This window comes from Paenibacillus sp. FSL R5-0908, assembly GCF_038006245.1.
Lineage (GTDB): Bacteria > Bacillota > Bacilli > Paenibacillales > Paenibacillaceae > Paenibacillus_AQ > Paenibacillus_AQ odorifer.
Genome location: NZ_JBBOUV010000001.1, coordinates 3,171,424 through 3,286,766, shown reverse-complemented (window position 1 = coordinate 3,286,766; position 115,343 = coordinate 3,171,424). Strand labels below are relative to the sequence as shown.

The 115,343-nt window shown below is 42.9% G+C and carries 114 protein-coding genes, 1 riboswitch and 1 other annotated feature (2 of these 116 only partly in view); of the genes, 33 read left to right on the top strand and 81 right to left on the bottom strand.

Annotated features, from left to right (window positions below; translation table 11 throughout):
• From MKZ09_RS14635 to MKZ09_RS14605, 7 genes are all read right to left on the bottom strand, one after another.
• A protein-coding gene (locus tag MKZ09_RS14635; RefSeq protein WP_076202696.1) for an alpha/beta hydrolase crosses the window boundary here: on the bottom strand, positions 1-211 show its 5' portion. The gene continues 1,181 nt to the left of window position 1, outside the view; 211 of the gene's 1,392 nt are visible here — the first part of the coding sequence; the start codon lies at positions 209-211; its stop codon lies beyond the left edge, outside the window.
• 511 nt (positions 212-722) lie between these two features.
• The gene (locus tag MKZ09_RS14630; protein ID WP_076202693.1) at positions 723-1,445 is read right to left on the bottom strand and encodes a sensor domain-containing protein; all 723 of its coding nucleotides are present in this window, start codon (positions 1,443-1,445) and stop codon (positions 723-725) included.
• Positions 1,446-1,600: 155 nt separating this feature from the next.
• Positions 1,601-2,740 carry a toxic anion resistance protein gene (locus MKZ09_RS14625; protein ID WP_076135607.1) on the bottom strand — a complete coding sequence of 380 codons (1,140 nt, stop codon included), beginning with the start codon at positions 2,738-2,740 and terminating at the stop codon, positions 1,601-1,603.
• 24 nt (positions 2,741-2,764) lie between these two features.
• Positions 2,765-4,453: a VWA domain-containing protein gene (locus tag MKZ09_RS14620; RefSeq protein WP_076202690.1), complete on the bottom strand. Its 1,689-nt coding sequence runs from the start codon at positions 4,451-4,453 to the stop codon at positions 2,765-2,767.
• 13 nt (positions 4,454-4,466) lie between these two features.
• Positions 4,467-5,210 (bottom strand): hypothetical protein, encoded by a 744-nt coding sequence (locus MKZ09_RS14615; protein ID WP_076202687.1) that lies wholly within the window; start codon positions 5,208-5,210, stop codon positions 4,467-4,469.
• Positions 5,211-5,361: 151 nt separating this feature from the next.
• The gene (locus MKZ09_RS14610; RefSeq protein ID WP_076202684.1) at positions 5,362-6,603 is read right to left on the bottom strand and encodes a molybdopterin-dependent oxidoreductase; all 1,242 of its coding nucleotides are present in this window, start codon (positions 6,601-6,603) and stop codon (positions 5,362-5,364) included.
• 51 nt (positions 6,604-6,654) lie between these two features.
• Complete coding sequence (locus MKZ09_RS14605; protein ID WP_036686616.1) at positions 6,655-7,533, bottom strand: LysR family transcriptional regulator; 879 nt, start codon at positions 7,531-7,533, stop codon at positions 6,655-6,657.
• 115 nt (positions 7,534-7,648) lie between these two features.
• On the opposite strand from MKZ09_RS14605, the gene MKZ09_RS14600 reads away from it, so the two are divergent.
• Positions 7,649-8,938 carry an adenylosuccinate synthase gene (locus MKZ09_RS14600; protein WP_076135601.1) on the top strand — a complete coding sequence of 430 codons (1,290 nt, stop codon included), beginning with the start codon at positions 7,649-7,651 and terminating at the stop codon, positions 8,936-8,938.
• 129 nt (positions 8,939-9,067) lie between these two features.
• Here MKZ09_RS14600 and MKZ09_RS14595 read toward each other — a convergent pair whose 3' ends face one another.
• Together MKZ09_RS14595 and MKZ09_RS14590 are read right to left on the bottom strand one after the other, a co-directional pair.
• The gene (locus MKZ09_RS14595; protein ID WP_036686376.1) at positions 9,068-9,256 is read right to left on the bottom strand and encodes a hypothetical protein; all 189 of its coding nucleotides are present in this window, start codon (positions 9,254-9,256) and stop codon (positions 9,068-9,070) included.
• Positions 9,257-9,375: 119 nt separating this feature from the next.
• Positions 9,376-10,617 (bottom strand): stalk domain-containing protein, encoded by a 1,242-nt coding sequence (locus tag MKZ09_RS14590; RefSeq protein WP_076135599.1) that lies wholly within the window; start codon positions 10,615-10,617, stop codon positions 9,376-9,378.
• Between the two features lie 167 nt (positions 10,618-10,784).
• On the opposite strand from MKZ09_RS14590, the gene MKZ09_RS14585 reads away from it, so the two are divergent.
• Together MKZ09_RS14585 and thyX are read left to right on the top strand one after the other, a co-directional pair.
• Entirely contained in the window at positions 10,785-11,321 is a 537-nt protein-coding gene (locus tag MKZ09_RS14585; RefSeq protein ID WP_076135597.1) for a GNAT family N-acetyltransferase, read from the top strand.
• A gap of 47 nt (positions 11,322-11,368) precedes the next feature.
• A complete protein-coding gene (gene thyX / locus MKZ09_RS14580; protein ID WP_440941442.1) occupies positions 11,369-12,034 on the top strand; it encodes an FAD-dependent thymidylate synthase in 666 nt (221 codons plus the stop codon).
• A 54-nt stretch (positions 12,035-12,088) separates the two neighbouring features.
• Here the strand turns inward: thyX and MKZ09_RS14575 are convergent, their stop codons facing one another.
• From MKZ09_RS14575 to MKZ09_RS14540, 9 genes are all read right to left on the bottom strand, one after another.
• Positions 12,089-13,495: a GNAT family N-acetyltransferase gene (locus MKZ09_RS14575; RefSeq protein WP_081394205.1), complete on the bottom strand. Its 1,407-nt coding sequence runs from the start codon at positions 13,493-13,495 to the stop codon at positions 12,089-12,091.
• Between the two features lie 81 nt (positions 13,496-13,576).
• Positions 13,577-14,095, bottom strand: coding sequence for an outer membrane protein assembly factor BamB family protein (locus tag MKZ09_RS34455; protein WP_076202681.1), 519 nt, complete (start codon positions 14,093-14,095; stop codon positions 13,577-13,579).
• A gap of 136 nt (positions 14,096-14,231) precedes the next feature.
• The gene (locus MKZ09_RS14570) at positions 14,232-14,519 is read right to left on the bottom strand and encodes a hypothetical protein (protein ID WP_076202679.1); all 288 of its coding nucleotides are present in this window, start codon (positions 14,517-14,519) and stop codon (positions 14,232-14,234) included.
• A gap of 696 nt (positions 14,520-15,215) precedes the next feature.
• Entirely contained in the window at positions 15,216-16,199 is a 984-nt protein-coding gene (locus MKZ09_RS14565) for an ROK family protein (RefSeq protein ID WP_256719168.1), read from the bottom strand.
• A gap of 16 nt (positions 16,200-16,215) precedes the next feature.
• A complete protein-coding gene (locus tag MKZ09_RS14560; protein ID WP_076202676.1) occupies positions 16,216-16,902 on the bottom strand; it encodes an N-acetylmannosamine-6-phosphate 2-epimerase in 687 nt (228 codons plus the stop codon).
• 8 nt (positions 16,903-16,910) lie between these two features.
• Positions 16,911-17,828, bottom strand: a complete 918-nt coding sequence (locus tag MKZ09_RS14555) for a dihydrodipicolinate synthase family protein (protein WP_076202673.1) — start codon at positions 17,826-17,828, stop codon at positions 16,911-16,913.
• A 57-nt stretch (positions 17,829-17,885) separates the two neighbouring features.
• Positions 17,886-18,773, bottom strand: a complete 888-nt coding sequence (locus MKZ09_RS14550) for a carbohydrate ABC transporter permease (protein WP_076101717.1) — start codon at positions 18,771-18,773, stop codon at positions 17,886-17,888.
• Between the two features lie 12 nt (positions 18,774-18,785).
• Positions 18,786-19,682 (bottom strand): carbohydrate ABC transporter permease, encoded by an 897-nt coding sequence (locus MKZ09_RS14545; RefSeq protein WP_440941451.1) that lies wholly within the window; start codon positions 19,680-19,682, stop codon positions 18,786-18,788.
• Between the two features lie 82 nt (positions 19,683-19,764).
• Positions 19,765-21,156, bottom strand: coding sequence for an ABC transporter substrate-binding protein (locus tag MKZ09_RS14540; RefSeq protein ID WP_076135584.1), 1,392 nt, complete (start codon positions 21,154-21,156; stop codon positions 19,765-19,767).
• Between the two features lie 262 nt (positions 21,157-21,418).
• Here MKZ09_RS14540 and MKZ09_RS14535 point away from each other — a divergent pair, with 262 nt between their 5' ends.
• Both MKZ09_RS14535 and MKZ09_RS14530 read left to right on the top strand, forming a co-directional pair.
• Positions 21,419-23,047 (top strand): response regulator transcription factor, encoded by a 1,629-nt coding sequence (locus tag MKZ09_RS14535; RefSeq protein ID WP_076202668.1) that lies wholly within the window; start codon positions 21,419-21,421, stop codon positions 23,045-23,047.
• Positions 23,048-23,052: 5 nt separating this feature from the next.
• Entirely contained in the window at positions 23,053-24,858 is a 1,806-nt protein-coding gene (locus tag MKZ09_RS14530) for a cache domain-containing sensor histidine kinase (protein WP_076202664.1), read from the top strand.
• A gap of 2 nt (positions 24,859-24,860) precedes the next feature.
• Here the strand turns inward: MKZ09_RS14530 and MKZ09_RS14525 are convergent, their stop codons facing one another.
• Entirely contained in the window at positions 24,861-26,432 is a 1,572-nt protein-coding gene (locus MKZ09_RS14525) for an ABC-F family ATP-binding cassette domain-containing protein (protein WP_076202660.1), read from the bottom strand.
• 166 nt (positions 26,433-26,598) lie between these two features.
• On the opposite strand from MKZ09_RS14525, the gene MKZ09_RS14520 reads away from it, so the two are divergent.
• A complete protein-coding gene (locus tag MKZ09_RS14520) occupies positions 26,599-28,836 on the top strand; it encodes a pectate lyase family protein (protein ID WP_256719162.1) in 2,238 nt (745 codons plus the stop codon).
• 822 nt (positions 28,837-29,658) lie between these two features.
• Here MKZ09_RS14520 and MKZ09_RS14515 read toward each other — a convergent pair.
• On the bottom strand, positions 29,659-30,780 hold the full coding sequence (locus tag MKZ09_RS14515) for a DUF4179 domain-containing protein (protein WP_076135576.1): 1,122 nt from the start codon (positions 30,778-30,780) through the stop codon (positions 29,659-29,661).
• Positions 30,773-31,309, bottom strand: a complete 537-nt coding sequence (locus tag MKZ09_RS14510; protein ID WP_076202655.1) for a sigma-70 family RNA polymerase sigma factor — start codon at positions 31,307-31,309, stop codon at positions 30,773-30,775. The genes MKZ09_RS14515 and MKZ09_RS14510 overlap by 8 nt, the downstream gene beginning before the upstream one ends.
• Positions 31,310-31,533: 224 nt before the next feature.
• On the opposite strand from MKZ09_RS14510, the gene MKZ09_RS14505 reads away from it, so the two are divergent.
• Positions 31,534-31,929 (top strand): winged helix-turn-helix transcriptional regulator, encoded by a 396-nt coding sequence (locus tag MKZ09_RS14505; protein ID WP_179089528.1) that lies wholly within the window; start codon positions 31,534-31,536, stop codon positions 31,927-31,929.
• A 150-nt stretch (positions 31,930-32,079) separates the two neighbouring features.
• Here the strand turns inward: MKZ09_RS14505 and MKZ09_RS14500 are convergent, their stop codons facing one another.
• The gene (locus tag MKZ09_RS14500; RefSeq protein ID WP_036686349.1) at positions 32,080-32,505 is read right to left on the bottom strand and encodes a hypothetical protein; all 426 of its coding nucleotides are present in this window, start codon (positions 32,503-32,505) and stop codon (positions 32,080-32,082) included.
• 197 nt (positions 32,506-32,702) lie between these two features.
• Positions 32,703-32,985 (top strand) — a binding site (T-box leader).
• Positions 32,986-33,087: 102 nt separating this feature from the next.
• Here MKZ09_RS14500 and trpS point away from each other — a divergent pair.
• Positions 33,088-34,083 carry a tryptophan--tRNA ligase gene (gene trpS / locus MKZ09_RS14495; RefSeq protein ID WP_076202651.1) on the top strand — a complete coding sequence of 332 codons (996 nt, stop codon included), beginning with the start codon at positions 33,088-33,090 and terminating at the stop codon, positions 34,081-34,083.
• A gap of 69 nt (positions 34,084-34,152) precedes the next feature.
• Here the strand turns inward: trpS and MKZ09_RS14490 are convergent, their stop codons facing one another.
• The 3 genes from MKZ09_RS14490 to MKZ09_RS14480 form a co-directional block, all read right to left on the bottom strand.
• A complete protein-coding gene (locus MKZ09_RS14490; protein WP_076135568.1) occupies positions 34,153-35,385 on the bottom strand; it encodes an aminopeptidase in 1,233 nt (410 codons plus the stop codon).
• A gap of 104 nt (positions 35,386-35,489) precedes the next feature.
• The gene (locus MKZ09_RS14485) at positions 35,490-35,948 is read right to left on the bottom strand and encodes a hypothetical protein (protein WP_076135567.1); all 459 of its coding nucleotides are present in this window, start codon (positions 35,946-35,948) and stop codon (positions 35,490-35,492) included.
• A gap of 103 nt (positions 35,949-36,051) precedes the next feature.
• Positions 36,052-36,399, bottom strand: coding sequence for a hypothetical protein (locus tag MKZ09_RS14480; protein ID WP_076202648.1), 348 nt, complete (start codon positions 36,397-36,399; stop codon positions 36,052-36,054).
• Positions 36,400-36,551: 152 nt separating this feature from the next.
• On the opposite strand from MKZ09_RS14480, the gene MKZ09_RS14475 reads away from it, so the two are divergent.
• Together MKZ09_RS14475 and MKZ09_RS14470 are read left to right on the top strand one after the other, a co-directional pair.
• Entirely contained in the window at positions 36,552-37,688 is a 1,137-nt protein-coding gene (locus tag MKZ09_RS14475; RefSeq protein WP_076202645.1) for a VanZ family protein, read from the top strand.
• 87 nt (positions 37,689-37,775) lie between these two features.
• Complete coding sequence (locus MKZ09_RS14470) at positions 37,776-39,215, top strand: serine hydrolase domain-containing protein (RefSeq protein WP_076202641.1); 1,440 nt, start codon at positions 37,776-37,778, stop codon at positions 39,213-39,215.
• A 66-nt stretch (positions 39,216-39,281) separates the two neighbouring features.
• Here the strand turns inward: MKZ09_RS14470 and MKZ09_RS14465 are convergent, their stop codons facing one another.
• Positions 39,282-40,046, bottom strand: coding sequence for an exodeoxyribonuclease III (locus MKZ09_RS14465; RefSeq protein WP_076135766.1), 765 nt, complete (start codon positions 40,044-40,046; stop codon positions 39,282-39,284).
• A 191-nt stretch (positions 40,047-40,237) separates the two neighbouring features.
• Between MKZ09_RS14465 and MKZ09_RS14460 the strand changes: the two genes are divergently transcribed.
• Together MKZ09_RS14460 and MKZ09_RS14455 are read left to right on the top strand one after the other, a co-directional pair.
• The gene (locus MKZ09_RS14460) at positions 40,238-41,383 is read left to right on the top strand and encodes an MFS transporter (protein ID WP_076135559.1); all 1,146 of its coding nucleotides are present in this window, start codon (positions 40,238-40,240) and stop codon (positions 41,381-41,383) included.
• A gap of 162 nt (positions 41,384-41,545) precedes the next feature.
• On the top strand, positions 41,546-41,833 hold the full coding sequence (locus tag MKZ09_RS14455; RefSeq protein ID WP_036686338.1) for a hypothetical protein: 288 nt from the start codon (positions 41,546-41,548) through the stop codon (positions 41,831-41,833).
• A gap of 60 nt (positions 41,834-41,893) precedes the next feature.
• Here the strand turns inward: MKZ09_RS14455 and MKZ09_RS14450 are convergent, their stop codons facing one another.
• Positions 41,894-42,754 carry a helix-turn-helix transcriptional regulator gene (locus tag MKZ09_RS14450; protein ID WP_076202637.1) on the bottom strand — a complete coding sequence of 287 codons (861 nt, stop codon included), beginning with the start codon at positions 42,752-42,754 and terminating at the stop codon, positions 41,894-41,896.
• 128 nt (positions 42,755-42,882) lie between these two features.
• Between MKZ09_RS14450 and fabF the strand changes: the two genes are divergently transcribed.
• Positions 42,883-44,121: a beta-ketoacyl-ACP synthase II gene (gene fabF / locus MKZ09_RS14445; RefSeq protein WP_076202633.1), complete on the top strand. Its 1,239-nt coding sequence runs from the start codon at positions 42,883-42,885 to the stop codon at positions 44,119-44,121.
• Between the two features lie 84 nt (positions 44,122-44,205).
• Here the strand turns inward: fabF and MKZ09_RS14440 are convergent, their stop codons facing one another.
• From MKZ09_RS14440 to MKZ09_RS14425, 4 genes are all read right to left on the bottom strand, one after another.
• Positions 44,206-45,678: a glycoside hydrolase family 43 protein gene (locus MKZ09_RS14440; RefSeq protein ID WP_370511162.1), complete on the bottom strand. Its 1,473-nt coding sequence runs from the start codon at positions 45,676-45,678 to the stop codon at positions 44,206-44,208.
• 183 nt (positions 45,679-45,861) lie between these two features.
• A complete protein-coding gene (locus MKZ09_RS14435) occupies positions 45,862-46,929 on the bottom strand; it encodes an ABC transporter ATP-binding protein (RefSeq protein WP_076135552.1) in 1,068 nt (355 codons plus the stop codon).
• A 139-nt stretch (positions 46,930-47,068) separates the two neighbouring features.
• A complete protein-coding gene (locus MKZ09_RS14430) occupies positions 47,069-47,608 on the bottom strand; it encodes an HXXEE domain-containing protein (protein ID WP_076202625.1) in 540 nt (179 codons plus the stop codon).
• 67 nt (positions 47,609-47,675) lie between these two features.
• Positions 47,676-48,638: a phosphotransferase family protein gene (locus MKZ09_RS14425; protein WP_076135764.1), complete on the bottom strand. Its 963-nt coding sequence runs from the start codon at positions 48,636-48,638 to the stop codon at positions 47,676-47,678.
• 179 nt (positions 48,639-48,817) lie between these two features.
• On the opposite strand from MKZ09_RS14425, the gene fabV reads away from it, so the two are divergent.
• Positions 48,818-50,008, top strand: coding sequence for an enoyl-ACP reductase FabV (fabV, locus tag MKZ09_RS14420; protein WP_076202621.1), 1,191 nt, complete (start codon positions 48,818-48,820; stop codon positions 50,006-50,008).
• Positions 50,009-50,027: 19 nt separating this feature from the next.
• On the opposite strand, the gene MKZ09_RS14415 is transcribed toward fabV, so the two are convergent.
• From MKZ09_RS14415 to MKZ09_RS14390, 6 genes are all read right to left on the bottom strand, one after another.
• Complete coding sequence (locus tag MKZ09_RS14415) at positions 50,028-50,285, bottom strand: DUF2164 domain-containing protein (protein ID WP_076202618.1); 258 nt, start codon at positions 50,283-50,285, stop codon at positions 50,028-50,030.
• A gap of 72 nt (positions 50,286-50,357) precedes the next feature.
• On the bottom strand, positions 50,358-51,329 hold the full coding sequence (locus MKZ09_RS14410) for a phosphotransferase family protein (protein WP_076202868.1): 972 nt from the start codon (positions 51,327-51,329) through the stop codon (positions 50,358-50,360).
• A gap of 5 nt (positions 51,330-51,334) precedes the next feature.
• Positions 51,335-52,303: a sugar phosphate isomerase/epimerase family protein gene (locus tag MKZ09_RS14405; protein ID WP_038570445.1), complete on the bottom strand. Its 969-nt coding sequence runs from the start codon at positions 52,301-52,303 to the stop codon at positions 51,335-51,337.
• Between the two features lie 34 nt (positions 52,304-52,337).
• On the bottom strand, positions 52,338-53,408 hold the full coding sequence (locus tag MKZ09_RS14400; RefSeq protein ID WP_076135548.1) for a Gfo/Idh/MocA family protein: 1,071 nt from the start codon (positions 53,406-53,408) through the stop codon (positions 52,338-52,340).
• Between the two features lie 22 nt (positions 53,409-53,430).
• Positions 53,431-54,528, bottom strand: a complete 1,098-nt coding sequence (locus MKZ09_RS14395) for a Gfo/Idh/MocA family protein (RefSeq protein WP_076202615.1) — start codon at positions 54,526-54,528, stop codon at positions 53,431-53,433.
• On the bottom strand, positions 54,521-55,288 hold the full coding sequence (locus MKZ09_RS14390) for a sugar phosphate isomerase/epimerase family protein (protein WP_076202612.1): 768 nt from the start codon (positions 55,286-55,288) through the stop codon (positions 54,521-54,523). Before MKZ09_RS14390 ends, MKZ09_RS14395 begins: the two co-directional genes overlap by 8 nt.
• A gap of 276 nt (positions 55,289-55,564) precedes the next feature.
• Between MKZ09_RS14390 and MKZ09_RS14385 the strand changes: the two genes are divergently transcribed.
• A complete protein-coding gene (locus MKZ09_RS14385; RefSeq protein WP_076135544.1) occupies positions 55,565-56,383 on the top strand; it encodes an AraC family transcriptional regulator in 819 nt (272 codons plus the stop codon).
• A 105-nt stretch (positions 56,384-56,488) separates the two neighbouring features.
• On the opposite strand, the gene MKZ09_RS14380 is transcribed toward MKZ09_RS14385, so the two are convergent.
• Both MKZ09_RS14380 and MKZ09_RS14375 read right to left on the bottom strand, forming a co-directional pair.
• Complete coding sequence (locus MKZ09_RS14380) at positions 56,489-57,220, bottom strand: class I SAM-dependent methyltransferase (RefSeq protein WP_076202609.1); 732 nt, start codon at positions 57,218-57,220, stop codon at positions 56,489-56,491.
• Positions 57,221-57,281: 61 nt separating this feature from the next.
• Positions 57,282-57,488: a hypothetical protein gene (locus tag MKZ09_RS14375; protein ID WP_036686317.1), complete on the bottom strand. Its 207-nt coding sequence runs from the start codon at positions 57,486-57,488 to the stop codon at positions 57,282-57,284.
• A 162-nt stretch (positions 57,489-57,650) separates the two neighbouring features.
• Between MKZ09_RS14375 and MKZ09_RS14370 the strand changes: the two genes are divergently transcribed.
• Entirely contained in the window at positions 57,651-58,331 is a 681-nt protein-coding gene (locus MKZ09_RS14370) for a TIGR00266 family protein (protein WP_036686316.1), read from the top strand.
• Positions 58,332-58,404: 73 nt separating this feature from the next.
• Here MKZ09_RS14370 and MKZ09_RS14365 read toward each other — a convergent pair whose 3' ends face one another.
• Complete coding sequence (locus tag MKZ09_RS14365) at positions 58,405-58,884, bottom strand: Fur family transcriptional regulator (RefSeq protein ID WP_036686314.1); 480 nt, start codon at positions 58,882-58,884, stop codon at positions 58,405-58,407.
• Positions 58,885-59,202: 318 nt separating this feature from the next.
• Here MKZ09_RS14365 and MKZ09_RS14360 point away from each other — a divergent pair, with 318 nt between their 5' ends.
• Positions 59,203-59,859, top strand: coding sequence for an S-layer homology domain-containing protein (locus tag MKZ09_RS14360; protein WP_076202606.1), 657 nt, complete (start codon positions 59,203-59,205; stop codon positions 59,857-59,859).
• A 96-nt stretch (positions 59,860-59,955) separates the two neighbouring features.
• Here the strand turns inward: MKZ09_RS14360 and MKZ09_RS14355 are convergent, their stop codons facing one another.
• The 3 genes from MKZ09_RS14355 to MKZ09_RS14345 are packed head-to-tail and all read right to left on the bottom strand — an operon-like array spanning position 59,956 to position 62,280.
• A complete protein-coding gene (locus tag MKZ09_RS14355) occupies positions 59,956-60,708 on the bottom strand; it encodes an amino acid ABC transporter ATP-binding protein (protein ID WP_076202603.1) in 753 nt (250 codons plus the stop codon).
• Between the two features lie 13 nt (positions 60,709-60,721).
• Positions 60,722-61,390, bottom strand: coding sequence for an amino acid ABC transporter permease (locus MKZ09_RS14350; RefSeq protein ID WP_036686309.1), 669 nt, complete (start codon positions 61,388-61,390; stop codon positions 60,722-60,724).
• 53 nt (positions 61,391-61,443) lie between these two features.
• Positions 61,444-62,280, bottom strand: a complete 837-nt coding sequence (locus tag MKZ09_RS14345; RefSeq protein WP_076202600.1) for an amino acid ABC transporter substrate-binding protein — start codon at positions 62,278-62,280, stop codon at positions 61,444-61,446.
• Positions 62,281-62,502: 222 nt separating this feature from the next.
• Positions 62,503-62,606: riboswitch (TPP riboswitch) on the top strand.
• 198 nt (positions 62,607-62,804) lie between these two features.
• Between MKZ09_RS14345 and MKZ09_RS14340 the strand changes: the two genes are divergently transcribed.
• The 6 genes from MKZ09_RS14340 to thiE are packed head-to-tail and all read left to right on the top strand — an operon-like array spanning position 62,805 to position 67,627.
• Positions 62,805-63,500, top strand: coding sequence for an ABC transporter ATP-binding protein (locus MKZ09_RS14340; RefSeq protein ID WP_179089527.1), 696 nt, complete (start codon positions 62,805-62,807; stop codon positions 63,498-63,500).
• Positions 63,481-64,257, top strand: coding sequence for an ABC transporter permease (locus tag MKZ09_RS14335; RefSeq protein WP_081394202.1), 777 nt, complete (start codon positions 63,481-63,483; stop codon positions 64,255-64,257). Before MKZ09_RS14340 ends, MKZ09_RS14335 begins: the two co-directional genes overlap by 20 nt.
• Positions 64,254-65,291, top strand: coding sequence for an ABC transporter substrate-binding protein (locus MKZ09_RS14330; RefSeq protein WP_076202595.1), 1,038 nt, complete (start codon positions 64,254-64,256; stop codon positions 65,289-65,291). Before MKZ09_RS14335 ends, MKZ09_RS14330 begins: the two co-directional genes overlap by 4 nt.
• Positions 65,292-65,332: 41 nt before the next feature.
• The gene (thiM, locus tag MKZ09_RS14325; protein WP_111503702.1) at positions 65,333-66,127 is read left to right on the top strand and encodes a hydroxyethylthiazole kinase; all 795 of its coding nucleotides are present in this window, start codon (positions 65,333-65,335) and stop codon (positions 66,125-66,127) included.
• Between the two features lie 23 nt (positions 66,128-66,150).
• Positions 66,151-66,978: a bifunctional hydroxymethylpyrimidine kinase/phosphomethylpyrimidine kinase gene (thiD, locus tag MKZ09_RS14320; protein ID WP_076202592.1), complete on the top strand. Its 828-nt coding sequence runs from the start codon at positions 66,151-66,153 to the stop codon at positions 66,976-66,978.
• Positions 66,971-67,627, top strand: a complete 657-nt coding sequence (gene thiE / locus MKZ09_RS14315; protein WP_076135527.1) for a thiamine phosphate synthase — start codon at positions 66,971-66,973, stop codon at positions 67,625-67,627. The genes thiD and thiE overlap by 8 nt, the downstream gene beginning before the upstream one ends.
• On the opposite strand, the gene MKZ09_RS14310 is transcribed toward thiE, so the two are convergent.
• From MKZ09_RS14310 to MKZ09_RS14245, 14 genes are all read right to left on the bottom strand, one after another.
• Positions 67,608-68,300, bottom strand: a complete 693-nt coding sequence (locus tag MKZ09_RS14310) for a pseudouridine synthase (protein WP_076135755.1) — start codon at positions 68,298-68,300, stop codon at positions 67,608-67,610. The genes thiE and MKZ09_RS14310 overlap by 20 nt on opposite strands.
• Positions 68,301-68,409: 109 nt before the next feature.
• Positions 68,410-68,592 carry a DUF3934 family protein gene (locus MKZ09_RS14305; RefSeq protein WP_038570418.1) on the bottom strand — a complete coding sequence of 61 codons (183 nt, stop codon included), beginning with the start codon at positions 68,590-68,592 and terminating at the stop codon, positions 68,410-68,412.
• A 116-nt stretch (positions 68,593-68,708) separates the two neighbouring features.
• Positions 68,709-69,107 (bottom strand): hypothetical protein, encoded by a 399-nt coding sequence (locus tag MKZ09_RS14300; protein ID WP_076202589.1) that lies wholly within the window; start codon positions 69,105-69,107, stop codon positions 68,709-68,711.
• Positions 69,108-69,227: 120 nt separating this feature from the next.
• Positions 69,228-70,313: an aspartate-semialdehyde dehydrogenase gene (asd, locus tag MKZ09_RS14295; RefSeq protein ID WP_036686293.1), complete on the bottom strand. Its 1,086-nt coding sequence runs from the start codon at positions 70,311-70,313 to the stop codon at positions 69,228-69,230.
• Between the two features lie 458 nt (positions 70,314-70,771).
• Positions 70,772-71,374 (bottom strand): response regulator transcription factor, encoded by a 603-nt coding sequence (locus tag MKZ09_RS14290; RefSeq protein ID WP_076202586.1) that lies wholly within the window; start codon positions 71,372-71,374, stop codon positions 70,772-70,774.
• On the bottom strand, positions 71,374-72,510 hold the full coding sequence (locus MKZ09_RS14285) for a sensor histidine kinase (protein ID WP_076135522.1): 1,137 nt from the start codon (positions 72,508-72,510) through the stop codon (positions 71,374-71,376). Before MKZ09_RS14285 ends, MKZ09_RS14290 begins: the two co-directional genes overlap by 1 nt.
• A 158-nt stretch (positions 72,511-72,668) precedes the next feature.
• Positions 72,669-73,733: a fatty acid desaturase gene (locus tag MKZ09_RS14280; RefSeq protein ID WP_076135520.1), complete on the bottom strand. Its 1,065-nt coding sequence runs from the start codon at positions 73,731-73,733 to the stop codon at positions 72,669-72,671.
• A 143-nt stretch (positions 73,734-73,876) separates the two neighbouring features.
• Positions 73,877-75,073: a hypothetical protein gene (locus MKZ09_RS14275; RefSeq protein ID WP_076135518.1), complete on the bottom strand. Its 1,197-nt coding sequence runs from the start codon at positions 75,071-75,073 to the stop codon at positions 73,877-73,879.
• Between the two features lie 14 nt (positions 75,074-75,087).
• On the bottom strand, positions 75,088-76,686 hold the full coding sequence (locus MKZ09_RS14270; protein WP_076202583.1) for a response regulator: 1,599 nt from the start codon (positions 76,684-76,686) through the stop codon (positions 75,088-75,090).
• A gap of 17 nt (positions 76,687-76,703) precedes the next feature.
• On the bottom strand, positions 76,704-78,023 hold the full coding sequence (locus MKZ09_RS14265) for an ABC transporter substrate-binding protein (protein ID WP_076135753.1): 1,320 nt from the start codon (positions 78,021-78,023) through the stop codon (positions 76,704-76,706).
• Positions 78,024-78,085: 62 nt separating this feature from the next.
• Entirely contained in the window at positions 78,086-79,810 is a 1,725-nt protein-coding gene (locus tag MKZ09_RS14260) for a cache domain-containing sensor histidine kinase (protein WP_076202580.1), read from the bottom strand.
• 83 nt (positions 79,811-79,893) lie between these two features.
• On the bottom strand, positions 79,894-80,757 hold the full coding sequence (locus MKZ09_RS14255) for a carbohydrate ABC transporter permease (protein WP_038570403.1): 864 nt from the start codon (positions 80,755-80,757) through the stop codon (positions 79,894-79,896).
• Complete coding sequence (locus MKZ09_RS14250; protein ID WP_036686279.1) at positions 80,754-81,707, bottom strand: carbohydrate ABC transporter permease; 954 nt, start codon at positions 81,705-81,707, stop codon at positions 80,754-80,756. Before MKZ09_RS14250 ends, MKZ09_RS14255 begins: the two co-directional genes overlap by 4 nt.
• A gap of 103 nt (positions 81,708-81,810) precedes the next feature.
• Complete coding sequence (locus tag MKZ09_RS14245) at positions 81,811-83,169, bottom strand: ABC transporter substrate-binding protein (RefSeq protein WP_076135514.1); 1,359 nt, start codon at positions 83,167-83,169, stop codon at positions 81,811-81,813.
• Between the two features lie 328 nt (positions 83,170-83,497).
• Here MKZ09_RS14245 and MKZ09_RS14240 point away from each other — a divergent pair, with 328 nt between their 5' ends.
• A complete protein-coding gene (locus MKZ09_RS14240) occupies positions 83,498-83,710 on the top strand; it encodes a hypothetical protein (protein WP_076125931.1) in 213 nt (70 codons plus the stop codon).
• A 78-nt stretch (positions 83,711-83,788) separates the two neighbouring features.
• Here the strand turns inward: MKZ09_RS14240 and MKZ09_RS14235 are convergent, their stop codons facing one another.
• The 4 genes from MKZ09_RS14235 to MKZ09_RS14220 all read right to left on the bottom strand — a co-directional run bounded on the left by MKZ09_RS14235 (position 83,789) and on the right by MKZ09_RS14220 (position 86,399).
• Positions 83,789-83,950: a hypothetical protein gene (locus MKZ09_RS14235; protein ID WP_172628809.1), complete on the bottom strand. Its 162-nt coding sequence runs from the start codon at positions 83,948-83,950 to the stop codon at positions 83,789-83,791.
• Positions 83,951-84,094: 144 nt separating this feature from the next.
• Entirely contained in the window at positions 84,095-84,988 is an 894-nt protein-coding gene (locus MKZ09_RS14230; protein WP_076202576.1) for a polysaccharide deacetylase family protein, read from the bottom strand.
• A 139-nt stretch (positions 84,989-85,127) separates the two neighbouring features.
• Positions 85,128-85,721 carry an LOG family protein gene (locus tag MKZ09_RS14225; protein ID WP_076202573.1) on the bottom strand — a complete coding sequence of 198 codons (594 nt, stop codon included), beginning with the start codon at positions 85,719-85,721 and terminating at the stop codon, positions 85,128-85,130.
• Positions 85,722-85,919: 198 nt separating this feature from the next.
• Entirely contained in the window at positions 85,920-86,399 is a 480-nt protein-coding gene (locus tag MKZ09_RS14220; RefSeq protein WP_076202570.1) for a hypothetical protein, read from the bottom strand.
• 194 nt (positions 86,400-86,593) lie between these two features.
• Here MKZ09_RS14220 and MKZ09_RS14215 point away from each other — a divergent pair, with 194 nt between their 5' ends.
• The gene (locus tag MKZ09_RS14215) at positions 86,594-87,265 is read left to right on the top strand and encodes a tetratricopeptide repeat protein (RefSeq protein WP_076135508.1); all 672 of its coding nucleotides are present in this window, start codon (positions 86,594-86,596) and stop codon (positions 87,263-87,265) included.
• 84 nt (positions 87,266-87,349) lie between these two features.
• Here the strand turns inward: MKZ09_RS14215 and MKZ09_RS14210 are convergent, their stop codons facing one another.
• The 6 genes from MKZ09_RS14210 to rpiA form a co-directional block, all read right to left on the bottom strand.
• Complete coding sequence (locus MKZ09_RS14210) at positions 87,350-90,511, bottom strand: MMPL family transporter (RefSeq protein WP_076202567.1); 3,162 nt, start codon at positions 90,509-90,511, stop codon at positions 87,350-87,352.
• Positions 90,508-90,963 (bottom strand): MarR family winged helix-turn-helix transcriptional regulator, encoded by a 456-nt coding sequence (locus MKZ09_RS14205; protein WP_038570382.1) that lies wholly within the window; start codon positions 90,961-90,963, stop codon positions 90,508-90,510. The genes MKZ09_RS14210 and MKZ09_RS14205 overlap by 4 nt, the downstream gene beginning before the upstream one ends.
• 170 nt (positions 90,964-91,133) lie before the next feature.
• The gene (locus MKZ09_RS14200) at positions 91,134-91,574 is read right to left on the bottom strand and encodes a GNAT family N-acetyltransferase (RefSeq protein WP_076135504.1); all 441 of its coding nucleotides are present in this window, start codon (positions 91,572-91,574) and stop codon (positions 91,134-91,136) included.
• 3 nt (positions 91,575-91,577) lie between these two features.
• A complete protein-coding gene (locus tag MKZ09_RS34450; RefSeq protein ID WP_440941450.1) occupies positions 91,578-91,697 on the bottom strand; it encodes a hypothetical protein in 120 nt (39 codons plus the stop codon).
• Positions 91,698-91,706: 9 nt separating this feature from the next.
• Positions 91,707-92,003, bottom strand: coding sequence for a VanZ family protein (locus MKZ09_RS14195; RefSeq protein ID WP_143767298.1), 297 nt, complete (start codon positions 92,001-92,003; stop codon positions 91,707-91,709).
• Between the two features lie 47 nt (positions 92,004-92,050).
• A complete protein-coding gene (gene rpiA, locus MKZ09_RS14190; protein ID WP_143766711.1) occupies positions 92,051-92,731 on the bottom strand; it encodes a ribose-5-phosphate isomerase RpiA in 681 nt (226 codons plus the stop codon).
• Between the two features lie 81 nt (positions 92,732-92,812).
• Here rpiA and MKZ09_RS14185 point away from each other — a divergent pair, with 81 nt between their 5' ends.
• Positions 92,813-93,010 carry a hypothetical protein gene (locus tag MKZ09_RS14185; RefSeq protein ID WP_076135500.1) on the top strand — a complete coding sequence of 66 codons (198 nt, stop codon included), beginning with the start codon at positions 92,813-92,815 and terminating at the stop codon, positions 93,008-93,010.
• 152 nt (positions 93,011-93,162) lie between these two features.
• Here MKZ09_RS14185 and MKZ09_RS14180 read toward each other — a convergent pair whose 3' ends face one another.
• Positions 93,163-93,618: a hypothetical protein gene (locus tag MKZ09_RS14180; protein ID WP_076135498.1), complete on the bottom strand. Its 456-nt coding sequence runs from the start codon at positions 93,616-93,618 to the stop codon at positions 93,163-93,165.
• Positions 93,619-93,849: 231 nt separating this feature from the next.
• On the opposite strand from MKZ09_RS14180, the gene fsa reads away from it, so the two are divergent.
• Positions 93,850-94,497 carry a fructose-6-phosphate aldolase gene (fsa, locus tag MKZ09_RS14175; protein ID WP_036686257.1) on the top strand — a complete coding sequence of 216 codons (648 nt, stop codon included), beginning with the start codon at positions 93,850-93,852 and terminating at the stop codon, positions 94,495-94,497.
• Between the two features lie 55 nt (positions 94,498-94,552).
• On the opposite strand, the gene MKZ09_RS14170 is transcribed toward fsa, so the two are convergent.
• From MKZ09_RS14170 to MKZ09_RS14160, 3 genes are all read right to left on the bottom strand, one after another.
• On the bottom strand, positions 94,553-95,866 hold the full coding sequence (locus MKZ09_RS14170) for an MFS transporter (RefSeq protein ID WP_081389001.1): 1,314 nt from the start codon (positions 95,864-95,866) through the stop codon (positions 94,553-94,555).
• A gap of 132 nt (positions 95,867-95,998) precedes the next feature.
• Positions 95,999-98,350 (bottom strand): RNA polymerase recycling motor HelD, encoded by a 2,352-nt coding sequence (gene helD, locus MKZ09_RS14165; protein WP_076202564.1) that lies wholly within the window; start codon positions 98,348-98,350, stop codon positions 95,999-96,001.
• 219 nt (positions 98,351-98,569) lie between these two features.
• Entirely contained in the window at positions 98,570-99,613 is a 1,044-nt protein-coding gene (locus MKZ09_RS14160) for an FUSC family protein (RefSeq protein WP_076125912.1), read from the bottom strand.
• Between the two features lie 184 nt (positions 99,614-99,797).
• Here MKZ09_RS14160 and MKZ09_RS14155 point away from each other — a divergent pair, with 184 nt between their 5' ends.
• Entirely contained in the window at positions 99,798-100,301 is a 504-nt protein-coding gene (locus MKZ09_RS14155; RefSeq protein ID WP_076202559.1) for a hypothetical protein, read from the top strand.
• 67 nt (positions 100,302-100,368) lie between these two features.
• On the opposite strand, the gene MKZ09_RS14150 is transcribed toward MKZ09_RS14155, so the two are convergent.
• Positions 100,369-101,010, bottom strand: a complete 642-nt coding sequence (locus tag MKZ09_RS14150) for a phosphatase PAP2 family protein (protein WP_076202556.1) — start codon at positions 101,008-101,010, stop codon at positions 100,369-100,371.
• A gap of 111 nt (positions 101,011-101,121) precedes the next feature.
• Between MKZ09_RS14150 and hfq the strand changes: the two genes are divergently transcribed.
• Positions 101,122-101,343: an RNA chaperone Hfq gene (hfq, locus tag MKZ09_RS14145; RefSeq protein WP_036686247.1), complete on the top strand. Its 222-nt coding sequence runs from the start codon at positions 101,122-101,124 to the stop codon at positions 101,341-101,343.
• Positions 101,344-101,480: 137 nt separating this feature from the next.
• Here the strand turns inward: hfq and MKZ09_RS14140 are convergent, their stop codons facing one another.
• A complete protein-coding gene (locus MKZ09_RS14140; protein ID WP_076135490.1) occupies positions 101,481-102,587 on the bottom strand; it encodes a lactonase family protein in 1,107 nt (368 codons plus the stop codon).
• A gap of 207 nt (positions 102,588-102,794) precedes the next feature.
• Between MKZ09_RS14140 and MKZ09_RS14135 the strand changes: the two genes are divergently transcribed.
• Together MKZ09_RS14135 and MKZ09_RS14130 are read left to right on the top strand one after the other, a co-directional pair.
• Positions 102,795-103,130 carry a LytTR family transcriptional regulator DNA-binding domain-containing protein gene (locus tag MKZ09_RS14135; RefSeq protein WP_036686243.1) on the top strand — a complete coding sequence of 112 codons (336 nt, stop codon included), beginning with the start codon at positions 102,795-102,797 and terminating at the stop codon, positions 103,128-103,130.
• 185 nt (positions 103,131-103,315) lie between these two features.
• Positions 103,316-104,473, top strand: coding sequence for a peptidylprolyl isomerase (locus MKZ09_RS14130; protein WP_076135488.1), 1,158 nt, complete (start codon positions 103,316-103,318; stop codon positions 104,471-104,473).
• A gap of 83 nt (positions 104,474-104,556) precedes the next feature.
• On the opposite strand, the gene MKZ09_RS14125 is transcribed toward MKZ09_RS14130, so the two are convergent.
• Together MKZ09_RS14125 and MKZ09_RS14120 are read right to left on the bottom strand one after the other, a co-directional pair.
• A complete protein-coding gene (locus MKZ09_RS14125) occupies positions 104,557-104,751 on the bottom strand; it encodes a hypothetical protein (protein ID WP_076135486.1) in 195 nt (64 codons plus the stop codon).
• Positions 104,752-104,822: 71 nt separating this feature from the next.
• On the bottom strand, positions 104,823-105,422 hold the full coding sequence (locus MKZ09_RS14120; protein WP_076202553.1) for a nitroreductase family protein: 600 nt from the start codon (positions 105,420-105,422) through the stop codon (positions 104,823-104,825).
• Positions 105,423-105,694: 272 nt separating this feature from the next.
• Here MKZ09_RS14120 and MKZ09_RS14115 point away from each other — a divergent pair, with 272 nt between their 5' ends.
• Positions 105,695-107,092 (top strand): metallophosphoesterase, encoded by a 1,398-nt coding sequence (locus tag MKZ09_RS14115; RefSeq protein ID WP_076202550.1) that lies wholly within the window; start codon positions 105,695-105,697, stop codon positions 107,090-107,092.
• Positions 107,093-107,190: 98 nt separating this feature from the next.
• Here MKZ09_RS14115 and MKZ09_RS14110 read toward each other — a convergent pair whose 3' ends face one another.
• Both MKZ09_RS14110 and MKZ09_RS14105 read right to left on the bottom strand, forming a co-directional pair.
• Entirely contained in the window at positions 107,191-108,708 is a 1,518-nt protein-coding gene (locus MKZ09_RS14110) for a copper amine oxidase N-terminal domain-containing protein (RefSeq protein WP_076202547.1), read from the bottom strand.
• Between the two features lie 92 nt (positions 108,709-108,800).
• Positions 108,801-109,469 carry a TraX family protein gene (locus MKZ09_RS14105; RefSeq protein ID WP_076135480.1) on the bottom strand — a complete coding sequence of 223 codons (669 nt, stop codon included), beginning with the start codon at positions 109,467-109,469 and terminating at the stop codon, positions 108,801-108,803.
• A gap of 472 nt (positions 109,470-109,941) precedes the next feature.
• Between MKZ09_RS14105 and thrS the strand changes: the two genes are divergently transcribed.
• Positions 109,942-111,855: a threonine--tRNA ligase gene (thrS, locus tag MKZ09_RS14100; protein ID WP_076135478.1), complete on the top strand. Its 1,914-nt coding sequence runs from the start codon at positions 109,942-109,944 to the stop codon at positions 111,853-111,855.
• Positions 111,856-111,935: 80 nt separating this feature from the next.
• On the opposite strand, the gene MKZ09_RS14095 is transcribed toward thrS, so the two are convergent.
• The 4 genes from MKZ09_RS14095 to MKZ09_RS14080 all read right to left on the bottom strand — a co-directional run.
• Entirely contained in the window at positions 111,936-112,925 is a 990-nt protein-coding gene (locus MKZ09_RS14095; RefSeq protein WP_076135476.1) for an aldose 1-epimerase, read from the bottom strand.
• Positions 112,926-113,009: 84 nt separating this feature from the next.
• Positions 113,010-113,726 carry an MgtC/SapB family protein gene (locus tag MKZ09_RS14090; protein ID WP_036686231.1) on the bottom strand — a complete coding sequence of 239 codons (717 nt, stop codon included), beginning with the start codon at positions 113,724-113,726 and terminating at the stop codon, positions 113,010-113,012.
• Between the two features lie 181 nt (positions 113,727-113,907).
• Positions 113,908-114,699, bottom strand: a complete 792-nt coding sequence (locus MKZ09_RS14085) for an SDR family oxidoreductase (protein ID WP_076135474.1) — start codon at positions 114,697-114,699, stop codon at positions 113,908-113,910.
• Positions 114,700-114,811: 112 nt separating this feature from the next.
• Positions 114,812-115,343, bottom strand: partial view of a rhamnogalacturonan acetylesterase gene (locus tag MKZ09_RS14080; protein WP_076202544.1) — the end only. It continues 581 nt past the right edge of the window; 532 of the gene's 1,113 nt are visible here — the last part of the coding sequence; its start codon lies beyond the right edge, outside the window — the gene reads right to left on this strand; its stop codon occupies positions 114,812-114,814.

Genomic DNA, 115,343 nt, shown 5'->3' with positions numbered 1-115,343 from the left:
CTATATTTTCTATGTGCACAGTACCCTTTGCTACCACCTTATTGGTTGGGTTCTCCGATGCTTTAGAAGTATTGCTTATCGTTGGATTGGGGGTTGGTGATGTAGCAACTTTTTCATTTACATTTTCGTAACTGGAACATCCCGAAAGCGCTAACAAAACTAATACTGCAAACCCCAAAAAGCTCCATCTAAATAATCCATTTGAATGCATAGAACCCCTCCTGATTTTTGTTCAAACGTTTTCACAACTCTTATTATACAGGATTTATATGGAATTATGAACATTTTTTCACAAGTTAGGGCAATGTGTAAAAGCGCTCAAGTTTAATTGTATTTCATACAACTATAATCCATCAGAGCGCTCGATCACTGGATATAAGTGTATTTTGTGCAGTTATTTTCTGAAATCACGCCCTTATAAGTGGATTCTCTAGTTTTTAGTTGTATCAAGTGCAGTTAAAGTCAAGATTATTCTTTTAGCACTCGAAATAACTGCACAAAGTACAGCTATTTCGCAGATTCCTTCAACATCACACCAACATCCGACACCAAAAAAATCAAAGAAGCAATCAGTCAGCTTCCACTAGCTCATCATTTGCAAAAACAAACCTTCCCGCAGACCAAAAACACCAGACAAGGATTCTCCACGAACTGCAGGATCGTTGTCTGGTGTTTTATTCAGATTCAAAAAGGGTTGTTTTGAGACAATCTCTTCTTTCCAATTAGTACTGTTGTCTTTCCTCGTAGGATACGAACAGCATTCTACGTTGCACATCCATAAGCATACGAATTACCCAACTTGCTAATAAGGCAACAACAAATCCAGCTACTACATAGGAGATATATTGTTGGGATAATGTCCAGTCGATCTGGAACAAAGCAAACACACTATTCTCTAAAATGTTCAAATCCATGGTTTGCAAGAAAATCTGGTGCAGCACAGGTAGTGTAATCAGGCCCAGTGCAGCCGCTACTACAGTTACTGTTATTGAAAAGAATATAATGCTGGATACGAATCGACCCATAATCAGCATGACGTTACGGGCAAACTTCGCTCCATGAAAACCTAACTTCATTCGTTGCAGAAAGCCCGCTCCCTCCAGCTGCATATCCGATCTGGCCTCTTCAATAGGTCTAGGAATATCTAACAATGATCTGACCAGCTCTTGCTCAAATTGTACGATGTAATCCAATCCCTTAGCTACTGCAAAAAACAAAGGAATTCCGATAAATATTGGGGTTAACGCAATGGATAACGTCAGCCCTGTCACCATAAACACGAAATATACAATCGTAAGCGGCAAAGAGATTAAGAAGTATAATATACTCCGATATGTCTTTGGACTTGCTCCACGTTTGCGCGTTTTAGATTGGGGTTGTGATTCTGCTGGAATATGCATGGAATCAAGAGCTCCCATCGGCATAGTGTATAACTTATCATTCATTTCTATTGTCCTTCCTCTCACGTTTTTCAATTAATCTCATTATACGTGGGAATAAGAAGGCTCAAAACAGTCTTGGGGCTGGAGTCATACCAGACTAAAGGCTAGGATTTGCAGCTTCAAGGCGCATAATTAACCAGATTTATGATTTTTCTAGGCTACAGCTCCAACTTATTTCCCTTTTCCAGCCGTACAATCTGCTGTTCGCCATTATCTGCCAGCTCTCTGAACTGATTAATGGTTTCACGCATTTTGGGGAGAGCTTCCTGCTTATAAGTACTGATGGAATCGAGAGCAGATAGCACATCTGTAAAAGCTTGCTTTAATGTATCCACTGAAATACTTGATTCTAACGACTGTTTATGGATTTCCGCCCCTTGGTTTTTCAACATTTTTGAGGTACCGCTGATCAGGCTATCGGTGGTTTGATTTAAAAGTTCGATCTTTTTCAAAACAATTCGTTGATTATACAGCGCACTAGCTACCGTAACCGATATTTTCAAGGCAGACACGGTAACATTTCTAGCTCTGTCCACCCCTCTGATCAGCTCTTTATTATTTCGAATAACCACTTCTATGGCCATAATTCCTTGTTGATTCACTACAAGCATCTGTTGCAAATCCATGACACGCTGCCGCAGCGGAAAAAGCACTTCTTCTGTAATGAACCGAACTTTCTCCTCATCCTCATCACGCAGCTTAGCCGCTTCCAGTTGCGTCTCTATTTCCTGATCCATCAGCATGCCGAGCTGAATTTCTTTTTGTAGCTTTTTTGTGAGTTCCCGAAGGGACTGTTGCTCGAATTCCAGCGTAGTATTGTCGTTCTTCAAAACAGTCTTACCCTTGTCTAAAGAAATTATAATATCTGAAATGACAGCATCCGCCTTTTGATATTTAGCAAAATAACTACGTAATGGATTAAAGAACTTCCCAAGAAAACCCGTCTTGGCAAAATCTACTGCACTGGGATCCAAATCCTTCAGCTGGAGATTAAGCTCCGTCAAACCTTTCGCTACTTGGCCGCCTTCATCCCCTGTCTTTGATAAATTCCCCACTGAAACCTGCAACAGAGAATTTTTGTCCGAAGAGGATCTCATCGTTTCCATACCGAAGCTATCAATGGATTGCAACACCGCTTTCCGCTTATCCAGTGACTCTAAATTCAGATCCAGAATGGCTGAGACATTGTTTACTGCCAGTGCTTTCAGTTGTGATACTTCCTCAGGCTCAGGTTTAACCTGCTCCTCAATTACTGATTTCAGCTTTTCCTGACTTACGACTTCCATAGTAAACGACATAGAACCCCTCCTATAAAAAATAGCTTACATTTGAACATTGAGCAGGTTGCCGATTTTATAGACTACATCATCTGTATCTGCATTGATGTTGGCCGCTTCATTTATACTCGAAATACTCTCAAGTGCCTTGATATTCGCATTGTAGCCAATCGTATAAATCGGGATTTTGTAGGTCTCAATAAGACCTCTGATGTCATTCAAGGAATGCCCTTCATTGGTCTCCCCATCACTTAATACAAAGATCAACGGCTTCAAATCCGGATTTAGCTGTAATTCCGTTTGAAGTATATGGATGGCTACCGCAATCCCGTCAAAAGTAGCCGTCCCCCCATTTGCTTGTAGACTGTCAATCGCACCAACAAACATGGACTGCTGGTTCGTGTCATATTTTCCAATTGGAAGATTGATTGTAACGTTATCAGAGTAAGAGACAAAACCAATGCTGTTATCCTTGCCCAAGTACTTCTGGCCTGTTAATAAAGATTGCTTTAAGCGGTTCAAGGGTTCCCCGTTCATACTTCCTGAGACATCTGCCACAAATACTGCGGCGATAGGTTTATTGCCATTTTTCTTTTCTTTCCACAGCTTTTGAGCTGAGGATATAAGACTGCCATCCACTGTACTAAGCTCTGATTGGTACTCATTAAGACCATTGAAACCTTTTTTCTCACCCAGCTCCTGGTATTTTTCCTGTTCAACAAACTCAGTAAACTTCTTAATAATATCGAGTTTTTCCTGAGGAAGATCACCCAAAGCATAAAGCGGGCTGTCATGTCTTACACCAAAAGGAGTGAATACATACCCCCCTTTCAAATCTGTTGCATTCACAAAGATCTGGTATTCTAAGACAAAAGCATCAAGCTTACCGGTTTTTGCAGCCTCTCGCATCTGTAAAGTGGTTGAGGCGATAAAGGGAACATTTGCTTGGAATTTCTCAAAGCCCTGCACCGCTTGCTCACCAAGTAAGTCTGAACCGCCAAATGTCCCAAGCGCTGTTACCAGAAAGTTTAAACCCGTAGAACTGGCAAAAGGGTCAGTATAGCCCATTGATAATTCATTATTTGCTATGGCGTCAGTAACCGTCTTAACGTTTAAAGAACCGTATTTCTCTATTAATTCATCATATTTCGCCTTACTGGTAACAATACCAGCTACATTACCTACAAGGCGTTTAGTGATTAGCTGAGTGTTCATCCCGTTTGCTTTTACCATTTCGCCCCACAACTCATTTGAAGGGGTAAAGGCATCTGGCACATACTTCCCAGATCTTATGTAATCTGTCGCTGTACCTGAAGCAATATTACGGATTTTCACAGATACGTGACTCCCGTTCACCTCAATATTAGAGTTGTTAAAATCTGTAGCAACTTCATTTAACCAACCATCATTACCCGTTCCTGATTTCTCTGTAGAAGAGAATATCTCTACAAAGCTATCTGTTGTATTGTCTACCGATACAGGAAACTTTGAGATATCTGGTAATGAATCCCCAATCGCAACAGGATCCAGGTCAATCTGGCCTTTGATTTGCTCAGCAGTTGTCACGTTTATGTTCTTATATAGCTTCTCAAGCTGCTTCCCCGCATCTTCGGAAGAAATCTGGGTTTTGGTTTTTCCTATATTAGAGGTTAAGGTGATTCCAAAATACACGAGAGCAAAAACTACCACCGTAATGGTCCCTAAAACTGCTACTGTTTTTCCTTTATTAGCCATACACATCTCCCCTTCATTGCTTATAGAATTTCGTCTGCTTGATCAGCTCATCGATTTCCTTCATACAAGGCATCTCTTCAACATCTGTATAATCTGTACTGTCAAGTAGCGATATTTCCAGCAACAGCTTATCCAGCTTCAGCAGAATCTCTTCATTTGCCCCAAGATACCCTGTTACGTAGGCTAAATATTCATTGTACAAAGCTGTCTTTTTTTGCACCAATTTATCTGAGAACTGCGAGGGTCTATGCTGGCTGGAGAAAAGGGTGAACTCTGAGGCATCAAATACACTGAGTTTATTCAGAATCCCTCGAATGTTCAGGTAAAAAAGCTTTGCTACTTCATAACTGACTGCATTAAATTTTTTGAAGCTAAGTTCAGTGGATTCGAATCTCTGACCTAAAACATCTAACAAGGTACTTCTCTTCTTTTCCATCCGGGATATCTGATCTAGAGCAAGCGCAATGTCTTTTTTCAGCACTTTGACATTTTTGTATTGAGTAAGCGCAGCTATATAATCCTCATAAGATTTCAGTGTTTTCACAGCAGGGATAGATGAAGGTTTAAACAATAAAATATAACTTCCATAAAGAACAACAAGTAGACTAACAAACAACAATGCCACACCCAAAGCGGTTTCAAATACACTGGTTCCTCCGATTTCCACCCCTAATAAACCTGGTGACAACACGATAATGTTCAGTAGTACCACACCGAGAATAAGTCCCAACAGCTTTATGGCTCTAACCCCGTTCATCACAACCACCTCCTGCATCCAGTCACTTCTATTGTATGGAGCAATTTCTGTTATTACGTCTCTTCATTTGCTATATGTTAAAAAAATAAGGAATTAATCAACAAAAAAACCTTAACAGGCAATAAGCCCATTAAGGTTAACGATCCCTATTTTATACCCACGCATCATTTGAATACCCGCGTTGCTCCCAATATCCCGTATGATCGCCTTCGATCAGCTCAATCCGATTCAGCCACTTCACAGACTTATATGCGAACATCTTCGGAACGATTAACCGTACAGGACCGCCGAGATCGCTAGGAATCGGCTTTCCATCATGCATTACCGCGACCAGCACATCATCCATGTCAGCTTGTTCCAATGTGAGCGTATCCGTGTATACACCATCACCCGAATAGAATTTCACAGTCTTAGCTGTGGGCTTCACACCGGCCTGACTCAAAAGATCTTTTAGCTTGATTCCTTCCCAGGTATTCTTATAGACTGACCAGCCTGTCACACAGTGAAAATCACTCACCTGAACGGTCCGCTTCAGCTTTACGAACTGTTCCCAGTTCCACTTAAAATTCTGCTCCACAAGCCCATCTATCGTAAAAGACCAATTGTTGTTCGTAAACTCCGGAATCGGAGTGACTGTATAAACACGGAATTGACCTTGCGCCCCTCCTCCGAGAGGGGGTGAGGATGCTGCCAGTGGCTGGGGTGCAGGCAACAACTGATTGCGATCACTTTCGATCAGCTTTTCAATCGTTTCGCTGCCCCCGATATTTCCAATTGAACTGCCGAGCCATTTTATAAACGATGGACCTATAGTTACCGCAAGCCCAACACCAATCGATCCGCGTATGAAAGCTCTACGTGTATAAACCGGCTGCGGGGTTTCCCGATGATTCGAAGGGCTACCTGTCTCAATGCCGCTTTTCACTACCCGCCGGCTCGGTTCTTTAAGCCATTTTACCCGGGTCAAAGAATGATAAATAATATAAGGAAGGCCTATCCAGGTCAATAAGTCATGGACGGCCAGAGCAACGTTCGATACATGTGGACCCACCACGCGGAATTGCCAAAGTAGCACTCCTGAAACGAACCAGCCGAGCAGCAATGAAAGTACAACGATTACATTAAAACGTTGCCAAGGCCGCTCCTTCAGTTGTTTCCAATGTTTCCCTGCCAGCAGCAAATAATAAATAACCGGAATAATCGAAGCGACACCGATCACGATATGAAGCCCTTTGATCCATACTCTGCCTTCCCCTAAGAAGCCACGCCAGAAGCCACCTACAAGCACAAGTCCTGTGAGTGTGAGCAACACAACCAGCCAGCCATTCCAGGTATGAAGCGCCCGAAGCTTTTTCCCGTATCCCTTACGCAGCCGAGCCAGTAAAGAATTCATTACCTTTCCTCCTCTTCACTAGGTATGCTCAAATAGCTCTTTATCCTGATTCTACTCTAATAATGTTAGAAAAGACTTTGAAGCAGCTGTAAGAGGAACTCCACGCAGGGTAGCAATTCCTATGTTACGTTCTGGCAAAGGTGGGTCCAGAGGAATCTCGACAAGCTCACCTTTCTTCAATTCTTCGGTTACGTAATCACGAATAACAAAAGCAAGGCCAAAACCACGCTTCGCAAACTGAACCAGCAAATCCACACTACCCAGTTCAAATTCAGGTGTAATCGTCAGATGATTAGATGCTAAAAACTGATCCATATACTTTCTGGTGCTCCCACCCGCTTCTAAGCATAACAACGGATACTGCTGAATGTCTGCAAGCGGCATGGTCTTGTCCGCTAAATGACGAAAACCTTTGCCCCCTACCAGGCAATCTTGAAGCTGAGTACTTTTGCGAAAATCAATCTGTTTATCAGATGTCGGCAAGCTGACGATACCAAAATCAATTTTCCCTTCTTTTAAAAGCGTAAGTGTTTCTGGTGTCGTTCGATTCGTAATATGAATGCGGATATTGGGAAATTGTTCGTGAAATTGCTCCAAAAAAGGCAACAGATAATATTTGCATAAGGTGTCACTTGCTCCGATATGAATCTCGCCGCTGTTCAGATTGTTCATATCTGCGATCGCTCTTTCGCCCATGTCTACATGATGAAAGGCTTGCTCAATAAAGCTAAGCAGTACTTTTCCTTCTGTTGTTAAATCGACGCCGCGAGAAGTGCGAAAAAATAACGGGCCGCCCATTTTCTCTTCCAATTGTTTAATCGTGTGACTTACTGCCGGTTGTGTAATATTGAGTCGTTCTGCCGCAGCAGTTAAGCTCCCTGTATTCGCTACCCAATAAAAAGAGCGATACCACTCCAAATTAATGTCCATCCCCACGTCATTACTCCACCTTATAATAGATATAACTTATATCAATTTTTCTAATGATTTAACTAGCATTATACTTAGTCCTGTAGCCAAAAACAAGCTTGGGAGGCGAAAACGCGTGACCGTAATTGCAATTGTAGGAGCAAACTGGGGCGACGAAGGAAAAGGAAAAATGACGGATGTGCTAGCTGCACAATCTTCCTTTGTCGTTCGTTTTCAAGGTGGTAGTAATGCTGGGCATACCATCATAAACCAATATGGAAAATTTTCATTGCATATGCTGCCATCTGGGGTATTTTATCCTTCCGTTACAAACATTATCGGACCAGGAACAGCACTTGATACAGAAGTATTAATAAAAGAACTGAAAGCTTTAACGGATAGAGGCGTGCCAAAACCTAGATTATTCGTATCCGAACGGGCGCAAATCGTGCTTCCAATCCATCGTTTGTTTGATGAACTAGAAGAGGAACGTCTGGGATCTCAAGGATTCGGTTCAACAAAACGAGGAATCGCACCATTTTACGCAGATAAATATGCAAAGCTAGGCATACAGGTAGCGGATTTATTTGATCCTGCCCGACTTGAGAAACGTCTTGAACAATTACTCGCTTCCAAAAATATATTACTTGAGCATTTATATAAGAAAGCGCCTGTCCAAATCTCGGAATTAATGGTTCAGCTGCAAGAAGAAGCTGCACAGCTAGCGCCTTATGTAGCCAATACAACAGACCTACTGCAAGAGGCTTATGCCAAGGGAGAGACTATTTTACTTGAAGGTCAGCTTGGGGCTCTGCGTGATCCTGATCACGGTATTTATCCTTACTCCACCTCCTCTTCAACACTTGCCGGGTTTGCACCTGTTGGTGCAGGTCTTCCTGCAGCAGCTATCACGAATGTCATCGCTGTAACCAAGGCCTATTCCAGTTGTGTCGGCGCTGGACCTTTTGTTACGGAATTAGAAGGGCCCGTAGCGGATGAACTTCGTACAAGAGGTGGCGATGCCGGAGAATTCGGGGCTACGACTGGCCGTCCTAGACGTATGGGCTGGTTTGATGCTGTAGCAACTCGTTATGGTTGCCAAATGCAAGGGGCCACTGAAGTCGTGTTGACTAATCTTGACGTGCTTGGTTATTTGGATGAGATTCCGGTTTGTGTGGCTTATGAGCTTGAAAATGGAGAGATCACCGACAAGTTCCCGGCTACGAATAAACTGAACTCTGCAAAACCGATATTCACGCATTTATCTGGCTGGAACAGCGATATCTCTCAGATCACCGACTTCGAAGATCTGCCAGAACAAGCTAAGCTTTACATTGATTTTATTGAAACCTCTATTGGCACGCGTATTACTACGATTTCCGTGGGTCCTAGACGCGAACAGGTCATTAATCGGATAACGAAATAATCATATACGTACTAAATCTCTGTAGAATTTAAAAGAAGCGCCTCTCTTATTAGAGAAGCGCTTCTTTGTTTTATTCATGAGAAGGGCTGCCTCATACGTAGAAAAATCCACTTTTGAGACAGCCTCTTTTTAAATCAACACGGCATCCACTTTCGTCTGCGGAGCCTTGTCACAGCGTTTACAGACCTTAACGACTGCTCCATCCGTTTTTTTCTTGGGATAAAGCAGCTTAATACGGGTGTTCTGACAGATTGGGCAAGTCCCCCTGCCCCTAGATGGTAAATTCCAAAGTGCATGTCCACGTTTTGACTTTGCCATGAATAAACCCCTCATTTCGGCCAACAATAGTCAACACTTTAATTCTGAAAGTGCTTCTCCAAAATGATATGTCGCAAAGACAGGCTCTATGACTAAAGTAACGCAGAAGTTAGGAAAAATTAATTCGTATAAATCATGGAGACAACACCGTTCGTAAAGGTAACATAGTTATAATTACCATACTGCCAGGTCTCCACTTGAATGCCACTACCTGATAATGTGGATTTACTTATAGGCTTACCCCAACTAAACTCCACTTGTTGCTTGGTCATCCCAGTAGCAACTATGCTTTTTTTAATCTTACTCCAAATCGCATCCGACCACTTATAGGTTTTAAATGGATCCGTTGTTAAGAAATATTCCTTATTTCCTAATGTACGGATCAACTCATCTCCCGACATTTTATAAGAGTTAAGAATTTGCCCCGTCGATAAAACCTTAAATGAAATGGCAAATTCACCTTCATAATCAGGTAGAATATCTACAATAGTGACTTTTTGGAACTTATAATCGGAGTCGAATTGATTGAGCCAATATGTTTTTCCAATGAACTTAACGAGGTTTCCTTGTTCTTCCTTCTTAAAAATCTGTGCGGTTTGTTTCGTATAGGCGAACAACTCTGCTTTGCCGAAGTAGATCTCCATCGTCTGATAATTTCCATCCCAAATTAACTCTGCTGACAGTGCAGTCTTTAAAAGCGTGGCAGGAAAAACTGTAGATCCGTCGATCTTTTGCACCTTACCACTCATTTTGACCTTCGCACCATTCACCATTGCAATATCGCTTCCGAGTTGAAGCTGTATTGGCAAATCACCTAGACGAATGCTAAAGGTTTTAGTTGTTGTATTAACTTGGACTGTTGCTCCCAACGTTTGAAAAACCGATTGAACCGGCAAATACATTGTTCCATTAACAAATGCACCTTGATCAATATCATGGTCCGCACTGATCGAAACTTTTATTGTTTTGGAATCTGATCCTGAATTGACCGTTACGTTCGTTTCTCCTACCGCTAAGGCTTTCATTGTGCCATCGGCTTGTTTTTGCAGCAAATAAGGCTTTTCAATTATGACATTTGCTTGAGCTAACGGAACGCGTTCGGATATGCCATCGGCATCTTTAGCATAGATTTGTACCGGAACATTGTCCCCAACAGTGATTTCCGTAGCATCCATCTGAAAAATCAAATCTTCAACCTGCGGATTGCCTTCATTGTATGATGAAGAAACTGAACTGGCACTCCGTAAAATACTACTTTGATCGTAATCGACGTTACGCGTATCTGCCGCCTTCACTGTATGTATTGGACCCAACATAGATACTGCTAACGCTGCAGTGATGCTCCATTTCATAGCTTTCATTTTCCTTACATCCCCCTCTAAATATATAAACCTTAATTACTGTATCACAATTCCACAATTTTACTAGAGAAAAATTTACAGAAATTTTTTTTTGTATTTCTAGTGAATTTACTCCGTGATAATTACAGAGTCTTCCATTATAATCATGGATTAGGAGGTGTTAGCTCATGGAAATAATAACCGATAGATTGATATTAAGAGATTATACAAGCGATGATTTTTCTTTTTATGAAGAACTGGAACTTAATCCTTTGTCTCACAAATATGAAAACACCGCACCAGATGCAAAACAAATTGAAGAGAACTTCCTTTCGATTCTGACTCAGACTACCAGCGATCCGCGTGAGCATTATGATTTAGCAGTATGTACTAAGCAAAATAGTACACCCATAGGTAATGTAAGTATAAAGTTAAATTGGGAAGAGATCAGAGAGTGGGAGATTGGCTGGGTCCTACTGCCGGAATACTGGAAAATGGGCTATGCGACAGAAGCCGTCAAAACACTGATAGGCTACGCCTTTAGCTCACTTAATGCCCATAGAGTCGTTGCATATGCCAATGCAGAGAATCTTCAATCTGAAAAAGTTATGATTAGAGCAGGAATGATTAGGGATGGAATCCTCAGAGAGACTAGATTTTGCAATCAACAATGGTGTGACGAACTCATTTACTCTGCTTTGGAAAAGGAGGCTGCATTAAATTGACAACAATCAAAGTTTTAAATGAAGGTTATGTAAGATTAGTAGATCATATGGGCTCAGATTTAACGGTTGCTAACGCTGCGCGTGTATCTTATGCTAAACAATCTTTTGAGCTTAGTGATCGGGATATTAAACTAATAAAATTTCTTGCCCGTGAAGGACATACCTCTCCTTTCCGCCATGCCATCACACAATTTGAGGTTTATGCCCCATTAATGGTTGCGAGACAGTGGTGGAAATACGTAGTCGGTTCTGCTCATTACGAAGGTACTGGAGATAGCTTGGAAGCCTGGAACGAATCCAGCCGCAGATACATAACAGAAGAACCCGTTTTTTATCAACCTGCTGCGGGAGAATGGAGGTCCAAACCAGAGAATTCCAAACAAGGCAGTGGTGACATTATTGCATGGGAGCTTGGTGAAAAATACACCCGCGAGCTTCAAGAATACACCGAGTTAGGATTATCTAAGTATGAAGCAGCTTTAGCAGATGGCATATGTGCTGAACAAGCAAGACTGTTTCTACCTGCTTATGGATTATTCGTTCGTTGGTACTGGACAGCTTCAGTTCAATCTGTAGCTCATTTTTTAAATCAAAGACTGGAGCATGACGCTCAGAAAGAAATTCAGGAGTATGCAAAAGCAATTCTATCGCTGATTGAGCCACTATTCCCTGTCTCTTTTGATCAGCTGCTGAGTACCGGCTCTGTAGATTAATTTTATTTCCATATATAAAAAAGAGCCGCCAAACCTTTTGCGGCTTCTCCCTTTTTACACTACCAACCCTCGTATAACTTCAACCTCGTCCCTACTGACTTCAACGAACCCGAGTGATGTATATAAATTCGAAGCACGTTCGTTCTCGATCCGATGGCCAATAACGATTTTGTCGCAATGATGTTCTGCTTTAATATAACGAATTAAGGTATCCATACCCGTTCTGCCTAAACCTCTGTTCTGGTATTTCTGGTCAATCATAAAAGCCATAATCCAATAACTTCCGTCCTCAGGATCTACGCTATACACAGAGAAACCTACCAATTCTTCATCTGCGTATAAAGCGAGCGGGGTCATACCACAATAAGCTGCTTCTGCTAACCAATAGACCACCGGTACAGGAAAAATAGCCTTTTGCTCATCCGATACTTCTAATTGAGTACAAGCGTACCAGTTTTTTTCAGTGATATTCTTCAGCACTATATGTGCTTGAAAGCCGGTTCGTAATCGGTCACAAACTCTTTCTAATTTCAGTTTAAGCTGTTTCGCCCAATCCGGGAAAATAGAATCATCCGTATTCTCCATACACCGAAGTAATCTAGCAAAACTGTATAAGTCTGCAAATCTTTGAAATTCAGGTATCAACTTAATATACTCATCATCTAGCTGCTTAACCGATCTATATCCACTAATAAAATGGTCAATGTTTCTTCTACTTTCATTATCATCCGATTCCGTCAGGTCTCTTAACGCCGATGTAATATCCATCGCAAACCAGTGATACATAGAGTCATCAAAATCGATGGCACTGTAGCGGGATTCTTCTTGCATATAAAAGATATTATCCATCTCAAAATCATAATGTACGAGCCCAGTATGCCCTACTCCAAAAGGGAGCTCTGATAACCAAGCTTCAATCCGCTCATATTCCTTAAGCGCCTTATGCTCCTCAGGATGTCTGCTCAATACGGAATAAATAAAATTTAATGAATCGACCCAGCTTTTGCGATAAGGCGTGCTCGGTGCATAGGTTTCCGAATAATTATGCAGACGTGCAAGCGATTGGCCCCATTGATAAAAATGAGGTTCCTTCATCTCATCAAGTGAAACATATTCACCCTGGGCCTGTTCAAAAACTACCCCGTGGTATCGCCCGTGATTCGTTAACAACGTCTCAATCCAATTGCCAGATTTAGAACGCACAGGAGCGACGGTCTCATAACCTTGCTCTAATAAATACATCATAAAATCCAGCTCTGCCTGGATATTGTCTGCAGAATTATCCTCTTCATGAGTAAACCTTAAATAAAAGCGTTTACCATTCCACTGAAAGGAATAAATAAAATTGCTGCTGGCCCTTACCATCTTTAAAGTTCCAGGCTCATGATTCCAATACTTAATCATCTCTTTAGCAGGAAGATCGTTCTCCGTTCCCCGCACCATGTTCATTAAAGTCATCATTGTCCGATAGTGCCTCCTGCTTCATGACGGATTTGATTTTTGGTTTCCCCATTAACATTATCGGTAAATTATTCTATTAAATCAAGGGAATTTGATAGGCAGAGCTTTTGCTCTCCCACCATATCTATAGCATTTTATAAAAAAACATTTTTTAATTAGGACTATATAATTCACTGTGCCGGAGCAAATCCCCTTAGGATTTGATAGTTTGACGGTCTCTGCGGACTTGAACAAATTCCCGACCGAGCGACTCATCGTCCTCTGGCCGAGAATTGGTTGAGTTATTGCAAAACCTTTAGTTTCCGCTTTCCATAGTTGTTCACCGTCTCGCGTTAAACAAATGAATTCCCCGCCGGTCAAATTTACGTATAAATTACCGTCTGCGCCCAGGGAAGGGCTGGTGTCAACGTAACTTCCCTCCGGTTGGTATATCCATTTCACTTCGCCATCCGGAGCAATGGCATATAACTGGCTAGAAAGACACCAATACATAACCCCATCCTGATCTCTGACAGGGGGACGGTGCCCTTCTCCTTGACCCATCCGTTTCTCCCACAACAACTCTCCATCAGGACTAAAAGCATAAAGTTTGGAATTCACATTTTGACCAGCACATATGATTCCTTCACGGGAAATAACCGGATCGTACCAAAATATGGACGAGCACTTGTAAACCCATCTTATGGTTCCATCCGCGTCAAAAGCATAGAGTCTCCCAATAATTTGTGACTCATCTTCATATGTACACAGGTAAATATGGTTTGCCGTATTGATGATTAAGCTCGAAATCACCCTGCCCCACAGCTAGAATGGCTCTCCCTTGTTCATCCACTGTAAACGAGCTTAATCCATATGAAAAATCCGGCCGCCCCGAGTCAACAACTCGCTTCAAAACTGAAAGTGATGTTGGAGCTCTGAATCGGGATTGTCTGGTCCAATTCGCCTCAATGGGATGAATAGCTAATGGACGATAGCTACCTTGTTGAAAACCGCCTATTCCTTCATTGTTATTATAATCGACCATAATTTTCCCATCCTTTGTTATATAAGTTAAGGGATACAAACTGGAAAATTTGTATCCCTTAAGCCTAATTAAAATCTTAGCTAGGCTGGTATGGTCAAACAAGTTATCCGAGCCGGACCAGTTAAGGTCGAATTTCCCCGAGTCTTTGGACACATTGAATTCGTCGTAGCGATATCGTGTGATATACTCACATTAATGAATCACCATCATAAATTCAACGTAAAAAGCGAAAAACTGCTTCCTATAACATGGGTTAGTTGTGTTGATGGTTGAACGAAGGGTTCATTCGGCATTGGGTACCGGGGTGGGCTATAGCTAATAAAAGAAACCACATGGAGTATTATTCACATGTGGTTCTAACTTAATTATTTAAAAAATTAATCAATCCCAAAACACTAATCAATCTTCAATGGCTCAATTACACCGGATCTCTGGGGAATCTGAGAAATAGAATAAATGTATTCTATACAGTTATTTCGTAGGCGAATGCAATCATTTTGACTTTAGCTGCATTTTATACAACTAAAAACACGAGAAGCCACCACTAAGGCTGTAAATCAAGAAAATAGCTGTACAAAATACACTTATACCCATCGGCTGGAGGGATTCGAGAAATATAGTTGTACGATGTACAATTAAATGCTTCTACGTATTGCTCCCCGTGACTCGCTATACAGATAGATGGTGAATAGCCCCTTATAACTCTGCCCTCTTTACTTTATTGGGACTATACTCCCACACTTGCAGCCCCGCTCCGATCATTCCACATAAATTACCATGATAGGCCGCTTCAATACGAACATTTTCCAGCATAGATGCCATTACTCTGCCCCTTACTTCCCTTCTAATACCTTCAAATAAAAGTTCGCCTGCTTCAGCAACTCCACCGCCAATGACGATGACTTTAGGGTTAAAAATATGGATTAATGAAGCGATCGCGGATCCGAGCGCAGCAATCGTGTCTTCCATTAACTCTGTAGCAAGAGAGTCACCCGTCCTCCATCTCGCTAACACTTCCCGTGAGTCTACGTTCTCTGGGGACTGGTTATGTAATAAAAGCTTGTCGCGCATGCGACGTGCGATGCTTGTGCCTGAAGCATACTGCTCCAAGCAGCCTGTTCCACCACAAACGCATGCAGGTCCTTTGAAATCTACGGACATATGGCCTAACTCTCCAGCCCCACCCCAAGAACCATGGACAAGATGGCCGTCTACGACTATCGCTCCACCCACGCCCGTACCAAGGGCAAGACAGATAAAGTCTTTTACCTCTTTGCCTGAGCCTAAATATTTCTCTGTTAATGCTAATACATTCACGTCATTATCAACGATTACCGGAAGTTGAAACTGTGTCTGAAGTAAATCCTTCAAAGCTGTGCCAGCATAGCCAGGGATAAGCTCCGAAGCGGAGCGGACACGCCCCGCCTCCCAATCCATTTGCCCTGCCGATCCTACGCCAATTCCTTGGAGCTGAATTCCCGCTTGTTGTGCTGTTATTTCATCCATTAATGTCCGAATTGCTAGTATAATGCGATCCATTGTTTTCCTCTGTCCAGCCAATGTGCTTAAGCTTACAGTATGTAAAACGTCCCCTTGTGAAGAGACGAGTCCGGCATTAATTTTCGTGCCGCCAATATCTACTCCAATCGCATATTCTATATGAGGATCATACCCTTCCATCACGGACTCACCTCCGTCAGTCATTGACATTGCTCACGGCCTTAACATATCTCGAAGTGATTAATTGTGGCCTAGTAATTGCACTTCCTACAACAACATATGATGCCCCTGCATTCTTAGCTTTTGCTGCGTCTTCCGGTGTCCATATACGTCCTTCCGCAACAACAGGAATGTTCACAGATCCGCTTAATTGTTGAATTAAGACAAGGTCCGGTCCTTCCTGCTGTGTACTGTATGGAGTGTAGCCTGAAAGCGTGGTACCAATGAAATCCACACCTAATTTCTCGGCGGCAAGCCCTTCCTCAAATGTCGAAATATCCGCCATAACAAGCACACCTCTCAGATGTGCATATTCTATTAATGGCTTTACTGACTCTAAGCGTTCTTCCCGATTCGTTACATCAAGCGCAATAATCTCTGCTTTTGCAGAAACAATCGCCTTCACTTCATCTAAGGTTGGTGTTATAAATATGGCTGATCCGGGTATATCCCGTTTAATAAGTCCAATGACCGGTACATTTACTTCTTTTTTGATAGCTACAATATCTGGAACACCATTTGTCCGGATTCCTATAGCTCCTGATTGAACCGCTGCTCTTGCCATTTTAGCCATTGTATCCCCACCATGAAGCGGCTCATGCTCAAGTGCCTGACAGGAAACAATCAGACCTTTCAACGGAAAGATATCACTTATTTGAGTCATTATTAACCCTATCCCTTCGCTTCAAGAATATAGTCTAATATTCTATTGTTCAGAGCTTCTACCCGCTCCTGATCGGAATCCTTAACCGGTAAAAGTGGCATCCTTGGCTGACCTGTTTCAAATCCACGCACACTAAGGATCGCTTTACACGCACCATATAATGAAGGAAAGGATAGCAATTCAACAATGAGCTCATTGATGATGAACTGCCATTTCTGCGCCTCAGCCATCTCTCCTTGCACATAACATTGTTCCACTTTTAGGAATAACTCGGGCATCACCCCATAAGTTCCACCAATCCCGCCATCTGCCCCAATACTGCGGCCCGCCAAATACTGCTCATCAGGTCCATTTAAGACTAGAAAATCCTTCCCGCCTGCGGCTTTAAATTGCTGAAGCTCAAACGTGCTCTCCGCCGAAATTTTCACCCCGATTACTTTATCCTGAGCTGCCATCTTAATCAGCAAGCTTTTCGATAATTGAAAGCCTGTAGTTTGCGGGATGTGATAGATAATAAATGGAAGCGCCGTACTATCAATAATCGCCTGCCAATGACTTTCAACACTGTCCGGTGACAGACGATAATAAATCGCTGGAACAGCCGATACTGCGTGTGCGCCAACTTTCTCAGCATGGATAGCTAGTTCAACACTGTCTCTTGTAGATGGAGCACCCACGTGAGCAATAATTGTAAGCTCTTTTCCAACCTCTGCTATAACTGCCTCGAGCATTTGTTTGCGTTCTTCTACAGATTGCAGCATACCTTCGCCAGAGCTTCCGCCAACATAAAGACCTTTTACTCCGGTAGTAGCATAATGACGAGCTAATTTCCGGGCTGCTTCTTTATCGATTCTCCCCTCAGCATCATAACTGGAGTACATAGCGATAATAATGCCTTTAAAGGATTCAAGCTCATATGATTTCATAAATTACAGCCTCCGTCGTTTAATTCATACTACTAATTTTCGTTGTTATAAGAATAATTAACCTTTTACAGCCCCCATAGTAATCCCTTGGGTAAAGGCTTTTTGGAACATTAGAAAAATTGCAATCATAGGAATAGAGGCTAACGCAGCACCCGCCATAAGCAGTCCATAGTTTGTGGTGAATTCACCCCGAAGAGTCGCTACCCCAAGTGGTAATGTCATCATTGAAGTCGATCTGGTCATGATCAGCTGACTGAAATAATCATTCCAAGAAGTGATGAAGGTAAAGATTGCCAGTGCCCCTATTGCAGGCTTTAACAAAGGTAAAATGATGGTGCCGAACAAACGAATTTCAGAGCTGCCATCTATTTTGGCTGCTTCAATTAATTCTCCTGGAATGGTCTGCGCGAACTGCTTCATTAGGAAGACTCCAAATGGCCAGCCAATCGCTGGTAAAATAAGCCCTTTATACGTATTGACCCAACCAAAATCTGCAAGCATCGTAAACAGCGGGACAAGAATAACTTGCTTAGGCAATGCCATTGCGGCAACAAACATCGTAAAAATAATGCCTCGGCCAGGAAAAGACTTTTTAGCAAGCACATATCCAGCACAGGAAGAAACGATACAAATCGCTGCCATTTCACAAAAAGCAATGATGAAGCTGTTAAACATCCAGCGCTCAACGGGATTCTTAAATAACTCGGTCCAGTTCTGCAGAGTCGGCTTAGCCGGAAACCATTCCGGGGGGATCGTTGTTGCTACAGTCTGAAGCTTAAATGCCCCTGAAACCACCCAATAAAAAGGGAAGATAAAAAACAACGTTGCCAGAATCAACAAGATAGTGGCTAATATTTTTGGAATCGTCAATTCTTTTTTCCATCTGCTTACTTTCTTAGATTGGCCAATAGGTGCTCTCAGTTCTAACGGATTCGTAGAATTCATGATGTCCCCTCCTTAATACTCAACATCACTGCCAAAGTATTTAAATTGAATGATAGAAATGATCCCGATCACAATCGCAAGGATGACACCCATCGCCGAGGCATATCCAAAATGACCGAGCATAAAGGCTTGTTCGTAAACGCCATACATTACAGTCGATGTGCTATACACAGGTCCACCCGAGGTGAGCAGCTGAATTAGCGCAAAACATTGAAAGGTGTTGATCGTGGTAATCACGATAATATATAAGTTCGTTGGCATTAGCATGGGCCATAATATTTTTCGGAAAATCTGCCAAGGCGTCGCCCGATCAATCTCAGCTGCTTCTATGTAAGAAGTAGGAATGTTCCCAATAGATGCCACATATAAAATGATCGGCTGCCCTACAGAGGTCGTTATCAGAACCACGATAATTGCAAGCAGTGCAGTCCTCGTATCTCCTAACCAGGATATAGGCTCCATTCCCAAAAAGCTGGTTAAATAATTTAGAATCCCATAGTTCGGATGATAAATCCAGCCCCAAACGACTGTGATGCTTACGACCGAGGATACAGCCGGCAAATAGAACACTCCGCGGAAAAACGATCTGGCAAACTCTTTTTTCTTATAAATATTCATAGAGATAAATAACGAGAAAATAATAACGATGGGTACGGTGATGAGTACAAGCATTAATGTATTTCCCATCGACTTCCTGAAATTATCATCTTTTATTAAGGAGATATAATTATCGAGGCCAATAAAGCTAAAATCTCTCAACGAATAATCGAAGAAACTAATATAGACCCCTTTCACCATCGGATAAGCTACAAAAAGCAGGAAAAACCCAAATGCCGGCACTAAAAAGAGATAACTCATCATCCAATCGCGAATCACATAACCTTTTACTTTGCGAACCGTTGTCCCCACAGTCCTTCCCCATTTCTTCGATGATTTAAAAAGAAAAGAGTGCTTTCCCGCACTCTATTCTTTTGGACACCATTCACTTTTTTTATTTCATTGCAGCCTTTGCTTTCGTAATCGCTTCGTTTGCTTTTGCAGCAAAGCTGTCCAAAGCTTCTTTACCGGTTGCGCCTCCAGTTAAAGCACGTTGTAATTCAGGGAACCAGAAAGTACGAATATCAGCATATCCATCGGCAATGGTAGGTGCATCTGTTGTGAATTTACGAGCATACTCAGCGTATTTGTACTCTGCATCATCATAGAGGCCTGTAATCGAATTACGAACAGACAGACCACCTGTTTGAATCAAGTTTTTCTTCCCCCATACAGGATCATTAGCAATAAAATCAATCAGCTTCTTAGAAGCTGCAATCTTAGCTTCATCGCCATTATTGAATACAGCCATACCGCCGAGGTAAGGTTCAAGCTTAGGTTCCGATCCATCTAAAGTTGGGAAAGGAAGCAGAACATCTTCGAATTCAACCATTTTTTTAGATACGTTCTGAGCTTTAAGTACTGCAGAATAGTTGAGTGTAAAGGCTAATTTCCCTTGTAAAAATAAGTCGTTCACGTCAGCAGCCGCAAGGGAAGCCGCACCAGAAACGCTAAGTTTATCTTTTGTAGCTTGAACGATCCAATCCAACGCTTTCGCAGCATTATCAGTATTGATCGCGACTGCAGAATTATCTTCATTTAGAAATCTGGATACACCTAAGTTAGCAAGATACGCGCGAGTACCTTGATCTCCAGCCTGGCTCTTCGCGAAGAATCCTGTTGGGATAACATCAGGTGCTTTTTCTTTAACAGCTTCCAGCGCTTTCTTATATTCTTCAAACGTCCAAGTTCGGTCTTCCTTATCCAGAGGAAGCAAATCTAACGCGCCAATCTTCTCAAAAACGGTCTTGTTTACCGCCATCATAAAAGGAGCTGTATTGATCGGGTACATAAATATCTCATCGCCAACACTTGACTGTTTCCAAAAGGCTTCCGAAATATCATTTTTCACTTCATCGGTCACCATATCATTAAGAGGTGCTAATAAGTCCTTTTTACCCCAGTCAATAATCCGTCCAGGAGCATCATAAATTACATCAGGTGCAGTATTCGAAGCAATCGCCACATTCAGTTTTTCAGGGCCGCCTTCAAAGGTGATCATTTCAAGGTTGACTTTAATTTCCGGATTCTTCTCATTAAAAGCTGCAATGATTTCCTTCTCGTATTTGCCAACTTCACCATCTAAAGCTTGAAAGCTCGGAAAATTCCACCATGTTATTTCTACTGGTTTAGCAGCAGTCTCAGTGGCCGCGGGCTCACTCTTATCAGTATTATTACTTGGTTCATTGGCGGAATTCGCTGTATTCGTATTTCCGCATGCAACTAACTGTGTACCTAAAAGTGCGACACCAACAATGCTCATTAGCCCTTTTTTCATTGCTCTCATGTGCTACCCCCTATTATTTTTGTGGAATAAAATGCTTTCTCATTCCTTGCGCTAATCATAAATCAATTATAAATTTAGGAGAATCCCACTCCTTTTACATTTAGGGTCGTATTCTGACCTATACCTTCTTTCAGCTCCTCTTCAATGTTATAATACATTACATATTTCATCTATAATTATTTTAATCTTAAGCTTATAACTTACATTTGATGGTATCGTTGATGAAAAATCCACTATAAATCTAGTCTTCCGGAGGGATTTCATGTACAAGCTTATGATTGTAGAGGATGAACCGTTAATACGGACGGGATTAAAACATTACTTTTCGTGGCAGGAGCTTGGTGTTCAGAGTATTGTTGAAGCGGAGAATGGAAAAGAAGGTGTCGCTACCGCACTACGTGAGCAACCAGATTTAGTGATCACTGATATTCGCATGCCCGAAATGGATGGTCTTCAGATGATAGAAGAGCTTCGCCAATTCCTTCCTGATACTTTGTTTATTATTTTGACAGGATTTAATGATTTCGAATACGCTCAACGAGCCATCAAACTTGGGAGTGTGCATGCTTTTTTGCTCAAACCTTTGGAATATGAAGAAAGCCTAACCGTGATTCAAGAGTGTATGAACAAGCTGCAACTTAAACAACAAGAACAAAAGAAACGTTCTACTCTGGAAGGCTCACAGCTTATAAAGCTACTACTCGAAGAAGAACAACCTGCAATTGACACTAATTTAATCGCTGAATTATGTAATTTTAAAAGTAAACATTATCTGTATCTCCCTTTTGTTTTGGCAGGTTTCCCTATCAGAGAAACACCTTCACCATCCACAAGGTGGATGCGAGAACTGGCGACTAAGTTCATACATCTTGCTACGGAGGCCTATCTCCCGGCAAGTCTGCCACGATCTATTTTTACATATGCTGCTAAATCCAAACTATACGGGCTAATAGTCATGGGATCACAGACTGCAACGTGCATTGTCCCTTTTGAGACCCAAGTACTTACTGAACTCGATCAGCATTTGAACAAGCTTACGTTAGAACATCATCTTGCCCTTTATCTTGCCATAGGTACATTGACGAACGAACTGCCTCAAATCACATCATTACTTCACGAGTCTGAAAAGCTGTTATACCAACGCTTCTATCAAAGTGAACGCAATATATTCCATATTTCATCTATAAAGGCAGGCGCCATAGCTACTAAACCAACACTTATCCAACTAGATGACAACGATAAGAAACGAATAATCTCCTGCATCGAAAACGCCAATAAACAAGAGATCCTACAATTAATGCAACGATTGGCACAAGATATTTTGCATAAAACAGATGGCCATTCACCTGATCTATGGCTTGCGTATGTACAAGAAATCATAAGTGTCATTATCCGCTTTGCTAATAAAAACCACATTCATAGGGATGGTGTGTACAGCGATAAACTATTAAACCTTACTTTTGTTGAGGATTTTCACTCCCTTGAGGTCATGTTCGAGTGGCTGGGGAATTGGATGGTTCATCTGGGGAACATATATACCGAAGGTCTGACGGATAACCATCAGCAGGATGTGATTATCTTTGAACATATTAAATCCTTTATTAGAGCTAATATTGATCAAGATATTACTCTACAAATGGTAGCGGATCGCTTCTTCTATAACCCTTCTTATTTAAGCCGTCTGTTCAAAAGAAAACTCGATAAGAACTATATGCGATTTGTAACCGAAATCCGTATGGAATACGCGCAGGAATGCTTAAAAAAACCGGAAATTCTAGTGACCGATGTCTGCACAATGTGTGGTTATAAGAGCTATAAGCATTTCGTTAAAACGTTCCGGCTCTTCACCAACATGACCCCATCAGACTATAGAAAACAATCGGGGTGGTAAGCAAAATGATGCAAATAAACCAGCCGAAAAAACACTATCGCATGCGGCATGTCAATCGGCAGATTTTTGTGCTGATGATCCTGACCATTACTATTCCTTTGCTAATTATATCTGCGATTATCTATATATTTTCAAATCAAGCCGTCAAAAATGAATATCAAAGCAGCTCTAATCTTATCCTTAATAATCTTTCTTTCAACATCGACCAGTACCTGCAAAGTATTGAAAAAGGGACCCTTAATGCCCAAGTAGATAGTCAATTACAAACCGCTCTCGAGCATTGGACTATCAACAAAGATAATATCGGGAATGATCTAAGTATTCAGTATGGAAACACGATTGAACAATTCATCAGCGGGATTGAAATGACGATTAAAAATGTCGACAGTGTGCAGATTTTCGCGGGGTCACGTGTATTCTATTCTGCCAATTTCAATCGTGCGGATTATGATGTGAAGGACTACACCCAAGAGGATTGGTATTTACAGACGCAGCAAAAAAAGGGGGGCGTAATCCTGTTTGGAAGTCACCTCCCCTTCTATCGCACCAATTCCAAACAATCCGTCATCTCCATCGCCAGAGTCATTAATAAAAAAGGAAGCAAGCAGCCCTTAGGTGTTATGTTAATCGATATCCGGCTGGATTCATTACGGGAAATCTTAAAGCTGTCCGAGAATAGCAAGCGGAAATTTATTATTTTAGACGATAAGGGGGGCAATGTTTACAGTTCAGATTCATTGGAGACGAGTCCTTTAGAGCCAGTCCCCATCGACAAACAGGCGCTTAACACTTTTATGAACAATGACGCCGGGAGCTTATATGGTACTTTTGATGACAAGGATTCGTACATTAATTTTGTTACTTCTCCTTACTCCAACTGGAAGGTCATTCAATATATTGATGAAAAAGAGATGACTAAGCAGGCTTCTTTTCTTGGCAAAATCATTTTAACTTTGGCGCTCTTATCGCTTGTTACTGCACTCTTATTTATGTATATCCTCTCGGAACGCGTAACCAAACCTATTATTCTGTTAAGCCGGAAGGTGAAGCTGGTGGGGATGGGGAATTTCGATGTGGATTTGTACAGTAATCGTCAAGATGAATTTGGGGTTCTATATAATGGAATTCGTAAGATGGTAAAAGATTTGCAAAACTATATTGAGCGATCTTCGATGGCCAAGGCTCAACAAAAAGTAGCCCAGTATGGTGCGCTCAAAAGCCAAATCAATCCGCATTTCCTGGCAAATGTCCTTGAATCTATTCAAATGAAAGCCATCATCAATGGGCAGAGAGAGATTGGCGAGATGGTGGGGATCGTCGGGAGATTGTTTCGGATTCATATCCAGACCGGGAAAATCACCGTTACCCTGCGCGAAGAACTTGAGCATGTCCGGCTATATGTGAAGATTCAGCAGTTGCGTTTTGGAGATAAATTACAGTACATGGAGCAGCTAGATCCGCAATGCGAGATCATTAAGGTCATGCACTTCTCCTTGCAGCCCATCGTAGAGAATGCTATCGTACATGGCCTAGAAAGTCGCAGTGAACCAGGTCTGCTTGAGGTATCCTCAGTGATATCGGGGGAGGATATGCTGATTATCGTTAAAGATAACGGCATTGGCATCGAGGAAGAGAAACTTAAACAGCTGCGTTTCCGTCTCTCTCAACCCTCAGATACCTTAGATGAAGAACATATTGGCATTAAAAATGTTCATGATCGCATTCAATTTCATTTTGGCGAAAAATATGGAATTGAAATTTCCAGTCACGTAGGTGAAGGAACGACAGTGATCATCCGACTTCCCGCGTAATCCTAGACATTTTGCTCAGTAATGCCTAATTCAGGGTCAAAGGTGAGCATTTTCGTCGCTATTTTATCAATAAAAAACCGATCATGACTTACTGTTACTACAGCGCCAGGAAAATGAATCAACGCCTGCTCCATCACCTGAATACTAGTTAAATCCAAATGGTTAGTGGGCTCATCTAAAATAATGACAGCAGCTCCGGAGAGAAGGCATTTCGCTAAAGCCACTCTGGCCTGCTGTCCACCTGAAAGGCTGCCAATCGTTTTACTCAGATCCATTTCCGAGAATTGCAGCATCGATAGAAATTTATTCACCTTTTTCCGCGGTGCGTCCAGTCCCAGTCCATAAACATTTACGGCATGGCTGACAGTATCTTTATGATCCAGCTCATCCCACATCTGATTAAAGTACGCATAACCGACCCCTCGTTCCCAAGTCACTTCCCCCGATTCCGGTGCTTCTTGTCCAGTCAGTACCTTGATGAGTGTCGACTTTCCGCTGCCGTTCGGACCCACGATAGCTATCCGGTCTTCCTTTTGAATATCGAAGCTAATGTTCTGGAAGATGGAGCGGCCATCATAACTTTGTCCAATCCTCTTCACTTCCGCCAGCTTGTCAGGAAAACGTAAATTGCTATAGATATCAGTGATTAATACGTTAACAGGATGAGGTTCCACTCGTTTTTTCATATCCGTTAGCTTACGCGAAAGACGATCCTTAGAGGACTTCTTACTACCGCGGTTTTCAATGGCCTCAGACTCCATAAGGAGAAGTTCTTCTTCCCACTCAAATTGCCGATCGAGCACTTTTTTGCGCATCTTCTTTTTACGAACGTAATCGGTATAATTCCCTTCATATTCCTGGAAATGATAGTTCTCGATTTCTATCGTCCGCGTGACCACTCTGTCAATAAATTGCCGATCATGAGAGACCAGAAGCATCGCCCCATTGAAACGGTGCAGCCACTGCTCCAACCATACGATCCCTTCCATATCCAAAAAATTAGTAGGCTCATCGAGCAATACAACATCGGGCCCTTCAATTAAGACTTTAGCCAGTGCCGCGCGGTTCCTCCAGCCTCCAGATAACTCCTCTACAGGTTGATGCCGCGATCTCTCATCGAATCCTAATTTAGTCAGCACCGTATTGATTTCCACAGATACATTCCAGCCATCCAAATGCTCCATTTGTTCAAAAAGCTCAGCTTGGCGCTCTAAAAGTGCATTCATCTGGACATCATCCGACACCTGCCCAAGCTGTTCTCCTATTTGGTTAAGCTCCTGTTCAATGTTTGCTACCTCTTCGAAGCAAAGTTCTAGCTCTTGTTGTACAGACAAAGACCCGGAAAGCTCCGAAAATTGAGAGAAGTAGCTGATCTTCACATTGGGATCTAATTCTACTTTTCCTGCCGTTGGCTCCTCTTTTCCCATTATCAGCTTAAAAACAGTAGATTTACCTGCTCCATTTCGTCCGATTAAGCCAATACGTTCGCCCTTGCTCACACGAAAATAAATATCTCGAAAGATCAATGTATTCTCATATTTCTTAGTTACGTTCTCCATTCGGATTACGCTCAAGTCTATCACTCCTAGTTCGTATAGATCAGAATTCATCGTTGAATACCCAAAAAGCTATTATAGCACTAATTAAAAAAGGACTTTATAATCATATTATTACTTATATTTATTTCCGATATATGTATTTATATTAATATAAATTTATAAATATATAAGGAGGATTACAATGAGTTTACTAAAATCAATTAAGAAAAATGTGAGTGTTACTATGTGCATAACCCTGCTCTTTTCTCTTTTTATTGTGTATCCGGCAAGTGCTTCTAACTTCTTCCAAGACCGCTTTGAAGAGGGCGATAATCTATGGACGTCCAATAGTGGGAATTGGACTATTGTTGAGGACGAAGGCAACAGCGTATATTACCAGTCTGCCACAAAAGAAGGACGTACTTCTGCAGGTGATCCAGCCTGGAGCGATTACACTGTGGAAGCGGATGTAAAAGTAGTTGATTTTAATGGCTCAAACAGAACTTATGTTGCAGGCAGATACATAGATGGAAATAATTTTTATGCAGCTTCTTTGTATAATAATAATGATGGCATGCTGGAAATCAGAAAGAAGGTTTCTGGATCTACTACAACTTTGTCCAGCAAACCTTACGCTCTGCAAACAGGAGTTTGGTATAATGTAAAACTCGAAATGAGCGGAAATACCATCAACTTGTATATAAATGATACGCTGGAGCTCTCAGCTTCCGATTCCAAATTAAAAAAAGGTGCAGCAGGGCTCGTTACCTTTAAAACAATTACGATGTTCGACAACGTGACCGTTTCTGACACCAATGGCACTACGCCGACACCAACACCTACTTCTACGCCGACACCTACTGCTACGCCATTAACGACTGCTTCACCAACGCCTACTGCTACGCCGATACCGACTGCTTCACCAACGCCTACTGCTACGCCGATACCTACTGCTACACCGACACCGACTGCTAAACCGATACCGACGGCTATACCGACACCGACTGCTACGCCGATACCTACTGCTACACCGATACCGACTGCTACACCGATACCTACTGCTACACCGATACCTACTGTTTCACCCACGCCTACACCGGTTCAGGTTAGTGAATATGATTTGGCTGGGTTTGCCACAGGAACAACAGGTGGTGGAAATATCCAAGAAACCAGTCCACTCTATAAAAAGGTATATAGCGCAGAAGATCTTGCCACTGCACTGAGAAAAGGATCCAAAATAAAGGTTATTGAAATTATGAACGACTTGGATCTGGGATGGAATGAAATTTCTGATGCGGCAAAGATCTCCCCATTTAGCGCTCATAACAGTGCTTTAACACATCCCGTATTAATAGAGACTGGTGTCAGCAAAGTGTCTATAGACAACTTCGACGGTTTGACCATTTTCTCTGCTAAGGGTGCAACCATTAAACATGCCGCTTTTACTTTTAAAAGAAGCTCTAACGTCATCATCCGCAACCTTGAATTTGATGAGCTGTGGGAATGGGATGAAGCAACCAAAGGAAATTACGATAAAAACGACTGGGACTACATCACCATTGAGAACAGCAACAACGTATGGATCGACCACTGCACCTTCAATAAATCTTATGACGGAGTTGTCGATGTTAAAAAAGGCAGTAACGGCGTCACCATTTCATGGTCATCCTTCTTAGGGGATGATAGAAACGCAAACAGCTGGGTTACTCAGCAAATTAATGCAATGGAAGCCGACAAGGCTGCCTATCCCATGTACGCTTATTTAAGAAGCAGCTCAGTTGGCCTAAGTAAAGACGACATCATTGCGATTGCCGCTAGCCAAAAAAAGGGCCATTTAATAGGCGCAACAGAGTTTGCAGCTGATAATGCGCTTCTTTCTGTGACGCTCCATCACAACTACTATAAAGATATACAAGACCGTATGCCCCGCCTTCGTAGTGGTAATGCGCATGCCTATAACATTGTAATGGACAACGAAGATACCAGATTGGCTAAAAAACGTCTAACCTCCGCTATGGAAAAAGCGATCTCAAGCAAGGGGTATCATTTCGGGGTTACAAGTAACGGAGCCATCTCGACAGAAGGAGGAGCTGTATTACTTGAAAGTTCTGTAATCATTGATGTAGTGTATCCTCTTCGCAACAATCAAGCGGATGCAAGTAATAGCAAATATACAGGTGCAATCGCAGCTTTAGATACGATCTATTCACTAGATGGAGCAACGTTCAGAGGAGACAGTACAGCTAAGAACAGCCCTCTCTCCCCTGCACCCGCTGCCGTTAAAGCATTTGCATGGAACGGATTAACAACACTACCTTATAGCTACACTTCAGATGACCCAGCTAGTCTAAAATCTAGACTTACCTCTGTTGACGGCTCAGGGGCAGGCAAATTGTCCTGGTCAAACAAGGAATGGTTGATAACAAATTACAGCAACTAACTCGACTAATGCGACTAACTAATCACTGAACACGTACTCCCATAACTACAACGAGAAAAGTTACTAACTTAGTTGCCACATTAGCGCCACCTTTGCACCAAATTAGCACCATATTAGTGCTACTAGCGCCATATTAACGCCACATTAGCACCAAATTAGCAAACTTTTGTACCGCACTAACGCCACTTTTGTTCTGCCGAAATAGCTAAGACGCTCAGACGGTGATTTACAGTTTACTGTGCAGTATTTACGAGGCTAGACGACGATTTTACAGTTTACAGTGCAGTATTTACGAGGCCAGATGGTTCGGACTCAGGAGCCCTTATTTCGAAGAATCCGGGCATTTCGCAGTGCTATCGGACTCAGATGCAGCTATTCAACCCAATATGCTCTGTTTTGGTGTGGATTTAGACCAATAAGAGCTATGCAGTCCGAAAACTAAGCAAAATGGTCCAAAAAGCCAAAATAGCTGCAATACAGTCCGTTAGGAGTGTTACGCGCGTGAGGAACATAAGAAACCTGAGAAACATGAGGCGCCTGAGGAACATGAGGCGCCTGTGAAACGTGAGGAGCCTCATGGTTCTCACTCGCGTATGGAACGTGAGGAACATTAAGCACCTATTGCCCGTGAGGAGCATTATGCACATACAGTCCTGATAGGAGCATCAGGACTTTGTTCTCATTTAACAAGTGGCGCGTTTGGTGTTAAAAGGTAACTCACAAAGTTAGTATAATGTCCCTACAATAGCAAAAAGGCCGCAACCAGCGGCCTTTTTGCTATATAACAACTCCCAACGCATATTCACTAATATCGTATACCGCTCATTTTTTCAGAATATCAATATACTCTTCTTTCTCTCGATCTGCCCCCGCATTAAGCTTCAGTCGTAGAGACTTCGGGTGATCCAACACATTACTGCTGAAGTAACTTATAAATCCATCATCAGATCCACTACCAGAATTCGGATTAATTTTAATGTCGCGCTTCCCAACCTGCGCTGTTAATTCATAGGGGAGCTTTTGAAACAGTTCATTTCGGACGATCCAATCCGTTTTCAATTCCTCATTTATCGTAAATTTAAGCGCTATGCTTAACGGAGAAAGCTCGACTTCGGCTAGTTTTACTTCCTGTCCGTCAATTATGAAAGGGTGGTCAACAACTAATGTCTCCGTCTTCAGCTCCCAAAACTTAGGATCAATAGAGAAGTTCACTTTTAAACGATCAGAATACCGCATGTCGGATAAAACCGTTCCTGTTTTCGGTTTACTTAACATTCCCGGGTCTACTGAGGCAATCTGAAAATCCGCAACTACGTCTGTTGGCCTTGGTTTATTTCGGTCCAGTGAAAATACAGTTTTGCCGAGCCATGTATATAGGGTTCCCTCTGCGTGTGCTCCCATTCCTCCCCTATTCCCATTCTCCTCCATTACATCTCGTCCAGTTTCAGCATCTGTCAGCTTCACACTATTTACACTGTACACTTCCTGACCATCACTTGTTGTCCCCGTATACAGCAGCATGATTTTATTTTCATCAGCAAGCACAGCATTTAGAGTAATTTTATATCCATTTGATTCAGCACTCTTATTAACGATTTGTACATAATCATTCCGGATTGCAGACTCTAGTGTAAGAGCATCAATATCAGCTGCAGCCAATGTTTTAAAAGGCTCCAATACGCCCCAATCAAACGTTTCAACACTCGAAGTCCCTTGCTGCGGCAACAGCTGGGTTGGATTGAAGAACAGCAAGCCCGCTATCATCACTGCAGCCGCCAGCACAGACATCGCGCTTTTTGTGAACATTAACCTTCTGCCACGTTTCTTGCCTAATTCCAAACCTGCTTGGATCGCATAGATTTGAGCGGCTGCATTCTCTATTTTTTGTTCTTGTGGGATACGTTCGGCATCGCTTAACATGGCAAGCTCCTCTTGACTACTCATTGTTCCATTCACCCCGATTCTTTATGATGGTTCGCAACTGCTTGAGCCCCTTATGCTGCCAAGTCTTAACCGTCCCTTCGGGTTTATTCATAATGATAGCAATCTCAGTCAAGGTCATATCATTGTAGTATTTTAGCAGCAGTACATGGCGATACTTGGGCTTAACCTGCTCGAGTGCCCATAGCATTTCCATCCGATGATGGCCAATGTGTGTGACCTGTTCTCCTATTCTTTCATCTACCAGCGGCATGGAACGTTTTCTTCGTCTTTGTTCATCTATACAGACATAAATTAGAATTCGAATAATCCATGATTTGAATGCTTTGGGGTCCTTTAAAGTTTTTCTATTAATCCAAGCCCGGCAAGTCATTTCCTGCATCGCTTCCAGCGCATCGTTTCGGTTCCGCAAGTAACTATAAGCAATACTGTACAGTTGTTCTCTATGTACCAATATCGAATCGTAAAAATCTGTCTCGCTCCGAGTATCAAGAATCGTTACTTTTTTCATTTCTGCATTAGTCATCGTCATATCCTTCCTTAGCCTCCTCTCTTCAACCTTTCATAGATTAAGACGGGGGAGGTATAGAAACGGTTTTTATTTCGTTTAGCTTTTTTTGCCCAAAGCTCTCTAAATTATAGCATTCTATAAAAATTGAACGAAAAATGTTATGATAGGTTAAATTGGACATAATCAATAGTACGCACTTAAAAGTGCCATAGGTGCTAAAAAGTACCCATACCTTGGAGGTTATCATGACAACAACAACAACAACAACAACAACAACAACTATCAAGAAAAAATACAATATTTCTGTTGAAGCCACACTAGAGGTCATCGGAGGGAAATGGAAATGCGTAATTCTATGTCATTTAACTCATGGCAAAAAACGCACCTCCGAGTTAAAACAGTTGATGCCCGGCATTACTCAAAAAATGTTAACCCAGCAGCTACGCGAGCTTGAGGCAGATGGAATCATCAACCGAATTGTTTATAATCAGGTTCCACCAAAAGTAGAATACGAGCTTAGTGAATATGGTGATAGTTTAAGCGATATTTTGACTGCATTATGTAATTGGGGAGAACAACATATCATTAAGCAATTCGGCGATAAATACGCTGTTTTAGAGGATAACATTTTAAATAAATAAACCGCTCTATCAAAGAAATGGTTGGAGATTTATGCTGTGAGAGTTGTACTTCAATTATACGCCCACGAAAAAAGAACAGCTGAATCAGATCGATTCAACTGTCCAAAGCTTTGATTCACCCGTCCCTTGAATGGCGCACAGGAACATAACTTAAATTACGCCCTCTCCTCCAATTGCAGTTGCTGTGAATGATATGGGTCCAAATAGATTTATAGGCAAGTTGCTATCATTCTGAATTACCAATTCATAGTTGTGGACTCCAATATAAGCACCATCAACCCACTGAGCACTTAATTGAATATCAGTAATTGTAGTAAAACGATAAAAGGATCTATAAATATCGACTCCAGCTCGTCGGATGATAACAAGAAATTGGCTATTAGCAAGTGCAGTAAGACTAAAACTACCATTTAACTCGACTCTACTGGAGAAAGAAGCCGGATTAGCCGGACTTATATTTACTTGCGCTGTGGCTAGACCCGCTCCAGCTCCAGGAATCCCTGCAACCGTTATAGCAGTAGTAAACGGATCTAACGGGATTTTTGCCTGTGACCCATAACTTATTATTGTCGCCATTTATCATCACTCCATTTCAAGGTTATAGAATAGTATATTGTGAATCCGCAATGATAGATTGGACTAAATTCCTGATGATTATATACATTTAAGGTATACTTTGCTAGATCATATAAACCTAGATACCTCGTCAATCAACATACGATTTCCACTCATTGACAACACCCCTGTTCAGCATTACAATAATTCACATATCATGAACAACGATGACAAAGGGTAAGTAGACAGACGAACATGGTCTTCAGAGAGCCGGTGGTAGGTGCGAACCGGTGACCAGCGTATGCTCGAATGGCCTTTATAGTTGTTTTTCCGAACTCTCTTAATGGATACAGTAGGGAAAACCGGGGTTCCCGCCGTTATCATGGGACCTGTATCGAGAATAAATTCAACCTCTCCGTACAGGTAAGAGAAGATCGAAAGCCAAGAATCGTAAGGTGACACGATCATTTAAGGTGGTACCACGACAACTTCGTCCTTATTGGATGAGGTTTTTTTGTCATTTAAAGGAGGTGATGGCCATGGATGATGGCTGGTGGTGGCGACTCGAGTGTAACCAAATGCTAAATAACTGGAGGAATTTATATGATGAACGAACGTGTCTTAACAGGAGATCGAGTGACTGGAAAGCTTCACCTTGGCCATTACGCCGGCAGCTTGCAGACCCGAGTAGCTCTTCAGGAGCAATATGAAACTTTTGTGTTTTTGGCGGATATTCAAGCCCTAACGACCCATTTTGATCGTCCGCAGCTGCTGGGTCAACATCTGCATGAGATCACACTGGACTATTTATCTGTGGGTATAAATCCGGAGAAAACAACTACATTTATTCAATCGATGATCCCTGAAATCGCAGAGCTGACCATCTTGTTCTCTATGTTTGTTACTGTGAATTCTTTACGGCATAATCCCACGATTAAAGCCGAATCGAAAAATTCGAGCTTAAATGAATTGTATTACGGTTTTCTTGGTTATCCAGTTAGTCAGACTGCTGACATAACATTTTGTAAAGCAACGATCATTCCTGTAGGGGAAGACCAGCTCCCTCATCTGGAATTAACCCGCAAAATCGTCCGCAGATTCAACGAGCTGTACAGCCCGATACTGGTGGAACCCAAAGCGCTAATCAGTGAGACGCCGAGGCTTGTGGGCACGGATGGCAACGCTAAAATGAGTAAAAGCCTTGGCAATACCATCGAACTGGACTCCACTAAGGAAGAGATCATCTTTAAGATACGAAAAGCCACAACCGATCCAGCGCGTGTGTATAAAAATGATCCTGGACATCCAGATATCTGTCCTATTTTTGCTTATCATGGTGCTTTTCGCTCAGCGGGGGTAACCGAAATTCGTGAAGGCTGTGAGCGGGGTACCATGGGTTGTTCTGCTTGCAAACAGTTGATTTCGACAGCTCTAGATCAGCTTATAGAACCGATGCGAGAGCGTCGTTCCTATTATGCTACTAAGCCCAAGCTTGTGCAGGAAATCTTAATCTCTGGAACACAGCATGCCCGCAGCATTGCTCAAGAAACAATGGCCGAAGTACGTGAGGCTATGAGTCTTAACTATTTTTCAATCTAAAAATGACCAGTATAGACACTCAAAAAAAGCCGGAATCTCATTGGAAGAGATCCGGCTTTTTTCTTCTCCTTACAACACCCAATTTCCCTTACGGAATACGGGTTCAATCGTGCCGTCCGCCAGCTCTCCGTCAATATCCAGCTCTGCCGAACCGATCATAAAATCGACATGAGTTAAGCTGACATTAGCTCCTCTAGCCACAAGTTCTTCGTTCGTAAGCTTTGTGCCGCCTTCAATATTTACAGGATAAGCACTTCCTAGTGCGAAATGGCAGGAGGCATTCTCATCAATCCCTGTATTGTAAAAAATGCGGTTCAAGCGAGAGATTGGAGAATCATGCTGCACTAAGGCTACTTCTCCTAGATAAGATGCACCTTCATCCGTTGCCAACAGTGAGGTTAAATGCTCGCGTCCGGATTCAGCTTCATAAGCTACGACTTTCCCTTTTTCAAAAGTGAATGAAAGTCCTTCAACTAACCGTCCATTCAAATTAAGAGGTAGCGTGCTTCTAACTGTGCCATTAACGCCAGTACGATGGGGCATGGAATAAATCTCTTCCGTTGGCATATTAGCTACAAAATAAACGCCTTTATCATTCTCACCGCCACCCCCGCGCCATAAATGACCTTCCGGAAGCTCTACATGCAGATTCGTTCCCGGAGCACGGTAATGCAAGCTTTTATAACGTTTAGCGTTCATTCTGTCCTGACTTTCTTTCAACTGACCAATATGCTCTCTCCAAGCAGCTACCGGATCATTGCTGCCCACACGATTCATCTGGAATACAGCTTCCCACATCGCCTCTACCCGCTCTTCTTCAGGAAGATCGGCAAAAACCTTGTTCGCCCAAGCACGTGTTGGCGCTTTGACCAGAGACCAGCTAATTTTGCTGTTCCGAGTATATTTAGAGTAGTTCTTGCGAGCAACAGCTGCTGCTTTGACTGCTCTAGATACCTTAGAAGAATCAATGCCATTAAACAGTTCAGGATCAGGTACTTTAATATGTAAGATGGCACCATTCTCTTCCGCGAATTTCTCCATCATCTCAGCCTGCCACTGTGGATAGTAATCGAAAGAATCCTCTGGGGCTTTTTCATAACGGATCCGTGTAGTTGCTTCATCGTCCCAGTCAACAATTACATATTTAGCTCCCGCTTCATAGGCTTTCGCTACAATCAAGCGAGTAAGTTCTACGGTTTCTATCGGTGCATGTACCATAAGGACTTGTCCAGGCTGTACATTTACTCCTACTTTTACAACTAGGTTCGCATATTTCTCCAGCATTACTTCAAAATCTTTCATGATTTCTCTTCCTCCATCTCTAGGGTTGCTATAAGCACTCGGTCAGCTTCACTTCTTATTTTAACGCAAAACGAAGATAGTTGCGATTCGATTTAGATTCTCAGCTACTTTACTTCAGGTATTTCCCCTGTATAGACACCTAGAGCATTCTTATGAATCTCTACAAAGGACGTTCCGATCTGCTTGTTATTGTGGTAAGCCATCACTGTGATCTTGGGATCCTGAGGTTCATCTATTTGCTTATTCTCCCCATCCATTGGACTCCAATAAATTTGATCTCCAGATTTGATTTTCAGCTCAAGACCTTTGTTATGCACCTTGTAGTCGGGGGGGTTCCATAACAATAAATTGCCGGAAGTAGCCTGTACCTTGATAACATCCGCCCCTTCAGCAGTTATAAGCATAGGTAATCCTGGAGCACTACTATCAGTCACCCTGTATTCCGCTGTTGGGATCATAACATCCGGTTTCACCTCAAGTGATTGATTATTATGCCGCAACATAAAGAAGAAAAAAAGTAAAATCGTTAAGCCCATTACGCTTCCGATGATTATTTTTTTCACTATTCAACCTCCCTTCCACCCTAATACTGTAACATATTTCCTTAATCTGGACAGTTATCAGCCAAATAAAGCGGCTCCCGCGAGGAACCGCTCACTTCAACCCCTATTTTTTATCCACCTGTAACAGTGTCACTGTCTTCAAAGCATAAGTATGCATGATTTTATCCTCTGAAATTACATTCAACTTGGTCAAGCTTGCCACCTTTGCCGGATCTGATTTGGAGAGCAAACGCCACACTTCAGGGTCCGATAAGGTCTCATATAACTTTGCATCATCATATTCTTTGCGGTTTTGCACGACCAGCTTCACTTTATAACTGCCAATTTCAGTCTCGGTGGTTTCCTGCTCACTACAATAATTTAAAATATTCTGACGAAGCTCGGCCAATTCTTTTTCAATATCTTTTTGCTTTTGCTTGAGCCGATAATACTGCTGAACCTTTTTCTCCATCCACTTCACGCTCCTTCATAGACATATGTATGCCGGAAACGTTCGATAAATTAGTTGAGTTCCCTATCATAAAAACTTATAATGAGCCGGGGATAGCTAATCTCCAAGTAGAGTCAAATTTCTTATAAAAACAATTCCACGGCAGGTGACTTATGTTTCATTCGTACTTTTTTCCAATTTCGTATGCGTTCATGATGTTTCCAATAGCAGCGCTGGTCTTCACACTACCTTTTCTTATCGTACAATACCGCAGACATGGCTATATACATAAGCTTAGAGCTTTAATCCTATATCTGCTGCTGCTCTATCTGATGAACGCTTATTTTCTTGTCTTGCTTCCTTTTCCATCCTCCCGGCACAATGCTGCACCTTCTGGGAGTATCGTTCAATTCATTCCCCTTCAGTTTATTCAGGATATTGTGGATGGATCGTCGATCATCCCTGATCAAATCTCGACCTACTGGTCATTACTACGCGAGCCTGCATTTTTACAGGTCATTTTTAACGTTGCATTAACCGTACCGTTTGGAATGTTTCTGGGCTATTATTTTCGTACCCGCTGGGTCGTGTGCATTCTACTATCCTTTGCCTTTTCTTTGTCCTTTGAGATCACGCAGATTACAGGAATTTATGGTTTCTTCGATCATCCTTACCGTCTTTTTGATGTCGATGATCTCATTACCAACACAATCGGAGGGATTTTTGGATTTCGAATTTCCATTTGGATCTCCGGGCTATTGCCACGTATAGAACAACTGGATACAAACATTGACCGCTCAGCCAAAAGAGTCTCCTATACCCGCAGAGGAATAGCTTTTCTAATCGATAGTATGGTGTGGAGCATCGGGTTTGGGGTACTCTTCGGATTCGATATAAAAGCTGCCTTCTGGATTGTAACTGGTATTTACTTCATGCTTGTTCCGGCTCTCACGGGCGGACGGACCTTAGGGAAATGGATGGTGCGGATTCGGGTGAAGAGCAGCGGGAATCATGCTTTTTTCTGGGCTCTGATGATCAGATATGGCCTGCTATATTGGGTGCTGCTTGGGATTCACGCTCTTTTGCTTGATTCCTCCCTTCTAGGGCATCTTTCCTCCGTATGGAATATGCTTATTCATCTGTTTGTTCTATTGATAGACTTGGCTTTCTTTATTCATTTAGTCATTAGTATATTCAAAAAAGAAACTCAGCTAATATATGAGAAACTAAGTCGAACTTCTCATGTTATTTCTTGGCCAGAGAAACGGCTCCAATCTGATGTATCCAGCAACAGCCCTGTAGAAAGCTAAACAAGTTATTATATAAATGGTATTTTTACATTGGAAATTATTATAGAATTAGGAGGTGAGCATTCTCAAAATTTAGGAGATGAGCGTATGGAAACTACAAGCAATTTGCAGTTATCTAGAAGTCTTCCAGAAGAACAGGGGATTTCATCAACTGCAATATCCAGCTTTATTAATGCAGTAGAGGAACAAAATTTAGGCCTGCACAGCTTTATGCTACTACGACATGGTTATGTAGTCTCTGAAGGCTGGTGGGCTCCTTACAGGTCCGTTCTTCCGCATATGTTATTTTCCCTTAGCAAAAGCTTCACCTCAACCGCAATCGGGTTTGCTGTTACTGAGAAACTTATTACACTCGATGATTCTGTCCTCTCCTTTTTCCCTGAAGAGGCTCCTTCGACTATCACGGAGAACCTGTCTAATATGACAATCAGACATCTATTGATGATGGGTACCGGGCATGTCGTGGATACTATGGACACACTTCGCAAAAGTGCCGACGGGAATTGGGTGAAAGCTTTCTTCTCCGTCCCAGTCGAGAAACAACCAGGTACACATTTCCTATATAATACCGGTGCTACTTACATGCTGGCCGCGATCCTACAACGGGTTACTGGCCAAACACTGCTAGAATATTTAGAACCACGCCTCTTCGTTCCTCTGGGCATTCACGGTGCAACGTGGGAGTCTTGTCCACGTGGAATAAACACAGGGGGATTTGGCTTAAACATTACAACCGAGGATATCGCTAAATTCGGCCAGCTATACTTACAAAAAGGAATCTGGAATAATCAACGGGTACTGCCTGAAAAATGGATTAATGAGGCTACTTCCAAACATATTTCCAATGGCGATGGTGATCATGACTGGGCAATGGGATATGGGTATCAGTTCTGGCAATGCCAGCACGGTGCTTACCGGGCAGATGGCGCCTTCGGTCAACTCTGTGTCGTGCTTCCGGAGCAAGATGCCGTAATTATTACTACTGCTGCATCAGACAGTATACAAGGAATGTTGAATGCTGTGTGGGAACATCTGCTTCCCGCGATGAAGCCAGCTCCCTTGCCATTAGAACCTGCTGCTTCTGCCCACTTGGTTGAACAATTAAAGAATCTATCTATCCAACCGCCACAACTGCAGCCCTCTTCATCACAAGAAGAAAGAATAAACGGCTTAACCTATAAGCTCGATGACAACCAATTTGCCTTGGACACCTTCTCTATCTTTTTCAATAACAACGAAGCTGCAGTTACTTTCCAATCCAAGATTGGAGAGGAGTCTGTGATCCGTCTTGGTCGAGGGGAATGGCTCGAAAGCTTCGCACAGGTCATTGATGCTTCCTTAAACCGAATCATGTCCAGCTTTAATTGGGTTACTGATGATCAGCTACAGCTTACTTTATTGTTTATTGAAATGCCTTTTTGCATAACTCTTGAAATAATCTTACTAGAGAAGCAGCTAATTCTTAAACAAAAGTTTAATGTGAATATGGGACCGACTGAATTCCCTGAGATCATTGGCAGACTATAATTCTTAATGAAAAAAAAGGCCGCTTCGTCCTTTAAAGAGACTTAGCGGCCTTTTAAATATTCGATCCTAGTCTGTGAAATCAGCAAGCTTGAGGATGACCGGGCAGTGATCGCTCCCCATAATGTGGCAATCAATTTGGGCATCCAGCAGATTAGGTGCAAGTCTAGAAGAAGCTAGGAAATAATCAATCCGCCAGCCTACATTCCGTTCTCTCACCTTCGGCATATAAGACCACCATGAATAAACACCTTCAAGCTCTGGATGAAAATATCTAAAGGTATCTATGAAGCCGGACTCCAGCAGCGTACTCATTTTTCCTCTTTCTTCATCGGTAAAGCCAGAGTTTCCGCGGTTAGCTTTAGCATTTTTGATATCAATATCCTGATGGGCTACGTTCATATCACCGCATACAACGACTGGTTTTAGCTTGTCCAGTTCCAGAAGGTAATTGCGGAAGCGGTCCTCCCATTCCATTCTGTAATCCAATCTAGCCAGATCTCGTTTGGCATTTGGTGTATACACATTCACTAGATAAAAATGTTCGAACTCCAGCGTAATAATCCGGCCTTCCGCTTCCTCATCCTCTTCCATTCCGTATCTCGCAGAGATCGGCTTGATTTTGGTGAATATAGCTGTGCCTGAATACCCTTTTTTCACTGCATAATTCCAATATTGATAGTATTCTTCACCCTGTTCCAGAACAATCTGCCCTTCTTGCAGCTTCGTCTCCTGAACACAGAAAATATCTGCTTCTACTTCCTTAAAATAATCATCAAACCCTTTTTTCACACAGGCCCGAAGACCATTCACATTCCATGATACCAACTTTATCATTAACGTTTCTCCTTGCATTTTGCTTTGATAGTAACCAGTTTATCATATTACGGCCAGAAATTTATAGAGGGTTAGAGTCATCTTGAGCAGTTCCGTGAATAGATTTATGTCCTAATCATTTATTATCCATGATACAATAGCAAAATTGACTCTATACAAATTATCTAACACGTGAGGTAAAAAAACTTATGAATGCACCAAATCTTTTACGAGGGTTTAACTTTTTGTATTTTGCTCTGCTAGCCATGTTTATTCCCTTTCTGCCAGTCTATCTAAGTGAACAAGGTCTAAGCCCATCGCAAATCGGCTTCATTATTGGAACTGGTGGATTTGTTACCATCGTTGCCCAGCCTTTATGGGGGATGATCAGTGATAAAACGAAAACCATCCGCAAAGTGCTGTTAGCTCTGCTGTTATGCTCAGCGGTAACCGGATACTTTTTATTCGATTCCAGCAGTTACGTTGTTCTCATTCTTTTTGCTATGCTGCTGTATTTCTTCTTGATGCCCATTGATCCGCTGACAGAAAGCTTGAATTTCCGAGTCTCTGAGGCGGCTGGAATTAGCTATGGTTCTATCCGTACATATGGTGCACTAGGTTATGGTGTTATGGCTCTGATTACTGGGTATGTGCTTGGTTTTTTCGGCTCTCATGGAATTGCTCTTCTGTTTGTTGCCATTTGCCTTATAAGCTTTATAGTAAGCTGGAACATGCCAGATGCCCCAGTCACAGGTAAGCCGGTCACGCTGGATAGCCTCAAGCACTTTTTTGGCAACAAAAAGACATTGATGTTTCTGGTGCTCATATTTATTAGCTCTGTACCCGCACGAATGAACGATACATTTATTGGAGTTTATATTCGTGAGCTTGGTGGCAGTCCTCAACTGGTAGGCCAATCGTTTTTCCTCGCGGCAATTAGTGAAATTATTGTCTTTGCATTAAGCTTCTGGTGGTTGCGTAAAGGAAAAGAACTGATTATCATATCGATTTCCGGAGCCTTCTATTTCCTTCGTTTTTTTATTTCAGCTTGGATCACTGATCCACACTTGTTAGCCTATTTGCAGATTCTGCAAATTCTTACCTTCCCTGTGTTCTACTCGGCTGCTATTCAATACCTGTACAGCATTGTACCTGAGGAATGGCGTGCTACAGGGCAAACCGTCCTTGCACTATTGTTCTTCGGTGTATCAGGTATCCTGGCTTCTTATGCTGGTGGGGCATTATATGATGCCTTTGGGGGTAAAGCTCTTTACTTAACGATCTCCGCAATGTCATTTGTCGGCATGCTATTCGGATTGATACTGTATCTGATTTATCGTAAAAAAACGGAATAAGCGTACGAAAATAAACCGGGGATTTCCCAGCCGCTTTCTAAGTGGCTATAGGACATCCCCGGTTTTTTCTATTAAAAAGTGCTAATTCACCATGGCATTCGCTCTAGCATTAATAGATTTTCAACATAGAATATCCTATCAAACGAAAAGGAGGTCGTTACTATGGCCATCGTATTACCGATTCAATATTTCAATTTAGCCCCTGTCATTGGTAAATCTTATTATGAAAACCTTGCAGGTGGTATTAACGCTGCTGTTACTGTGAACAATAACTCCAACTTCCCAGTAGATTTAGTAATCACTCGTGTGAATGCTCCAGTTATCACATACACGATTCCAGCGTTCAATAGCCTTACGCTTGCAGTTCATGCCCTTTTGGTAGCTGCACTCTTAAGCACTCCTGCTGGCACCACATTCGGAACTATTGAAATTTCAACATCAGATTTCTAATAGTGTAGTATTAAGCATCTCTAGCTGGAAGTTCAGCTAGGGATGCTTCTCTATGTGAATCTAGCTTAATCCTTCTATTATATGCTGCTCCATAAGCTGCTTTAGCTTGGTTTCAGTATTCGAATCTCCCGCAGGAGTATAGATGCTGCAGCGTAAATCCGCACTGCCATGAACCTGCAAAGAGGTTAGATGAAATAACATTTTCCCCGCCTTGGCATGTCTGAATTCTAGTAATACATCCGGGGCCGAGCTAACCCGACTTTGCTCCCACATCTCATTAAAAGCCGGATGCAATTCTTTCAATTCCTCTATAAATTCATCATACCAATGATCCTCTACATACTGTCCGTAATACGCTCTAAAGATAGAAAGATATCCGCTGACGAATTGTTCCCAATTCACAGCTAAGCGCCTAAACTCCTTACGAACAAATAACAATCGGATCATATTCCGCTCTTCGATGGGCAGCTTTGAGAAATCAAGAAAAACATGGGCGGCAGCTTCATTCCAACCGACGATCCCGCAACGTCTATCAGAAATTATCGTAGGACAATATTTGAGTTCCTGTAAAATTTTCTGCAGCGAAGGACTAATTACAGAAGATTCATCTTGCGGATAGGGTGTGGTTCCAGTTCCAGTTTCTAAAGCCAGTGCAAAAAGATACTTTCGCTCATCTTTAGTCAGCCTAAGTGCAGTGGCAATACAGTCCAAAACAGATGACGAGACTTTTATATCTCTGCCTTGTTCAAGCCACGTATACCAGGTACTGCTTACACCTGCAAGCTGTGCAACCTCTTCCCTGCGGAGTCCTGGCGTTCTTCTGCGTGTGCCTTCCGGCAAGCCTACAGAACTTGGTGAAATAGCCGCACGACGTGCTTTCAAAAAATCGGATAATGCTTGTAATCTTGTTTGATTAGCCATAAGCTACCTCCTACTTTGGGATTCCTGTTCCTTTAGTATAGTACAAATTATACTAGGATAAACGATAACTTGTAATAGGATAAATAAAGTGGAAAAATACTAGTATACACTAGCTGAGGAGGTTCATTATGGAACGCGTAGTGATTACAGGCATGGGCTTAATCTCACCACTTGGGAATACAATCGGGCAATTTTGGGATCGGCTAATTTCTGGTGAATCGGGTATAACCCCGATCACTTCATTTGATACAACAGGTTTTAAGACGAGAATTGCTGGCGAAGTACGTGATTTCGATGCAGAGGGCAGATTTGGGCGTAAAGAAGCACGCCGAATGGACAGATTCAGTCAGTTTGCCCTCGCAGCTACTGAAGAGGCTTGGAAACATTCTGGCCTCCAGCTTGATAAGATTGACAAGGAGAGACTTGGCGTTTATGTAGGATCTGGCGTTGGAGGCATTCAGACCTTGATGGATCAAGGTACGGTCCTGAAAGAGCGTGGACCTGATCGAGTCAGCCCTACCTTAATTCCCATGATGATCTCCAATATGGCTGCGGCGATGATCAGCATTAAATTTGGAGCTCTCGGCCCGACCATGTCTCCAGTAACAGCTTGTTCTATTGGCAATACTGCGATTGGCGAGGCCTTCCGTTTAATTCGTTATGGCGGTGCGGACATCGTTATAGCCGGGGGTTCTGAGGCTGCTATTACTGGAATCTCGCTGGCCAGCTTCGGGAATGCCACCTCTTTATCTACACGAAATGAGGAGCCTACTAAAGCGAGCCGCCCTTTCGATGGAGGACGGGATGGCTTTGTAATCGGTGAAGGTGGCGGCATAGTCATTCTTGAGTCACTCACCCATGCTCAGCGTAGAAACGCCAAGATTCACGGCGAAGTGATCGGGTATGGTGCTAGCTCTGATGCTTATCATATGGTTGCCACTCATCCAGAGGGGATTGGTGCCTATCAAGCTATGAAGTTAGCACTAAATGAAGCTAATCTCCAGCCCCACAATGTAGATGTAATCAGCGCGCATGCGACAAGTACAGTAGTAGGAGACCATTCTGAAACCCTAGCGATTAAAAAATTATTTGGCGAGCATGCCTACCACATCCCCGTAACCGCTAATAAGTCCATGACTGGACATGCTTTGGGGGCTGCTGGCGGCTTAGAAGCCATTGCGTTAGTTAAGAGTATCCAAGAAGGGATCATTCCTCCTACCATCAACCAGGACACGTCTGATTCCATCTGTGATTTGGATTACGTACCTAACATTGCACGAAAAGCTAATCTCGAAGTAGGCATCTCCAATTCCTTTGGCTTCGGCGGCCATAATGCTGTTATTGTAATCCGAAAGTTCGTAGACTGATCTTACATTATAAAAGGGGTTTCAACTTAGCCATTACACATGACTAGTTGAAACCCCTTCTGCTGTTAATCCTTTTAAACTATCTTATTCCGAAGGTGATACATGACTTCCCCAGATAGAAATCCCTTCATTAGAAACCGCGGTGAACGTCATAACATTACTGGCTGTAGCTTCATTCCACTCTTTCAGGAACACACCCTTATAAGTAGAACCACCTATCGTTAACTCTGCAGTATGATCGTCGATAAGCTTCCACTTGCCCTTTACCGCGCCTTTGATTTTACCACTCTTCGTCAATTGAATTAGCTCCGATTGCACGATATCTGCCGTAATCTCTTTATTATGATTCACATATTTGTATTCGCCTGCGATTTGCTCTTTCGTATACTTATCAATGGTCTCGCCACCATAACGGTGTGGTGCGACCACCGGCCAGCCATCAGCGTTCATGAACATCTGGTGTACTCTAACCTCATGCTTTTCACCACGATTCGGGAACCGTGTATGGAAGATCAAATAATATTTGCCAGTCTCTTCATCGTAAAATGCGGAGTTATGTCCTGGTGATACATATCCTTCTCCACTTACTGGTAGCTCATCGTCATTATTCAGGAATTCGAAATTCCCCATGAGTTTAACTCCGTAAGGAGCATAAGCAGGATCATCAAACAATACGCCAGCTGTGCCCTGTGAATCGATCATATCCTGGCCCTCAGAATCTTCAAAAGGTCCATCAGGTGTCTTCGAGCGGGCTACACGGATGTTATATCCGCCATCAGCAGCTAGCCCCCCGTAGGATAGGAACAGATAGTAGTAATCCGTCTCAGGACTGTACAGCATATAGGGAGCTTCTATCCGCGCATGATTTGCACCTAGAAGCTTTTTGCCATAACCTTGATCTGGCAGTGGGAATCCTGTACTTGTGTCCAGTTCCATAATAAAAATACCACCGGAATAAGAACCATACACCATCCACAATCTGCCTTCTTTATCAAAGAACACATCCGGATCTACTACATTCGGCTTTTGTGTGGCATCATAAGTTTCTCCGTCATCGCCTACGCCCACCATACCGGACTTTAGGAAGATCCCTTTGTTCTTATAAGGTCCTTCAATATGGTCTGACACGGCTATACCAAGTGCTGATAATGGGGAATCACCTTTACAGGCGTTGTAATACATATAATATTTTCCATCCGCCAATTGAATGACATCCGGTGCCCATAAAGTGTCCGTCTTTCCCCAGGTCAAGGCCTCATTTAATTCCTCTTTGACATTCGGGATGAGTACGTTTCCATCAACAACTCCAGAGGACAATTGAGTCCAGGACATCAGGTCGTCGGATTTAGCAGAAGCCAAATGCGAGCCAAACACATAGTACTTATTATCAGCCAAAATAATGGATGGATCATGTACAGAAACATTCTTGAAGACAGGCTGAACAGGTTCAGGTCCACTGTTTGTGTTACCAGAGTTAGCCGTATCGTTGTTACATGCGGTTACAGCTAATAATGAAACACTAAGTAAAGTAGTCATAATTATCTTTTTCATCGTTATACCCCCTATGTATGCCTTTTCATTTTGAGATGAAAACGATAAATAGTCAACCCTTTTATTTAATTAAGTTCGTATTAATTCATATTTATTTAAATAATAGTGAACATTGTAGAAAATAAAAAAAACGCCAAGCCAACTAAATGGCCTAGCGTTTCCTCTTATTATTTAGTTAAAACAAGTTGCTTACTTAGCGCCTTCTTGCACTAAAACTGGCTCTGGATAAGCGTTCTTAAGTATACGTTGTCTATTCTTAACGACTGTCGGCGGTTCCACCTTAGGAGCCATCGGATGCATTAACCAAGACTTCACCATATGGGTATCCGAAACCTTATACATTGGAGGCTCTTTCTCCATATCGATTTGCATCGCATAAGTGCTGCGAAGTGCGAAGGCATCACCCTTAGGCGGCTTGATCAAATCTGGAGGGGTACCAGGAATCGCGGTAAGCAAAGAACCTTTGCTCTCTAGACTTGGCATGGATGCAAGCAATCCCCAAGTGTAAGGATGTCTTGGATCGTAGAAGATCTCTTCTGCAGTTCCCATTTCAACAATTTGTCCGGCATACATTACTGCTACACGATCCGCCATTCTTGCTACAACACCAAGATCATGGGTGATAAAAATAATCGCCGTATCAATCTTCTTCTGCAATTCCTTCATCAGGTCAAGAATCTGTGCCTGAATGGTAACGTCGAGCGCTGTAGTTGGCTCATCCGCAATCAGAAGCTTAGGGTTTGCTGCAAGTGCCATTGCGATAACGACACGTTGACGCATACCGCCACTGAACTCATGCGGATATTGATTGAAGCGGCGCTCCGGTGAAGGAATACCTACTAGCGTAAGCAGTTCAACCCCACGTTTATTGGCAGCTTCTTTGGAGATTTTCTCATGTTTGTGCAGTACTTCAGTAATTTGTCTGCCGACCTTCATCATCGGGTTCAAGGAAGTCATCGGATCCTGAAAAATCATACCGATCTCTTTACCACGAATCTTCTGCATTTGCTTCTCAGTTTTACCGATCAAATCTTGTCCATCAAATAAAATTTGTCCACGTTTATATTCTCCTGGCGGCGTTGGAACTAGCTTCATTACCGCTTGTGAAGTTACACTTTTACCGGAACCGGATTCCCCAACTATCGCTAGAGTTTCACCTTTATCTACATGGAAGCTAACACCACGGATCGCTTGTACTTCTCCACCGTGTGTTTTGAATGATATCGCTAGATCTTTTACCTCTAAAAGGCGCTCCATCTTGTCACCCTCTCATTTCCTCGTCAATTATGATAATGATTCTCACCAAGTTGTAAGCAATAAGTATTATTTTATCTAGTTCTAAGGGTTCTAGTCAAGATTTTTCTGAAAAAGATATGGCCAGCAGCAGCCTTATGTACTAGATCTGTTTAATGCGAGCCCTATTCTTCACGAACATCCACATTATTGGCGGAAGCAGCAAAAGAACTAACAGCAGAGAACATCCAATATCTCCAAGGGATACCAAGTTGTCATTCAATAGTCGATAATACGCATAAAGAGAATAGGGAAGAACTACTAGTACTGCTGTAACTACCCCTGGTGTATATACCTTTAAATATATCGTCTGTCCTAGATGAGTAAATACATGTAAGAAAAATACCGCTAGCACTGCCAAGTACAATAAATAATTGGAAAAGAATACTGCAATACAAGTTACCGTCACTATCAAAATATACACGAATAATACGTCCATTGCAAAATTACGTGTAGTCATTTGTAACATCGAATGATACGTCTTGCGCATAAACAAAGGAATTGCGTCCTCTAACCTGGTTCTATACTTTGCACCCCATGCTTCAATCGTTAATATTTCTTCAAAATCATGGAACATAAATAGGATCGGCAACAGCCACAGCAAACTTACGATATCTATATGTACACTTAGCCACTCAAACATGTGAATCCTCCCCCTTCTCCTGCTCAACCTCCTTACCTTCTTATGTTGTGATCTAGCTGAAAATGTTCTAACCCATGAAACGGTCCCAACCTTCCAGCAGATTATCCTGTGCCCACTGGAAATGGCCTTGGCTATCGTATTTACGCGAATAACACTCAATGAAATAAATTAAATCGATATATAAGTCGTAGAGCTTTTTGCGTGCACATTCATTAGGGCTATCAAAGCTGTCCCCATAACCTCTGCAGAAATGCTCAGAATCCTCAATATAGCGAAAATAATATTCCATAAGGTGATCGCCCCATAACGCCCGTTCCCAATCGATTAAGGCAACAATGCTTCCCTCTCGCACAAATACATTCCCATCCCACAGATCCCAGTGAACTAAACGTGGCTCAGTGACCACATCCATCACATGTATACGGCTGTTGATCTCCGCCTCAATCGTTTCTAAAGGAATGGGCATCTTTGCCTTTAAGCGTCGAGCATCATCAAGGAGGTTGCCAATCAAATTTTGAAAGGTTTCCCTCCAAGAAGTCCCCTTTATCTTCGAGGATACATTAAATAATCCGAAATGATCCCCTTGAATCTCATTAATAATCCGGCTATAACGACCTAATTCTTCCTCAATACAACTTCTTTGCTGCGGACTAAGCTCTTCCTTAATTTCATTATAGGGCTGGCCGATTATTTTCTCCATGAAAAAAAAGTCACTCGATATTAAATTTCTGCTGTTGTCATAAGCGTATACCTCAGGCACAGGTACCGTTCCTTTAGACTTCATTAGCTGCATTGCCGCAACCTCTGTAGCCATGATATCGTGCTCGTAACTTAGCGTGTCTGTCTCATCGGATGGCGATATTTTAAGGATCGTAGCTCTGCCATCTGACAAAAGGAGGTCATAAGCTGCGTTGAAATAACCTCCCGTCAATTCCGTACTTTGAATGATTTTCACATGGCTTCCAAAGGCAGCACCCACCAGAATGTCCTGCTGCTCAACCGTCAATTTTGTTTTAGTCTGACTTTCCAAGACTTCACCACCATACAGAGTTAAGTAAAAATGCAAAAACCAACCTCATAAAAGCCCAGGATTCATTGTATTGGATACAAGAAAGATAAACAATCCTTCTCCATTGGAATGAAAATTGTTAAAATTAGAAATAACACGTATCATTAGCTGCTTTTCATGAAAGAGAGGAAACTATTATTATGATCATAAAACCTAGAACACGTGGCTTTATATGTACAACCGCACATCCGCAAGGCTGCGCTCGTCAAGTCGAGCGGCAAATTGAGTATATTAAGGCACAACCCGAGATCAAAGGACCCCGGAAGGTGCTTGTCATTGGCGCATCCACAGGCTACGGCCTCGCCTCACGGGTTACAGCCGCCTTTGGGGCTGGAGCCAGCACAGTAGGCGTATATCGGCCGAGCAGCAGCAATGGAGCCCGTACAGCCTCTGCTGGGTGGTACAATTCCGCCGCCTTCGAACAACTTGCGAAGTCTGCAGGTCTGCAATCCTACAGCGTTACGGGAGATGCGTACTCCAAAGAGACCAAAGACAGAACGATTCAGCTGATCCGCAGCGAATTAGGACAAGTCGATTTGGTCATCTACAGTGTTGCTTCTGGTCGCCGTACAGATCCGGAGACAGGTGAAGTATATCACTCTGTTCTCAAACCTATTGGCGACACCTTTACCAACAAAACTGTGAACTTTCATACGGGTGAAGTCACTCAAATCTCCATCGAACCCGCGACCGAAAAGGAAGTTCATGATACCATACGGGTGATGGGCGGTGATGATTGGCAGCTATGGATAGAAGCACTCCAGCAAGCCGGAGTATTAGCTGATCACGCAACCACTATTGCCTATTCGTATATCGGATCAGAGCTTACTCAAGCCGTATATCGCCAGGGAACGATTGGACTTGCTAAAGACCATCTCGAAGCTACGGCGAGAACACTTAACGAAGCGTTATCTGTTACTCACGGTAGAGCTTATGTAGCGGTCACAAAAGGTCTTGTCACACAGTCCAGCTCGGCGATCCCTGTCGTACCCCTCTATATTTCCGTCCTTTACAAAGTTATGAAAGAGCACGGTCTTCATGAAGGTTGTATTGAGCAAACCTATCGGTTGTTTGCTGAACATCTTTATGCAGCAAAAGGAACTCCTGTGGATGAAGAAGACCGTATCCGTATAGATGATTGGGAATTGTCTCCGGCAGTCCAGCAAGAAGTTATCGAAATCTGGGACCAGCTCACTTCAGACAATATCTACGACCTAACGGATCTGCATAGCTATAAACAGGAATTCTTCCAGCTATTTGGATTCGAGGCAGAAGGTGTAGATTACGAAGCTGACACTGATCCAGATGTAACTGTTATAAATCTGCGCTAAAAATTATCGTGTTTTTAGATTATTTTCTGCCTGAGGATAAGGGTTGTTCGAGAGCATACATTTCCTCTTCCAGAGAAATCATCTTTTGCTCAATCATTTTACGTGCATCTGCCAACGCTTGATTGTAAATATAAGGTGAAAGTTCTTTAAGCATAAAATCGAGAAGGTTCTCGCTGGCTAATTGCCCAATTTCACTGGACAGCTCTGTATCAAAATATTCTTGAATACTAGCTGTAATCTGAAGCTTATGTTCTCTCGGTATTTTTAACGGCTGCATAGTAATCCTCCAATCTAATTAGATACAGGAAAATGACGTGCTTTCGCACGTCATTTTTCACACCTATAACCTTCATTCACTGCTGCTTTTAAAACGGTTCCAACCCTCAGTCAAGTTATCATGCGTCCAACGGACATAACCTTCGTCTGCATATTTGCGTGAATAACATTCGATAGCAAGAATAAGATCAAGATAAAGATCATACAGCTTCTTCCGCTGAATCTCGTTCGGACTGTCGTAGGTTGTTCCGTACCCCTTATAGAAACTGGAAGAATTCTCAAAATGCCTAAAATAATACTCCATCAGCACATCACCCCATAGGGCTCTCTCCCAGTCAATCAGCGATACGATGACTCCATCCTTCACAAATACATTCCCATTCCATAAATCCCAATGCACCAGTCGTGGGTCGGTTACAGCATCTAATGCAGGGAGATACTTGGAAACCTCCTGCATAATCTCTTCACTGGACGCAGGGAGCTGTGCATTCAGCCTCTTGGCATCAGCAAGTACACTTTCCATCAGGCATGAAAAGGTCTCTCTCCACGAGGCTCTTGGCTCCTCTGAATCCGTTCCAAAAATGCCAAAACGTTCTCCGCGTAGCTCATTGATTATGCGATTGTAACGCCCCAGCTCAGTTTCGATAGCGTCTCTCTCCGGAAGTGAAAGACTCTCCTTCACGTCACTGTAGGGCTGGCCCTCCACCTTCTCCATAAAGAAATACGGAATAGGAATGAGCAGCAGACTTTCATCATAATGGTAGACGGCAGGTACGGGCACGACACCCTTATCTGCAACCATTCGGAGAGCTTCCACTTCAGTTCGCATAATGTTCTTCTCGTAACTTAACGTATCTGTCTCTACAGCAGGGGCAACCTTTAGAATGACAGATTTCCCAGTGCTGAGTTCCAAATCATAGGCTGTATTAAAAAAGCCTCCCGTAAGCTCTGAACTTAGGTTAATCACAGTTTCTGAACCGAAAACCGCTTTCACCAAAATATCCAGCTGTTCATCATTTAATTTAACTTTCGTGAAGCTCTCCATTTCGTTTAAACCCACCACATTTCTGTCAGCGGCTCCTCAATCAATACTTGTTGAAGATTACTTACAGCTTTGGAGAAACCCTCTTCAACAGACATCAGCCCGTCTTCATGCTCGATACTAACCACATAGTCATACCCAACCAAACGAAGTGCACTAATAATGTCAGCCCAAGTCTTAAGATCATGTCCAAAGCCGACAGAACGGAACTGCCAAGCACGGTCAAGCATCTTGGTATACGACTGCATATCAGTTAATCCGTGCATATTGACATTCACAGGATCGATAACGGTATCCTTCGCATGGAAGTGATGGATTGCACCTTGGCGTCCCAAAATATGAATCGCTTGCACAGGATCAATTCCTTGCCACCACATGTGACTCGGATCAAGGTTCGCACCGATCACTTCACCTGCTGCTTCTCTCAGCCGTAGCAGAGTACCTGGTGTGTGTACAGAGAATCCGCCATGCAGCTCAAGACCTACCTTTACATCATGCTGAGCGGCAAAGGCACCCCATTCTTTCCAATAAGGAATAACCTTGTTCTCCCATTGCCAGTCCAGAATTTCTTGATAATCATTGGGCCATGGAGCTACAGGCCAGTTCGGATATTTAGCACCCTCATGATCTCCAGGACATCCAGAGAAGGTATTCACAACCGGAACCCCTAGCTTCTGCGCCAATTTGACCGAGTTTACGAAATCCTCATGATCCTTTTGAGCAAGTTCTTTTTGCGGGTGCAATGGGTTACCGTGGCAGCTCAAAGCACTGATTGTAAGTCCGCGAGATTCCACAGCATGTTTGAATTCTTGTAAGGCTGTTTCATTCTCCAGCAGCATTTTAGGGTCGCAGTGGCTATTGCCAGGATTGCCTCCCGTACCGATTTCTACCGCCTTTAGCCCTTTGGATACTACATAATCAAGAGCATCCTCCAGCTTACGACCTCCAAACAAGACCATAAATACTCCAAGTTTCATTGTAGGCCACCTCCTCTTGGAAATAGTTTACTTTTTATTTATCGTAGATATCAAAATTCTTCACCACTTGATTACTCTCAGCAGCTTCAAAAATAACTTCAATCAAATTCTGCACCCGCATAACTTCGGCGTTCTTAACGATAGGTTCTGCTGTTCCCTCAATGACAGCAGCGAAATTATCATAAAAGCTAGAGCTTAACTCCGACGGCTGAGGTAATTCCTCAGTGATCGTTGCCCCCTCCGATGGAGGTGCCATAGTTTTAGTTAGTCCTACACCTGCACGAATCGGCTTCGGTTCGATTTTTTCGCCTGCGTTATTTCTTGTCACCAATCTTCCAGTTAAAGACCAGTCTTCAATAATTCCAGTGCCTTCGATACCTTTCACATACCATCTTGGCAATGTAATAAAGTTAGTCGTCCCAACCTCTACAATCGCTTTAATTCCATTCTCAAATTGCAGAATAGCTTCAAAACCGTCATCGACATCGTTTCCTAAAATAAAGCTTAGACTACTGCTCACACTGGTAATTTTGCTGTCAATCATGAATAATAGCTGGTCCAATAAGTGAACGCCCCAATCCAGCAGCATCCCTCCGCCTTGTGCCTTAACATGACGCCAGTCTCCAGGAATTCCGTTCGCTCCGTGCACGCGGGATTCGATCTGGAATAGGGATCCAATCGTCTCCTCATCGTACATTTTTTTGATGGTTAAAAAATCTTCATCCCAACGTCTGTTCTGATGCACCATAAACACACGTCCAGCTTCATCAGCGGCCGCCAGTATTTCTTGAAATTCAACCTTCGATAGAGTAACTGGCTTCTCACAAATGACATGTTTGCCAGCTTGTAATGCGCGAATCGCAATTTCTTTGTGCACATCGTTCGGCGTAGCAATTAGAATAATTTCGACCGAAGAATCTGCCAATACTTCTTCATAACTTTGGTACGCCTTGTAGCCAGCGTCGTTGGAATTGGCACGACGTTCTTCAAGCACGTCGTACGTTCCAACTACGATTAAGGTAGAGGTCTCTTTTATCAACCCTGCGTGATAACTTCCCATTCCTCCAAAACCAACAATGACTACAGAATGTCTGTTTGAACTCATGAACTTCACACCTGCTTCTCGTTTAGTTATCTGATGTCCCGTCAAAATACACAGCACGACCTGTACGGGAAGATTCGTAAATAGCCTCCAAAATTTGGGTAACGACAAGGGCTTGTTCAGGTTTAACTACTGGTTCTTTATCTTCCCGAACTGCTTCAAGCCACAAGCGAGCTTCACGATCGGATTCACTCTCTTGTCCTCCGTTAAAGAAAGCTACTCCCCCTGCGGACAAGTCAATTTTAGTCTCGTATAGACGGCCACCACGGTCACCATTTAAGCGTAACCCGTCCTTCATATCTGCGCCACCCTCTGTACCTGCTAGGAGCGTCTTCGCTTCTCCAAATTCAGATACATTAAGAGCCCAGCTTGATTCCAGTACAATTGTAGCACCATTTTCCATGGTAATAAATCCAAATGCAGAATCTTCTACTTTAAATTGTTCAGGGTCCCATGGACCAAAGGCATTTCCGCCGTTTTTACGGTTACCTAGCTTATGGAAAGTCGAGCCCATAACACTACGCGGTTTATAATTATCCATCATCCATAATGTTAGATCAAGCGCATGCGTACCGATATCGATCAGTGGACCGCCGCCTTGCTTTTCTTCATCCAGGAATACACCCCATGTAGGAACCGCGCGACGACGAACGGCAATCGCTTTTGCATAATAGATCTCACCAAGCTCACCGTTTTCACAAACGTCTTTAAGATATTCACTATCCGCACGATAACGGTTCTGATAAGCTACAGACAATTTCATACCAGTGCGTTTGGCAGCCTCTAACATTTCCTGTGCTTGAGCTGTAGTCTTCGCCATTGGCTTCTCACACATTACATGATTGCCAGCTTCCAATGCTGCGATTGTGATCACGGAGTGACTGTCATTCGGTGTACATACATGCACGATATCGAATCCTCCGGCTTTCAAAAGCTCTTGATAATCTGTATATACAGCCGCGCCTTCAGCACCATAGGTTTTTGCTGCTTCCTGTGCACGTTCTTCGATGATATCACAGAAGGCTACCATTTCAGCATCTGCTTGACGTGACAAACTTGGCATATGTTTTCCGTTAGCAATTCCACCGCAACCGACAATAGCAATTCTCAACTTTTTAGACATGAACATTTCCCCCTTGATTAGCGTATGCTTTTACCCATTTCAAACTATCTTCTACACTTCCTAATGGTGAACGGCTGCAATAATCCTGCTCCACTACCGCCCACTCTACCTTTGCCTGTACAGCCGCATCAAGAATTGCTGTAAGGTTTACTTCTCCTTCGCCTAGAACAACCGTTTCTGGTGAACCATCCTCATGTTTCTTCAAATCTTTCAGATGGATGATCGGCAACCGGCCAGCGTATTTGTTGATATATTCTACGGCATCATAACCTGCGTGATGTACCCAGCATGTATCCATTTCAACTTGCAGTAAATCAGCTGGCACCTCTTCAAACAAACCGTCAAACGCTGTACGGTCACCATATCGATCAGTTAACTCAAAGTCATGATTATGGTACAAAAGAACTGCTCCACGCGCCTTACACTTTTCTCCAATAATCTTCAGATTCGCAGCAACTTCTTCATAGTTACGTTGTTCTTCTGACAGATACGGCACAATCAGATTATGATTTCCAATCTCCAGGTTGTACGCGATCTCTGCCTCTGTATCATTCAATAAAGCGTCATAGGGACGGTGTGCGCCCAGCGCTACTAATCCAAGTTCATCAAGCAATTGTTTGACTTCTGCTGCGCTACGGCCGAAGTAATGGAAAAACTCTACACCTTTATAACCAAGGGCTGCTACTTTACGCAGTGTCCCTTCAAAATCCTGTTCCAGTTCTTCTCTGAGCGTATACAATTGCAGGCCTATCTTCAGCATTTTCGAATCACTCCAATTGGATTTAAAGTTAGCTTTCTGTAGTGTCAATCACTTGAACAATAATGCTGTAACAGAATTGACTAATCTGATTCTCATCAGTTTCCTTAAACTGTCATTCTTGCAAGCACTGATAATACCGACTGTTTCTAGCGTTGATGGTCGATTTCTTTCTTTATTGCATAGCTACATAGTAATATGAAAGCGTATATATTAAAATGAATAATATGATTAAAACATGAACAATCTGCTTATCATTTCAATAAACCAGGAGGACCTATGACTCACTCTGCTACCTGTCACGTATTATCAGCCGGATTTTCTTTTCATCGCAAGCCTTTTCATATGTCTCAAAGTCAAGGGAACCAGAACTTTCTTATACGTCTGCAAACGGAAGGAAGAAGCCGTGCATTGATCGATGGTGTGATGTCACCTGTGGAAAGCGGGGATATTATGTTATTCGCTCCAAATGATCCTTACTATTTGATCATAGATAAAGAAGAGTACCCAGTAGGCAAGCCACGAATTGAAAGCGGAGATTATCATATCTTTTGCGGGGGAACATGGATTGATGAATGGTGGCAACGTTCACAAAGACCCACTCGCCTAAGTGTGCCGCTTAGTGAGAATTTTCTTGGCTTGTTTCGCCAATTGATTCTGGAGCACCGTCGACTTTCCGACTTCTCTCCAGAAATATCTGCCTGCTATCTGCAAATTCTATGTATGGAAATCGACCGGCTAATTACAGACCAGCCAGCAATTACTCCAAAAGGTTATTTGGCATACCGAATGAAGCAATATGTTGAGGAGCACGCAACCCTTCCCTTTCTATTGGAGGATGTAGCAGGTTTTGTGGGTATATCCGTCTCGCGGGCCGTTCATTTATTTAAGGAAGCCTTCGGGACCAGTATTATTAAATATGTAAACGATGTCCGACTGGAAATGGCCAGAGAACGGATAACCTTCAGTCCCATGCCGCTGGAGCAAGTAGCAGAAACTTGTGGTTTTGCGAACTATACCTATTTTCACCGGGTCTTCCGAAGTCGTTTCGGTATGTCACCAAGAGAATATCGTGTGCACAGCAGAGAACAGGTGTAAATGAAGAAAACCCGTTTCATTGCAAAAGGGTTGTCCCTTAGTAGAAAAGGCTACTTTTAGGACAACCCCTGCCTCTATATTTGAACATAACTCGTGAGCATGAGATTATTCTTTTACAGCCGAAATGATCAGGAACATCGGTCTACGCTCCTCATCCTTCATCCATGGATCATTACTCATTTCTTCTGAAGGCTTTGGTTCTTTAACCGCTTTAATAGTAAAGCCAGCTTCTATCAGGTCATTGAAGTAGGTGGAAATCGTGCGATGGTATTTAATCACATTTTCAGTTAAGAATTTAGTTTCACGAAGTCCTTCTGATTGATAATGATCTACGGGCCAATGCAGACGGTTTCCTTGCTCATCGGTATACCAGTCTTGCTCTTCCCGTGAAGTAAAGATTGGATGCTCCACTGAAAAAATAAAACTCCCGCCTGGCTTAAGAAACACATGGACTTTGCGGCAGATGGCTGCAAAAGATTCAATATAGTGGAAAGCCAATGAACTGAGGACCACATCAAATTGCTCGCTCGCAAAATCAATGTCCTCAATCGGCAGCTGGATATAAGTTATAGCAGGATCGTTCGTTTTTTCACGCGCCTGTTGCAGCATTTTTCCCGAGATATCCACACCTATAACTGAACTCGCCTGCTGCTCACGGGCATATAGGCAATGCCAGCCGAAGCCGCAGCCTAGATCAAGCACACTTTTATTATGTAAGTCTGGAAGAAGCGCCTTTAATACATGCCATTCTCCTGCTGCTGCAAGCCCTCCAATAGAACGAGGCATTTGCTGGTAGGCTGAGAAGAAATTCGAATCGTCATATTTATTTTGCTTCATCTGGGATACATCTCCTATATATTATTTCTTCAATTACTATACGCTGAGCGACGTCCTCTTATCAAATAGCCAATAAAAAAGGAGCATCATCTTGGAAGATCTGCCCCTTATATCTATTCTTATTCAATTGTTCCTGCTTGCTTGGTGTTAACCGTACATGCTGTGAAATGGCTCCATAATCACTATTCGATCTACGACTTTGTGCTGCGCACCAGGCTCCGGAGCGCTCTGCCTTACGCAAGGCTTTTTGTGTCTTGGTTCGTGCCATGTGACACCACTCTCCTATTCATAGGTAAATGATTATTGATCTTACAACTATAAGACAACTTCATTTTAACATATTCCAGACTATGAGCGAAGCAAGAATTCCGTTACACTTAGAGCAAAGCTAGTATTCTATCTTATCTAAATAGATGCGGAGGTTTAAAGGATGAATTACCAGGTTTTGTATGAAGGTGCTTTTGCTATGTTAAAGGTCCAACTAAATCCCGGTGAAAGCGTAAAGGCTGAAATGGGCGCAATGGTCGCGATGTCACCTAACGTAGAATTAAAAGGAACCGTGGATGGTGGTTTAATGCGCGGTCTCGGGAGAATGCTGAGCGGTGAGAAATTCTTCTTTCAAGAACTTAGAGCGACCCGTGGTCAAAGTGAGGTATTGCTGTCCCCTGGCTCACTCGGCGATATTCAGGCGATAGAATTAGACGGATCGTATAAGCTGTTAGTTCAAAAAGACGGATTTCTCGCCGGAACTGAAGGCATTCAAGTAAATACCAAAATGCAGAATTTAACCAGAGGGCTCTTCTCCGGTGAAGGCTTCTTCATTGTAGAAATCAGTGGCAGAGGAACGGTGTTCCTGTCTTCCTTCGGTGCTATCCATGCGATTAATTTAGGACCTGGTGAAGAAATGATTATCGATAACGGACACCTCGTAGCATGGCCAGATTATATGGACTATAAGGTAGAAAAGGCAGCCTCTGGCTGGCTAAACAGCATAACCAGTGGTGAAGCACTTGTCTGCCGCTTCCGTGGAGAAGGTGTAATTCTCGTTCAGAGCCGTAACCCTGGCAGCTTCGGAACGTGGATCAAATCCTTTGTACCTACTCGAAGCTAGACTTCCTAAAACGCAGTAATCAAAAAAGACACAGGCTTGGAGAAAGCCTGTGTCTTTAGGTTAGAAAGCGATCTTACGAGACTGCTTTATCTGCTTCTGCTTTTGCTTTTTTGCAGCCAGTACGTTTACATGTTCCATAAGTACCCTTGAAATCAAGGCGGTGATCCGTGACGTTAAAGCCATATTCACGTTCCACTCTTCTCTCCAGCTCCACAAGCCAGTCGTCCTTAATTTCCTCCAACCTTCCGCATACGCTGCATATCAAATGATGATGCATATGTGAATGATCGTTCCCGCGCAAATCGTAACGGGCAACTCCGTCTCCGAAGTTCATCTTCTCTACAATATGAAGCTCACATAAAAGCTCAAGTGTACGGTATACCGTTGCCAGGCCCAGATGTGGATAGCTGTTCTTAACAAGCATATATACTTCTTCTACGCTTAAATGATCCTTCTCATTGTCGAGCAGAACGTTCACTATTGCTTCACGCTGAGGCGTTAATTTATATTTTTGCGCCGCAAACAATTGACTGATATTTGATATTTGATCCATTTGGTCTCCTACCTTCCCGGAACGATTTAACATCCGTACCCTCTGAGACGCTCCTATTTATGCAGTTAAGACAAACCATAAATAGTAATCGTTACGATATAATCATAACAAAATTAACCACGAATGAAAAGAGCCTGACATCATTATATCATTTCATGCCACTTATCCAAAGTACTACACCCCAATCTGGCCCATATTTCTATTAAAATCTACTTTTTCGTGAAATAATACAGATTAGACCGCAACCTTTCCATAATTTACAACGTTAAAGGAGTGACAAAGGCTAAGGAGCCTATCCATACAACGAGGTGAAAAGACATGAACATGAAAAAAAGCACGCTAGCAGCGATCACAACCGTAGCCATTTTCTCCTTTTCTTTGGGTGGTCAGATGTTTGCAGCTGGGAACACCTTTAAGGATATTGATAACATAAACGGCAAAGAAAAAATCATTTCTTTAAAAAATCAAGGGTTAATTAAAGGGGTCAGCGAATCTCAATTTCTCCCTGGCTCTAAGGTAACTACAGCCCAAGGGATTCAGTTTATCTCCGGCGGTCTCCAGCTCAGCCTCGCAGCCATAGACTTTAACAAAGCTCCTGTTGCCAGCGGCTTGTTCACAAAAGTAAAAGACAAAGCCTGGTACGCTGAAGCCTTCATCAATGCTTATTACAATCAAGTTAAGCTTCCAAAAGATATTGATCCTAGCCTAATTATGACCAAAGAGCAATTCACTAACTATCTAGTGCAAGCGATCGAAGGCGTTGGCAATCTGCCGATGATCAATATCGTTCCAGTAGATATCGCTGATGAAGCTTCTCTGACTCCTGCGTATCAAGGCAGTATTCAGCGCTCCCTGAAATACAAGATCAATAGCCTGGATGCTAACGGAAAGTTTAATCCAAAAAGCGAACTCACCCGTGCCGAAGCAGCGATTATGCTCTACAACGCTTTGGAGTTCCTGAAAACTGGAGTATAAGCCAAATTTCCAGTTACTCTTTTCATTTGAATAATCTACACACGAAAAAGCAGCTCCGGATGATTCCTGAGCTGCTTTTTCATATATATTGTCTTTCTACTCTTCTTCACCATTCAGTCTATTCAGAAATTGCAGAGCCCGGGGATTCTTCGGGTGCTCCAGCACTTCTTGCGGAGTCCCTTGCTCTAGAATATGACCACCATCCATCAAAATGATCCGGTCCGCTACATCGGCGGCAAATTTCATCTCGTGGGTCACAATCACCATAGTCATACCTTCTGCTGCTAATTGTTTGATGACCTTAAGCACTTCCCCTACCAGCTCAGGGTCGAGCGCCGAAGTGGGCTCATCAAACAACAGCACTTCTGGATCTACCGCCATAGCCCGGGCGATGGCCACTCTCTGCTGCTGCCCTCCTGACAGCTGATGCGGGAAGTTATCAGCTTTATCTGCCAAACCTACCTTAGCCAGCAGCTGAAGCCCCCGCTTACGCGCTTCTTCCTTGGATCGTTTTAAGACAGTTACCTGTCCCTCCATCACATTGCCAAGCGCAGTCATATGCGGAAATAAATTATACGATTGAAAGACCATCCCTGTTTTCTGCCGAAGGGCCAATACGGAATTCTGAGGAATTTTCTTATGATCTGTAAAATTAATGGTGATATCCCCAAGTGACAGGCTGCCTTGATCCGGGATTTCCAACAGATTAAAACAGCGCAGCAGTGTAGTCTTTCCGGAGCCGGATGGCCCAATAATGACGAGTACCTTTCCATGCTCCATTTTCAGATCTATACCCTTTAACACTTGGAGTGCGCCGAAGGATTTATGCAAATTAATGATTTCAATCACAAGTATCTCTCCTTTAGGTCGCAGAGTAACGATCGAGTCGTTTCTCCAAGTAATTTTGCAGCGCCGACAGCACAGAACAGAACACTAAATAAAACAATCCTGCTTCGGAGTATACCAGCAAAGGCTCATAAGTGGTAGAAGCTACCTGCTGAGCAGTTCTAAACATCTCCGTATAGGTGATGATCGCTGCAAGCGATGTATCTTTGACCAAGCTAATAAAAGAATTGGATAACGGCGGTACAGAAACGCGTGCAGCTTGTGGCAGAATTACGCGGCGCAGAGCCTGCCCACGAGTCATACCAACTGAGAAGGCAGCTTCCCACTGGCCTTTATGTATCGACAGGATAGCAGCGCGTACGATTTCCGATGAATAAGCCCCTACGCTAAGGGTAAATCCAATGGTGGCGGCAATGAAAGGGTCGAGTACAATACCAACAGCCGGCAAACCATAAAAAATAATAAATAGCTGCACTAACAACGGGGTTCCCCGAATGACCCATACATAAAAACGGGCGATTAGCTTCGGAATTACCCACGGTGAAAGACGTGCCAACGCGGTTAGGATCGCCAAAATCAATCCAAGCACAAAGGAAAGCAGCGCCAACGGAATGGTAAAAGCCACCCCGGCTTTAAGCAGGGGTAGCAGTGTATCTAAGAAAATTTGTATTTTGCGGTCATCCATTATTCAGACATCCTTTTTAGCTTCCAGGCTTAATTAGCCTTGCTAGCCTTGTATTATTTTGAAACGTCAGCTCCAAAGTATTTCTCGGAAATTTTCAAGTACGTTCCATCACTTTTCATCTCTTTAATCGCATCACTGACCGCTTTCACCAGCTCATCATTGCCTTTCAGGAATACCGCGGCACTTTGTGATCCTTCAGGAATCTCGTCAACCACTTTAATTTTTGCATCTGGTTTTTGTTTTTTCAGATCCAGATAAGACAAGCCATCATTCACAGTTGCATCAATACGTCCCGAAGTCAGCAGGTCCATCGCTTGATTGAAACCGTCCGTAGCTACGATTTCAGCACCGTTCTCACGAGCGATGTCGGATAAGTTACTTGTCAGGGATTGTCCGGCTTTTTTACCCTTTAGATCAGCAAAGGTCTTAATATCCTCATTGTTTTCGCTCACGATCAATACTGCCTTGGATACAATATAGGGTTCAGAGAAATCATATTTCACTTTGCGATCTTCGTTAATGGAAACTTCATTGAAAATGACATCAAACCGTTTCGCATCCATCCCAGCAAAAATACCATCCCACTGAGTTTCAAAAAATTCAGCTTCAACACCTAAACGTTTGGCTACTTCTTCGGCAATTTCTACGTCAAAACCAGTCAATTTCCCCGCAGTGTCATGATAAGTAAAAGGTGCATAAGTCCCTTCTGTACCTATCCGCAATTTGCCGCTGGCCTTCACAGCCTCCAAACTGTTTTGCGCTGAAGATGCTGCTCCACCAATCGTTCCAGCTGTTGGTTCAGCAGCCGTATTGGTATTCGAATTATTGCCGCAAGCCGCTACAAGGACCACGGTTAACGCCAATATAATAGTTAAACTCCATTTTTTCATTATTAAATCCCCTCTCTCTATCCGGTTTTTTTCCGGTAAATTGAATAGTACACTGCCATCACATGATCGTCAATACTTTTTTCCGATTATATACATCGGAATTGTAATATTAACTAGATTTCTACTTATATCTTACCCAATCTTGGATTAATCCTTCACTTCTTTCTCTCTTTACTTCTCAGAAAGATATGGTATATTTATAAACAAATTAATATGGACCTGTTATTTCACTAGGGGAGTCGGCCGACTGAGACGGAGCTTCAAGCTCCGGACCCTTGGAACCTGATCTGGATCATACCAGCGGAGGGAAGTGGAGCGGAATTTTCATCAAGCATGTTTAGTGTTATTATGCAGAATGAACTTTTTGACCCATTCATTTCCTCTGGAAATGAATGGGTCTTTATTTGTTTAGGCGCTCCACAAAAATATTAGGAGGTTAGATCATCACGACCATTTTATCTATTCAAGGCCTAACCTACTCTTTTCCGGAAACTGAACAACCCCCTGTATTCGCAAATCTATCCATGGATATCAGGCAAGGGGAATTCGTCTCCGTAGTAGGTGCTAGCGGATGCGGGAAAAGTACATTTTTCAAAACGATTGCCGGTTTACTCGAACCTACTCACGGAAAAATAAAACTCTCTACGAACCCCTCAACCGCTAGTCGTTTAGGCCAGATCGCTTATATGCCTCAGCAGGATTTATTGCTGCCTTGGAGAACAGTGCTCGACAACTGCCTTTTGCCCTGGGAGATCAAGCCCAGATTTAGTAAACAGGATACGATCACTCAGATTCGGGAAATGTTGGTCCGCTTCGGCTTAGCAGATGTAGAGAAGGCTTATCCCCATGAACTTTCGGGAGGAATGAAACAGCGAGTCGCATTTCTGCGCACCTTAGTGGCTGGAGGCGGAAGTGGTCTTATGCTGCTGGATGAGCCCTTTGGTGCTCTCGATGCCATGACCAAACGTGAGATACACCGTTGGCTGTTGGAGTTATGGGGTGAACTGAATCAGACGATTATGCTCATCACTCATGATCTGGAAGAAGCACTATTGCTCAGTGACCGGATTTATTTATTATCTGGCGGTGCGCACAGCGAATTACAGGAGATCGTTGTGGATCTACCAAGGCCAAGACATTATAAGATGAACTACGAACCCCGGTTTATAGCACTGCGGGCAGAGCTGGAGCGGAGATCACATGCGACCTATACCTTTTAAAAAACATCTAGACAATTATGGTCCCTTCGTTCTTCTGGTACTGCTCATTCTTGTAATCTGGGAGTCAGCTGTTCGCCTTCACATGATTCCAGCCTTTATTCTCCCTGCACCTTCATCTATTGGCTTCGCATTGATCGAGCACAGGCAATTATTATTCGGACAGCATTTATTGGCAACGTTACAGGAGATACTGGTGGGTTTTGTCCTTTCTGTGGTTTGTGGTGTATTGCTGGGCACTGGAATGTTCCTGTATCGCCCCATAGAAAAGGCCATCTATCCCTTCCTTATCATTAGCCAGACGATCCCATTAATTGCGCTATCCCCCATTTTTATTATGTGGTTCGGATATTCGCTGTGGAGCAAAGTGGCTGTGGTGTTTTTGACGGCTTTTTTTCCAGTCGTAGTGAGTACATATGATGGACTTCGTACAAGTGGCCAGACCTACAAGGACTTATTATTAACATTTGGTGCAAACCGCTGGCAGCTGCTTGTCAAAACCCAAATTCCACTGGCGTTGCCTGCCTTTTTCTCTGGCTTAAAGCTGTCCATTGTATACTGCGTCATCGGAGCTACTATCGGGGAATGGCTCGGCGGCAGTAAAGGACTCGGTTACTTCAGCCGCAGAATGGCCGGAAATATGCAGAGCGATGAAATGTTCGCGGCTGTATTTCTGTTGTCCGCGCTTGGTGTTGTGCTTTTTCTGGCGATAGCTTTACTCGAACAATTATTTTTAAAGAAAAGAGGATCTAACCAATGAATCATTTAAAATCCCCACAACGAGGACTTATTTCTGTATTTCTAGTATGCACACTTTTGCTCTTAAGCAGCTGCGGGAAGGCAGACAAGCTAAATAACAACTCCCAAACCGGTTCCTCCAATACCGAAAATAAGCAGTCACACAAGCTGACGATTATGCTTGATTGGTATCCCAATGCCGTTCATTCCTTTCTATACGCTGCGCAACAGCAAGGTTTTTTCCAAGAGGAAGGTTTGGATGTCGAGATCAAAATGCCTGCGGACAGCAATGATGCCCTAAAGCTTGTAGCAGCAAATCAAATTGATCTAGCGCTCAGCTATCAGCCTCAGGTGCTTATGGCACGCGGCGAGAAAATCCCTGTACGTTCGATTGCAGCAATCGTGCGGCATCCACTGAATCATCTGATGGTTCCTCAGGCTGGCAGTATTCATAGTCCCAAAGAGCTCGCTGGAAAAAAAATCGGCTATTCCTCCATTCCGCTCTATGAAGCGATGATTCGGACAATGATCCAGAGTGATGGAGGCGATCCTTCATCCGCCAAGCTGATTGACGTAGGTTTTGACCTTATCCCTGCGATCTCTACAGGACAAGTGGACGCAATAATGGGCGGGTTTATCAACCATGAACAACTGATCCTTGAAAAAGAGGGGCATTCGGTCACCTCGCTTAATCCAACGGATTACGGAGTACCTGACTATTATGAGCTTGTGCTGGTGGCCAGCGAACAAGGATTGCAAAATTCTGAAGCTTACTTTAAAAAATTTCTAAATGCCATAACAAAAGGACAGGAATTTGTGGAGCAGAATCCTGAACAAGCCCTGGATTTACTGGTTGCACATGAAGATGCAACTTCACCGCTCGACAAGGAGATTGAGAAAAAAAGTCTTGAGATTCTACTGCCGCTGATGAATGCTGGCGATCAATCTTTTGGTTATCAAGACCCGACATCATGGGAAAAGGTTCAGGTGTGGTTATCCACCAACGATCTTCTACCAGAAGATATTAAAGCACAGGAAGCTTTTATCAATCTGTAGCATTTAGTTAATTATTTATCCAATCTTGAGGAGGAATTATGATGAGTTATTTAGCCAAAGTACGGGAAGCCAACCCGTTGATCCACAACATCACAAATATTGTAGTAGCCAATTTCTCAGCCAACGGTCTGTTAGCGCTGGGTGCCTCTCCCTTTATGGCGGATGCCCACGAAGAAGTGATCGACATCGCCGCTATGTCGTCTGCTGTCGTTCTAAATATCGGCACTCTCAATGACTACGCCATTCAATCAATGTTGCTCGCTGGTAAATCCGCTAATAAACACGGGGTTCCCCTGGTGCTTGACCCGGTAGGTGCAGGCGCAACTTCTTATCGGACCGCTGTCACTCAAAAGCTAGTGAATGAGATGCAAATCACCGCACTGCGGGGGAATGTGGCTGAAGTCGCTAATGTCATTGGGGAGAGCTGGTCCATTAAAGGGGTGGATGCTGGCGAAGGTGAAGGCGATGTAGTTCTTTTGGCTGAAGCTGCTGCGAGGAAGTTAAGCTGTGTGGTCATCATAACTGGAAAAGACGATGTGATCACGAATGGAAAAAACACTTATATTGCCAGCAACGGTCACCCTATTCTCACGAAGGTTACAGGAACTGGCTGCTTGCTCAGCGCTGTTGTGGGTGCATTTCTCGCGGTAAGTGGAGGTGCCTCGTTGGAGGCCGCAGTGGAAGCCCTCTCCTTCTATGGAGTAGCAGCTGAAATCGCCGCTGAACTAACAACTGGTCAAGGGCCGGGAAGCTTTCAGGTTGAGTTTCTAAATCAACTGACATGGGTAACGCCAGAAGTCTTTCTAGAAAGATCTAGTATTAAACAGCTCAGTTAATGACCCTCAAAGGAGTGAATTCGATGATTATATCCAAAGCTCTAACCATTGCCGGCTCCGACAGCGGCGGTGGAGCTGGCATTCAGGCAGATCTAAAAACCTTTCAGGAGCTTTCTGTCTATGGCATGTCCGTCCTCACTGCTGTGACAGCGCAGAATACGCTGGGTGTCCAAGGGGTTTATCCAGTGACTCTGGAAGCTATAAATCAGCAGCTTGATTCTATAGGACTTGACCTGCAACCAGATGCCGTAAAGACCGGGATGTTATTTAACAGTGACATCATCCGCATTGTGGCAGATAAAATTAAGCATTACGGCTGGTCTAGTCTTGTAATTGATCCTGTGATGGTCGCTAAAGGAGGGTCCACACTGCTGCTGCAGGAGGCGGTTCAATCCTTAATCAGCCATCTGCTGCCCTTAGCATTGGTGACGACACCCAATATTCCCGAAGCCGAAATGATCACAAAGATGACGATCACCACCATCGAAGAACGCAAAAAAGCGGCCAAAATCATTCATGGCATGGGCTCCAAATATGTAGTGCTAAAAGGGGGACATGATACCTCGACCACAGCCGTAACCGATCTTCTATATGATGGTGACGAATATACCTTATTAGAGAGTAGCCGGATTCAGACCAGACATACGCATGGTACAGGCTGCACCTATTCAGCAGCAGTCACCGCCGAGCTAGCCAAAGGCAAATCCGTAGCAGAGGCCATACAAACAGCCAAAGCGTTTGTACAAGCGGCGATTGAGGACGAGCTGGGCATAGGGGCTGGACATGGACCAACCAATCATTTTGCGTATCAGAACAGACTGCGAGGGATAAACAGTGCAACGAATGAATAGTGAACATCTGCGAGATCTATTAAAAGTCTATTTCATTATGGGCAGCGTAAATTGCCGTAAAGCTCCAGTTAAGGTGCTGCAGGAAGCGGTTGCTGGGGGTATAACCATGTTTCAATTCCGTGAAAAGGGTACCGGATCCTTAAGCGATAAGGCGCGACTTAATCTTGGGAGACGACTTCAAAAGATCTGTCATGCCCATGGCGTGCCCTTTATCGTGAATGACGACATTGATTTAGCGATCGCACTTGATGCGGACGGAATTCATGTAGGACAGGAGGATACACCTGCATTGGCGATCCGCCAGCTACTTGGAGAGAATAAAATCATTGGTGTATCCGCTCACTCCTTCGCTGAAGCTCAGCAGGCGATTGCCGATGGAGCCGACTATCTGGGCGTGGGTCCCATTTATCCTACGTCATCCAAGGAGGATGCCAAAGCTGTTCAAGGCACTACGATTATTGAAGAACTAAGAAATAAAGGCATTATCATCCCTTTGGTTGGCATTGGGGGAATCACACTGCAAAATGTTGCACCAGTATTAGCAGCTGGTGCGGATGGGATCTCTGTTATCTCAGCGATTGCCGGAGCTGAAGATATTACAACAACTGCCAGAGGCTTTGTTGACAAAGTCAGTTTAAGCGGGACATAAGCTCGTACAGCTCTTCACTGCTTAAATGCCGCCATTGTCCCATCTCCAAGCCTTCTAATGTAATATTCATAATTCTTATGCGCTCCAGCTTTAGTACTCTATATCCTAACTCCTTGCACATTCTGCGTATTTGCAGATTAAGACCTTGAGTTAGGATAATTCTAAACTGACATTCTGTGATCCGATAGACCTCACAAGGTTTCGTTGTGACTCCAAGAATGTTCACACCGCTACACATCGCTTGTAAGAATTCTGACGTAACCGGTTTATCTACATGAACTACATATTCTTTTTCATGCCCATTCTCGGAACGCATCATTTTATTTACGATCTCTCCATCGTTGGTTAACAAAATGAGGCCTTCCGAGTTTTTATCTAATCTGCCGATCGCAAAGATCCGTGAAGGATACCCTACAAAATCAATAATGTTCCCAGCCACATGTGGTGCTGCTGTACAGGTAATGCCTATCGGCTTATTCAAAGCGAGATACACTGGCTCCCCTTTACTGCTTGTTATCGGCTCCCCATCGATCCATACGATATCCTCTGGCTCTATAAGAATGTTCGCCTCACAGACAATACCGTTCACAGCGATTCGACCTGCTGCAATTAATCGCTTGGTTTCCCTTCTGGAACAAAAGCCTGTTTCGCTTATATATTTATCGATTCTCACTGCTGATCCTACTTTCATCCTATATACTTACCTCTAGTCATAAAAAAACACCTGATTTTAACGATCAAAATCAGATGTTAACCTTCAGGAATAACCCAGTTTAAGGGAGCTATTTGGTGCTTCCGCTTTTTTTCACGTTACTGCCCTTGCTTCCACTTGCACCTTTAGCACCTGGACCCGTCGTTGGGTCACCTTTAGCAGGTTTAACTGGTTTTGCTGTTTTGTTCCAGCGTGTCCAGCCTTTACTCCCCGTACCTCTGCCTGTGCCGCCACCTTTACTTTTTGCACCCATCATATCACTCCGTCAGTCATTCAGAATTCGTATAGTTTATACACTTCACCTATCTTACCACACTCTCAACCTTTCTGTTTAAGTAATAACAAATGCTTCATCTATCCAGCCACTGTTTAGAATTTAGCATCTTTATTCATTTCATGAATATCAAAGGTATCCTGATGTATTTCGATGGCGATGATGGTGTCCTCTTTGTCAAAAAATTGCACATGCCCTAACCGCTTGTCCTCCAGCTCTATCCATCCAGCATCGTTTAATTTATTAAAATAGCCTTCAAGCCGATAAAGACCTTGTTCTCCCCCTATATTATCCAACTCGTACTTTGCTCCAATTTTTATATTAGGGTTATTTGAATTTGTTATCACTTCGATTTCTTTGGCCTTCTTCGGAATAGGAATTTCGGCATTTATAGAGGATACTCCATACTCTTGTTCCTCTTGAGTTGACGATGTACAACCGCTTGTAAACAGGATTAATGGTAACCATATAAAAGCTAATAAATATTTATTCAAAGGTACCCTCTCCTTCCATAACTTATTTTACCAAATTCAAAATTAAAATAAAAACACCCCACCAAAGACTAAGCTTTGATGAGGTGCTATTCACATCAGCTTTGCAGCTCATGCATGGACTTATTTCGGTTGAATATAACCTTCTGCTTTCAGAAGCTCAGCGATCAACACAGCACCGCCAGCTGCTCCGCGCAGGGTGTTATGGGAGAGACCTACGAATTTGTAATCATAGAGGGCATCTTCCCGAAGTCTGCCCGTCGATACACCCATTCCGTTCTCGATATCACGATCCAGCTTGGTCTGTGGACGATTGTCCTCTTCAAAATAGGTAATGAACTGTTTAGGAGCGCTAGGTAGTTCAAGCTCCTGAGGACGTCCTTTAAAGCTCTTCCAGAGATTCAGAATCTCTTCTTTGGACGGTTTTTTCTCAAAAGAAACAAATACAGCAGCCATATGTCCATCCGCTACAGGCACACGGATACACTGCGAAGTAATCGTTGGCGCTTCACTCTTTACGATACCCTCTTCTTGAACGCTTCCCCAGATCCGCAAAGGCTCTTGCTCGCTCTTCTCTTCTTCGCCACCGATGTAAGGAATCACGTTGTCCAGCATTTCTGGCCAGTCCGCAAAAGTTTTTCCTGCTCCAGAAATAGCTTGATAGGTGGTGACTACCACTTTAGATGGATTGAAATCTTTGAGCGCATGAAGCGCAGGCACATAACTTTGAATGGAGCAGTTAGGTTTAACCGCAATGAAACCTGTCTCTGTTCCCAGACGTTTTCTTTGCTGTGCAATAACCTCAAGATGCTCCGGATTAATCTCAGGAATGACCATAGGCACGTCAGGCGTCCAGCGATGCGCTGAGTTATTGGAGATTACTGGCGTTCCGGTGCGCGCGTAAGCTTCTTCGAGCGCTTTAATCTCATCTTTTTTCATGTCTACAGCACAAAAGATCAAATCTACATCCGCAGCTACTTCTTCTACCTTAGAAGCATCTTGGACCATAATATTCTTTACGTTCTCAGGCATTGGAGTAGATAACTTCCATCTGCCCTTGGCCGATTCTTCATACGTTTTTCCAGCAGATCTAGCACTGGCAGCAATCGCAGTTACTTCAAACCAAGGATGATTCTCTAAAAGGGCAATAAAACGTTGTCCTACCATACCTGTGCCGCCAACTATGCCGGCTCTTAGCTTTCTTGACATCAGAAAATACACTTCCTTTTGATTAACTGTCCTATTGAGAATAATAGGCCGATAATTAATGATATACGGCGCGGGAACATTTGGCGAGTGTTAACATCAAAATAACATTAAAAATTTTATTTTTAGCGGATTATATTGAATTTCACTAATGCTAATAAAGAAATAGCTGCACTCAGTACAATTATAAGTATATTTTCTGCTTAGACAACTCTTTAACTGCATTCTCTACAACTATTTCCCCGAAAAATAATGGAAATGCCCTCTAAGCGAACTTTTAGATGTAAGAAATGCAACTAAATCGCATCTGCAGCGCATTTTATAGCATATAGTTGTAGGAAATACATCTATTTGCGATTGGTGAGCATAAAGTAGGAATGAGCAATTAGCGATCAGCAATTAGCGATCAGCGATTCACGTTTACAAGCTGCTTCAACCAACCAATCGTTTCTTAGCCCCGCTCACTTAAACCAACCTTTTTCCTTAAATCGAGTGATAGCCTCGATGCGGTTACCTACATCCAGCTTATCTAGTATAACAGAGATGTAATTCCGGACTGTTCCCGTGGTAATGTACAGCTGGCTGGCGATCTCTTTTGTATTTTTGCCGTCGGCAATGAGTCCAAGCACTTCCTTCTCCCGCTGAGTCAGAGGATTTACTTCACCGCTGTAGGCTTCATCCATTAGCTCCGGTGCATACATGCGTCGGCCTGCCATCACATTACGTATCGAAAGTGCCAGTTCTTCGCTAGGACTGTCTTTCAGCAGATAAGCATGAACTCCCGCCTTGAGCGCACGTTCGAAATATCCCGCACGGGCAAAGGTGGTTAATATCATCGTTTTGCAGCCGCTATTCTTCAGCGCTTCCGCAGCGTCGAGACCACTCATCGCTGGCATCTCAATATCCATAATACAGATATCCGGCTTATGCTGCTGAACCATCGCTACAGCTTCTTCCCCGTTGCTTGCCCGGCCCATGACCTTCATATCCTCTTCTAAATCCAACAAAGATGCCAGCGCTCCAAGAAGCATTCGCTGATCCTCAGCGATTACAATCTTAATCATTATACGGTTACCTCCTGTTCCGGATGTTTAAATGCATTTGGGACCTTAATCACTATCGTAGTACCCTCATCCCGCACGATATCCATACAGCCATTTACAAATTCAAGACGTTCCCGCATACCTTGCAGCCCATGTCCTTTAAAATAAAGATCATTGCCCGGGATGCCGGTTCCATCATCTTTCACTTTAATGATGAGGTCTGTGCGTGTGGGTTCAATGATAATTGAGCAAGATTGTGCATTACTATGCTTCACAACATTTGTGACAGCTTCCTTAATACACATGCTGAGCACATTCTCCGTAATCAATGAAGTGTTAGACAGTTTAGGATTGCCTTGTAAAACATAGTCGATCTCCGCAGCCGCAAGAAACTGCTGTATATGAACGAGTTCGTCCTCAAGCCGAATGCCGCGCATTCGCGTAATCATTTCCCGGACCTCCTTCAGTGCACTTCTTGCCGTCTGGCGTACATCATTGATCTCGGCTTTTGCTTGCGTCGGATTACTGTCGATAAGCTTTCCTGCCAAGTCACTTTTCAGACCAATTAACGAAAGCTTCTGACCTAATGTATCGTGAAGATCACGTGAAATCCGCTGGCGTTCCTCGAGCTTAACCAATTCTGAGATTCGCTTATTAGCATCCTCCAATTGGTCTTGCAGCTTCCCTTGATTATTACGGTTATAGGTACTGATTGGCAGCAGGATCACTGCAATCATACTGACAAGCACAAAGGGAAGCTGGCTGATAAATACGGGATTACGCGACAGCAGCTCATAATTAATCGTAATAATCGTAGTCAGCAAATGAATGGAGTACAGGGTGAAGAACCCTACCCGGTTCTGGATATTCCCAATAAAAAAGGCTAAAAAAAGCGCAAAATACATATATCCAAACAACAATGTCATCGTTATAGAGACCAGTATCTGCACGCTCGTCCAAAAATAAACTAACCAACCCTTGGAGACAAAAGAAAGCACATAACAAACAAAAAACACAGCGATCATCAAGATTCCCGAAACTACCTGGTAGGGAGAAGAGGACCGAAAGATGAAATAAAACGGTAGAATATAAAATACGACCCATACATAAGGGCTAAGACCTGTACTTTTATGAAAAATATGATGCCACTTCTGCATGTTTGCTCTCCTTTTTGCCATATGCCACTCACCTTATTCTAGCATAAATCCGGTAAAATCCGGTGAACCACAACGATAAAGAGAAAAAAGATTAGAGCGCGAATGAGTTCTCCGGCTCTAACCTTCCATTTTGCTGCTATTTGATTACAATGTAGCCATTATTCTCCCTGGAGTCTGGGCTTATGAACTTGCAGGACCTCGCCTGCAGTTTTCGGTTTATTTAATATGGACTTCATCTCTTTGAAGCTGATGAATCGTTTATTTTCCTCATCCCAAAGACGGAAATTAAGGGCCTTCAAGCTGGTACCAATCGTAATCGTTGTTGCTTTTTGTAGCGGTGGCGTCGCGTTATGCGCTTTTTCCAAATTATAGTTTGGCACCTTTGGACTTAAATGATGCACATGGTGGAAGCCGATGTTGCCCGTAATCCATTGCAGCACCTTCGGCAGCTTATAATATGAGCTACCTTCAACCGCGGCCATCACATAACTCCATTCGGATTCATTCTCGAAATAAGAGTCTTCAAACTGATGTTGGACGTAGAACAACCATATGCCGAGAAACCCTGATACAAATGCTACAGGCAGCTGCACCATAAGAAATGCCTGCCAGCCGATAGCCCATATCAGCAAGGCATAAAGCGCTGCAATTGAAATATTCGTCAAATAGGTATTCATCCGCTCTTTGCGTCTAGCACCTTTAACATTAAAACGATACTGAATCATAAAAACAGCAATCGGTCCAAGACCAAACATCACGATGGGATTGCGGTAAATCCGGTAATATAGACGTTTCCAGAAGGAAGCCGCTGTGTATTCCTCGACCGTCATAATCCAAATATCGCCGATCCCTCTTTTATCGAGATTACTGGAGCTGGCGTGGTGAATGGAATGACTATGTTTCCACTGCCGATAAGGAACCAGTGTCAGGACACCCGTGATCGTTCCGATAATATCATTCGCTTTACGATTCTTAAAAAACGATCCATGTGTGCAATCATGAAAAATAATAAAAGTTCGAATTACAAATCCTGCTGCAGGAATAGCTAACAGAAGGGTGAGCCAATAGGAAACAGATAAAGAGAAATAAGCTCCGCCCCATAATAGCACAAGTGGTCCTAAAGTATTGATGAGCTGTCTTATACTTGCGTTGCGGTCATTTTTCTCGTAAGGGGCTACACTCTTTTTAAGGCTGGAGAGCTGTGATGTCTGTTTTGTAGTCATCTATATCGTTTCCTCCTTGATGTGTCCGGCTAAGGATCTTTTCATCTACTCTTAGTATAGAAGATAAAGTGTCATCCTATAAGTCATAAACATCAAGTAGAGAGTATGACAAATGTCATACTCTCCTTCTCATTTAAATTACGTTAGCATTGCAGCCAGCATCCATCTTCCTTCACTTCGTATTGACCTTTGATCTCACCAATTCCATTAAGGATTAACGAATCTTTATTAAAAGTTGGAGGTTCATCTAGTACTAGGTGCAGTTTATTAATATTTCGAAGGTCAGCTTTATAGTAGCTAATCACTGGCTTTTCCAGAAAATACTCCGCATCATTAATTTGGATTCGTAAATTATTCTTATGAATGCATTTCTCATCTCCACCAATAATACCCATAGGATTAAAACCCGTAGATTTTATATCTCCTTCAATATAAAGGTGGTACCCTTCCAGGCTGATAAAATCAATGAATTCCTTCTCCCTGATTGTTTTGACCGATTGCATAATATCTTCCGTTTCTTTGCTGATAGATATCTTCTCGAAGGGAATGATGACTTGATCCACAAATTGCTTAAAAAACGCATATAAACTTAACTCCGACTTCATAAACTCTTCTTTCCAATCGGTGCGAAGCTCATCCAGCAGCAAACATATAAACAGACCAGAACCGTAGCAGCTTCTTCTGATATTAGCCGAAGATTCAAGTTCATCTATTAAATACGAACTGAATTTGTGCAATACTTCCTCATTAGGAAGGGTGGATTTTTCGGCATAGGCATTTAATTCAACATACCAAGCGGGTCCTTCCAGCGTTTCAATAAGATATTCATTGAGCACGTACTCCCCGAGCAGCTGCTCTCTTTGTTGACGAAAGGCAATAAATCTGTTCATTGCTTGATTTCGCTCATCATTAGTAGCTGCCATTACACTAAGATATAAATGATGTCTTTCTTGAATCCGCAATTCCATATTTTCGAGGGATAAAGGGTAGGTAATCATCAATAATTCATCTGCATAACGTTCATCTCCCATCAGGAATTGATAACCGTGAAATAATTCGTGTACACAAATGGCGTACAAGTCTTCGAATTCTTCATGTAATTCCAGATTAACGATGGCTGTAGGGTGATCCTCATATAAAATGATTGTATCTCCTGAGAATTCATTACTCCAAGGAAGCAAATGTGGATGATATCCTACCGTTTTGAATTTGGGATGATTGTACAGATACACGTTATCCTTATTATAAAATGCAAAAGAAACAGCCTCGAACCCTTTCCAATATTTCTGCAGCTTGTGGTTCGTTAAACACTTAACAATCATCTCCAAATGAAATTCCATCCCTTACCTCCTCTTTAATGGATCTGCTTAGTATGCTCTTCTCGGTATTCTGTTGGTGTTTGACCACTAGCCTTTTTAAAAACCTGTGTAAAATAACGTGGGTCCTGATAACCGACAAGAGGAGCTATCTGATACACTTTTACGTTGCTGCTCTGCAAAATATACTTCGCCCTCTCCATCCGGCAGTGTGTAACATACTCCAAAAAGGTATAGCCCGTTATTTGCTTATATAAAGTGCAGAAATGACTGATGCTGAGATCAGCCAGCTCCGCTACTTCCTCAATACTTAAATCTTTATGGTAATTACTCTCAATATAACGTTTCGCTTTCTCGATGGCGCTACGCGTATCCTCGCGATTCACAGGCTTGTTCCCTTGCTCCAATCGCACACCAAACTCTTCTTTCAAAGCAGAGATCACTTCATTTAAAGTGCCGAGATTGTGCATCTTGCTAAGTAATCCATGCAAAGACCAATCTGAATTTATATTCAAATACTCATAATTTCTGTACAACACAACGATCAATTCAACTAGAAGACGTTCAGCCATATCCTTAGGAACAGCTTGTGACTCAATAAATAAAGCAAGCTCATCAAATAAAGACCACATCCGGTCTCTATTTAAGGTACGTATACTTTCAATCAGTGCAGTTTCCAGCTCTTTTGGGTATTTCACCTCTTTACTGCTTGGGAACGATATCTCTTCATCAATAAAGACCCCGGCAAGACCTGAATAGAACCGTTGATATAAGGCCTTCGCGGCCAGAGGGTAAACCGTACTTAATTGATCAATGCCTTGTGTGGTGCGGCTGATGCCCACGGAACAAGACTGCTTGGAGTATCTCTTGATTCCTGCTATCAAATGTTCACCAAGTTCTCTCCTGCTGGCGCTTAAAGATCCAGGGAACAGTAGTATCCACTCTCCATTATGAAACGGGAAAACCGTCAGCACTCCATGCTCCAGTGACCATTCTTCCACAATATTGCGGATTGCAAACAGCCATAGCCGTTTTTCTTCTACACTCCATTGACTACTCAGTGTGGAGTAATCATCTAACTGGACAACAGCCATGAAATATCCACTCTCCAGTTCACTGTTCTCCAGCCATTTCAGATGCTCAAGCGGCCTTGCATTTCCCAAAGTGATTTCTGCAAACAGACGTTCACGTGCAAGCAGTGACAGCATCTGGACAGAATGAATCAGCTGATCATTTTGCTTCTGTTCATCCAGCTTGGTTCTGGCGCGGTTTAGCATTTCAACCAGTTCATCATGATCGATCGGCTTCAATAAATAATCAAAAGCGCCTTGACGTAATGCTTCTCTTGCATATTCGAACTCTCCGTACCCGCTTATAAAAATAAACACCAGCTTCGGGTTTTTAGACAAGACTTCCTTCATCAACGTAATCCCGTCAATCACGGGCATGCGAATATCGCTAATCACGATATGTGGTGAAGTGTCTTCTATTAAGCGAAGAGCTAATTCTCCATTTCGGGCCTCTCCCACAATCTCCATACGAAGATCATTCCATGGAATGGCTGCTTTTAAGCTACGAAGAATAATCGGCTCATCATCCACGATTATTACTTTATACTTCTCTTGTAACTCATCCATTCCCTGCACCTCCAGAATCATTGTACACTTGAGCTTTGGATCAAATTCCAATATTGAATGGAGGATGCCTGCACTTGTTTTAATGCTTGCTCAGCAGACATTTCTCCGTTAATCATCTGTTCTATAACACTCAGGAACGTTTTTTTCACTTCTGGTGACAATACATTATCATAAGGGACAAAGCTCTTGCGGTTAACTTCCATCATATTCATGACTTGCGCAAATACCGGTCCTGTCTTCTCAGGATCAAAGGCAATGCGCATGGACGGAATTCTCAACCCTTCATATACAATCCGAGTCTGAACCTCCTGGGTGTAAAAAGCTTTCATGAGATCGAGCGCAGCCTCCCGCTTCGCTCCGCTTAGTTCGGAGGAAAGGCCGATACCGAATGTATAACCGCCGGCAATCGAAGGTTGTTCCCCCTTCTTCAATGTGGGAAACGGAATAACACCTACCTCATTTTGAAAATCCGTAGGAGCTGCTGTTCCTGCAAATAAATTGATATCCCAGTTTCCGTTCAGATACATCGCAGCCTTGCCGCTCGTAAATAGTCCCACCGCATTTTCTGTGGATAACGCATTCGATTTCGTGCTGAAGGCTTCTTCTTTGATCCATTGCTCCAAGTGCTGAAAAGCCTTTAAATACGCCTCATTCTGAAAGCTGGCTTGATTTTCACCAGTGATCAGCTTCTCGATCAAGTCGGCGCCGGCATAACGATCCATCAAATAATGTGCAAAAATCCCTGCGGGCCAACGATCCTCGTTGCCAAGTGCAAATGGAATATATCCTGCCGACTTCAGCTTTAGTATGGCAGCATCAAGCTCTTGCAGCGTTTCTGGCGGCTTCAAACCCAGCTTTTCGAATATGGTTTTATTAAAATATAAGGGCTCAGCATTCCCTTCAATGGGCAAGCCATAAATATGGTTGTCAAAGGTCCAGAGATCCAGATCCTTGAATTGATTGGTTAGTGCATTCTCCCGGACGAAATCCGTCAGATCAATCAGGCGCTTAGAGCGCACATATGGCTCAATTTCCGCTCCACCGAACAAAACAAACATATCTGGCGGGGTGCCAGTAACCATCTCGTTTTTCAGCTTTTGATCACGGTGTAACGTCTGGTCTAAACCTTCAAAGTTAACTTTCACATTTGGATGCTCTAACTGGTATTTGTCCACGATATCTTCATAAATAGTCAACAGTGGCCGATCATGCTCTTTAATCCAAAAATGACGGAAAGTTAATGTGATTTTCTCTGGTGAATCATCTTCAATGGGTTCCTGCTTTCCTAAAGTTATAAATAAAACCGCACCCGAAATCAGCACTAGATATAACCACATCCAGCCCCATTTCAATAACCATTTTTTGATAACATTCTCCCCCTTTCTTTCCGTATGGTCGATTACGGCAGTATTTTTGGTATTCGGATTCGGATGGTGGAACCAAAGCCGGGGGATGAACACACTAGTATGCCGTATGGACTGCCGAACCGAATATTCAAGCGTTCATGCACATTTTTAAGCCCCACGCCGCTATCACTGTATTTCTTCTGAGCACTTCCCTCGTTATCCCAAAGACTCATCATCTTGGCAAGGTCAAAGCCGGGGCCGTTATCTTTTACGATAATGATCATATCCATGCCCATTTCATAGGCCGTAATCTCGATGACCCCTGGGTCCTCCATCTGCTCAATCGCATGATACAGCGCATTCTCAACAATCGGCTGAACGATCAGCTTTTGCGTCATGAACGTCCTAAGACCATCCGAAAGATCTATAATATAAGAGAATTTATCTTCAAAACGAAACTTCTGGATATCCAAATAATGACGGACATGCTCGAACTCCATATGCAACGGAATCAGCTCCTGATTCTGACTGATGCTGATTCGCAGCAGCTTGCCGAGTGAGATGACCATTTTGCTAATATCTTTATTGCCTTGCAGCACTGCCATCGAATTAATCGATTCGAGTGAATTATAAATAAAATGAGGGTTAATCTGCGCCATTAGCGCTTGCATTTCTGCTTCCTTCTTACGTCCCTGCTCAGTCTCCACCTGCACAAGCAGCTCATTGATCTGCGTGCTCATCCGATTAAAGCCATCAATCAGCAAATCACTTTCATCATCAGCACGATAGGGTGTAGTGATTGGCGTAAATATCCCCTGCTTCACCCGCTTCATCCCGTTAACCGCACTATTAATACTATGAACGAGCCTCCGTACGAAATAGCGGTCGAACAAAATGGCGGACAACAGCGAAACTGTACTTAAAATAATCGCAATATTCCGGATAGATACAGATTCTGACGAGATTAGATTCATAGGTGTAATGGCTACTAAATACCAGGCTGCATTATGAGAAGGTAGGAAGGTTATGAGTGATTTTTCCCCCTGATAGTTGTCGATGTAATAGTCATGCTCCTTAGCATAATCATTTTGTAAAAAGGGGAAATCTGTGCGTTGTCCAATATGTTCACCGGATTTATTAAAAACGATATTTCCTAGCTTGTTGACCAGCAAAATATCCCCCTTCTTGAGGGTTGCTGCTTCCCAGAAAATCTGATCCAATAAATCAGGTTTTACATTAACAACCAGATATCCGATATCTTCGAGAGAATATGAATCTTTGATTACTCTTGCTTGTACAAGTACCGGATTGCCGGAGATCTCCGAGCCATTTTCTCCCGGTCCTGACCACACGGGCCGCCCTTCGGCGCCTACCATCGCGTCAAACCAGCTTTGTCTCTTTAAGTCCTCAAAGGACATCGATGCATTGTATTGATAAATTAAACGATCTTTACTATAAAAACTAAATGAAGTAATCATTGGATGATCAATGAGATAACTGCTAAGCTCCTGCTTTCGATCATAAGTGATTACAAAGTTCTTCTGCTTCAGTGATTGCTGAACAACCGGCTGCGTAATTTTTGAATTCGTGATCGAGGTGATTTCACTAAGCGCGAATTTAAGCTTTCGATCCGTTTCAAGCAGTGAAATCCAGTAGAAGTTGCTTGATTTTTTCTCCATTGCATTAGAAAAATTAACGTAAGTAACGATCCCCATCAGAATAACCGGAATAAAGACGAGAAGAATAATAGCGAACAAGATTTTACGGCGGAGTTTCATGATATTCCCCTTCCCCCTGCTGTCTCTGTCCTCTAGTATTCTTCACAAAACCGCCTATTCCCTGTAAAGATCAAAAAGTAAGATCAGCTCTTAATAGCTCCTGAAGTTAGTCCAGCAATCACCCAGCGGCTAAATAACAGGAATACAATCAGCAGTGGCAAGGTTGCCGTAAATGTTGCTGACATGATCATTCCGTAGTCTAGACCATCTCGATTGGAGAACAACTGCTGGAGCGCAATCTGAATTGTGAAATGCTCTTGATTCTTCAGAACCACTAAAGGCCAGAAGAAGTCATTCCAAACGGTCATAAAATTCAGTATACCTAGTGTAGCCATAGCTGGAGTAATGACCGGGATAGCGATGTTCCAGAAGATCCGGAAATGCCCGCCGCCATCGATCCGGCCTGCTTCAATCAATTCCGTATGTACAGCTGTAGTGATATACTGCCGCATCCAGAAGATCCCGAAGGCATTAACCATCGCCGGAACAATAAGTGCCTTGAAAGAGTCTATCCAGTGGAGCTTGGCCATAATTACGTAAGTAGGTAATACACCAAGCTGCTGTGGCACAAATAATGTAGCAATTACAAAGTAGAACAGAAAATTTTTAAACGGAAATTCATATTTGGCAAAGGCATAACCTGCCAGTGTACAGAAAAACACGACTGATATTGTAACCATAGATGAGACAAATAAAGAGTTGCCCAAGGCTTGAAAGAAGTCTGTTTTGTCCAGTACCCGCTGGAAATTCTCAAAAAACTGGTCTCCAACCGTAAGCAAAGGTGGCACATGGAATACTGCGCCTCTGTCATTAGTGCCAACTACAAACATCCAGTAAAAAGGAAAAATGGACACGAGCGCACCAACAATCAGCAGCAGATAAAATCCTAACTTGCCGATGATCCCTAGATCATCCGGATCTTTTTTAAATACACGCAGCGTACTCACGCTTTACCCCCTCCCGTATCTCCACCCATGCGATTTGAGACCAGCATATTGAGGACAGAGAAAATAATCGTGACCAGGAACAGCAAGACTGCCGTAGCTGCTGCCGTACCAAAAAATCCGTTGCGGAATGCTTCGCTATACAAATAAGTAACCATAGTGATTCCTTCCTGACGTGTAGATCCAGTTCCCGCTTGGCCCAAAAATACATAAGGCTCAGTGAACAGCTGCAAGGCACCTATAGTTGAAAGCAAGGTAACAAATACAATGAATGGCTTCAATAGCGGTAACGTTATAAAGGTTAGCTGTTGTCTTCTGTTCGCACCGTCAATACGTGCCGCTTCATATAGATCCGTAGGGATACTTTGCAAGCCTGATAGAAAAATAATGGCATTATACCCCGTCCACCGCCACATAACCATCGTAGAAATGGCGATTTTAACGCCCCACCAGCCAGAGTTGAAGGCCATACTATCCAGTCCCAAGCCGTTTAGAATCCAGTTGATCATTCCGTTGTTGCCAAACAGTGTACTGAACACGAGCGTAACCGCAACGATAGACGTAATATTAGGCATAAAAAATAAAACCCGGAACGTCTTCTTAAAGCGAGTCATCGCCGAATTCAACAAAACAGCAATCAATAGAGCTAGTAATATCTGTGGAACAGTACCCATAAGCCCCATAATTAAAGTGTTGCTAAAAGAAATCCAAAAGGTCGGATCACTTGTGACCAGATCATAGTTTTTCCACCCTACAAATTTCATAGGATTCAGGGCATCCCATTTGAAGAACGAGAGATAGATCGTGAAAAAGATCGGATATAGTCCAAATATCGAGAACAGAATAAAAAAGGGCGAAATAAACGTGTAAGCAGTGATGCGGCTCCTTCTTTGTTCAGTTAAAAAGCGGCGCTTGCTCTCGGCATGCGGACTTGAAATAACAGGTTGTGCCATGTCACACCTCCAGGTAATCTAACGTGTAAATCCGAATTCACAGAGAACGTTTCACTCTATGAATCCGGACCTTCTAGAAATTGAATTTCATAAGCTTAAAATCTTAGCTGCGTTCAGCCAATGTTTTCGCTTGTTTTACTGCTTCGTTCCATTCTTTGGTCGGATCTGCTTTTTTCTCCAACACATTTTTCAATGCGTTTTTGAAGAAAGTATCGGTTTGGTCGTGAAGCGGACCGTAGTATACAGGTTTTACCCGGTTTGCTGCTTTACCGAATTCTACAGCGGTTTGTTGTCCACCGAAGAAATCATCTTTGAAATCTACGAATGCAGGATCTTCATACAGTGCAGGTATGGAAGGCATAAGTCCTTTGGTTTTGAACGATTCCAGTTGGTTTTCCTTGTTATCCATCCATGCGATAAAGTCATAAGCTTCTTTCGAGTGTTTGCCTTCTTTTGGCAGCGTCAGGAACGAACCACCCCAGTTACCAGCACCTTCAGGAAGCTGAGCAATTTTCCATTTTCCAGAGGAATCTGGAGCATTACTCTTAACATTTCCTGCCATCCAAGCTGGTCCCATAACTACTGCAAATGAACCGTCGTTCATGCCTTGACCCCATTCAGGAGACCAGAGCATAACATTGCTGATCCAGCCTTCTTGAATACCTTTAACCGTGAAATCATAAGCTTTTTTGACTTGCGGATTGGTATCTCCGATAAAGCTGCCATCAGCTTTGCTGAAATAGATTTCATCAGCAGATTGGTCACGCAAAGCATTAAAGGTAAGATCCGTAAGGTCTACAAATGGTTTGCCTGTTTTTTCTTTGAAAGCTTTGGCAACAGCTGCGAACTTATCCCAAGTATCAATAGCTGCGCCGAATCCTTCTGAATCACTTGGCAGTCCAGCTTCTTCAGCCAAATCTGTGCGGTAATATACAACCGTTGGACCGATATCTGTTGGAAGACCTAGCTGGAAGCTGCCATCTACGGAAGAAGCTTGTTTCCATTTCCAATCCAGATAATTGGCTTGAATATCTTTGGCACCCAGATCATTCAGGTTATAGAACTTGTCCTGAGCGTTGATGAAACGTTCCATGAAACCGATTTCAAGTTGGAAAATATCAGGCGCACCCGATCCAGCCGACAAAGCAGTGGTCAAATTATTATGGTGAGCGGTTTGGTCACCGGTATTTTGTACTTTGATCGTAATGTTTGGATGTTCCTTAGTGTACTCCTTCGCTAAATCCTCATAGTTCACGTTGCCCAGCGTCCAGAAAGAAAGTTCGATTTTCTCAGCCGGTTCTGACCCCTCATCCTTAGTAGGTTCACTTGTGCTTGCTGCGTTGTTACCTGCATTTTTGTTTGATGTGTTCTTGTTCTCGGCGTTGTTGCCTCCGCATGCTGCCAGTGAACCTACGAGCATGATAGCGACTAACGATAGCGCCAAGTGTTTTACTTTATTCATTCCCCTGTACCCCTTTCAAAGGTTTCTCTTACAAGAATTAGTGTACAGGGTTTAAATTCTTTTTTTGAGGAGGTAAACTTCCGATTTATGGTGGAAATAATTACGAAACGAGGAAAACTCAAATAAATATTTTAACAGATTAGAAAATGGTGTAATTCTCTCTTAATACATTCATATCTATGTTATGTCTAAGGAGGGGTATAGAATTTCGTCCAAATATGTTCCTCACAGAATACTTGTACTTCATCTTAAATTGGATTTCTTGTGCTTCCGCAGGTATACTATTTTTATTTCTTACTTCATTAAATGATCAAAGGAGTTATTCCCCATGCCAATTAACCGCCCGCTGCTAAGCGACAGCGATTTCCAAGAAGCCGTTGACCGCAAATTACCTGTTCGTGTATTTCAGGACGATCATTTAGTAAATTCAGGAGCAACCGTTGTCCGCTTCACTGATTTCGATGTTGTTATTCAATCTAGAGTTAGTGATCTGACTTACTACTCTCGCAAGAGTTGCGAATTTTTTGAGGTCAGACCCTAAAGAAAGCCGGAATGCAATGATCTCTAGGATCATCGCGTTCCGGCTTTCTTTAACAGACATAGGTTATAGCTTTCATCCTTAATTTTTGTTGTAGGTGCTGTACGCTTTCATTTTCTCATTCAGAACTTCCTGGAAACTCATTCTCTTTTTGTCTGCTTTTCCTTGCTTGGGATTGACCACGGGTTGAGGTCTAAAAAACTGATGATTGTAAGCCATAAGATTATGTACGATCACATTCATTGGATTTCAACCTCCTTCCGTGATGTTCCTGAAATTTGCATTTCTGCTTAATTACTTACGGCTTATTTACCCAGCTAGTCCAAAGTTTAAACAGTTCTATCAGATTCATATTAAAAAATGAAAAAGTGCACCTTTTACAATATGCTAAATACATCTTTGTAAATCACGTATGTCTTTCCACGAAATAAGTTTAATCTCCTCATTGATAATCAATTGCTTAATTTCAATATCATTTAGAAGACGATATTCCAATTCTCTTTCTGTATAATATTTCGTTATTGCTATTAATTGATCTGTTATTATAGATGGATGTATAGTTAACTGTGTTATTCCAGGTTTTAAATTCATTAACAATTCAGATAATCTCATTTTCATTTTGCTATATTCTGCAGCAGGGTAGAAACAGTAAGGAAGAGAAATTATATCATCGATTAATAAAACTCCCCTTTCTTTTGCTGAAGAAATTCTTTTTTGAAACAATCTCAACTGATCATTATTAAAAAGGGATTGTTCTAATATCCTAATAGGTAAATTAAAGGGCAGGCGGTACTTTTCACACAAATCAAATACTATTTCTAAAAAATCTCGCCCAGTGTATAACCCCATAATACTCCCCCCATGACTATCCAGATGAGTTGGATCAATGTCTTGTACGATTGCACTTTGGATTTGCGATTCTAACTCTATTCTAATCTCGTCATCAGCAGCGTTTCTTTCCAGAAGAGTGGCATCTTGATGAAAATACCCTTCCACCGTAATTAAGCTACTCAAGATTTTTTCTTTGAATACTGGTTGATACGGATATTTCTCGCCACTCGTTAGAGTTAGATGAATTCCAATATTCTTTATTCCTTTCCAATCAATTATCTTCATAGCGTCATTTGAGTCTGGGCAAGGCATCATAATAGATGTGGATGTAATAGCTTTTCCTTCAAATAAGTTAACAATAGCTTCATTAGTTCCTTTAGTTATTCCGAAATCGTCCGCATTAATTATTAACAGACGGTCGTCAGCCGCAAAGCCTAATTTTCGAATCATAAACCTTCCCCCTATTAATGAATGATTTAACAAAAAGAAAATAAAAAATAAGGACGTAGACACCGGAAGTGTTTGCGTCCTTATTTTTGAATAGCGCTAACCAATTTATTCGCATCTTAGAGCAGTGGAAACCTTGAATCTAGCGCTGTGACGGGAACCTTGCTTTCCCCTTCTCATCATTATTATGATCCACTCGTCCTCTCATCAGTTCAAGCAGATATTCGGGTTCTGAGTTTGTATGCAGCATTTGAAGTGCAGTTTTTGGTGCAAAACCTTCAGCCACACTGTGGGAGATCAAGGCTTGCAGTGGATTAAAATAACCTCGAACATTCAGCAGCCCTATAGGCTTCTGATGAATACCAATCTGCATCCAGCACAGAATTTCAAACAGCTCATCAAAGGTTCCAAGACCTCCCGGCAAAGCAATAAAAGCATCCGCCATACCGCTCATTACCGCCTTACGTTCATGCATACTGGAGACTTCAATCAAATTCGTCAATCCGGAGTGTCTGATTTCATCTTGAAAAAGATCCACTGGCATAATTCCTATAGCTTCGCCGCCATTCGCAAGTACCCCGTCCGCAACCTGTCCCATAAGGCCATTCTGCGAACCTCCATAGACCAATCTACAGCCTTGTGCCGCTATATGATAACCTAAATCCCTAGCCATTTCCGTATATTCAGAGTTAAGACCTGGATTCGATCCGGCAAACACACATATTGTAAAAGCCATTCCTATCACTCCAAACTGGTTATTATGGTGAAATTGAGATTAATTCACTTATTGTACCTCAGAATATAAATATATGTGTTAAATGAACGTCATCTTTTTGTTTGTAATGTTAATTGGTACAGAGTACTATTCCACTCCGTAGAAAGACCTATAGCTTTGGCCAAAGCCGCTGCTGGCACTAGAGAGGTGTAGCTTACTTTAATGGATTCTACTGACGGTAATGCTCATTCCTGAGATCCCTTGAGGAAGCAGAACCTTGTGTTGTTTAGCACTTGCCCCATTGCCAGTTTCTGCTACACTCTTATCCCGATAATCTCCCCAAGCCTTAACCGTACCGTCTTCGTTCAGCGCTACATAGTACGCTTCGCCGATCGCCAGCTGTTTCGTATGTTCAAGCCCAGCTATTTTATGGGGAGTAATCGTCCACCCCTCAGGCCCGGCGGTACCATTAGCAAATTGACCAAAAACATTACTCCCCCAGGACCAAACATTTCCGTCAGTTCCCACCGCAAAAGAGCTTCCACCCCAAAAACCAGGCGAAGCAACAATCTCCTTAATCCCACCCAACTTCCCAGGTGAAGGAACTGCACTTATAACTTGAGGGATAAACAATCCAGTCACCAGACTTGAACAAACCAACAAACTAAACAGCCTTAGCTTCCTTGAAAATAAGTGCATCTTGATTTTCCCTTCTTATGATATTATTGTAATTATTATTTCTATTACACTAAGACGCTATAAAGCTGACAAAAGTTGTAGTTTATCTTAAATCTCGGGATTCAGATTGGTTTGAATTATGATATAATTACGCTGCCTTAGATCTGCTCTTATTCAACCGCAATACCGGAACCAAATGATCATGGAGGGAAATCATGCTTAAATTTATAGGTATTATGATGCTTTTCAGATTAGTGGGCAACCCTTTTCTGGCTTTATTCATCCTGCTTGTTATCTTGTATTTCTTAGATCGGCGATACGTGGGAATCTTCCCTAGTATTACAAAGCCCTTCAAACGAGTGCGGCAAATCTCCAAGCTGCGCACAACAGTATCTTTGAATCCAAATGATGTTTCTGCTAAATTTGATTTAGCCCGGAATCTGTCAGAACGTAAAAAATACAAGGAAGCCAAGGATATCCTGCTTCAGATCGAAGACCGTTACGAACAATCTGCTGAATATTGGGTGGAGCTGGGTCATGTGAATCTTAAGCTGGGCGCTTTGGAAGAAGGCGAAGCTCAGATGCTTCGAGGTCTAGAAATCAACCGAAAAGCCCAATATGGTCAGCCATATCTTCGGTTAGCGGAAACCTTCCGCCATACAGATCACGATAAAGCGTTGCATTACGTTACTCAATTTCAAGAGATTCAGTCTTCCTCTAGTGAAGCCTATTATTTAGCCGGCTCCATGTACAAAGCATTGGGCAGAACCGAGGATGCTAAACGTGCTTTCGACGAATCCACCGCCATCTACCGTTCGCTACCCAAATATAAAAAACGGCAAGAACGCGGCTGGGCGTTACGTAGCTTTTTTGCCAAGATGAAATAACCTTTGCATTTATATTTTCACAAAAAACCTCTAGCCGCCTATTTATTTAGGCGAACACTAGAGGTTTTTTGCTGTGTAGAGTGATTACATGTTTACATCTTGTTTAGTGGGTTCTCCACTTTGTTTGACCGCAAATGGCCACCAGTTCCCACGGCCGAAGATCCGCACCATAACAGGAACAAAAAACGGCAAGAAGATTAGTGCATACAAGGCCAATCCTACAAGCACCACTGTTGCAATCTGCATCATCGACAATACGCCTGAAGGGTACATCGATGCGAAGGTGCCGCCCAAAATAACTACCGCTGAAAGAATAACTGTTCCCATATTGCGCATGGCATGCAGGATCGCTTCCCGTACATCCCAAGTTTTATATTCGTTAAAGCGGGCCATTAAGAAAATACTATAATCTACACCAAGCGCAATCAGCATAACAAAGCTGAAGAATGGCGTTGTCCAGGTAATCCCTTCAAAGTGCAGAAGGTGAACGAATATAGCCTCTGTAACACCCAATGCTGAAAAATAAGTAATCAAAAGAGAAATAATAAGGTAAATCGGCATTACGATTGAACGAAGCAGCAACACCAAGATGATGAAGATCCCACCCAGCATCAAGATTACTGTACGTGTGTAGTCTTCGTTGGAAATATTACGCAAATCGTTCTGGCTGCTTGTAACCCCGCTGATTGCAGACTCTGCATTTTCCAGCTTTGTTCCCTTCACTGCACGATCTACTGCTGCTTGAATATCATCAACACTGTCAATAGCTTCTGAACTATATGGATTCTCAGTGAATACCACATCCAGCGTCATCACCTTACGGTCGTCAGACAAGTAGGTATTAAATACCTGCTCTATGCCTTCAGCTTCAAGAGCCTCAGCGGGTACAAAGAATCCACTAAGCTCATCGTCCTTAGCTGCTTGAATCTGATTCAAATAATCTTGCGCTGAGCCCAGCCCACTGGTAATTTGTTTCAAGCCGTTTGCACTGTCACTTAATCCAGTAGTTAAAGCTCCTATCTGCCCAGTTAATTGACCAAACCCATCCGCAAGCTGCTGCTGTCCACCTTGCAATTGATCTAGGCCGCTAGTAATGGATGGAATTTTATCTACGATCTGTCCTTGGCCTGCGGCGGCCTGCTCCAGCCCAGATTGCAGCTGACCGATGCCCGCAACAAGCTTAGCTAAACCTTGTGCGAGTGCAGTTTGCCCAGCCGAAGCTTTGGCATAGCCAGCATTCGCCTCATTTAAGCCTGCTGCTGCTCCTTTAAGCTGCTCTGAGATCTGCCCGAGACCCGCTGCCAGCTGTGCTGCCCCAGTACCACTCTGCGTTACGGTGCCTTTAATGGTCAGGTAATTAACATCCTGCAGAATTTCTGGATAACTGCTCTCAAGACCCGTAAAAGAACCATCCAGTCCCTTCAACGCTTCTGCCACACCTTGCAGCTGCTGCGGAAGCTGCCCAAGCCCTTGATCCAGCGCAGTTAAACCGCTGCCGATTTTTTTATATCCCTCCAGAAGCTTCGTATTAGCATCCGCAAGCTGCTTGGCACTAGCAGCTGCCTGTTGAAGTCCTGCTTTGATCTCTCCTGCACCAGCTGAGCCGCTTTTTATTCCGCTCTCAATACGTGCCAGCCCATCGCCTAACGCGACGATTCCATCTTTCAGTTCTGCTGTGCCTTCCGTCAGCTTAGCGCTGCCTTGAGCAGCTTCTGTAAGCTTAGGTGCATTTTCACTCAGCTGTTTACTAGCCTCAGACAATCCCGTTTGGATCTTGGTCAGTCCCTCACTGGTCTGATCCAGACCGTCAGATAAAGTCCCCACCTGATTCGGGATTAAGAAATCACTGATCAGCTCTCCCGTTGGACGAGACATGCTGCGCACCGATTTTACGCTGTCCACTTTTTCCAGCTCGCGGCTGATTTTTTCTGCAAGTCCAAGATATTCTGAAGTATCCATCCGGTCATCATTTTTGATTACGATCTTGCCAGGCATGGATTCACCCGGCCCGAAGCTATCCGAAATGATGTTAAATCCTTTTACCGAGGCATATTCTGAGCCAATTTCCTCCAAGCTGTTGAAGGACAGCTTTCCGCTATAGGTAACAAGGAACGGAGCTACGATTACTGCAACAATTAGCAGCGCGGCCCATGGTCTTTTTAAGGAAAAAGAACCTGCTGCTCCCCAAATACGACTCTCACTGTGCTCCAGCTTGCCGCGTGAAGGCCAGAAAAGCTTTTTGCCAAGTACCGCCATAAAAAATGGAACAATGGTTACAAGCGCCAGCAGCATAACCGCAATGCCCACGGCAACGGCTACCGCCGAGCGATACAGAATGAATTTGGATAATCCAATCGCTACAAAACCTACGAATACCGCAAGTCCGGAATAGAACACCGTCCCACCAGCCTTACGGTAGGTTGCAATAATAGCACTTTTGGTATCTTCTGCTGTCATCATTTCTTCTTTAAAACGACTGATTAACAGGATACAATAATCCGTACCGATCCCGAACATGACCGCAACCATAAAGATTTGAGTAAATGTAGATAATGGAAAATCATAACGGTCCACTAAAAAAGCCACAACGGACTGAGAAACAATATAGCTGAGTCCTACCGTCAGTAGCGGAACAAACGGTGCCACGAACGAACGGAACACCACGAACAGGATAAGTAAAATAAATACTACCGTAATATATTCCGATTTCTTAAGCCCGGCTTCCGAGCTAGCGATCATATCCTCAGTAATCAAACCCTCACTGGTTAAATAATGATCCGCCTTAACATCTGAGAGTAATTCATCCACTTTATCAGGAAGTGCGGTGACCGACTCTCCTCCGCCTTTGATAGACAACGCCACCATTATCGTCTTGCCATCCTTGGCAATCAACGTATCCTTTAGCTCACTTTGTGAAAAAGGATCGGTGATGGAATCGATCTGCAGCGTCTCCTTATTCACAGCCAACTTCTCAACACCCTGCTGGATACTAGCTGTTTCATCAGCTCCGATTCCCTCTGGATTATTGAATACAAGAGCTACCTGATGTAGTGTCTCTCCGCCCTTGTCATTCGCCGCTTCCTTTAAGATCTCTGCCGCTCTAGATGAGGAATAGCCATCAGGTACAGTAACCTGCCCCTTCTCACGTACAAGATCAGAGAACGAAGGGGCCGTCATGACCAAAACTACGGCCACAGCGAGCCAGATTGCGATAACCGCCCATCTTGCTTTTAGAATCGTCTTCATGGATTCTTCCCTCCATCATCATTCTGAATTAAATTCGCCAGCTTCTCGAACATCATGACGAACATTTCAATATCCTTCTCTTCAAAATGAAACAAATACGGGGAAATCACTTCATGTACCTGTGTCTCCGCTGCTTCAAAAACTTTTTTTCCGTGCTCAGACATCGACAAATACACCTGGCGGCGATCATTCTCGTCACGAGTTCGCTCGATTATACCCGCTTGCACCAATCTGTTGATGATTGCAGTAATGGAGCTTTTACCCACGCAAAAAGATTCAGCAAGATATGTAGACGTACATTGTTCCTGAGCATTAATCAACCGAAGAATTTGATACTGATCATTCGTTGTCTCCGCAGCAATACTATCTTTAATTCTCGCTGCTACTTGTCTTGTCACAATCAAATAAGCATCCATGTAGCGATTGATCCAATGTTGCACTTCGTTATCCAACGCTTCCTACCTCCAAAATATAGTTCAACTGTCGAACAGTTTCATTGTCAAACTATAATACCTGCTTTTATAAAAGTCAATTGGCTTTTTTCGGGCATTTAAAGACAAAACGCAAAAAAAACAGGCCGAGATTCCTCTCGACCTGCCATTTTATGACCTTCAAAGACTTTTTAGTCCTCATCCTCGTTCTCTTCAACTTCGTATACACATCTTAACATTTCAATTCCGGCTTCATTCTCTCCTAAGCTGTACACCATGAACCCTAGACTGCGATAAAAATCTGCGGCGATTTCATCCTCAGTCTCAGCTACCAGATAACGCGGCTGACGAGTAGCGAGCAGCTCCAGAATCATCCCCCGTGCATAACCTTTCCCTCTATTCTCTGGCAAGACGGCAATATGCCGAATGTCCAAAGAACCGTCTTCGGTTTCTTCGAAGCCTACAAGACCAAGCAAGAGTTCTTCTTCTTCCCAGCCATATAACTGCAGCCCGGCTTGTTCGCTGTACTCAGACGAAGTCTGCACCAAAGCATTGGGGTCATCAATGACCGCATACGTTAACAGTTCGTTTACTTCAGGCGAACCAATAAGGGATTTAAGATCTACCAACATTGTTCACATTCCTCCTTCTCTGTTGCTTCTGTACCCGATTCGAAACATACCGTAACCTGTCCATATCCCTAACATATTTAACAATAGATCATCAATATCAAAGCTCCCCACATGCAGCAGCATTTGCAGAGACTACAAAAGCAGGATGCAAGGAACAGCATATAAAGAGATTCTTATCCAAGAAATTGACCGTGTCTTTGCAAGTGGAATTAGTATACCAAATGGAATAAACACATCAACATTTCCAAGCAGATTCACAAACCTACTGATCAGCGATAACCCGTTATTCATGTCGAAATAAAGTGACACCGTACGTAATGGAATCAAATTGTACTGAAGCGGGCCACCTGTATGGATCTCACGCCCAAAACCGATGAACATCCAATAGATAACAGTAGCACTATACAGAGTCAGCCCTATCCGTGTCAATGCTCTCAGCTTCCGTAAACTGCTAGATTCTCCAGATCTACGAATGATCAATTGCCCGGCTTAGCTTCTATAGTTTCAATGCTTCCATCTTTTTTACCCACAATAGCCATTGCTGCAATTCCAATAAATAAGCCGTGTTCCACAACTCCCGGAATATTTTGGATGGCCAGTGCAAGTTTAGGTGCGGACTCAATCGCTTCGAACCGGCAGTCTGCGATGTAATTGCCGTTATCTGTCTTGTACAGCTCTTCTCCGCTACGACGCAATTCAGGATTGCAACCCAGCTTGGCAAGTTCAGCCACAGTCCATTCCCATGCAAAAGGAACAATTTCCACAGGCAGCGGGAATTTGCCAAGTGTGTTTACCACTTTACTCTCATCAGCAATAACGATCATACGAGTACTGTTACTCGCAACAATCTTCTCCCGAAGCAACGCGCCGCCGCCGCCTTTAATAAGCTGTAGACTACTATCCAGCTCGTCCGCTCCGTCAATGGTCAGGTCCAGACTATCAATATCTCCAAAAGCTACGATTGGAATCCCAAGTTCACGCGCTTGTTCTTCGGAAGCACGGGAGGTTGCTACAGCAGTAATCTTTAGACCTTCACTGACGCGCTCACCAAGCTTGTTGATCGCCCAATAGGCAGTAGATCCAGTGCCAAGGCCGATCTTCATGCCGTCTTTTACAAATTCCACTGCTTTTTCCGCGGCTAATTGTTTAACATTGATACTCATTTTATTACCCCCATGTTATCCGTTATAATGATCTATGATGATGTTGAAATCACCTATTGTTCAGGAGGATTCCGGATGAGAACCGAAAACCAAATTCAATCTAAAATCAACGAATTGACACTGCAGCGCAGATCTCTGGAATCGAGATTAGCTTCATTAACAGAGAACAGCCCACAGCAAGATAACCTACAAACTCAGCTCACTAGAGTTGAAGATATGATCATGATGCTGGAATGGGTGCTTAATGCACCCGTAGGGAGATATCATGCCTAAGTGCTGACTGGCATCCATTATTTTACCAATCAATGTGCCGGTAGCTGTGTTTAACATAAAAGGCGATTGCTTTCGGCTGTTTGATTCTTTTTTATATCCAAATTTGTATTATGCTTTGCGCAGAGCAAAAAATCAATATTTTTCACCTTACTCTATGTATATTGTAAATTCACTGCATCCTCTAGATTGAGAATCATCTCTTTTTCTGTGTGATTAACCGTCCTGTGTAAATAGGATTTATGCTCAGAATACGCATCCAAAGGCATTGGCCTACTAATCTTGTCAAGCAGATTACGCTCGACATCAGCCAGTAAGTAATCACCTTTACCCGCAGCAACTCTGCACAGAATAATCATAGATACAGGCTTATTCACAACAACCGCTCCATTCGACCGCGCAAATACAGTGTATTGAAATAACGGAATGGCCTCAGGTTCTTCAACACCAGCTGCACTAGATTGGTCAAAGATAGAATACATAAGGGAAGGATCACTTGATGAAGTACCGAGTTTCTTCTGATTAGACACCAACTTGCTGTTCTGATAGGCAAGGAATCCCGCTGCTGCCAGCACAAGCACAAGTAAAATAACCAATATTGCATACATCATCCCATCCCCACCACCCACTCCAAAATAACAATTCCGGTTATATATTATCATGGAGGGAGGCCTAAGCCAATCTTATATTATCTGAAATTCAGCGCATACAGGTAATACTGTTTCTATAAAGTTATTTTGAAATATTCAAAATAACAGTTGAAACTTTGATTTGCATGTCTCATAATGTAAATATGAATGTTGCTTGTCAATCCATATGGAAATCAAGGGAGGAAATTTAAAATGAAGTTTTTCTTGGATACCGGAAACATTGAAGAAATCAAACGTATTACTCGCCTAGGACTAGTGGATGGCGTAACGACTAACCCTTCGCTGATCGCTAAAGAAGGAAGATTGTTCAAGGATGTTATCAAAGAAATCGTTGCAATCGTTCCAGGACCTGTAAGTGCAGAAGTAATCGGACTTACAGCAGAAGAAATGCTTAAAGAAGCATATGAAATTGCTGAATGGGCTCCAAACGTTGTAATTAAACTCCCTATGACTGAAGATGGCTTGGAAGCTTGTTATGAGCTTACTAAAAAAGGCATCAAAACTAACGTTACACTAGTATTCTCCGCGGCTCAAGGTTTGATGGCTGCTAAAGCAGGCGCAACTTATATCTCTCCTTTCGTAGGTCGTCTGGATGATATCGGTGTTGACGGAATGAAGCTGATCAAGGATCTGAAGACTATCCTGACTAACTACAACTTGAAATCCGAGATCATTGCAGCAAGTATCCGCAACATTGCTCATGTTGAGCAAGCAGCTATTGCTGGTGCACACATCGCTACAATCCCAGGTTCACTTCTGCCAACCCTCTGGAAGCACCCGCTGACAGATAACGGTATTGAACGTTTCCTGAAGGATTGGGAATCCGTTCCACAAGCCTAAGAATATCTTTTATTCTTTTATCAAGAGGGCTATCCACAAGCTGCGGCAACGCAGCTTAGGGATAGCTCTTTTTTCCATCCAGAGACATTGCAGAGGTTTGGCGAACACGTTTCGGCCAGATCGGACGAATTATCTTCTCTGTATCTTTAACGCCTGGCTCCCCCTTTTCCCCCTTACTCGGAGTTACTGCAAATAAGGTTAGCAATCCACCAATTGCCCCTACTGTAGCCATCAACGCAAACAAGACCCAATGCCCACTGCTTAGCAGCAACGATACCACCGGCGGCCCCAACGCTACCCCTATAAATCTCATACTACTATAAAGAGCGGTTATCGTGCCGCTGTTCTCCTTCTCAATCCCCTCCGTGATTAAAGCATCCATACAGGGAAGTACAATTCCGATGCCAACACAGCCTAAACCCATAAACCCTACTAAAAGATAAATGCCTTTGTTGAATCCCGCACAAATCATCGCCGCAGTCAGTAACACCATGCCCCCAAACCCGAGCCATTTCATTAGCGTTTTATTCTGACCAATGATCTTTCCTGTTCCATAGGAGGACAGACATAAGAGGGCAAGCGGTATCGCCAGCACAAACCCCTTCGTCGCCCCATGCATTTTATATTTAGTTTCCAGCATTTCTGATAAATAGAACTGGACACCAAAGGTCACAAACATACAGATGCCGCCTATGGCAAAAATAGCGTACAACCAACGTCCCTTTTTACGTAAAACGCTCACAATTCCAGATAAAAACGCCCGAAGTTCCTGTTTCTCAGGTTCATCCTTTGCTTCGGGCTTTCGGACCAGAAATAAGACTAACAAAAATGAAATTAGACATAGAATGGGAATTGCAATAAAAGGAGCAAACCAGAGCCATATCCCAAGATAGGCACCAAGAATTGGACTGAGTACTTTACCAAACGTATTGGAGGTCTCAATAATTCCCAGACTTTTGCTCACATCCTCTTCTTCCTTAAACAAATCGCCTACAAAGGGGATTACAATTGGAAAAGCACCCGCTGCACCAATTCCTTGCAACAGACGCCCCGCTAAGATCACCCAATAAGCGCTAACCCCCTTCATAAACCAAGCAGCCACCACGCAGACAGCACCACCAATTGCGGCAATGATTAGACTCGGAAGAATAACCTTTTTTCGCCCAAAACGGTCTGATAGATAACCTGCAATAGGGATCATTACAATTGCCATCAATCCATACACGGTGATCAGCATACTGACTTGAAAAGCGCTAATGCCGAGTTCTTTGGAGATCTGCGGCAGAATAGGCAGCAGCATGGAGTTACCGAGGGTCATTATTAGTGGGATTGATGCTAAGGCAAGCAAATCCCATTTTCTTTCCTTCATGAACTGACCACCTTTGTCATTGTGTACAACATTCTTTATTGTGGTTTGTTCGCCCATCTTTATTCATGAAAACAAAAAGACCGTCCCTCCGCTGCTGCGAAAAGGACGATCTTAAAATGAAGAAATCTAGGGTTATAGCGACCCGGCGCTTAAAGATGCCACATTAGCGGACGGAATAAAGTGACTAGGTTCACCCAGACTAAAAATATGCAGCAAGTGCATAGCCCGAGTGCAAGCCGTATAAAACAATTTGCGTTCACTTTCTCTGCCATATTGTTCAGCCGAGCCATCATAGATGACGACCGCATCAAACTCTACGCCTTTGGCTAAATAAGCAGGCAGAACCAGTGTCCCCTTCTGAAAATTCGGTGTTTCCTTTGTAACAAGTCTCACCGGCAGGCTACGATTCAGTTCAGCATGAACCCTTGCGCTTTCCTCCGCTGTTTTGCAGATGACCGCCACATAATGATATCCCTCAGAATGCAGCTTGCGGATATCCTGTTCCACAGCATTCAGAAGCTCCTTCTCGCTGGATACCACACTTAGCTGGGGCTCTTCTCCCCGCCGATTAAAAGGTACGATTCGTTCTCCTCCAGGGATCATTGACCGCGTAAACTCCACGATCTCATAGGTTGAACGGTAGCTTTGGGTTAAGGAGATCACTTCTGTGTTCTCTTCACCATATATACTTACGAGACTAGACAAATCCCCCAGTACCTCACCTTGCGCATAAATGGCTTGGTTCAGGTCGCCTAATACGGTCATTTTTGCTCTTGGAAATAAACGGCGCATGAACTCTAATTGGAATGGAGAGTAGTCTTGTACCTCATCTACAATCACATGGCGGATCAGTGTGTTGGTCCGGAAGCCTTGGCTTAACTCCTTCAGATAAAGGAATGGCGTAGCATCCTCATAAGCAAGCTCGTTCACTCCAATGGATTCCAATGTCTGCTCACAGATATCATCCCACACCACTGGTAAAGGATAATCTCCATTGAGGCGCGCCATAAGCTCGCGATCTGTAAATAACGTGCTGTACAAGCCCTTAACGTCCACAAATCGCCCCCGTTTAGTCCAACCACGCAGTGGTTTGAGCCGCTGGCTGACTACATAACGAGATAACACTTCTTTTTCCGTATCAAAATCGTCAAAGCTATCCTGCGAAGCTTTCTTCTTCCGACGCAACATTTGATATGCACGGTGATAATCGCTGGAATCCAGCAGCTCGATCTGATCTTCGACCCACTTCGCATTTCTTTCCTCATGGGTAAAATCTGCGATCTTCTTAAGCAGCCAGCGGATCATCAAGTCCACACGATTTGCAAGCTTTATGGCAGGATCGTACGCGTAGAACTGGCGTTCCATTTCTTCTTTACTGACCACGGCTTTCCCTTGAAACATTAAAGGTTTAAAAAGCATACCCTCTTGTTCCAACAACGTAGCATACCGCCGAATCGCATCGAGGAAAGGTACGGAAGATTTATAGGCAATGCCTTCTCTGCGTATAGCCACCTCTGGACCCTCAGGAGCATTAAGTAAACTTTCAGTCTGACTAAAGACATCTTCCAGCAGGAATTCATGTCCAAGACGATGTTCCAAATACATTTGAAACGTGGTTTGCTGCATATTTTCTTCGCCTAGCTCCGGGAGCACTGTAGATACATAGCTGTTAAACAGCGGATTCGGTGAGAACAGCAGCATTTGATCTGCTGATAATACTTCGCGGTATTTATATAGAAGATAAGCTACCCGCTGCAATGCAGCAGAAGTTTTTCCGCTTCCCGCTGCTCCTTGCACAACTAGCATCCGGCTTTTGTCGTTGCGGATTATCGCATTTTGCTCTTTTTGAATGGTAGCAACAATACTTTTCATTCGATCGTCAGCGCTATGACTTAGCACCTGCTGTAGAAGCTCATCCCCGATCGTAACCCCAGTGTCAAACATAACTTCAATTACACCGTCAGCAATAACAAACTGGCGTTTAAGATTCATTGTTCCGGAGACTAATCCTCCAGGCGTCTCATAAGCAGCAGCACCTGGTGCTCCGTCATAATACAGGCTGGAGATCGGCGCACGCCAGTCATAGATCAAAAAGGTGCCATCATCCTCCATCAAGGATCCAATCCCTAGATAAATCTTTTCCAGCCCGCCCGTTGGTTCCTCTGTGAAATCAATTCGGCCAAAGTAAGGAGAGACAACCAGCTTTTTATATTTTTTCAGCGCCTTGCTTGATTGCAAATGATGACGTTCCCGTTCATTTAGGATTTGGGACTGTTGGCGAAGACTTGTTGAGGTTTCTCCCAAATCATCCGGGCTACTGAAGTTTACGGTTACCTCTTCCCAGAAGTCTTTCCGCATATCCACTACATCACTGCGATGAAGTCCAAGCTCCTCTGATAAATTGCGAATATGGGCGGACAGAAGCTTGGTTACTCCGTCAACCCGTTCCTGTTCCTCTTTCCACTGACTTTCATTGTTATCCACTACATTTCATCCCCTTTTGGAAGGTTGACATTCCATTTGAATCATGATATGATAAATTTGCATATTTATGTTTTTAAATGCATACTTATTCGATATCTTATCATTTTAGCAATTTCAGTTTGAGATTTCAAGTATACTCTTAAATAGATGATCCGGTCCCTGTGGAACCGGATTTTTTGCTGTTACAAAGCTTATATGTTGCTCTTCACAAGGTTATGTTTAGGCTTCATGCACAGATTCTTTATCCTCCGCTATACGATTCATCTGATCGGCCACTTTATCTAAGCGCTCCAATTGATATCCGTAATCATAAATCGCAGCAGCCACAACGTATAAACGCAACTGACCTATTTTCTCTGCATTATACCCCAAAATGGCGGTATTCAGGAATTCATCATTGTCTTCTCCCAAGGGTTCGGATTCATTGGCATTGGGCTTTAATTTGTCTTCAAACTTAAGTAAGATGTGCTGATGATATTTGATTAAATGTTCCAAATGATTATCAAATAGAGCATCTGTATGTTCGGTCCGATCCGCCTGGAAATAATGCCGATCTACGGCCTCGAGAACATCGTAACCTTTTTGCAAAGAAGCTAACAGGTTCTTATACACAACCATTTGTCTAGTCTGGCTATACTTGGCCCGTTTTAACTGCTTCTGCTCCTCCTCAAACAATGCATACTTATCCGCCAACGATTTTATGGATGAATGCAAGGCGTTTTTTTCATCACGAAATACACTTTCCTTCATCTCATGAGAAACCGCTGTTCTTAGTAATAAAGAGAGGCTTGAAAAAACATTCTCAATTTGCTTAATGTATTGCTTACGAGGTTTTGGTGGAACGACAATAATATTGATTAGAAATGCAGAAACAATACCTGTTAAAGTTAATAAAAAACGATTAAGTGCGAATTGCCATTCACCCGAAGCCTCCATCACTGTTATTACAGTAACTAACGTAAGACTTATCGTATCCGCCCGGTTGATTTTCATACTGATCATAATGACTAGAATACAGACCAAACCGACTGCTATTGGACTGTTGGATAACAGCATCCCTCCGAGTAAAGCCAGAACGGCCCCCATTGTACTAGTCGTGAGCTGGTCAAGAAAATAACGCCAAGAGCGATAAATAGAGGGCTGCATAGCGAAAATCGCTGCAATCCCTGCACCCACGGCAGAAGGAAATTGAAGCATTACAGCTAAATACAGGGCTAGCGTAACGGCCAAACCTGTTTTAAATATGCGAGCTCCTAAAGCCAAACCTATCCCTCCTAAAAATTAGCCCACGCTACCATATGAACATCAGCGAACCCTCGTACTTCTAATTACCCCAGCCTGGAGAGGATGAATTTTAAGAACATTTAAGCTCTCACTCATGTTTCTTTCAGCTTTCAGGGAATACTAATTCGAGTAGTGCCTATCACATAACATACGAGGTGAGTGAATGAATAACAATATCAAAAAATTAATGGCTTTCACAACCGTAATTTTTCTCAGCCTGTCTCCAGCTCTTGCGCCAATCGGAAGTGCTTCTGCTGAGAAAGTAACCCCCACAGCCACCACACCTGGTGCCCATCCTTCAGAGAAAGGTCACGGTCACCATCCAGGAAAAGACGGAAAGGTTAGGGCTGGTGGACATTTCATTATTTTTGAAACGGCTAAACTGCTGGAAATGGATCGTACAGAGCTAATCATTAGCCTGAAAGCAGGCAAAACGCTCCCGCAGCTTGCTCTTGAGAAAAAAGGCTGGACGGAAGATCAATATATACAGAAGCTCTGCGAATCGGCAAATCAACGGCTGGATCAAGCCATCACCGAAGGACGTCTGACAAAAGACGAAGCCCAGAAGCTTAAAGCAGGTCTTCCTGCGATGCTGAAGCAAAGAATAAGCAAAATGGGGCAATTCCAGGATCGCAAAACATCTGAACAACATGTGACGACCCCTTAACCAATCTCTTACACATAAAGACGGATATCTTCATGCGTGATGAAAGATATCCGTTTTTGTATCTATCCTAATTCTTACGCGAGCTCTTGTAGATTTGAAATAAACAAATTGACAGCATCAGCCAAGCGCCACTAGCCATATACCCCCCAATTACGTCACTCGGGTAATGAACACCCAGATAGATACGACTCCAGCCAATCCCCACGGTCATGAATACGGCGAACATTATTAATAAGACCCGTTCATGCCTCCGCCGCAGATGACGCCACAGTAAAAAGGCAATAACGCCGTACAAAGAGAATGCTGCCATGGAGTGCCCGCTCGGAAAACTATAACCAATCTCTTCAACAATGCGATGTATATTCGGACGTTCTCTATGAAAACTTAACTTCATTATTGTATTCAAGAGCTGTGAGCCTAATCCAACCCACAGGAACAAGATTAATTCAAATCGGTGTTTCAGCAAAAAATAGAGCAGTGCCATGGTAACGATAGATATGCCTATAGCGATCTTTGAGGAACCAATCAGAGATAAACCTTTGGCGAATGAGGTCAACCCCGGTGATTCCGCTGATTGCACCCCATCAATAATATAGTTATCAAAGGTTGATACCTTATTCACACTTACAAGGACAGCTATAACGGCGAAACAAGCAGCAAACCCTAAAAAAAAGCGAAAAGCTCTAGACCAGTTCTGATAATAAAGCATAAATACCTCCATGTCTATTCAGGTGACTGTTGATCTCATTTCCAGTGAGGGACTAACCCATGTTATAATTATTGAGAGAAAAAAATTCACAGAAGATGGAGTGCTGCCAAAGTGGAGAGTTTAAAATTGCAAGAACGATTGTTGAACCAGTTCATTTCCACAAAGGTGCCTGTGACGATTTTTACGACGAATGGTGTGAAAATGCAAGGGCTCGTTACCTCGTACGATGCTTTCACAATCACTTTGCAAGGTCAAGGTGATGGCAGGCAAAATGTTCTATTCAAATCTGCAGTATCCACTATTGTACCTCTTAAGCCCGTTTCGCTCAAATAGTCTTCTCCCTCATTACACCTTATCAACCAGATAATCACAGGCTTTTATTTTCAAAAAAAGGGAACACCGGACTTAATATCCGGTGTTCCCTTTAGCATTTCCCAAGATCACTAATTCACTCTTCAAATGGAGTAACTTTATGCAGGAACAATTACGGGCTTCACACATACCGGTTTGGATACTTCAGCTGTATTTCCAGTAAATTCGAGTCGGCCACTAGCCGCTTCAATTGAAAATACAACCAGGTTATTCGCATCACGATTTGCCACGATAAGATAAGCTCCATCTGGTGTCAATGCGAAGTGACGTGGATGTCCCCCACGAGTAGATACATATTCCAGATGTGTAAGCTTAGCAGATGCATTATCCACAGCATACACAGCGATATTGTCAGCCCCACGGTTTGAAGCGTACAGATATTTTCCGTCCTTGGTAATGGCGATTTCAGCGCAAGTATTCTCTTCGTTAAAATCATCAGGCAGCGTCGGCACTGTATCTACAGTGTGTAGAGTGCCTGCGGCACTGTCATATGTAAACGATGTAATGGTGGAATCCACCTCGTTAATTACATAAGCAGACTTTCCGTCTGGATGAAATGTGAAGTGGCGTGGTCCCGCTCCTGGATGCAGCACCGTATCACCATGCACTTCCAGTTTGTTGGTTTCTCTATTGATTCTATAGGCCCGAATTAAATCAAGCCCAAGATCAGATACAAACACATACTGCCCGTCCGGACTGAAAATAGCGGAGTGGGGATGAGGGCGGTCCTGCCGTTCAGGATGCTGGCCATGACCTGAATGTACGGCCACATCAACTAATTGATCCGCAGCTTTCTCTTCATTTAATTTGATCAAACCAACGCTTCCACCATGATAACTACATACAACAACGTATTCATCATTCAAATCTCTATTGATATGGCAGGTGGTTGTTTGACGGTTGCCAGAAGCAGGCATGGAGGGAATGCGTTTCAGTTCACTCAATTTCCCGTCCTTTGGATCAATGGCAAAGGTAACAACCTCGCCTTCTTTTCCACCCTCACCATTCGGTTTTTCTCCTATAGCATATAGACGTTTTTCAGCGGCATCTACATTAACAAAGGTAGGATTAGTTAAGCCCTGCACCGAATCCAGCAGCTTTAGCGTACCACCTGCAGCTCCATCGAATTCAAACACCTGCACTCCGCTTTCCGCGGCACTTGCATAAGAACCTGTAAACAGCAATAACTTATTCTGCTCATTCATCTCTATATTCCTCCTCAAAAGTATTGCTACTTCACACTCATTAGATGTGATCATCTATATAATCTACAATTTTTAAACGTTAATTACAAACGATAAAGTTAGAAATGTACGAAACAATTCAAAAATGGGTCTTTCCAACGATTAACTGTTGTGATATAATGAAAGCGCTAACATTAGTCTTTTATTCCGTATAAAGGGGGAACATGAATGAGTAGCATCCTGCTGGAAGCCAGAAATGTGTACGAGGACTTCGAGGTGGAGACAGACATTCTGTTCTTTAAGGTCGGGGACCATGATTTGGTCATTTTTCACGGCAGAAACTATAACATAAAAAAGAGAATGACTGCCGAGCAATTAAATCGATTGTTGTCCAATTCAAGTTATTATCATGTGTACGGTGGCTGTTATGTCAACCTGAACAAGATCAGCTCTATCGCAGATGACTGCATTTATTTCGGTGAAATGGGCCTGTATGCTAAAAACGTACGTGTCCCAAGACGAAAACAAGAAAGCATTCGTCATCTTCTGAAAGGACTGAAGTAGACATCTTATTCCCATTAGCCGGAAGGGCATGTTACTGATGCCATTTCCGGCTTTTTGCTTTTTATTAATAGAAACTTAAAAAGATCCTGCCTTTTTTTATACTTTCTTAAGGTTTAGGATTAGGATTTCTGTTAAAGTTGTAAATAGACAAGCAACACCTATATTGAAGGGAGTCATTACTAATAATGGACAAAAAAGATCTGAATGGAAATGAGAACTTAGAAAACAACGGTACCACGGAAGAAGAATTGAACACTTCCGAGATTATCAATGAAGAGGTTGAAGTAGCGCAAGTTGCTGCTGAGGAACCTGTGAATACAACAAAAGCAGACAGTATTCCAGTAATGAACAAGGTCGGAGCGAACAATACTACGCCACCTACACCTCCGACTGCTCCTAGAAGCAATAAAGCTTGGATGATTGCCTCTATCGTATTAGCTGCAGCACTAATTATTGTTCTGGTCGTCCAAAAAGACGACAGCAAAAAAGCTGTTGCAACAGTAAACGGAACAAAAATCACAAAAGAACAACTTTATGATAAATTGATCGAAGCAGGCGGAGAAAGCACGCTGCAATCTATGATTACAACTGAGCTTGTTGATCAAGAGGCTAAAAAAGCCAACGTAACTGTTACAGATGAAGACATCAACACTGAACTTGAAGATCTTAAAGCACAATTCGGCGGAGAAGCTGCCTTTAATGCTGCTTTGTCCCAAAGCTCAATGACTGTAGACGACTTGAAAAAGCAAATGCCGCTGCAAGTAAAGCTGCGTAAAATCCTTGAGCCACAAGTCACTGTAACGGATGATGAAATCAAAGAATACTATGACACAAATAAAGCTACTTTCAGTGAAGAAGAACAAGTTCGCGCTTCCCACATTCTCGTTGAGACTAAAGAAGAAGCAGATGCAATTCTGAAACAACTGAAAGAAGGCGCAGATTTTGCTACTCTTGCCAAAGAAAAATCCTCTGATACGGGTTCCAAGGATAATGGCGGAGATCTAGATTTCTTCAAACGTGGTGATATGGTAGCTGAATTCTCTGATGTAGCCTTTAAACTAAAAGTTGGTGAAACCAGTGATGCTGTGAAATCCGATTATGGTTATCACATCATTAAAGTAACCGACCATAAAGATGCTAAAGACTATACACTTGAAGAAAAGAAAGATGAAATTCGTAAAACTCTAGTTTCGCAAAAGGTTTCCACTCTGTCCTCCACTTGGTTGTCAGAAACAACTGAAAAAGCAAAAATTACGAACACACTTACTGACGCTAAAGAAGATGCAGCTGCAACAGCTGAGCCAACTGCAAGCGCAGCAGCAGGAAATGAATCCACTAAATAATTGTACCCGTCAAAAAGCAGGACAAGCGTTAATAAACGCTGTCCTGCTTTTTTTGTTTCTATGCTCAGGCCTTTGATTAAGCCTTAATGGCCTTTTTTACGGATTTGTTTATCGTGGTTCTCCCCCCACTCTTTCGCCTGCGCTGTGGCAATTGAAATCGCCCGCCCCTCCTCATAACCATCTTCGAGAAGCGCATTCGCAATATCGATTGCCTTATGGCGAACAGGTGCTGTGAAGTTCTTTAATGATTCTGGATAATCCTCTTTGTTCCATGGCATACAAAAAACCTCCTTAACCAGTTTATATACATACTTAGCCTGGTTAAGGAGGTTTCAAACGTTTATTTCACTTATTTAAAGACTTTAACACGATCTTCAACCGGTTGGAATTGTTTCTCACCAGCAGGAGTTACTGTCTTACCAAATGGCAATTGAGCAATCAATTTCCATTCTTGCGGGATGCCCCATGCTTCTTTTACTTCATCATCAATCAGTGGATTATAGTGCTGCAAGGATGCACCTACACCTGCTTCAGAAAGTGCTGTCCATACTACAAATTGCAGAATACCCGAGGATTGGTTAGCCCAAATTGGGAAGTTCTCCGCATATAGAGCGAAGTTCTCTTGCAGGCTCTTCACTACCGTTTGATCTTCGAAGAATAGTACGGAACCGTAACCGGCTTTGAAAGACGCTAATTTTTGTGCTGTTCCTTCAAATTGTTCGGCAGGAACGATTTTACGCAATGTTTCTGTAGTGATATCCCATAGCTTATCGTGTTGTTCACCAAGAAGAACAACGGCTCTTGAGCTTTGAGAGTTGAATGAAGTTGGGCTATGTAGCACCGCTTGTTCAACGATTTCTACAATTTGTGCATCCGAAATCGTAGATTCTTTACTGAGGGCATATATGGAACGTCTTCCTTTTACTGCTTCAAAGAAATTGCTAGACATAAAATAACTACCTCCATTAATTTTAGTAACTTACTTTTGTATATCTTAGCACCTTTTTTCTGAAAACACAATAGTTATTCACAACTTATTTTGTCGGATATATTCGTTGCCAACTCTTATTGTCGCATTTATGGGCTTAATTATGCACCTGATCTATTAATCATTAATCACTTCATGCGGGCTAGAAACTGCCCTCTTCCTTTTCCGATATACACCACGAGCTAAAATGCGCTACAATAGTGCAGCAAATGTATAGAAGGAAGGTTATAATCATGAAATTCCCAAGCGAGAAAGCCCTTGTTCGGCATAGAAAATCAGCCTTAATCTCATTGTTGCTGCTCCTTTCCCTGAGCTTGGCTCTAACTAGCTGTAAAGACACAAATTCGTCTAATTTAACCTCGACAGCACTAGATCCGAACGATCTTCACCCCCTCACTTTCTGGGTGGCAACGGATACTCACTTCTTAAATAAGAAGCTACAGGATGGGGGTACAGCTTTTCAAAAATATGTAACTGGCGGTGATGGAAAAATGCTGCCTTACAGTGATGAAATCCTTGAAACCTTGGTTTATGACGCTGAGCAGCAGAAGCCTGATTTTCTCATCCTCAGTGGAGATTTAACAAATAACGGAGAACGCAGCAGCCATCAGGAGCTAACCCAAAAATTAAAGCGAATCGAAGCGCAAGGAACCTCCGTTTATGTCATTCCAGGCAACCACGATTTATTTAATCCTTGGGCCAGATCCTTCAGCGGGGATAAGCAGCTTGTTACGGATTCCATTACAGACAAAGACTTTACCACGATGTATGAGGATTTCGGTTACAAAGAGGCTGTATCACGTGATAAAGAATCACTAAGTTACATCGTTAAGGCAGCGCCAAATTTATGGCTCCTTATGATTGACAGCAGCCAATATCTTAACAATCAGAAATACGGTTTCCCCCAAACGGACGGTCGCCTAACCGCCTCTACCCTATCATGGATAGATAATTCTGTTAAACTGGCTGCCAAGGAGCACGCTTCTGTTCTCACGGTTATGCACCACAACCTACTAAGCCACACTTCTATGTCTGTTTCAGGCTTTAAACTGAATAACAGTCAGGAAACAATAAAGTTACTTCGTGAAAATGAACTTAACTTAGTCTTGTCTGGCCATATCCATATGCAGGACATCCGGGTAGACCCGGTAACTTCTTCGGAAGAAACACCAATTTATGATATCGCAACAAGTGCAATGGCTGTCTATCCACATCAATATGGAGCGATGACCTTCGATCCCCTGAGCAGAACCGTCAATTATGAAGCAACGCCCTTAAATGTAGAGGGATGGGCTAAAGCTAATGGCGTTACAGATCAGAATCTTTTAAACTTCAAGACCTATGCTGAGGATATTTTTGCTACAAACTCTTACAACAAAGCTATGGATGGTTTAAAAGAGAGCTCCTTTACGCAGTCTGAAAAGGCATCGATGGCAGAGGTAATGGCCAAGCTTAATGTAAGATATTTCGCGGGGACAGCCAGCAGCTCCTCAGAAGATATTAAAGCGATGCCAGGCTACAAGCTTTGGGAAGGCCTACAAGAAGGTTTCTTAGGTGGATACATCCAAAGTATGACAGAGGATAAAGAGCTTAGTAATATATCCTTAGAGGTGGTATTAACGAAGCAATAACTGGATTATGCATTTCATATAAAAAACCCAGCCTCCACCCGCATTTATGCATCAGATGGAAGCTGGGTTTATTGTGTTAATTGATCGTTAAGATACAACTATTTCCGTACAATAGTAATCCAACCATCTTCATCTACCGACACAGTAGCATGAAGCGCTTCAGCAAGCAGACGCAAGGATACATATGCATCGCCATACTCGTCAACAAATACAGGTTGGGCAAGCTTTACAGTCGTGCCGTTAATCAAGGCTTCGGAAGAACCGATTTTGAATACCAGTTTATCTCCGTACACACCATCAGTAACGTTAATTGCACGATTTGCCGTATCCCATTCTACAGTAGCATCTAAATCTTCTGCCAAATAACGCAGTGGGATATAAGTAGTGTTCTTGTCTACAATCGGGTAATAATATTCGTCATCAGGTTCGATAACAATGGTTCTCTTCGTAATGCCCAGATCATCCTTCAATATACGATATACATCAGAATCTGGGGCAAAGTTTCTCAAAGTCTCTCCAGGTGTAAGTCCGGATGAAATATCAAGTGCACCTTCAGTACTGATTGGATCAGCAGTTACAGAACCGCCAATGTTCCAAATCTGACTGGAAGCTTTAAGCGAGAGGCTCTTCAATGGGAAATCCTCGGTACCCGGAAGCGCCACTTTCAGATCAACATTCTGTTTACGCACATGCAGAGCACTATCAACGAAAATATCAACAGATAACTTCGTATCCTTACTCAACACGGTCTTAATCTCAGGAGTTGATTTGTAAAGACTGTCCACTTGATTGTCATATACTAGCAGCAATGCATCAACAGCCAATTTGGCAGCATCATGCAATACAGTTACGACAGCTTCTTTATCATCCAGTGGAATATCTCCGAATCCCAGATTGAAAATATCGCCAGAACCGTCTTCATCCATAGCTTTGATCACAGGGTACAGATAGTCATAAAGACCACCCACCAATTCAGTAAAACCTTCTGTGTCTTTGGAAACAGACTTCAGGAAGCCTTTTAACAATGCAGGAAGCTCATCACCAGTCACTTCTGCATGCAGCTTCGTCATGTTCAACTGCTCACCATACACAGCATCACTAACCGGTGTAATGTTGATTACGCCAGGATTAGGAAGATTCTTAACAACGAATTTCGTCAACAGCTTACTGACATCTTCAGCTTTTGCCGTATCCAAGCCTACTTCACCTAAGATTTCATCGTATCCTTGTACAGGGAAGTAGAACGGTTGTTTTGCTCCTTCAACTGTAAAAGCAAGTGTTTGTTTGTCCATAAACAAGGTGAATGGAATATTCAATTGTTTATAACCAACAGTTCCTTGGGCCGATAAACTCCCATTATCTTGTAACTTAGCTTTACTAATATTCAAGGAAAAAGAATTAATAAGATCAACCATTTCCTTATCTTCCGCGCTAATTCCCTCTATGGGCTCAGCATTCATGGAAAAAGTCATACTGGATTCTGATGATTTAACATCAACATCCCCAATCAACGCCTTATTAACATCGAACCCCCCTACCGACTGACAGCCGGCAAGAACTAGCATCAGTGCGACAAAAGGCAAAAACCACTTCAATTTCGCTTTAACTCTACTCATAGCATGTCTCCTTCATCTTATTTTGTGAAATCAATCCATTATCTCAGCTAAGGTAAGTTTTGTAAATCAAAGTTCCTTTTATTGTAAAATGTTTAGATATTCAACAAACTTCGCCATTCGATCTGAGCCCAATCCTTGTAAATCACAGCCTTAACTATCGCCAGCATCAGTAAATGTGCAGGATAAAATGACCACCACATCCAGCGCGGAACCCGGTGCCGCTCCAAGCGATTCCAAATTAAAGGCGTAAAAGCAATCAGCAAGGTAGGTAAAATACTGAGCATCTGTACAACCCAATAATTATAAAACATATAGAATAGATTCAGTGCCAGATGGGCTCCAACAAGCCAGTACGATTTCGTGTAACGAAAAATCAATACTAAGAGCAAACCGTACGCATTATAATCTATAGGGTAATAATCCATTAACACTATAGCTGCAATTACCACAGGTATACCAAGCCATAATGAAGGCAGCTTGTCCAAAATAACCAGTACGATTGCTGACAGCAATAACGTAAACACCACGTTCCAGCCACCAGAATTTAGCGCTAGATTATAGGGAATCTGGGCAATAATCGCAATCAAGAGCAACCGAAATAAATATTTAGGTCTGGATGAAGTATGGATATGTCCCTGCACAAGCCCATAACAATAAATTGGAAAAGCTATTCTCCCTACATATCTCCAAGCAAGATTCTCCGGGAAAAAGATATAGCCAATATGGTCAATTAGCATCGTCAGCATGGCAATAATCTGCATTACAATCCCCCTTAAACATGTTGAAATATAAATTCGCCAAGTCCTTCCTCATTTCCTTTACCGATAAGCAAATGAAGACCGCGGAGAAACGATCATCCGTTTTCTGTGCACCTCCCCCCTTGACTTTATCGAATACTATTGAGTAATATTAACTAGCAACAGAATATGGCAATGATCAAAGACATGATTTCCTACACGAACTGTCCAGAGAGAGAAGTCCAGGCTGCAAGCTTCTCCAGTTACCGGTTGTGAAGTTACCCCTTTGTAGCCGTGGCGCTGAATCCGTAGAACTTTGTTTTTTCGGTAGTATGCGGCACCGATTTATCCCCGATATCGGATACCAATGAGGTCCTGTCTATATGACAGGTCGAATTAGGGTGGAACCACGAGCTGAACGCACTCGTCCCTTTCTGGGAGAGATGCGTTTTTTGCGTTCACAACTAACAATATTTGAGAAACGGAGGCTAAAATCATGAAGATCAAGGTAACACTGCAAGATGGAACAATTAGAGAGGTACTGCAAGGAACAACGATTAAAGAAGCAGCAGGTGCCATAAGTACCAGTCTGAAAAAAAATGCTGTAGCTGGAAAAATTGATGGAAAATCTGTTGATCTAAACCAAGCGATCGAACATGATTGCCGGCTCGATATTGTTACGTTGGATAGCAAAGACGGTCTTGAGGTTTATAGACACAGTACTGCACATATCATGGCGCAGGCCATAAAACGTATATATGGAGATAAAGCTGTCCAGCTAGGTATAGGTCCTGTTATCGAAGACGGCTTCTACTATGACATTGATATTGAGAAACCTCTATCCACTGATGATCTTGCTGCAATCGAACAAGAAATGGCGAAAATCATCCAAGAGAATCACCAGATTGTCCGCCGTGTGGTGAGCCGCACAGAGGCCATTAAACTTTTTGAAGAGCTGAATGAGCCTTTAAAGCTGGAGCTTATTCATGATCTGCCGGCAGACACAGTATTAACTATTTATGATCAAGGTGAATTTTCCGATCTTTGCCGTGGGCCACATCTTCCCTCTACTGGCTTGGTCAAAGCCTTTAAGCTGTTGAATGTAGCGGGTGCCTACTGGCGTGGAGATTCCAATAACAAAATGCTGCAACGTATTTATGGAACTGCCTTTCCTAAAAAAGCGCAGCTAGAAGAACATTTACTGTTTCTTGAAGAAGCTAAAAAACGTGACCACCGTAAGCTCGGCAAAGAACTTGAGTTGTTCATGTTCTCTGAAGAAGCGCCAGGCATGCCTTTTTATCTTCCCAAGGGAATGACAATCCGTACAGAGCTTGAGAACTTTGCCCGGGAATTACAAAGACAGAGAGATTACGATGAAGTTCGTACACCGCTGATGATGAACAATCGGCTTTGGGAGCAGTCAGGGCACTGGGATCACTACAAGGACAATATGTATTTCACAGATGTAGATGAAACAAAATTTGCCCTTAAGCCGATGAACTGCCCTGGGCATATGCTAATTTTCAAAAATAATCTGCATTCCTACCGGGAACTGCCTATCCGTATCTCGGAATTTGGTCAAGTGCATCGCCATGAATATTCCGGAGCATTGAACGGGATGATGAGAGTCCGCACTTTCTGTCAGGATGATGCTCACCTCTTCGTTTTACCAGAGCAAATTGAGGATGAAATAAGACGGGTAATCTCACTGATTGACCATATTTATCAAGTGTTCGGCTTTGAGTATAAGATTGAATTATCTACTCGGCCAGCAGATTATATGGGATCTGAAGAATTATGGGATCAGGCTGAACAATCTTTACAAAATGTATTAGACAATCTCGGGATCGAATATCGTGTGAATGAAGGGGATGGCGCGTTCTATGGACCTAAGATTGATTTTCATATCTTAGATGCGCTAAAACGAAGCTGGCAATGTGGAACAATCCAACTAGATTGGCAAATGCCAGAGAAATTCGATCTTACTTACATCGGGGAAGATAATCTTAAACATCGCCCGGTCGTAATCCATCGCGCTGTTTATGGGTCGATCGATCGTTTTATGGGGATTATTACTGAACATTTCGCTGGAGCTTTCCCACTGTGGCTCGCACCTGTTCATGCGAAGTTGTTGCCAGTCTCTGAGAACTATGTTGACTATGCACTGCAAGTGAAGCATCACATGGAGAAGGCTGGCATTCGTGTCGAAGTAGATATCCGAAATGAGAAGTTAGGCTACAAAATTCGTGAAGCTCAGCTTGAAAAAGCACCTTACATGCTCGTACTTGGAGAGAACGAAAAAAATTCCGACACTGTCTCTGTAAGAAAACGTGGTGAAGGTGATCTTGGTTCGAAGAGTATCCAAGACATCATTGAACAGATTAATGAAGAGATTATTAGTAAGAGATAAATTTAAGGGGCTGTCTAATCGTAGAAAAACTACGTTTGAGACAGCCCCTTCTTTATAACCTATTCATATTCACATGAACTCTATTTTACGTACAGGCGGCTGCTTTCTTCCCAATATTCGCCTGGTTTCAGGCTGAACAAGCCGATTTCATCAGCAGGAAGATCTACCATTGGTGCATTCACCAAGTTAATTTGTGGCTCAGGGCAGAAGAACTGCTCTGTAGCACCGTTATTCCAGATCATCCATTGTTTGTACGAAGTCCCTACATCGTACACCAAGGTTACTCCAGCTTTGCTATCGGTAAGCTCCATCCGGTTGCGTCCGTTCTGAGGTGCAGCCGTGTAGTGATTGTCCATAGATGCAAAATATGGATTCACACCTTCTTCACGAAGCTGAACTTCTCCTGGCTCCAACGCCTGGAACTTGCCTGTTGGCAGCATGCGGTCGTTGAGCTCCCAGCGCTCGCCAATAGTAGCTTTTACGCGATAATCTTGTGCACTGCTTCCTGGTGCGAAGGGTGCGTTAATGGCAGTGTGGAATGCCAGCAAGCAAGGCATCACATCTTCTCCATCATTGTGTACCAGCACCTGTTGAGATAATCCTCCTTCGCCGAGGGTATACCGCAATTTGATCGTGTACTTATGTGGCAAATATTGATAAGAAGGATGATTCTCATCCACCTTGATGAATACGGTTACGAAGCTTTCAGTCTTACCGCTGCCAAATTCTTCGACTTCCCAAGCTGCAGTATGTAAAAATCCGTGTAAATGGTTGCCCGTTGCAACTTCATTTACTGGGAATTGATAAGTTTGACCATTCCATGGAAATTTACCATCCTCATAACGATTTGGAGGAAATAATACAGGAATTCCGTGAATCCCCGGACTTGCCTTAAAAGCTTCCATTTCTTCAGCTCCAGGCTCATGCAGGAAGCGATATCCGTTTTCGGTATCACGGAAACAGATCAGGTTGCCGCCAATGCCCGGCAGAATAGCTGCCTCATAACGACCGGCTTTCAACCAGATAGCTGCTTCTCCTTCATATTGTCCTTCATACGCTGTGATTGACATAATATATTGTTCTCCCTTCCAGTGTCTGATAATTGTCTCCACTTGATAGATTACCACATCTAGTCATGAGGTGACATGCCCTTTTTACAATTGCTCCACTTCTACGCTCATTACATGTTCAATTTTCTTCACATCGTAATAAATTTCTGTTGCGTAATCCCGATCCGGGGCTGAGATCACCATATCGATCATTTGTCTGCCATCTTCCAAATCTTTAATTTTCATTCTTCGAATCGCTCGGGATGGACCTCTAGTACTACGCTGCGAGCTGACCTGAGGCCGCTCGATTTTTTGGATCACTTCTGTAAGCACAAAATTAGCTTCCATAATGATCCTCACTGAAACTTCATGTTTATTCAGTACTTCTGGACCTAGAGAGCGGATCAAATGAGGAACTAAATTTACAGCAAACATCAGCAAAATGACCGCATATGCTGCTTCAATATAGAATCCCGCACCCACAGCTATACCAATTCCAGAAGCTGTCCAGATGAGTGCTGCCGAAGTAAGGCCCGAAATGGCATCTCCGCCTCTACGCAGAATAACACCCGCACCCAAAAAACCAATCCCGCTGACAATCTGAGCCGCAAGCCGCATTGGGTCCATGTTTGGATGCTCTGGCCCTGCGAACTTATCAAAGGCATGGATAGACACCACTGTGACAAGACAGCTCGCAATGCTTATGACCATACTGGTCCGTATCCCCAGCGGTTTCTGCTTGATCTGTCGGTCAATCCCGATGAACAGCCCGAACAGCATGGCCACTAGTAACTTCATTAATGATTCCAATTGAAAATCCATATCGCAATCTCCTTTCTCCAGAGATACTCCATTATAACGGAAATTGGAGATAATGATTAGCTTTATTTTACAACAAAAAACGGCATAACCATCCTCAGCGCATATGCTCTTTCGACCCGTGTGGTCCAGCATAGCGATGAGGATGGAATCCGTTATGAGAGGCCAAGATTATGTTGAAAAACTAACCGTGCAGAAGCGACTCTGCACCGTCACAATAAATTTCCGTCCCCGTAATATGATCTGAATCTTCAGACGCCAGAAACAGCGCCAGCTTCGCTACTTGATCAGGTCGCCCCGGACCTTCTTCCAGCGGTTGATCTCCCTCAGGAAATTCTACAGGGATTTTCACTTCTTTCAGATCCTCTGATGGAAAAGTGTTGTCATCTATATTGGTCTTTATGGCCCCAGGACAGATCGCATTTACGCGAATTTGAAATTGAGCCAGTTCCAGTGCCGCCATTTTCATAAAAGCAACCTGTCCTGCCTTTGTCGTACTGTAAGCAGAAAAACCAACATTAGAAAATACACGATTTCCGTTAATGGAGCTGTTGATCAGGATGCTGCCTCCACTTTCTTTTAGATGCGGTATCGCATATTTAACAGTCGCGAAGGTTCCACGCAGGTTAATATGAATGGTCTGATCCCAAGCTTCAATATCCATCGTTTCAATAGGCGTCATTGCCCCATTAATCCCTGCGTTGGCAAAAACAACATCAAGACGACCCCATTTCGCGGCCGCCTTGTTTATCGCTGCTTCCACTTGTGGCGGTTCAGCAACATCACATTCGATAACTAGGGCTTCTCCGCCCTCTTTCTCCACTTGCTGTTTAACCTTTTCAGCGTTCTCCACAGTTCTGTCCAATAATACAACTTTGGCTCCGTTACGTGCGAACTCAAGCACGGTTGCCCGGCCAATTCCTGAGCCGCCTCCGGTTACAACTGCAACCTTACCTACAAGCTTTTTATCTGCCATATCGTGATATCCTCCTTCTTATCATGCAAGTCTTCCAGTTAAGTTCTTTCCTTAACCTTAACCTTGCATACAGAAGTTGAACCGACAGATATTTACTTTTCCTTTAGGATTATTATTCTCCCTGACGAAGATGAATGATCAGATCGTTTAATCCGGCTTCCTGGATCCCTTCCACTATAAGCTCAGCTACAAGACGAGCCCCTAAAATCTGAAAATGGGTATTATCCTGCACGCCACCTGGATGTGCAATAAATTCTCCTGGATAGCTCCACATGAATAAATCTTTTGAGCCCTCTGAGCCATAAGCCTCAAAGAGATTTCGGCTCTTCTCGGCTAAATCGATCAGTGGAACCTGCTCGGTAACTGCGAGTTCCCGCATGGCGATTAAATAATCTCCATGTGTGTCTACAATTGCTTCTTCACTATCAAATCTTCGCCGATGTACAGAGGTCACAAGAACCGGGTAGGCTCCCGCTTCCCTGGCGACTAAAATCAACCGGAGCAAATGCTCTTTATATGTAGTAAAGGGCTCGGTATGTCTTAAATCATCAGTTTTGGAATCATTATGTCCAAACTGGATGAACAGATAATCTCTGGGTCTGATATCTGCGGCAATGTCCTCCAAATGCCCTTCCTCAATAAAA

Bases quoted from the DNA above. Each gene is read 5' to 3' on its own strand.
- MKZ09_RS14500 (WP_036686349.1), bottom strand. From the start codon at position 32,505: ATGGCGACAATAATAAGTTATGGGTCACAGGCAAAAATCCCGTTAGAT.
- MKZ09_RS14345 (WP_076202600.1), bottom strand. From the start codon at position 62,280: ATGAAAAAATGGAGTTTAACTATTATATTGGCGTTAACCGTGGTCCTT.
- thiE (WP_076135527.1), top strand. From the start codon at position 66,971: ATGAATAGTGAACATCTGCGAGATCTATTAAAAGTCTATTTCATTATG.
- MKZ09_RS14370 (WP_036686316.1), top strand. From the start codon at position 57,651: ATGAATTACCAGGTTTTGTATGAAGGTGCTTTTGCTATGTTAAAGGTC.
- MKZ09_RS14630 (WP_076202693.1), bottom strand. From the start codon at position 1,445: ATGAATGATAAGTTATACACTATGCCGATGGGAGCTCTTGATTCCATG.
- thyX (WP_440941442.1), top strand. From the start codon at position 11,369: ATGGGCTCAGATTTAACGGTTGCTAACGCTGCGCGTGTATCTTATGCT.
- MKZ09_RS14380 (WP_076202609.1), bottom strand. From the start codon at position 57,220: ATGAAGCAAAATAAATATGACGATTCGAATTTCTTCTCAGCCTACCAG.
- MKZ09_RS14620 (WP_076202690.1), bottom strand. From the start codon at position 4,453: ATGGCTAATAAAGGAAAAACAGTAGCAGTTTTAGGGACCATTACGGTG.
- MKZ09_RS14150 (WP_076202556.1), bottom strand. From the start codon at position 101,010: ATGCTTTATTATCAGAACTGGTCTAGAGCTTTTCGCTTTTTTTTAGGG.
- MKZ09_RS14570 (WP_076202679.1), bottom strand. From the start codon at position 14,519: ATGGTCGATTATAATAACAATGAAGGAATAGGCGGTTTTCAACAAGGT.
- MKZ09_RS14120 (WP_076202553.1), bottom strand. From the start codon at position 105,422: ATGTCTAGCAATTTCTTTGAAGCAGTAAAAGGAAGACGTTCCATATAT.
- MKZ09_RS14285 (WP_076135522.1), bottom strand. From the start codon at position 72,510: ATGCAGAAGTGGCATCATATTTTTCATAAAAGTACAGGTCTTAGCCCT.
- asd (WP_036686293.1), bottom strand. From the start codon at position 70,313: ATGTCAAGAAAGCTAAGAGCCGGCATAGTTGGCGGCACAGGTATGGTA.
- MKZ09_RS14225 (WP_076202573.1), bottom strand. From the start codon at position 85,721: ATGGCTTTTACAATATGTGTGTTTGCCGGATCGAATCCAGGTCTTAAC.
- MKZ09_RS14260 (WP_076202580.1), bottom strand. From the start codon at position 79,810: ATGAAACTCCGCCGTAAAATCTTGTTCGCTATTATTCTTCTCGTCTTT.
- MKZ09_RS14335 (WP_081394202.1), top strand. From the start codon at position 63,481: ATGCGACCTATACCTTTTAAAAAACATCTAGACAATTATGGTCCCTTC.
- MKZ09_RS14455 (WP_036686338.1), top strand. From the start codon at position 41,546: ATGGCCATCGTATTACCGATTCAATATTTCAATTTAGCCCCTGTCATT.
- MKZ09_RS14575 (WP_081394205.1), bottom strand. From the start codon at position 13,495: ATGATGACTTTAATGAACATGGTGCGGGGAACGGAGAACGATCTTCCT.
- MKZ09_RS14515 (WP_076135576.1), bottom strand. From the start codon at position 30,780: ATGAGTAGTCAAGAGGAGCTTGCCATGTTAAGCGATGCCGAACGTATC.
- MKZ09_RS14385 (WP_076135544.1), top strand. From the start codon at position 55,565: ATGACTCACTCTGCTACCTGTCACGTATTATCAGCCGGATTTTCTTTT.
- MKZ09_RS14535 (WP_076202668.1), top strand. From the start codon at position 21,419: ATGTACAAGCTTATGATTGTAGAGGATGAACCGTTAATACGGACGGGA.
- MKZ09_RS14240 (WP_076125931.1), top strand. From the start codon at position 83,498: ATGCCAATTAACCGCCCGCTGCTAAGCGACAGCGATTTCCAAGAAGCC.
- MKZ09_RS14350 (WP_036686309.1), bottom strand. From the start codon at position 61,390: ATGGATGACCGCAAAATACAAATTTTCTTAGATACACTGCTACCCCTG.
- MKZ09_RS14405 (WP_038570445.1), bottom strand. From the start codon at position 52,303: ATGAAACTTGGAGTATTTATGGTCTTGTTTGGAGGTCGTAAGCTGGAG.
- MKZ09_RS34450 (WP_440941450.1), bottom strand. From the start codon at position 91,697: ATGCTGCTGCATGTGGGGAGCTTTGATATTGATGATCTATTGTTAAAT.
- trpS (WP_076202651.1), top strand. From the start codon at position 33,088: ATGATGAACGAACGTGTCTTAACAGGAGATCGAGTGACTGGAAAGCTT.
- MKZ09_RS14265 (WP_076135753.1), bottom strand. From the start codon at position 78,023: ATGTGGTTATATCTAGTGCTGATTTCGGGTGCGGTTTTATTTATAACT.
- MKZ09_RS14095 (WP_076135476.1), bottom strand. From the start codon at position 112,925: ATGTCAATCACAGCGTATGAAGGACAATATGAAGGAGAAGCAGCTATC.
- MKZ09_RS14105 (WP_076135480.1), bottom strand. From the start codon at position 109,469: ATGCAGATTATTGCCATGCTGACGATGCTAATTGACCATATTGGCTAT.
- MKZ09_RS14140 (WP_076135490.1), bottom strand. From the start codon at position 102,587: ATGAATGAGCAGAATAAGTTATTGCTGTTTACAGGTTCTTATGCAAGT.
- MKZ09_RS14085 (WP_076135474.1), bottom strand. From the start codon at position 114,699: ATGGCAGATAAAAAGCTTGTAGGTAAGGTTGCAGTTGTAACCGGAGGC.
- MKZ09_RS14530 (WP_076202664.1), top strand. From the start codon at position 23,053: ATGATGCAAATAAACCAGCCGAAAAAACACTATCGCATGCGGCATGTC.
- MKZ09_RS14340 (WP_179089527.1), top strand. From the start codon at position 62,805: ATGGATATCAGGCAAGGGGAATTCGTCTCCGTAGTAGGTGCTAGCGGA.
- MKZ09_RS14395 (WP_076202615.1), bottom strand. From the start codon at position 54,528: ATGTCTAAAAAGTTGAGAATTGCTATTGTCGGTTGCGGTGGAATTGCT.
- MKZ09_RS14180 (WP_076135498.1), bottom strand. From the start codon at position 93,618: ATGATGTATGCAATATTGGTTATTTTACTTGTGCTTGTGCTGGCAGCA.
- MKZ09_RS14505 (WP_179089528.1), top strand. From the start codon at position 31,534: ATGACAACAACAACAACAACAACAACAACAACAACTATCAAGAAAAAA.
- MKZ09_RS14475 (WP_076202645.1), top strand. From the start codon at position 36,552: ATGTTTCATTCGTACTTTTTTCCAATTTCGTATGCGTTCATGATGTTT.
- MKZ09_RS14480 (WP_076202648.1), bottom strand. From the start codon at position 36,399: ATGGAGAAAAAGGTTCAGCAGTATTATCGGCTCAAGCAAAAGCAAAAA.
- MKZ09_RS14510 (WP_076202655.1), bottom strand. From the start codon at position 31,309: ATGACGATGACTAATGCAGAAATGAAAAAAGTAACGATTCTTGATACT.
- fsa (WP_036686257.1), top strand. From the start codon at position 93,850: ATGAAGTTTTTCTTGGATACCGGAAACATTGAAGAAATCAAACGTATT.
- thiM (WP_111503702.1), top strand. From the start codon at position 65,333: ATGAGTTATTTAGCCAAAGTACGGGAAGCCAACCCGTTGATCCACAAC.
- MKZ09_RS14170 (WP_081389001.1), bottom strand. From the start codon at position 95,866: ATGAAGGAAAGAAAATGGGATTTGCTTGCCTTAGCATCAATCCCACTA.
- MKZ09_RS14215 (WP_076135508.1), top strand. From the start codon at position 86,594: ATGCTTAAATTTATAGGTATTATGATGCTTTTCAGATTAGTGGGCAAC.
- MKZ09_RS14365 (WP_036686314.1), bottom strand. From the start codon at position 58,884: ATGGATCAAATATCAAATATCAGTCAATTGTTTGCGGCGCAAAAATAT.
- MKZ09_RS14245 (WP_076135514.1), bottom strand. From the start codon at position 83,169: ATGAATAAAGTAAAACACTTGGCGCTATCGTTAGTCGCTATCATGCTC.
- MKZ09_RS14185 (WP_076135500.1), top strand. From the start codon at position 92,813: ATGAGAACCGAAAACCAAATTCAATCTAAAATCAACGAATTGACACTG.
- MKZ09_RS14450 (WP_076202637.1), bottom strand. From the start codon at position 42,754: ATGGCTAATCAAACAAGATTACAAGCATTATCCGATTTTTTGAAAGCA.
- MKZ09_RS14550 (WP_076101717.1), bottom strand. From the start codon at position 18,773: ATGAATTCTACGAATCCGTTAGAACTGAGAGCACCTATTGGCCAATCT.
- MKZ09_RS14540 (WP_076135584.1), bottom strand. From the start codon at position 21,156: ATGAGAGCAATGAAAAAAGGGCTAATGAGCATTGTTGGTGTCGCACTT.
- MKZ09_RS14230 (WP_076202576.1), bottom strand. From the start codon at position 84,988: ATGATTCGAAAATTAGGCTTTGCGGCTGACGACCGTCTGTTAATAATT.
- MKZ09_RS14220 (WP_076202570.1), bottom strand. From the start codon at position 86,399: ATGCACTTATTTTCAAGGAAGCTAAGGCTGTTTAGTTTGTTGGTTTGT.
- MKZ09_RS14155 (WP_076202559.1), top strand. From the start codon at position 99,798: ATGAATAACAATATCAAAAAATTAATGGCTTTCACAACCGTAATTTTT.
- MKZ09_RS14130 (WP_076135488.1), top strand. From the start codon at position 103,316: ATGGACAAAAAAGATCTGAATGGAAATGAGAACTTAGAAAACAACGGT.
- MKZ09_RS14250 (WP_036686279.1), bottom strand. From the start codon at position 81,707: ATGGCACAACCTGTTATTTCAAGTCCGCATGCCGAGAGCAAGCGCCGC.
- MKZ09_RS14410 (WP_076202868.1), bottom strand. From the start codon at position 51,329: ATGGAGAGCTTCACGAAAGTTAAATTAAATGATGAACAGCTGGATATT.
- MKZ09_RS14565 (WP_256719168.1), bottom strand. From the start codon at position 16,199: ATGGAAGGGTATGATCCTCATATAGAATATGCGATTGGAGTAGATATT.
- MKZ09_RS14415 (WP_076202618.1), bottom strand. From the start codon at position 50,285: ATGCAGCCGTTAAAAATACCGAGAGAACATAAGCTTCAGATTACAGCT.
- MKZ09_RS14585 (WP_076135597.1), top strand. From the start codon at position 10,785: ATGGAAATAATAACCGATAGATTGATATTAAGAGATTATACAAGCGAT.
- MKZ09_RS14115 (WP_076202550.1), top strand. From the start codon at position 105,695: ATGAAATTCCCAAGCGAGAAAGCCCTTGTTCGGCATAGAAAATCAGCC.
- MKZ09_RS14430 (WP_076202625.1), bottom strand. From the start codon at position 47,608: ATGTTTGAGTGGCTAAGTGTACATATAGATATCGTAAGTTTGCTGTGG.
- MKZ09_RS14610 (WP_076202684.1), bottom strand. From the start codon at position 6,603: ATGAATTCTTTACTGGCTCGGCTGCGTAAGGGATACGGGAAAAAGCTT.
- MKZ09_RS14390 (WP_076202612.1), bottom strand. From the start codon at position 55,288: ATGCTGAAGATAGGCCTGCAATTGTATACGCTCAGAGAAGAACTGGAA.
- MKZ09_RS14125 (WP_076135486.1), bottom strand. From the start codon at position 104,751: ATGCCATGGAACAAAGAGGATTATCCAGAATCATTAAAGAACTTCACA.
- MKZ09_RS14625 (WP_076135607.1), bottom strand. From the start codon at position 2,740: ATGTCGTTTACTATGGAAGTCGTAAGTCAGGAAAAGCTGAAATCAGTA.
- MKZ09_RS14555 (WP_076202673.1), bottom strand. From the start codon at position 17,828: ATGAAATCATATGAGCTTGAATCCTTTAAAGGCATTATTATCGCTATG.
- MKZ09_RS14595 (WP_036686376.1), bottom strand. From the start codon at position 9,256: ATGGCAAAGTCAAAACGTGGACATGCACTTTGGAATTTACCATCTAGG.
- MKZ09_RS14520 (WP_256719162.1), top strand. From the start codon at position 26,599: ATGAGTTTACTAAAATCAATTAAGAAAAATGTGAGTGTTACTATGTGC.
- MKZ09_RS14605 (WP_036686616.1), bottom strand. From the start codon at position 7,533: ATGGACATTAATTTGGAGTGGTATCGCTCTTTTTATTGGGTAGCGAAT.
- MKZ09_RS14435 (WP_076135552.1), bottom strand. From the start codon at position 46,929: ATGGAGCGCCTTTTAGAGGTAAAAGATCTAGCGATATCATTCAAAACA.
- MKZ09_RS14460 (WP_076135559.1), top strand. From the start codon at position 40,238: ATGAATGCACCAAATCTTTTACGAGGGTTTAACTTTTTGTATTTTGCT.
- MKZ09_RS14090 (WP_036686231.1), bottom strand. From the start codon at position 113,726: ATGGATTTTCAATTGGAATCATTAATGAAGTTACTAGTGGCCATGCTG.
- MKZ09_RS14330 (WP_076202595.1), top strand. From the start codon at position 64,254: ATGAATCATTTAAAATCCCCACAACGAGGACTTATTTCTGTATTTCTA.
- MKZ09_RS14305 (WP_038570418.1), bottom strand. From the start codon at position 68,592: ATGGGTGCAAAAAGTAAAGGTGGCGGCACAGGCAGAGGTACGGGGAGT.
- fabV (WP_076202621.1), top strand. From the start codon at position 48,818: ATGATCATAAAACCTAGAACACGTGGCTTTATATGTACAACCGCACAT.
- MKZ09_RS14400 (WP_076135548.1), bottom strand. From the start codon at position 53,408: ATGAGTTCAAACAGACATTCTGTAGTCATTGTTGGTTTTGGAGGAATG.
- thiD (WP_076202592.1), top strand. From the start codon at position 66,151: ATGATTATATCCAAAGCTCTAACCATTGCCGGCTCCGACAGCGGCGGT.
- MKZ09_RS14470 (WP_076202641.1), top strand. From the start codon at position 37,776: ATGGAAACTACAAGCAATTTGCAGTTATCTAGAAGTCTTCCAGAAGAA.
- MKZ09_RS14210 (WP_076202567.1), bottom strand. From the start codon at position 90,511: ATGAAGACGATTCTAAAAGCAAGATGGGCGGTTATCGCAATCTGGCTC.
- MKZ09_RS14135 (WP_036686243.1), top strand. From the start codon at position 102,795: ATGAGTAGCATCCTGCTGGAAGCCAGAAATGTGTACGAGGACTTCGAG.
- MKZ09_RS14560 (WP_076202676.1), bottom strand. From the start codon at position 16,902: ATGACTCAAATAAGTGATATCTTTCCGTTGAAAGGTCTGATTGTTTCC.
- MKZ09_RS14290 (WP_076202586.1), bottom strand. From the start codon at position 71,374: ATGATTAAGATTGTAATCGCTGAGGATCAGCGAATGCTTCTTGGAGCG.
- MKZ09_RS14590 (WP_076135599.1), bottom strand. From the start codon at position 10,617: ATGAAAGCTATGAAATGGAGCATCACTGCAGCGTTAGCAGTATCTATG.
- thrS (WP_076135478.1), top strand. From the start codon at position 109,942: ATGAAGATCAAGGTAACACTGCAAGATGGAACAATTAGAGAGGTACTG.
- MKZ09_RS14275 (WP_076135518.1), bottom strand. From the start codon at position 75,073: ATGGAATTTCATTTGGAGATGATTGTTAAGTGTTTAACGAACCACAAG.
- MKZ09_RS14615 (WP_076202687.1), bottom strand. From the start codon at position 5,210: ATGAACGGGGTTAGAGCCATAAAGCTGTTGGGACTTATTCTCGGTGTG.
- MKZ09_RS14235 (WP_172628809.1), bottom strand. From the start codon at position 83,950: ATGAATGTGATCGTACATAATCTTATGGCTTACAATCATCAGTTTTTT.
- MKZ09_RS14375 (WP_036686317.1), bottom strand. From the start codon at position 57,488: ATGGCACGAACCAAGACACAAAAAGCCTTGCGTAAGGCAGAGCGCTCC.
- MKZ09_RS14490 (WP_076135568.1), bottom strand. From the start codon at position 35,385: ATGAAAGATTTTGAAGTAATGCTGGAGAAATATGCGAACCTAGTTGTA.
- MKZ09_RS14360 (WP_076202606.1), top strand. From the start codon at position 59,203: ATGAACATGAAAAAAAGCACGCTAGCAGCGATCACAACCGTAGCCATT.
- fabF (WP_076202633.1), top strand. From the start codon at position 42,883: ATGGAACGCGTAGTGATTACAGGCATGGGCTTAATCTCACCACTTGGG.
- MKZ09_RS14280 (WP_076135520.1), bottom strand. From the start codon at position 73,733: ATGACTACAAAACAGACATCACAGCTCTCCAGCCTTAAAAAGAGTGTA.
- MKZ09_RS14110 (WP_076202547.1), bottom strand. From the start codon at position 108,708: ATGAGTAGAGTTAAAGCGAAATTGAAGTGGTTTTTGCCTTTTGTCGCA.
- MKZ09_RS14200 (WP_076135504.1), bottom strand. From the start codon at position 91,574: ATGTTGGTAGATCTTAAATCCCTTATTGGTTCGCCTGAAGTAAACGAA.
- MKZ09_RS14270 (WP_076202583.1), bottom strand. From the start codon at position 76,686: ATGGATGAGTTACAAGAGAAGTATAAAGTAATAATCGTGGATGATGAG.